General features: G+C 69.9%; 106 protein-coding genes and 1 riboswitch (2 of these 107 cut by a window edge). Of the genes, 40 read left to right on the forward strand and 66 right to left on the reverse strand.

The features are described 5' to 3' along the window. The 10 genes in view from BLU79_RS10225 to BLU79_RS10270 are tightly spaced (at most 6 nt apart) and all read right to left on the reverse strand, a layout consistent with a single transcriptional unit that may run on beyond the window. On the reverse strand, positions 1-259 hold the beginning of the coding sequence (locus tag BLU79_RS10225) for an NADH-quinone oxidoreductase subunit N (RefSeq protein WP_093905317.1). Its footprint begins 1,265 nt before the window's first position; 259 of the gene's 1,524 nt are visible here — the first part of the coding sequence; the start codon lies at positions 257-259; its stop codon lies beyond the left edge, outside the window. After that, positions 256-1,830, reverse strand: coding sequence for a complex I subunit 4 family protein (locus BLU79_RS10230; RefSeq protein ID WP_093905318.1), 1,575 nt, complete (start codon positions 1,828-1,830; stop codon positions 256-258). The genes BLU79_RS10225 and BLU79_RS10230 overlap by 4 nt, the downstream gene beginning before the upstream one ends. A 6-nt stretch (positions 1,831-1,836) precedes the next feature. Beyond that, on the reverse strand, positions 1,837-3,831 hold the full coding sequence (locus BLU79_RS10235; protein WP_093905319.1) for an NADH-quinone oxidoreductase subunit 5 family protein: 1,995 nt from the start codon (positions 3,829-3,831) through the stop codon (positions 1,837-1,839). Then, positions 3,828-4,217 (reverse strand): NADH-quinone oxidoreductase subunit NuoK, encoded by a 390-nt coding sequence (nuoK, locus tag BLU79_RS10240; RefSeq protein WP_093905320.1) that lies wholly within the window; start codon positions 4,215-4,217, stop codon positions 3,828-3,830. Before nuoK (BLU79_RS10240) ends, BLU79_RS10235 begins: the two co-directional genes overlap by 4 nt. Beyond that, a complete protein-coding gene (locus tag BLU79_RS10245; RefSeq protein WP_093905321.1) occupies positions 4,217-4,933 on the reverse strand; it encodes an NADH-quinone oxidoreductase subunit J family protein in 717 nt (238 codons plus the stop codon). The genes nuoK (BLU79_RS10240) and BLU79_RS10245 overlap by 1 nt, the downstream gene beginning before the upstream one ends. Beyond that, complete coding sequence (locus BLU79_RS10250) at positions 4,930-5,490, reverse strand: NuoI/complex I 23 kDa subunit family protein (protein WP_093905322.1); 561 nt, start codon at positions 5,488-5,490, stop codon at positions 4,930-4,932. The genes BLU79_RS10245 and BLU79_RS10250 overlap by 4 nt, the downstream gene beginning before the upstream one ends. 2 nt (positions 5,491-5,492) lie before the next feature. After that, positions 5,493-6,461 (reverse strand): complex I subunit 1/NuoH family protein, encoded by a 969-nt coding sequence (locus tag BLU79_RS10255; protein ID WP_093905323.1) that lies wholly within the window; start codon positions 6,459-6,461, stop codon positions 5,493-5,495. Then, positions 6,458-8,635 carry an NADH-quinone oxidoreductase subunit C gene (locus BLU79_RS10260; RefSeq protein WP_093905324.1) on the reverse strand — a complete coding sequence of 726 codons (2,178 nt, stop codon included), beginning with the start codon at positions 8,633-8,635 and terminating at the stop codon, positions 6,458-6,460. The genes BLU79_RS10255 and BLU79_RS10260 overlap by 4 nt, the downstream gene beginning before the upstream one ends. Continuing rightward, positions 8,632-9,330, reverse strand: coding sequence for an NADH-quinone oxidoreductase subunit B (locus BLU79_RS10265; RefSeq protein ID WP_093905325.1), 699 nt, complete (start codon positions 9,328-9,330; stop codon positions 8,632-8,634). The genes BLU79_RS10260 and BLU79_RS10265 overlap by 4 nt, the downstream gene beginning before the upstream one ends. After that, a complete protein-coding gene (locus BLU79_RS10270; RefSeq protein ID WP_093905326.1) occupies positions 9,321-9,743 on the reverse strand; it encodes an NADH-quinone oxidoreductase subunit A in 423 nt (140 codons plus the stop codon). Before BLU79_RS10270 ends, BLU79_RS10265 begins: the two co-directional genes overlap by 10 nt. Positions 9,744-10,103: 360 nt before the next feature. Between BLU79_RS10270 and BLU79_RS10275 the strand changes: the two genes are divergently transcribed. The 5 genes from BLU79_RS10275 to BLU79_RS10295 all read left to right on the forward strand — a co-directional run bounded on the left by BLU79_RS10275 (position 10,104) and on the right by BLU79_RS10295 (position 17,106). Beyond that, positions 10,104-11,312: a sensor histidine kinase gene (locus BLU79_RS10275; RefSeq protein ID WP_093905327.1), complete on the forward strand. Its 1,209-nt coding sequence runs from the start codon at positions 10,104-10,106 to the stop codon at positions 11,310-11,312. 123 nt (positions 11,313-11,435) lie between these two features. Next, complete coding sequence (locus BLU79_RS10280) at positions 11,436-12,800, forward strand: sensor histidine kinase (RefSeq protein WP_093905328.1); 1,365 nt, start codon at positions 11,436-11,438, stop codon at positions 12,798-12,800. Between the two features lie 311 nt (positions 12,801-13,111). Then, positions 13,112-13,810, forward strand: coding sequence for a response regulator transcription factor (locus BLU79_RS10285; RefSeq protein WP_305657736.1), 699 nt, complete (start codon positions 13,112-13,114; stop codon positions 13,808-13,810). 295 nt (positions 13,811-14,105) lie between these two features. Continuing rightward, on the forward strand, positions 14,106-16,034 hold the full coding sequence (locus BLU79_RS10290) for a 2-oxoacid:acceptor oxidoreductase subunit alpha (protein ID WP_093905330.1): 1,929 nt from the start codon (positions 14,106-14,108) through the stop codon (positions 16,032-16,034). Then, positions 16,027-17,106 carry a 2-oxoacid:ferredoxin oxidoreductase subunit beta gene (locus tag BLU79_RS10295; RefSeq protein ID WP_093905331.1) on the forward strand — a complete coding sequence of 360 codons (1,080 nt, stop codon included), beginning with the start codon at positions 16,027-16,029 and terminating at the stop codon, positions 17,104-17,106. The genes BLU79_RS10290 and BLU79_RS10295 overlap by 8 nt, the downstream gene beginning before the upstream one ends. 69 nt (positions 17,107-17,175) lie before the next feature. On the opposite strand, the gene BLU79_RS10300 is transcribed toward BLU79_RS10295, so the two are convergent. The 3 genes from BLU79_RS10300 to BLU79_RS10310 all read right to left on the reverse strand — a co-directional run bounded on the left by BLU79_RS10300 (position 17,176) and on the right by BLU79_RS10310 (position 18,768). Further along, the gene (locus BLU79_RS10300; protein ID WP_256333237.1) at positions 17,176-17,439 is read right to left on the reverse strand and encodes a hypothetical protein; all 264 of its coding nucleotides are present in this window, start codon (positions 17,437-17,439) and stop codon (positions 17,176-17,178) included. Between the two features lie 183 nt (positions 17,440-17,622). After that, a complete protein-coding gene (locus BLU79_RS10305; protein WP_371131836.1) occupies positions 17,623-18,342 on the reverse strand; it encodes a DUF6082 family protein in 720 nt (239 codons plus the stop codon). A gap of 75 nt (positions 18,343-18,417) precedes the next feature. Beyond that, on the reverse strand, positions 18,418-18,768 hold the full coding sequence (locus BLU79_RS10310; protein ID WP_093905520.1) for a winged helix-turn-helix transcriptional regulator: 351 nt from the start codon (positions 18,766-18,768) through the stop codon (positions 18,418-18,420). A 236-nt stretch (positions 18,769-19,004) separates the two neighbouring features. Between BLU79_RS10310 and BLU79_RS10315 the strand changes: the two genes are divergently transcribed. The 4 genes from BLU79_RS10315 to BLU79_RS10330 all read left to right on the forward strand — a co-directional run bounded on the left by BLU79_RS10315 (position 19,005) and on the right by BLU79_RS10330 (position 22,641). After that, the gene (locus tag BLU79_RS10315; protein WP_093905333.1) at positions 19,005-19,859 is read left to right on the forward strand and encodes an SDR family oxidoreductase; all 855 of its coding nucleotides are present in this window, start codon (positions 19,005-19,007) and stop codon (positions 19,857-19,859) included. A gap of 155 nt (positions 19,860-20,014) precedes the next feature. Continuing rightward, entirely contained in the window at positions 20,015-20,968 is a 954-nt protein-coding gene (gene rarD, locus BLU79_RS10320) for an EamA family transporter RarD (RefSeq protein ID WP_093905334.1), read from the forward strand. Between the two features lie 55 nt (positions 20,969-21,023). Further along, entirely contained in the window at positions 21,024-21,509 is a 486-nt protein-coding gene (locus BLU79_RS10325; RefSeq protein WP_093905335.1) for a VOC family protein, read from the forward strand. A gap of 181 nt (positions 21,510-21,690) precedes the next feature. After that, on the forward strand, positions 21,691-22,641 hold the full coding sequence (locus tag BLU79_RS10330) for a M28 family metallopeptidase (RefSeq protein ID WP_093905336.1): 951 nt from the start codon (positions 21,691-21,693) through the stop codon (positions 22,639-22,641). Positions 22,642-22,658: 17 nt separating this feature from the next. On the opposite strand, the gene BLU79_RS10335 is transcribed toward BLU79_RS10330, so the two are convergent. Continuing rightward, positions 22,659-24,044: a hypothetical protein gene (locus BLU79_RS10335; RefSeq protein ID WP_093905337.1), complete on the reverse strand. Its 1,386-nt coding sequence runs from the start codon at positions 24,042-24,044 to the stop codon at positions 22,659-22,661. 313 nt (positions 24,045-24,357) lie between these two features. On the opposite strand from BLU79_RS10335, the gene BLU79_RS10340 reads away from it, so the two are divergent. The 3 genes from BLU79_RS10340 to BLU79_RS10350 all read left to right on the forward strand — a co-directional run bounded on the left by BLU79_RS10340 (position 24,358) and on the right by BLU79_RS10350 (position 26,957). After that, positions 24,358-24,879, forward strand: a complete 522-nt coding sequence (locus BLU79_RS10340) for a DUF6668 family protein (RefSeq protein ID WP_177000957.1) — start codon at positions 24,358-24,360, stop codon at positions 24,877-24,879. Positions 24,880-24,906: 27 nt separating this feature from the next. Then, the gene (locus BLU79_RS10345) at positions 24,907-26,286 is read left to right on the forward strand and encodes an amidase (RefSeq protein ID WP_093905338.1); all 1,380 of its coding nucleotides are present in this window, start codon (positions 24,907-24,909) and stop codon (positions 26,284-26,286) included. A gap of 86 nt (positions 26,287-26,372) precedes the next feature. Further along, positions 26,373-26,957: a flavodoxin family protein gene (locus BLU79_RS10350; RefSeq protein ID WP_093905339.1), complete on the forward strand. Its 585-nt coding sequence runs from the start codon at positions 26,373-26,375 to the stop codon at positions 26,955-26,957. A gap of 55 nt (positions 26,958-27,012) precedes the next feature. On the opposite strand, the gene BLU79_RS10355 is transcribed toward BLU79_RS10350, so the two are convergent. The 5 genes from BLU79_RS10355 to BLU79_RS10375 all read right to left on the reverse strand — a co-directional run bounded on the left by BLU79_RS10355 (position 27,013) and on the right by BLU79_RS10375 (position 32,846). Next, positions 27,013-27,891 (reverse strand): ABC transporter permease, encoded by an 879-nt coding sequence (locus BLU79_RS10355; RefSeq protein WP_093905340.1) that lies wholly within the window; start codon positions 27,889-27,891, stop codon positions 27,013-27,015. Further along, positions 27,878-28,942: an ABC transporter ATP-binding protein gene (locus tag BLU79_RS10360; protein WP_177000958.1), complete on the reverse strand. Its 1,065-nt coding sequence runs from the start codon at positions 28,940-28,942 to the stop codon at positions 27,878-27,880. The genes BLU79_RS10355 and BLU79_RS10360 overlap by 14 nt, the downstream gene beginning before the upstream one ends. Positions 28,943-28,994: 52 nt before the next feature. Beyond that, complete coding sequence (locus tag BLU79_RS10365) at positions 28,995-30,272, reverse strand: LolA family protein (protein WP_093905523.1); 1,278 nt, start codon at positions 30,270-30,272, stop codon at positions 28,995-28,997. 296 nt (positions 30,273-30,568) lie between these two features. After that, complete coding sequence (locus BLU79_RS10370) at positions 30,569-31,579, reverse strand: CHRD domain-containing protein (protein WP_256333238.1); 1,011 nt, start codon at positions 31,577-31,579, stop codon at positions 30,569-30,571. Between the two features lie 256 nt (positions 31,580-31,835). Then, positions 31,836-32,846: a polyprenyl synthetase family protein gene (locus BLU79_RS10375; protein ID WP_093905342.1), complete on the reverse strand. Its 1,011-nt coding sequence runs from the start codon at positions 32,844-32,846 to the stop codon at positions 31,836-31,838. A gap of 207 nt (positions 32,847-33,053) precedes the next feature. Between BLU79_RS10375 and BLU79_RS10380 the strand changes: the two genes are divergently transcribed. From BLU79_RS10380 to BLU79_RS10390, 3 genes are all read left to right on the forward strand, one after another. Next, a complete protein-coding gene (locus BLU79_RS10380; RefSeq protein ID WP_093905343.1) occupies positions 33,054-34,556 on the forward strand; it encodes a peptide MFS transporter in 1,503 nt (500 codons plus the stop codon). Positions 34,557-34,575: 19 nt separating this feature from the next. Next, positions 34,576-36,573, forward strand: a complete 1,998-nt coding sequence (locus tag BLU79_RS10385; RefSeq protein WP_093905344.1) for a CocE/NonD family hydrolase — start codon at positions 34,576-34,578, stop codon at positions 36,571-36,573. A 267-nt stretch (positions 36,574-36,840) separates the two neighbouring features. Further along, a riboswitch (cyclic di-AMP (ydaO/yuaA leader) is annotated at positions 36,841-37,028 on the forward strand. A gap of 5 nt (positions 37,029-37,033) precedes the next feature. Further along, complete coding sequence (locus BLU79_RS10390) at positions 37,034-37,774, forward strand: transglycosylase SLT domain-containing protein (protein ID WP_093905345.1); 741 nt, start codon at positions 37,034-37,036, stop codon at positions 37,772-37,774. Positions 37,775-37,805: 31 nt separating this feature from the next. Here the strand turns inward: BLU79_RS10390 and BLU79_RS10395 are convergent, their stop codons facing one another. Together BLU79_RS10395 and BLU79_RS10400 are read right to left on the reverse strand one after the other, a co-directional pair. Beyond that, positions 37,806-38,636 (reverse strand): HAD family hydrolase, encoded by an 831-nt coding sequence (locus BLU79_RS10395; protein ID WP_093905346.1) that lies wholly within the window; start codon positions 38,634-38,636, stop codon positions 37,806-37,808. 168 nt (positions 38,637-38,804) lie between these two features. After that, on the reverse strand, positions 38,805-39,266 hold the full coding sequence (locus BLU79_RS10400; protein WP_093905347.1) for a carboxymuconolactone decarboxylase family protein: 462 nt from the start codon (positions 39,264-39,266) through the stop codon (positions 38,805-38,807). 206 nt (positions 39,267-39,472) lie between these two features. Between BLU79_RS10400 and fahA the strand changes: the two genes are divergently transcribed. Further along, complete coding sequence (gene fahA, locus BLU79_RS10405) at positions 39,473-40,693, forward strand: fumarylacetoacetase (RefSeq protein WP_093905348.1); 1,221 nt, start codon at positions 39,473-39,475, stop codon at positions 40,691-40,693. A gap of 261 nt (positions 40,694-40,954) precedes the next feature. Continuing rightward, positions 40,955-41,893 carry a M56 family metallopeptidase gene (locus BLU79_RS10410; protein ID WP_093905349.1) on the forward strand — a complete coding sequence of 313 codons (939 nt, stop codon included), beginning with the start codon at positions 40,955-40,957 and terminating at the stop codon, positions 41,891-41,893. A 463-nt stretch (positions 41,894-42,356) separates the two neighbouring features. On the opposite strand, the gene recQ is transcribed toward BLU79_RS10410, so the two are convergent. The 15 genes from recQ to BLU79_RS10485 form a co-directional block, all read right to left on the reverse strand. After that, positions 42,357-44,387, reverse strand: a complete 2,031-nt coding sequence (gene recQ, locus BLU79_RS10415) for a DNA helicase RecQ (protein WP_093905524.1) — start codon at positions 44,385-44,387, stop codon at positions 42,357-42,359. A 160-nt stretch (positions 44,388-44,547) separates the two neighbouring features. Next, a complete protein-coding gene (gene nuoN / locus BLU79_RS10420) occupies positions 44,548-46,197 on the reverse strand; it encodes an NADH-quinone oxidoreductase subunit NuoN (protein ID WP_093905350.1) in 1,650 nt (549 codons plus the stop codon). Further along, entirely contained in the window at positions 46,194-47,765 is a 1,572-nt protein-coding gene (locus BLU79_RS10425; protein ID WP_093905351.1) for an NADH-quinone oxidoreductase subunit M, read from the reverse strand. The genes nuoN and BLU79_RS10425 overlap by 4 nt, the downstream gene beginning before the upstream one ends. A 5-nt stretch (positions 47,766-47,770) precedes the next feature. Continuing rightward, positions 47,771-49,684, reverse strand: a complete 1,914-nt coding sequence (gene nuoL / locus BLU79_RS10430; protein WP_093905352.1) for an NADH-quinone oxidoreductase subunit L — start codon at positions 49,682-49,684, stop codon at positions 47,771-47,773. Between the two features lie 15 nt (positions 49,685-49,699). Continuing rightward, on the reverse strand, positions 49,700-49,999 hold the full coding sequence (gene nuoK, locus BLU79_RS10435; RefSeq protein ID WP_003998919.1) for an NADH-quinone oxidoreductase subunit NuoK: 300 nt from the start codon (positions 49,997-49,999) through the stop codon (positions 49,700-49,702). Then, positions 49,996-50,838: an NADH-quinone oxidoreductase subunit J gene (locus BLU79_RS10440; protein WP_093905353.1), complete on the reverse strand. Its 843-nt coding sequence runs from the start codon at positions 50,836-50,838 to the stop codon at positions 49,996-49,998. The genes nuoK (BLU79_RS10435) and BLU79_RS10440 overlap by 4 nt, the downstream gene beginning before the upstream one ends. Continuing rightward, complete coding sequence (gene nuoI / locus BLU79_RS10445) at positions 50,835-51,464, reverse strand: NADH-quinone oxidoreductase subunit NuoI (protein ID WP_093905354.1); 630 nt, start codon at positions 51,462-51,464, stop codon at positions 50,835-50,837. The genes BLU79_RS10440 and nuoI overlap by 4 nt, the downstream gene beginning before the upstream one ends. Further along, positions 51,457-52,821: an NADH-quinone oxidoreductase subunit NuoH gene (gene nuoH, locus BLU79_RS10450; RefSeq protein WP_093905355.1), complete on the reverse strand. Its 1,365-nt coding sequence runs from the start codon at positions 52,819-52,821 to the stop codon at positions 51,457-51,459. Before nuoH ends, nuoI begins: the two co-directional genes overlap by 8 nt. Next, positions 52,818-55,322 carry an NADH-quinone oxidoreductase subunit G gene (locus BLU79_RS10455; protein WP_093905356.1) on the reverse strand — a complete coding sequence of 835 codons (2,505 nt, stop codon included), beginning with the start codon at positions 55,320-55,322 and terminating at the stop codon, positions 52,818-52,820. The genes nuoH and BLU79_RS10455 overlap by 4 nt, the downstream gene beginning before the upstream one ends. After that, complete coding sequence (gene nuoF, locus BLU79_RS10460; RefSeq protein ID WP_093905357.1) at positions 55,319-56,668, reverse strand: NADH-quinone oxidoreductase subunit NuoF; 1,350 nt, start codon at positions 56,666-56,668, stop codon at positions 55,319-55,321. The genes BLU79_RS10455 and nuoF overlap by 4 nt, the downstream gene beginning before the upstream one ends. Next, a complete protein-coding gene (nuoE, locus tag BLU79_RS10465) occupies positions 56,668-57,540 on the reverse strand; it encodes an NADH-quinone oxidoreductase subunit NuoE (protein ID WP_093905358.1) in 873 nt (290 codons plus the stop codon). Before nuoE ends, nuoF begins: the two co-directional genes overlap by 1 nt. Further along, complete coding sequence (locus BLU79_RS10470) at positions 57,537-58,859, reverse strand: NADH-quinone oxidoreductase subunit D (RefSeq protein ID WP_093905359.1); 1,323 nt, start codon at positions 58,857-58,859, stop codon at positions 57,537-57,539. The genes nuoE and BLU79_RS10470 overlap by 4 nt, the downstream gene beginning before the upstream one ends. Then, positions 58,856-59,617, reverse strand: a complete 762-nt coding sequence (locus BLU79_RS10475; protein WP_093905360.1) for an NADH-quinone oxidoreductase subunit C — start codon at positions 59,615-59,617, stop codon at positions 58,856-58,858. Before BLU79_RS10475 ends, BLU79_RS10470 begins: the two co-directional genes overlap by 4 nt. Further along, positions 59,614-60,168, reverse strand: coding sequence for a NuoB/complex I 20 kDa subunit family protein (locus tag BLU79_RS10480; protein ID WP_056552623.1), 555 nt, complete (start codon positions 60,166-60,168; stop codon positions 59,614-59,616). The genes BLU79_RS10475 and BLU79_RS10480 overlap by 4 nt, the downstream gene beginning before the upstream one ends. A gap of 15 nt (positions 60,169-60,183) precedes the next feature. Beyond that, the gene (locus tag BLU79_RS10485) at positions 60,184-60,543 is read right to left on the reverse strand and encodes an NADH-quinone oxidoreductase subunit A (RefSeq protein ID WP_030950624.1); all 360 of its coding nucleotides are present in this window, start codon (positions 60,541-60,543) and stop codon (positions 60,184-60,186) included. 713 nt (positions 60,544-61,256) lie between these two features. On the opposite strand from BLU79_RS10485, the gene BLU79_RS10490 reads away from it, so the two are divergent. Continuing rightward, on the forward strand, positions 61,257-62,090 hold the full coding sequence (locus tag BLU79_RS10490) for a C40 family peptidase (RefSeq protein WP_093905361.1): 834 nt from the start codon (positions 61,257-61,259) through the stop codon (positions 62,088-62,090). Between the two features lie 108 nt (positions 62,091-62,198). On the opposite strand, the gene BLU79_RS10495 is transcribed toward BLU79_RS10490, so the two are convergent. Further along, positions 62,199-64,025, reverse strand: coding sequence for a hydroxysqualene dehydroxylase (locus tag BLU79_RS10495; protein ID WP_093905362.1), 1,827 nt, complete (start codon positions 64,023-64,025; stop codon positions 62,199-62,201). Positions 64,026-64,133: 108 nt separating this feature from the next. Here BLU79_RS10495 and def point away from each other — a divergent pair, with 108 nt between their 5' ends. Next, on the forward strand, positions 64,134-64,775 hold the full coding sequence (gene def, locus BLU79_RS10500) for a peptide deformylase (RefSeq protein ID WP_093905363.1): 642 nt from the start codon (positions 64,134-64,136) through the stop codon (positions 64,773-64,775). 7 nt (positions 64,776-64,782) lie between these two features. On the opposite strand, the gene BLU79_RS10505 is transcribed toward def, so the two are convergent. Further along, positions 64,783-66,102: a geranylgeranyl reductase family protein gene (locus tag BLU79_RS10505; protein ID WP_177000959.1), complete on the reverse strand. Its 1,320-nt coding sequence runs from the start codon at positions 66,100-66,102 to the stop codon at positions 64,783-64,785. Positions 66,103-66,200: 98 nt separating this feature from the next. On the opposite strand from BLU79_RS10505, the gene BLU79_RS10510 reads away from it, so the two are divergent. Together BLU79_RS10510 and BLU79_RS10515 are read left to right on the forward strand one after the other, a co-directional pair. Then, positions 66,201-66,707: a GNAT family N-acetyltransferase gene (locus BLU79_RS10510; RefSeq protein ID WP_093905364.1), complete on the forward strand. Its 507-nt coding sequence runs from the start codon at positions 66,201-66,203 to the stop codon at positions 66,705-66,707. Positions 66,708-66,856: 149 nt separating this feature from the next. Then, positions 66,857-67,168 (forward strand): PASTA domain-containing protein, encoded by a 312-nt coding sequence (locus BLU79_RS10515; protein ID WP_093905365.1) that lies wholly within the window; start codon positions 66,857-66,859, stop codon positions 67,166-67,168. A 58-nt stretch (positions 67,169-67,226) separates the two neighbouring features. On the opposite strand, the gene BLU79_RS10520 is transcribed toward BLU79_RS10515, so the two are convergent. The 4 genes from BLU79_RS10520 to BLU79_RS10535 are packed head-to-tail and all read right to left on the reverse strand — an operon-like array spanning position 67,227 to position 71,884. Further along, on the reverse strand, positions 67,227-67,922 hold the full coding sequence (locus BLU79_RS10520) for a demethylmenaquinone methyltransferase (protein WP_093905366.1): 696 nt from the start codon (positions 67,920-67,922) through the stop codon (positions 67,227-67,229). A gap of 55 nt (positions 67,923-67,977) precedes the next feature. Further along, complete coding sequence (locus BLU79_RS10525; protein ID WP_371131837.1) at positions 67,978-69,114, reverse strand: acyltransferase family protein; 1,137 nt, start codon at positions 69,112-69,114, stop codon at positions 67,978-67,980. Continuing rightward, positions 69,115-71,448: a bifunctional polysaccharide deacetylase/glycosyltransferase family 2 protein gene (locus tag BLU79_RS10530; protein WP_093905368.1), complete on the reverse strand. Its 2,334-nt coding sequence runs from the start codon at positions 71,446-71,448 to the stop codon at positions 69,115-69,117. 19 nt (positions 71,449-71,467) lie between these two features. Continuing rightward, positions 71,468-71,884 (reverse strand): hypothetical protein, encoded by a 417-nt coding sequence (locus BLU79_RS10535; protein ID WP_177000960.1) that lies wholly within the window; start codon positions 71,882-71,884, stop codon positions 71,468-71,470. Positions 71,885-72,120: 236 nt separating this feature from the next. On the opposite strand from BLU79_RS10535, the gene BLU79_RS10540 reads away from it, so the two are divergent. After that, positions 72,121-73,170 (forward strand): chitinase, encoded by a 1,050-nt coding sequence (locus BLU79_RS10540; protein WP_093905370.1) that lies wholly within the window; start codon positions 72,121-72,123, stop codon positions 73,168-73,170. Between the two features lie 114 nt (positions 73,171-73,284). On the opposite strand, the gene BLU79_RS10545 is transcribed toward BLU79_RS10540, so the two are convergent. From BLU79_RS10545 to BLU79_RS10565, 5 genes are all read right to left on the reverse strand, one after another. Further along, the gene (locus tag BLU79_RS10545; protein ID WP_093905371.1) at positions 73,285-73,890 is read right to left on the reverse strand and encodes a hypothetical protein; all 606 of its coding nucleotides are present in this window, start codon (positions 73,888-73,890) and stop codon (positions 73,285-73,287) included. A 7-nt stretch (positions 73,891-73,897) separates the two neighbouring features. After that, positions 73,898-75,097 carry a cyclic dehypoxanthinyl futalosine synthase gene (gene mqnC / locus BLU79_RS10550; RefSeq protein WP_093905372.1) on the reverse strand — a complete coding sequence of 400 codons (1,200 nt, stop codon included), beginning with the start codon at positions 75,095-75,097 and terminating at the stop codon, positions 73,898-73,900. 92 nt (positions 75,098-75,189) lie between these two features. After that, positions 75,190-75,930, reverse strand: coding sequence for a prepilin peptidase (locus BLU79_RS10555; RefSeq protein WP_177000961.1), 741 nt, complete (start codon positions 75,928-75,930; stop codon positions 75,190-75,192). A 5-nt stretch (positions 75,931-75,935) separates the two neighbouring features. Continuing rightward, complete coding sequence (locus BLU79_RS10560; protein WP_093905374.1) at positions 75,936-77,645, reverse strand: serine/threonine-protein kinase; 1,710 nt, start codon at positions 77,643-77,645, stop codon at positions 75,936-75,938. Positions 77,646-77,721: 76 nt separating this feature from the next. Further along, positions 77,722-78,570 (reverse strand): menaquinone biosynthetic enzyme MqnA/MqnD family protein, encoded by an 849-nt coding sequence (locus BLU79_RS10565; protein WP_093905375.1) that lies wholly within the window; start codon positions 78,568-78,570, stop codon positions 77,722-77,724. A gap of 322 nt (positions 78,571-78,892) precedes the next feature. Here BLU79_RS10565 and BLU79_RS10570 point away from each other — a divergent pair, with 322 nt between their 5' ends. Next, complete coding sequence (locus tag BLU79_RS10570) at positions 78,893-79,096, forward strand: cold-shock protein (protein ID WP_003992177.1); 204 nt, start codon at positions 78,893-78,895, stop codon at positions 79,094-79,096. Positions 79,097-79,215: 119 nt separating this feature from the next. On the opposite strand, the gene BLU79_RS10575 is transcribed toward BLU79_RS10570, so the two are convergent. Continuing rightward, positions 79,216-79,764: a helix-turn-helix domain-containing protein gene (locus BLU79_RS10575; RefSeq protein WP_093905376.1), complete on the reverse strand. Its 549-nt coding sequence runs from the start codon at positions 79,762-79,764 to the stop codon at positions 79,216-79,218. 106 nt (positions 79,765-79,870) lie between these two features. Here BLU79_RS10575 and BLU79_RS10580 point away from each other — a divergent pair, with 106 nt between their 5' ends. From BLU79_RS10580 to BLU79_RS10595, 4 genes are read left to right on the forward strand one after another with little or no spacing between them, the layout of a single operon-like run. Next, positions 79,871-80,554, forward strand: a complete 684-nt coding sequence (locus BLU79_RS10580) for an AzlC family ABC transporter permease (RefSeq protein ID WP_093905377.1) — start codon at positions 79,871-79,873, stop codon at positions 80,552-80,554. Next, positions 80,551-80,865: an AzlD domain-containing protein gene (locus BLU79_RS10585; protein WP_093905378.1), complete on the forward strand. Its 315-nt coding sequence runs from the start codon at positions 80,551-80,553 to the stop codon at positions 80,863-80,865. The genes BLU79_RS10580 and BLU79_RS10585 overlap by 4 nt, the downstream gene beginning before the upstream one ends. Before the next feature lie 24 nt (positions 80,866-80,889). Beyond that, a complete protein-coding gene (locus BLU79_RS10590) occupies positions 80,890-81,156 on the forward strand; it encodes a glycine zipper domain-containing protein (RefSeq protein WP_093905379.1) in 267 nt (88 codons plus the stop codon). Between the two features lie 27 nt (positions 81,157-81,183). After that, positions 81,184-81,831 (forward strand): class I SAM-dependent DNA methyltransferase, encoded by a 648-nt coding sequence (locus BLU79_RS10595; RefSeq protein WP_093905380.1) that lies wholly within the window; start codon positions 81,184-81,186, stop codon positions 81,829-81,831. 39 nt (positions 81,832-81,870) lie between these two features. Here the strand turns inward: BLU79_RS10595 and kstD are convergent, their stop codons facing one another. After that, on the reverse strand, positions 81,871-83,652 hold the full coding sequence (kstD, locus tag BLU79_RS10600) for a 3-oxosteroid 1-dehydrogenase (protein WP_093905381.1): 1,782 nt from the start codon (positions 83,650-83,652) through the stop codon (positions 81,871-81,873). A gap of 80 nt (positions 83,653-83,732) precedes the next feature. Then, the gene (locus BLU79_RS10605) at positions 83,733-84,275 is read right to left on the reverse strand and encodes a DUF6817 domain-containing protein (RefSeq protein ID WP_093905382.1); all 543 of its coding nucleotides are present in this window, start codon (positions 84,273-84,275) and stop codon (positions 83,733-83,735) included. A 198-nt stretch (positions 84,276-84,473) separates the two neighbouring features. Here BLU79_RS10605 and BLU79_RS10610 point away from each other — a divergent pair, with 198 nt between their 5' ends. Continuing rightward, on the forward strand, positions 84,474-85,388 hold the full coding sequence (locus BLU79_RS10610) for a LysR family transcriptional regulator (RefSeq protein ID WP_093905383.1): 915 nt from the start codon (positions 84,474-84,476) through the stop codon (positions 85,386-85,388). 54 nt (positions 85,389-85,442) lie between these two features. Here BLU79_RS10610 and BLU79_RS10615 read toward each other — a convergent pair whose 3' ends face one another. Both BLU79_RS10615 and BLU79_RS10620 read right to left on the reverse strand, forming a co-directional pair. Then, complete coding sequence (locus BLU79_RS10615) at positions 85,443-86,579, reverse strand: sugar ABC transporter substrate-binding protein (RefSeq protein WP_093905384.1); 1,137 nt, start codon at positions 86,577-86,579, stop codon at positions 85,443-85,445. A 118-nt stretch (positions 86,580-86,697) separates the two neighbouring features. Continuing rightward, positions 86,698-87,132 carry an ATP-binding protein gene (locus BLU79_RS10620; RefSeq protein ID WP_093905385.1) on the reverse strand — a complete coding sequence of 145 codons (435 nt, stop codon included), beginning with the start codon at positions 87,130-87,132 and terminating at the stop codon, positions 86,698-86,700. 132 nt (positions 87,133-87,264) lie between these two features. On the opposite strand from BLU79_RS10620, the gene BLU79_RS10625 reads away from it, so the two are divergent. From BLU79_RS10625 to BLU79_RS10630, 3 genes are read left to right on the forward strand one after another with little or no spacing between them, the layout of a single operon-like run. Further along, positions 87,265-87,792, forward strand: coding sequence for a Scr1 family TA system antitoxin-like transcriptional regulator (locus tag BLU79_RS10625; RefSeq protein WP_371131838.1), 528 nt, complete (start codon positions 87,265-87,267; stop codon positions 87,790-87,792). Between the two features lie 21 nt (positions 87,793-87,813). Beyond that, entirely contained in the window at positions 87,814-87,966 is a 153-nt protein-coding gene (locus BLU79_RS49905) for a hypothetical protein (RefSeq protein ID WP_371131839.1), read from the forward strand. Continuing rightward, complete coding sequence (locus BLU79_RS10630; RefSeq protein ID WP_093905386.1) at positions 87,963-88,157, forward strand: DUF397 domain-containing protein; 195 nt, start codon at positions 87,963-87,965, stop codon at positions 88,155-88,157. The genes BLU79_RS49905 and BLU79_RS10630 overlap by 4 nt, the downstream gene beginning before the upstream one ends. Here BLU79_RS10630 and BLU79_RS10635 read toward each other — a convergent pair. After that, entirely contained in the window at positions 88,128-91,652 is a 3,525-nt protein-coding gene (locus BLU79_RS10635; RefSeq protein WP_143052482.1) for a HEAT repeat domain-containing protein, read from the reverse strand. The two genes, BLU79_RS10630 and BLU79_RS10635, sit on opposite strands and share 30 nt — an antisense overlap. A 78-nt stretch (positions 91,653-91,730) precedes the next feature. Here BLU79_RS10635 and BLU79_RS10640 point away from each other — a divergent pair, with 78 nt between their 5' ends. Further along, positions 91,731-93,047 (forward strand): sensor domain-containing diguanylate cyclase, encoded by a 1,317-nt coding sequence (locus tag BLU79_RS10640; RefSeq protein WP_107489284.1) that lies wholly within the window; start codon positions 91,731-91,733, stop codon positions 93,045-93,047. A 114-nt stretch (positions 93,048-93,161) separates the two neighbouring features. Next, positions 93,162-93,716: a hypothetical protein gene (locus BLU79_RS10645; protein WP_093905389.1), complete on the forward strand. Its 555-nt coding sequence runs from the start codon at positions 93,162-93,164 to the stop codon at positions 93,714-93,716. A 28-nt stretch (positions 93,717-93,744) separates the two neighbouring features. On the opposite strand, the gene BLU79_RS10650 is transcribed toward BLU79_RS10645, so the two are convergent. Next, entirely contained in the window at positions 93,745-95,673 is a 1,929-nt protein-coding gene (locus BLU79_RS10650; RefSeq protein WP_093905390.1) for an AMP-dependent synthetase/ligase, read from the reverse strand. 289 nt (positions 95,674-95,962) lie between these two features. After that, positions 95,963-96,364, reverse strand: a complete 402-nt coding sequence (locus BLU79_RS10655) for a hypothetical protein (protein ID WP_093905391.1) — start codon at positions 96,362-96,364, stop codon at positions 95,963-95,965. A 213-nt stretch (positions 96,365-96,577) separates the two neighbouring features. On the opposite strand from BLU79_RS10655, the gene BLU79_RS10660 reads away from it, so the two are divergent. Then, positions 96,578-97,885 (forward strand): 3-oxoacyl-ACP reductase, encoded by a 1,308-nt coding sequence (locus tag BLU79_RS10660; RefSeq protein ID WP_093905392.1) that lies wholly within the window; start codon positions 96,578-96,580, stop codon positions 97,883-97,885. Beyond that, positions 97,885-98,763, forward strand: coding sequence for a MaoC/PaaZ C-terminal domain-containing protein (locus BLU79_RS10665; RefSeq protein WP_093905393.1), 879 nt, complete (start codon positions 97,885-97,887; stop codon positions 98,761-98,763). The genes BLU79_RS10660 and BLU79_RS10665 overlap by 1 nt, the downstream gene beginning before the upstream one ends. Here the strand turns inward: BLU79_RS10665 and BLU79_RS10670 are convergent. The 8 genes from BLU79_RS10670 to BLU79_RS10705 form a co-directional block, all read right to left on the reverse strand. Next, entirely contained in the window at positions 98,745-99,407 is a 663-nt protein-coding gene (locus tag BLU79_RS10670; protein WP_093905394.1) for a TetR/AcrR family transcriptional regulator, read from the reverse strand. The two genes, BLU79_RS10665 and BLU79_RS10670, sit on opposite strands and share 19 nt — an antisense overlap. A 58-nt stretch (positions 99,408-99,465) precedes the next feature. Beyond that, the gene (locus BLU79_RS10675) at positions 99,466-100,809 is read right to left on the reverse strand and encodes an SPFH domain-containing protein (RefSeq protein ID WP_093905395.1); all 1,344 of its coding nucleotides are present in this window, start codon (positions 100,807-100,809) and stop codon (positions 99,466-99,468) included. After that, positions 100,806-102,446: an SPFH domain-containing protein gene (locus BLU79_RS10680; RefSeq protein WP_093905396.1), complete on the reverse strand. Its 1,641-nt coding sequence runs from the start codon at positions 102,444-102,446 to the stop codon at positions 100,806-100,808. Before BLU79_RS10680 ends, BLU79_RS10675 begins: the two co-directional genes overlap by 4 nt. Before the next feature lie 105 nt (positions 102,447-102,551). Next, entirely contained in the window at positions 102,552-102,866 is a 315-nt protein-coding gene (locus BLU79_RS10685) for a DUF4229 domain-containing protein (protein ID WP_093905397.1), read from the reverse strand. Positions 102,867-102,953: 87 nt separating this feature from the next. Further along, on the reverse strand, positions 102,954-103,478 hold the full coding sequence (locus BLU79_RS10690; protein WP_093905398.1) for a GNAT family N-acetyltransferase: 525 nt from the start codon (positions 103,476-103,478) through the stop codon (positions 102,954-102,956). A gap of 57 nt (positions 103,479-103,535) precedes the next feature. Next, the gene (gene mqnE, locus BLU79_RS10695; RefSeq protein ID WP_093905399.1) at positions 103,536-104,699 is read right to left on the reverse strand and encodes an aminofutalosine synthase MqnE; all 1,164 of its coding nucleotides are present in this window, start codon (positions 104,697-104,699) and stop codon (positions 103,536-103,538) included. Positions 104,700-104,737: 38 nt separating this feature from the next. Further along, positions 104,738-105,193 carry an Lrp/AsnC family transcriptional regulator gene (locus BLU79_RS10700; RefSeq protein WP_093905400.1) on the reverse strand — a complete coding sequence of 152 codons (456 nt, stop codon included), beginning with the start codon at positions 105,191-105,193 and terminating at the stop codon, positions 104,738-104,740. Positions 105,194-105,261: 68 nt separating this feature from the next. Next, positions 105,262-105,936, reverse strand: coding sequence for a UbiX family flavin prenyltransferase (locus BLU79_RS10705; RefSeq protein ID WP_093905401.1), 675 nt, complete (start codon positions 105,934-105,936; stop codon positions 105,262-105,264). 89 nt (positions 105,937-106,025) lie between these two features. On the opposite strand from BLU79_RS10705, the gene BLU79_RS10710 reads away from it, so the two are divergent. Beyond that, entirely contained in the window at positions 106,026-106,661 is a 636-nt protein-coding gene (locus BLU79_RS10710) for a rhomboid family intramembrane serine protease (RefSeq protein ID WP_093905402.1), read from the forward strand. Between the two features lie 44 nt (positions 106,662-106,705). Here BLU79_RS10710 and mqnP read toward each other — a convergent pair whose 3' ends face one another. Next, positions 106,706-107,608, reverse strand: coding sequence for a menaquinone biosynthesis prenyltransferase MqnP (gene mqnP / locus BLU79_RS10715; protein WP_093905403.1), 903 nt, complete (start codon positions 107,606-107,608; stop codon positions 106,706-106,708). Continuing rightward, positions 107,605-109,062, reverse strand: a complete 1,458-nt coding sequence (locus BLU79_RS10720; protein ID WP_093905404.1) for a menaquinone biosynthesis decarboxylase — start codon at positions 109,060-109,062, stop codon at positions 107,605-107,607. The genes mqnP and BLU79_RS10720 overlap by 4 nt, the downstream gene beginning before the upstream one ends. 88 nt (positions 109,063-109,150) lie before the next feature. On the opposite strand from BLU79_RS10720, the gene BLU79_RS10725 reads away from it, so the two are divergent. The 4 genes from BLU79_RS10725 to BLU79_RS10745 all read left to right on the forward strand — a co-directional run bounded on the left by BLU79_RS10725 (position 109,151) and on the right by BLU79_RS10745 (position 112,493). Continuing rightward, positions 109,151-109,477: a PLD nuclease N-terminal domain-containing protein gene (locus BLU79_RS10725; RefSeq protein ID WP_093905405.1), complete on the forward strand. Its 327-nt coding sequence runs from the start codon at positions 109,151-109,153 to the stop codon at positions 109,475-109,477. A gap of 162 nt (positions 109,478-109,639) precedes the next feature. Continuing rightward, positions 109,640-110,257, forward strand: coding sequence for a hypothetical protein (locus BLU79_RS10730; protein WP_093905406.1), 618 nt, complete (start codon positions 109,640-109,642; stop codon positions 110,255-110,257). Between the two features lie 228 nt (positions 110,258-110,485). Then, complete coding sequence (locus BLU79_RS10735) at positions 110,486-111,886, forward strand: purine-cytosine permease family protein (RefSeq protein WP_093905407.1); 1,401 nt, start codon at positions 110,486-110,488, stop codon at positions 111,884-111,886. A gap of 61 nt (positions 111,887-111,947) precedes the next feature. After that, the gene (locus BLU79_RS10745) at positions 111,948-112,493 is read left to right on the forward strand and encodes a DUF7848 domain-containing protein (RefSeq protein WP_256333241.1); all 546 of its coding nucleotides are present in this window, start codon (positions 111,948-111,950) and stop codon (positions 112,491-112,493) included. A gap of 17 nt (positions 112,494-112,510) precedes the next feature. Here the strand turns inward: BLU79_RS10745 and BLU79_RS10750 are convergent, their stop codons facing one another. Next, positions 112,511-113,352, reverse strand: the 3' portion of a protein-coding gene (locus BLU79_RS10750; protein WP_093905408.1) for a hypothetical protein. It continues 1,060 nt past the right edge of the window; the window shows 842 of its 1,902 coding nt (coding positions 1,061-1,902); its start codon lies off the right edge, out of view; it ends in the stop codon at positions 112,511-112,513.

Here is a 113,352-nt window from a genome sequence, read left to right on the forward strand (position 1 = left end):
TATAGCTGCACACGCCGGGGTCGCCGGTGAGGCAGAAGGTGGAGCGGTCGCCGTCCAGGAGGGGCAGCAGCAGGAGCGCGGCGGCGGCGAGGCCCAGCACGGACGTCCAGCCGAGCAGGGCTTTCTTGTTCTCCGCGACGAACAGGTCGGCGACGAGGACCACGAGTGCCACGACCGCCGCGATGGTGGGCGGCGCGATGGCGAGCCAGTCGACGGACTGGACCAGCGACTCGGCCACGGGCTGGGCCAGGGAGCTCATCGGGTGCCTCCTGCGAGGAGCTGCTGCACGGCCGGGTCGGTCAGACCGAGGAGAACCTTCGGCCACAGTCCGGCGACGACGGTGAGGGCGACGAGCGGCGTCCAGGCCGCGAACTCGTACGTCTGGATGTCGGCGAGCTTCGGGGCTTCCTGCGGTACGGCGCCCATGCAGACGCGGCGGACCACGACGAGCAGGTACGCGGCGGTGAGCAGGGTGCCGAAGGCGCCGATCGCCATGAAGGTGAGGAAGGCCGGGCGGCTGAGGCCGGGGGCAGGGTTGAACGCACCGAACAGCGCGAGCATCTCGCCCCAGAACCCGGCGAGGCCCGGCAGCCCGAGCGAGGCGACCGCTGCGAACGCGAGCAGGCCACCGAAGCGCGGGGCCTTGCCGTACAGCGCGGCGCCTGTCGTCTCGGCCAGGGCATCGAGGTCGGTCGTGCCCGTACGGTCCTTCAGCGCGCCTACCAGGAAGAAGAGCAGGCCGGTGATGAGGCCGTGGGCGATGTTGGCGAACAGGGCGCCGTTCACGCCGGTCGGCGTCATCGTGGCGATGCCGAGCAGGACGAAGCCCATGTGGCCGACGGAGGAGTAGGCGATGAGGCGCTTGAGGTCGCCCTTCGCGCCCCGCTTGGCGAGGGCGAGGCAGGCCAGGGATCCGTAGATGATGCCGACGACGGCGAAGGCGGCGAGATACGGCGCGAAGTCGGCGAAGCCGTCGGGGGTGATCGGCAGCAGGATCCGGACGAACCCGTACGTTCCCATCTTCAGCAGCACGCCGGCCAGCAGGACCGAGCCGACGGTCGGCGCGGCGGTGTGGGCGTCGGGCAGCCAGCTGTGCAGCGGCCACATCGGCGTCTTGACCGCGAGCCCGATCCCGATCGCCAAAACGGCGATGACCTGCACGGATGCGGTCAGTGACCGGCCGTTGTCAGTGGCGAGTGCCACCATGTCGAATGTGCCCGCCTTGATTCCGATCAGGAGCAGGCCGAGCAACATGACCACGGAGCCGAGCAGGGTGAAGAGGATGAACTTCCAAGCTGCCGCGGCCCGGCCCTCGCCGCCCCAGCGGGCGATGAGGAAGTACATCGGGATCAGGACCATCTCGAAGGCGAGGAAGAACAGCAGCAGGTCGAGGACGGCGAAGGTGGCGAGGGTGCCGGACTCCAGGACCAGCAGTAGTGCGACGAAGGCCTTCGGGGTCGGGCCCGAAGGCATCTTGAAGTACGAGTAGAGCGCGCAGAGGAAGGTCAGCAGCGCGGTCAGGACCAGAAGGGGGAGGGAGATGCCGTCGATGCCGAGGTGGAGGCGCACGTCGAGTGCGGGGATCCAGCTGATGTCCGTGCTGGCCTGCATCTTCGAGGGCTGGTCGTGGTCGAAGCCGAGCGCGAGGACGATCGCGGCGATGAGGACGGCGCCGGTGACGGTGACACCGTGCCGGAGCACGGCCTGCTCGGGCGACTTCCCCTTCAGCCCGGGCGGGGCGGGCAGGAGAGCGGCGGCCGCGCCGAGGAGCGGGCCGACGACGACGAACGCCAGAAGGAACTGCATCACGGACTCGTTGATATCGATCACGCCTGCTCACGCTCCCGTGGCGACGAGGACGGCGGCGACCGCGAGGACGACGGTGCCGGCGAGCAGCGCGCTCACATAGGTCTGCACATTGCCGGTCTGGGCGCGCCGGACGGCGATGCCGAGCCAGCGGGGTAGGGCCCCCGCGCCGCGCACGTAGGTGTCGACGACCTCGCGGTCGAGGAACCGGACGAGACTCGCACCGGCCTGGACCGGGCGGACGAACAGCGCCTGGTACACGGCGTCGAGGTGGAAGCCGACGGCGGCGTGGCGGTGCAGCGGGCCGAGCAGGAGTCGGCCGGGGTCTGCCGGGTCGGGTGCGTAGGCCACTCCCCCGTACACGGGCGCGTGGCCGGCGATGGCCTCGGCCTCGACCTGGGCGGCGTCGCCTTCGGGGTGGGCCGCAACTGCACCCAGCGGGACGCGGGCGGCTACGCCCGTGGTGTGGCGCCAGGCCGCGTAGGTGACGATGCCACCGATGAGGGCCACGCCCGTGCCGAGGACGGAGGTGGCGAGCGTCGGGGTGAGGTCGCGGCCGTCGAACCACGCGGGGAGCACACGGTAGGCGAGCGCCCCGGCGGCGAGGGACGGGGCGGCGAGCACCCACAGCACCACGGTCATCGTCAGCGGCTGCCTGCCGTGGTCGGGGGCCTCGGCACCCCGGCCGCGGAAGGCCAGCAGCCACAGGCGCATCGCGTAGGCGGCGGTGAGCAGGGCCGTGAGCAGACCGGCGACGAGGACGAGCCAGCCCGCGGCGCCGGGGACGCGCTCGGCGTGGCCGGTGGCGACGTGCTCGGCGGCGCCGAGGACGGACTCCTTGGAGAAGAAGCCGCTGAACGGCGGGATCGCGGCGAGCGCGAGGAGCGCCACGGTCATCGTCCAGTAGGCGTCGGGGACGCGGGCGCGCAGGTCCTTCATGCGGGACATGGCGGCCAGCGAGTTGGTGCCGGCGGCATGGATGATCACGCCCGCCGCGAGGAACAGCAGCGCCTTGAAGGCGCCGTGCGAGAGGAGGTGGAAGACGGCAGCACCGCGGTCGGCGACGGCGAGGGCGCCGGTCATGTAGCCGAGCTGGCCGATCGTCGAGTAGGCGAGGACGCGCTTGATGTCGTCCTGGGCGAGCGCGGCGAGACCCGAGCCCACCATCGTGACCGCGGCCATCACGGCGAGGACGATCATCGCGGCCTGGGAGGCCTCGAAGACCGGGAGGAGACGGGCGACGAAGTAGACACCGGCGGCGACCATCGTCGCGGCGTGGATCAGCGCGGAGACGGGCGTCGGGCCAGCCATCGCGTCGGGAAGCCAGGTGTGCAGCGGGAACTGCGCCGACTTGCCGGCCACGCCCGCGAGGAGCAGCAGGGCGATCAGCGTCGGGTGGTCGAGTCCGCCGCTCGCGACGGTGCCGAGGACCTTCGTGATGCGGAAGGACCCGGCGTCGGTGGCCAGCGCGAACAGACCGATGAGGAAGGGGACGTCACCGAGCTTGGTCACCAGGAAGGCCTTGATGGAGGCGGCGCGGGCCTCCGAGGTCTCCCAGTAGTGGCCGACCAGGAAGTACGAGCAGATGCCCATGATCTCCCAGCCGACCAGCAGCACCATCAGGTCGCCGGAGTAGACGACGAGCAGCATCGCGGAGGTGAACAGGGAGACGAGCGCGGCGTACGAGGGATAGCGCGGGTCCTCGCGGAGATAGCCCGTCGAGTAGATCTGCACGCAGGTCGCGACGACGCCGACCAGGACGGCGACGAGGGCCGCGAAGCCGTCGATGTACAGCGCGAGTTCGATCGGCACCGACCCGGTGGGCGTGAGTTCGGTGGCGGCATTGATCGCCTGGTCGCCGCCCTGGCGCAGGGCAACCACGGCGGCGAGCACGAGGGACGCGAGCGTCGGCAGGACGGCGAGCGGGCGGACGAAACCGGGGGCGGTGCGGCCCAGGAGCAGACCGGCCGCGGCGCCGAGGAACGGGAGGAGGGGGACGAGTACGGCGAGGGTGGTCGTGGTCACGCGGTGGCCTCAGCCTTCTCGGCCTGCGGGGCCGTGGAGGCGTCGCGGTCGGGGCCGTCGGTGTCGTGGCTCTCGGCGGTGTCGCGGAGCTTGTCGATGTCCGAGGTGCCGCGGTTGCGGTAGACGGCGAGGACGATCGCCAGGCCGATGCCGATCTCGGCGGCGGCGATGGTGATGGTGAACAGGGTCAGAGCCTGACCGGAGTGCAGGGTCTCCTCGGCGGTCTTGCTGAGCCAGACGTCGAAGGCGACCAGGTTGAGGTTGACGGCGTTGAGCATCAGCTCGACCGACATCAGGACCAGGATCGCGTTGCGGCGGGCGAGGACGCCGTACAGGCCGGTGCAGAAGAGGAGGGCGGAGAGTACGGCGGGATAGGCGAGGTGCATCAGCGGGCCCCTTCCTGCTCGGCCGGATCAGTTCCCTCGACCGGCTCGTTCCGCCCGATCGAGTGATTACCGGAATCCGGGACAGATGGGGAACCACCGGTCACGGCACGGGAGTTCACAGAGAGAGAGCCCGATTCCGTCTTCGCCTTGCGGGACAGGACGATCGCGCCGACCAGGGCGGTGAGGAGGAGGACGGAGAGGGCCTCGAAGGGGAGGACCCAGTTCTGGAAGAGGCTCTCGCCGGTGGCCCTGGTGGAGCCGGTGGCGGGGCCATCGAGGTCGATCCAGGTCGCGCGGAAGGCGTCGACGACCACCCAGATCAGGGTGGCCGCGGCGGCGACGGCCACGGTGAGGGCGGCCCAGCGGTTGCCGGAGTCGGCGTCCGGGGAGCGGCCGATGGGGGCCTTGGTGAGCATCAGACCGAACAGAAGGAGGACAACGACGGAACCGACGTAGATGAGGACCTGCACCCAGGCGATGAACTCGGCGGTGAGCAGGAGGTACTCGACGGCGAGGCCGCCGAGCGTGACCACCAGCCACAGGGCGGCGTGCACCAGCTGCCGGGTGGTGACGGTGATCAGCGCGGCGCCGAAGGTGACCAGGCCGACGAGGAGGAAGGCGATCTCGACTCCGGTCGGGGAGAGGAAGCCGTGGGTCTGGTCGGCTGCCGTGATCGTGGCGTGCGCCGCTGTGGCGCCGGCTGCGACGAGGCTCACGACTCTCCCTCCTGCGGTTCGGCCGGCTCGGCCTGGGCGGCGGCCAGCTTCTCGGCGGTCTTGCGGGCGGCGGCGATCTCCTTGGGCTCCTCCGCGCCGGGGTCGAGGGCGGGCGGGGCCGGGACGGTCCACATCCACTCGCGGAGCTTGTCGCGTTCGTGGGTGAGGTCGTGGATGTCGGTCTCGGCGTACTCGAACTCCGGGGACCAGAACAGGGCGTCGAAAGGACAGACCTCGATGCAGATACCGCAGTACATGCACAGGGAGAAGTCGATGGCGAAGCGGTCCAGGACGTTGCGGCTGCGTTCACGGCCACCGGGCGTCGCCGCCGGGACGGTCTCCTTGTGGGAGTCGATGTAGATGCACCAGTCCGGGCACTCGCGGGCGCAGAGCATGCAGACCGTGCAGTTCTCCTCGAACAGGCCGATCACACCGCGGGTGCGGGGCGGGAGGTCGGGCTGGGCGTCCGGGTACTGCGCGGTGACGGACTTCTTCGTCATCGTGCGGAGGGTGACGGCCAGGCCCTTGGCCAGGCCACTACCGGGGATGGGGGCCATGGTTACTGGATCACCACCTTCACGACGCCGGTGAGGGCGATCTGGGCGAGGGAAAGGGGGACGAGAAGGGTCCAGGAGAGCTTCTGGAGCTGGTCCTCGCGCAGGCGGGGGTAGGTGACGCGGAGCCAGATCACGATGAAGGCGAGGACGGCCGTCTTCAGCAGGGTCCAGACCCAGCCGAGGCCGTCGGCGCCCCAGGGGCCGTGCCAGCCGCCCAGGAAGAGGACGGTGGTCAGGCCGCACAGGACGACGATTCCGGCGTACTCGGCAAGGAGGAAGAGGGCGAAGCGGAGGCCGGTGTACTCGGTGTAGGCGCCGAAGATGATCTCCGAGTCCGCGACGGGCATGTCGAAGGGCGGGCGCTGGAGTTCGGCGAGGCCGGCGACGAAGAAGACGATCGCGCCGACGATCTGCCAGGGCAGCCACCACCACTCGAAGGCGTCGACGATGCCGGGGAGGGAGACGGTGCCGGCCGCCATCGCGACGGAGGCGGCGGTCAGCAGCATCGGGAGTTCGTAGGCGAGGAGCTGGGCGGCGGTGCGTAGGCCGCCGAGGAGGGAGAACTTGTTGGCGGAGGCCCAGCCGGCCATGAGCGAGCCGAGGACGCCTACGCCCATGACGGCCAGGACGAAGAAGATGCCCGCGTCGATGACCTCGCCGACGGCGCCCTCGCCCGGGCCGATGGGGATGGCGAGGAGGACGAGCAGATAAGGGAGGAGGGCCACGGCGGGGGCCAGCTGGAAGATACGGCGGTCCGCGCCCGCCGGAACGACGTCTTCTTTCTGCGCGAACTTCACGCCGTCGGCGACGAGCTGGGCCCAGCCGTGGAAGCCGCCGGCGTACATCGGGCCGAGGCGGCCCTGCATGTGGGCCATCACCTTGTGCTCGGTCTGACCGATGATCAGGGGGAACGTGAGGAAGACGACGAAGACCATCAGGAGTCGCAGGGTGACGTCGAGCGCGTCGTTCACTGCGGGCCTCCGGCGGGGTCGGTGCGGTCGACGATTGGGTCGTTGGTGAGGGCTGGCGAGTCTGCGTCCGCGGAAGTGGCCGTGGATTCGGACGGGGCGGGCTCGCGGGAGGGAGCGGCACCGGGGGCTCGCTGGGCTTCGGTGGGCTCTTCGCCGGGTGCCGGGGCTGGGGCCTGGTCGGGGGTGACGGCCTGATCGGCTTCAGACTCGCGGTCGCCTTCAGGCGCGTGCTCGACGTCGGGAGCGTGCGTGGTGGGCGGGGCAGCCTCGCCGGGCTCGGGCTCGAGCTGTGGCTGTGGCTCGGGCCGATCGGGGGCCGACTCCGGCTGCGGCTCGGTTGCGGGGCGCGGCTCGTGGTCGGGATGCGGCTCGTGGTCGGGGCGAGGCTCGGCCTCGGCATCCGGCTGAGTCACGTCGGTCGCGGTCGCGGCGGAAGTGGCGGGCTTCGCTCCGGTCTCCGGTGCCGACTCGGCCTCGGTCTCCGGCGTCGGCGTCCGCTTTGCCCCAGTCTCCGGCTCGGGCTCACGCTCGGCTCGTCCCTGGGGTTCGGGCGCGTCGAAGGCCGGACGGGCGTGGTGCCACGGGGCGTCCGGGCTGCGGGGAGCCGTGGGGGTCTTCGGAGTGGTCGAACGGGTCGCGGATGGGGTCGCTTCGCCGTCCGTACCCACCGGCGCTGCGTCGGATGCCGTCGTGTCGGACGCCGCGGCGCCGGAAGCGGCACCCTGGCTCGCCGAGCCCTCCGAGGCGCTGCGCGATCGGCGGGTACCGATCGGGGTGGAGCCCGTGCCAGGACGCTGCGATGCCGAGCCCTCGCCCGCGCTGCGGGTACGCCGATTCGGCGGCGGGGTGCTGCTCGCGGTCGATGAGGTGCTGGGCGTGGCCGTCTCCTGGCCCTCCCCCGCTCCGCGCTCCTCCACTCCCTCATCCGTCGTGTCCGCCGACGCCTCGGCCCGCTGGCTCGCCGAGCCCTCGCTGGCACTCCGCGCGCGGCGTGGCGAGGCCGGCGTACCGGAAGCGGTCGGCGTCGTACCGGCACCCGCCGGAGACGCGCCTGTCTCCGTCCCGGAATCGGCACCCGCCGGAGCCGTACCCGCCGCCGTCGCGGACTCGGCACCCGCAGCGGCAGCGGCAGCGGCAGCCTGGCTGACCGAACCCTCGGCCGCCGAACGAGCACGACGCGCCGTACCCGCCCCGGGAGCTCCCCCCGCCGAAGCCGCAGCCGAACCCTCCGCTGCAGCTCCGCTCTCCGAGACCGAACCCTCTGCAGAAGCCCCGCTCTCGGAAGCCGCGGAAGCCGCCCCCTGCTGACTGACCGACCCTTCCGCCGCCGAACGAGCACGACGCGCCCCGCCCGCCGCCGGTGCCCCAGCCTCAGGCGCGCCCACCTGACTCGCCGAACCCTCGGCCGCCGAACGAGCACGCCGCACCGCACCCGCCGCAGGAACTCCACCCGTCGGCGCACCAGCCTCGGACGCCCCCGCCTGGCTCGCGGAACCCTCCGCCGTCGTACGAGCCCGCCGCACCGGCCGCTCCCCCGCAGCCCGTGCCGGGCGCTCCCCGGCCGCGCGGCCCGCGCCCCTGGCAGGGCGGGCCGGGGCAGGGGGGAGTTGGCCCTTCAGGGGGCCCCATTCGTTCGGGTCGGGGACGCCGGGGGGCAGCATCTGGCGGCGCTTCGGGCCGCCGTGCTCGGACTCGCCGGGTTCCTTGGCGCCGGGCCAGGCCTTGGCCACGCGGGCTGCCAGGACGAAGTCCTTGCGCAGGGGGTGGCCCTCGAAGTTCTCCGGGAGGAGCAGGTGGTTCAGGGCGGGGTGGCCGGCGAACAGTACGCCGAACATCTCGTGCGTCTCGCGTTCGTGCCAGGCAGCGCCCGCGTAGACGCCCACCGCCGAGGGCAGCGTCGGCGACCCGTGCGGGACCGTCGTACGCAGCAGCAGGCGTCGTACCGGAGAAAGGGCGGCGATGTGGGCAGCGACGCGGAAGCCCGTGCCCGGTTCGTCGACCGCGCTCAGCCAGTCGAAGTAGGTGCAGCCCAGCTCGTCACGGGCCGTCTCCAGCGCCTCGATCCAGGATGTCGAGGGCACGTCGACCGTCAGGACCTCGTACGACTCCTCGGCCGTGGCCTCCGGGCCGAAGAGGTCCTCGACGGGGGCGGGCAGCCAGCCGATCGTCGTCATCGGGACGCCTCCCCCGCACCGCCAGTACCACCGGCGTCGCCAGCACCGCCAGCACCAACAGTCCCGCTACCACCACCAGCACCGCTGGTACCACCGGCCCCCGCCACCTCCGGCCCCCGCACCAGCCCACTCTGCAGAGCCGCCGTCGACGGACGCCCCGCCTCACTCGCGTACCGCTCCCCCAGCGACTCCCGCGCGATCTTCTCCTGGAGCTTCAGGATCCCCTGGAGCAGCGCCTCGGGGCGCGGTGGGCAGCCGGGGACGTACACGTCCACCGGGATGATCTGGTCGACGCCCTTGGTGACGGAGTAGGAGTCCCAGTACGGGCCGCCGCAGTTCGAGCAGGCCCCGAAGGAGATGACGTACTTCGGCTCGGGCATCTGTTCGTACAGGCGCTTCACGGCCGGGGCCATCTTGTCGGTCACCGTGCCGGAGACGACCATCAGGTCGGCCTGCCGGGGGCCCGGGGCGAAGGGGATCACGCCGAGGCGGATGAAGTCGTGGCGGGCCATCGACGCGGCGATGAACTCGATCGCGCAGCAGGCGAGGCCGAAGTTGAAGACCCAGAGCGAGTAGCGGCGGCCCCAGTTGAGGATCACCTTCATCGGCTCGGGCGCGAGACGGGCCAGCGCGCCCAGTCGCTTCGGCTCCGGGAGCAGAACCGGCTGCTCATTGGTGTCTGGCGTCACGTCCATGCCAGGACGCCCTTCTTGTATGCGTAGAGCAGGCCCACGGCCAGGAAGCCGAGGAAGACGAACATCTCGACGAGCGTGGTCGCGCCGTAGCCGGGGTCGGCGAAGACCGTCGCCCAGGGGAAGAGGAAGATCGAGTCGATGGCGAAGATCACGTACAGGAAGGCGTACACGTAGTAGCGGACCTGGGTGTGGGCCCAGCCCTCGCCGACCGGGTCGACGCCGCACTCGTACGTCAGCAGCTTCTCGGGGGTGGGGACCACCGGGCGCAGAAGTCGGCCCGCCCCGAAGGCGACGGCGACGAACAGCACGCCGATGACGGCCAGCAGTCCGACCACCGAGTAGGACTGGAAGTAGTCCGCCGAGACGACGACGTTGTGCGCATCCGCCGCGACGACGACGGTCTGTTCCGACACGTCCGCCCCTCGCTCCCTGACCTCGTGACCGATGCCCCAGGAAACAGGCCCTGAGACCAGTGTCCTGCGTTATGTGAACTCATGAACTACTGAGATCACGTGAACAACGGTGATCTCGCGAACAACGGTGATCTCGTGAACACCGCTGTTCGACGATCTGTACGCACGGGAGTCTAGGCCCTGCTAAAGACACCGTAAGCAGCCCGTCACGCGTTGAGATCTCGTCGAGATGCGACGGCCGGGTGCGGGGCCGCGGGGAGGTCCACGGGCCGGCAGGGGTGCGGGGTGGGGTTTTCCCCCGGTAGATCGCGGCGGTCCGCCTCATGGCGCGGCGGCGCACCGCGCGGCACGCTAGCCCATATGACCGAAAGCCCCAGCCCCTCTCGGGACGCCGCCGGGCGGCCCGACAGCGGCCGAACACCGCTGCCACCTGCCCGTTTCGCCTATGACCGGACCACCTGGAAGGAGATCGCGCACCTCCTGGCGAACCTTCCGGTGTCAGTGCTCGGCTTCGTCTACGTCGCCACGGTGCTGTTCACCGGCGCCTTTCTGACGCTGACAGTGATCGGGGTCCCGCTGCTCGCGGCCGGACTGATCGGCGCGCGGCAGCTGGGCAAGCTGGAGCGGGCACGCGCGCGTGGGCTGCTCGGAGTGCGGGTGGACGAGCCGAGTCCGCTTCCGTTGCGCGGCGGCAGGGACGGCTTCTTCCCGCAGCTGTGGCAGGCGGTGAAGGACCCGGTCGGCTGGCGGACGATCCTGTACGACTTCATCCGGCTTCCTTGGGGCATCCTCACCTTCACCATCACGCTGACCTCGCTGTTCGTGCTGTGGCCGGTGCTGCCGTTCATCGCGCGCGGCCTGGCCAACGCGGACCGCGCGATGGTGCGCGGCCTGCTGTCGCCCTCCGACGAGCTGGAGCGCCGTATCGCCGAACTGGAGTCGGACCGCGGGGTCGTGGTGGACACGGCCGCCGCCGATCTGCGCCGCATCGAGCGCGATCTGCACGACGGCGCCCAGGCCCGTCTCGTCAGCCTCGCCATGGGGCTGGGCCTGGCCAAGGAGAAGCTCCTCGAGGACCCCGACCATGCCGCCGCGATGGTCGCGGAGGCGCACGGCGAGGTGAAACTCGCCCTGCAGGAACTGCGCGATCTGGCGCGCGGCATCCATCCCGCCGTCCTGACCGACCGCGGACTGGACGCCGCCCTCTCGGCGGTCGCCTCGCGCTGCACGGTGCCGGTGAAGGTGACCGTCGACCTGCTGTCCAGACCGGCCGCGGCCATCGAGGGCATCGCCTACTTCACCGTCTCCGAGCTGCTGCAGAACATCAGCAAGCACAGCGGGGCGAAGGCGGCGTCGGTCGATGTGCGGCGGTCGGAGGACCGGCTGCTCATCCAGGTGTGGGACGACGGTGGCGGGGGCGCCCGCCTCGTCGGCGGAGGGGGCATGCGCGGGCTCGCCGACCGGCTGGACGCCGTGGACGGCCGGTTCGTCATCGAGTCACCGCTGGGCGGTCCCACGACGGTGGTCGCGGAGCTGCCCTGGCGGGACCGCGCCCTCGGGCAGGGGTAGGGAAAACCCCCCGTTCAAGACGCCGACGGCCTCCATGTTGCGCGGACCTGCGGTCCAGCAGGGTGGAGATAGGACGGCACAGCCCCGGCGGGGCTGACGGGACGAGGAGAATGGACGACGCCGATGGCCACGGAGTACGGACAGGGTTACGGGCAGGGGCTCGGTCTCCCCGAGCGCGGCCTTCCCGAGCACGGCGGCGAGCGACGGCATCGGCTGCCGGCCGGGCTGCGAGCACCGTTCGAGGCGCGCAGCTGGCGCGAGTTCGGGTACGTGCTGCTGAGCCTGCCGATCAGCATCGTGCTGTTCGTGTACGCCATCACGATGGTGTCGCTGGGCGCCGGCCTGCTGGTGACGTTCCTCGGCATACCGGTGCTGGCGGCGGGTCTGGCCGGCTGCCGCGCCTTCGGGGCGCTGGAGCGAGTACGCGCGCGTGCGTTGCTGGACCTGGATGTGGCCGACCCGGAGCCGCTGCGGATGCGGCGGCGCGGCTTCGTGGCGTGGATGGGCGCCGTCCTGAAGAGCGGGACATCATGGCGGACGCTGCTGTACGCGGTGCTGCACTTCCCGTGGGCGGTGTTCTCCTTCGTCGTCGCCGTGAACGTCTGGGCGTACGGCTGGGCGCTGCTGACGTATCCGCTGTGGTTCTGGGTCTTCCCGGTGTGGGCCGGTCAGGACGGCCTTCAGCTGTACGGCGACGAGACCCACGGCATCTACCTCGACAACCCCTTCGAGATCACGGTCACCGCCCTCGTGGGCCTGCTCTTCACGCTGGCCACGCCCTGGATCGTGCGTGCGCTGACGATGGTCGACCGGCTGCTGGTGCACGGTCTGCTCGGGCCGTCGCGGCTGGCCACGCGCGTGGTGGAGCTGGAGTCGGATCGCGGTGTCGTCGTCGATACGGCCGCCGCCGACCTGCGCCGCATCGAGCGCGACCTGCACGACGGTGCCCAGGCCCGCCTGGTCGCCCTGGCCATGGATCTGGGCCTCGCCAAGGAGAAGCTGGCGGAGGACCCGCAGGCGGCGGCACGGATGGTCGACGAGGCACACGGCGAGGTGAAGACGGCACTGCAGGAGCTGCGCGATCTGGCCCGCGGGATACATCCGGCCGTGCTGACGGACCGGGGGCTGGACGCCGCGCTGTCGGCGGTGGCCTCGCGCTGCACGGTGCCGGTGGAGGTGCAGGTCGACCTGGAGGAGCGGCCGGTGCCGGCGATCGAGGGGATCGCGTACTTCACGGTGTCCGAACTGCTCCAGAACATCAGCAAGCACTCGCAGGCCACCTGGGCGGCCGTGGATGTGTGGCGGGTGGAGAACCGGCTGATGCTGCAGGTCGTGGACAACGGGATCGGTGGCGCGGACGTCTCCGGAGGCTCGGGCCTTGCGGGGCTGGCGGAGCGGCTGGACGCGGTGGACGGGATATTGGTCGCCGATTCGCCGGTCGGGGGGCCCACCCGGATTACGGCGGAGCTTCCCTGGCGGACCGTGTAGGGACCGTGCCGTTCGACGCAAAGATCGCGCGACCGGACGCAGGGACCGTGTAGTCAGACGCAAGGATCGCGCGATCAGACCCAGAGACCGTGTAGTCAGACGCAGGGAACGTGCAGTCAGACGAGTAGACGACTGCCATGGCCTGGAGGCGGACCTCGTCCGCGTCCAGGCCGTCGTCACGCCCCTCGAGCGCACGCCCCCGAACCCGATCCGAACTGGATCGGGCGGGTTATCCACAGGCCCGGTGCGGAGAAGCCGATCGCGGGATACTGAGGTCGCGAAGGACGCCAGGCCGGGGGACGCTCGGCCGAATGCCAAGGGTCGGGGGGCCGAGGATCGTGGAGGACAGGGTGCGGGTGGTCATCGCCGAGGATTCGGTGCTGCTCAGGGAGGGGCTGACCCGGCTGTTGACCGACCGTGGGCACGAGGTCGTGGCGGGGGTCGGAGACGGCGACGCGCTGATCAAGACCATCACGGAGCTGGACGGCCAGGGAGAGCTGCCGGATGTGGTGGTCGCGGACGTGCGGATGCCGCCCACACATACCGACGAAGGGGTGCGGGCGGCCGTACAGCTGCGCAAGGCGCACCCGGGACTCGGGGTGCTCGTGCTGTCGCAGTACGTGGAGGAGCGGTACGCCACCGAACTGCTGGCGGGTTCCAGCCGTGGCGTGGGCTATCTGCTCAAGGACCGGGTCGCCGAGGTTCGTGAGTTCGTGGACGCCGTCGTGCGGGTGGCCCAGGGAGGTACGGCCCTGGACCCGGAGGTCGTCGCCCAGCTGCTGGGCCGCAGCCGCAAGCAGGACGTGCTCGCCGGGCTCACCCCGCGGGAGCGGGAGGTGCTGGGGCTGATGGCCGAGGGACGGACCAACTCCGCGATCGCCCGGCAGCTGGTGGTGAGCGACGGCGCCGTGGAAAAGCACGTCAGCAACATCTTCCTCAAGCTCGGGCTGTCCCAGAGCGACGGGGATCACCGCCGTGTTCTCGCGGTTCTCACCTATCTGAACTCCTGACGGCCGGACACCGTGTCAGTCAAATGGGTGACCGCTCCCACGGCAGCCGGCGAACAGGCACGAAACCCGCCGGGCAGGCAGCAGCACGGCAACCGAACAAAGAGCAAGGAGCGTCTTCAGAAGCAGCGCCGGGGGGCGCGTAAACCATGACAAGTCAGGGTGGCGAACCGTCTCAAATCCATGTCCGTCATGCGAATGGCCCAGGGAGGGCGACCTTTGCGGACGTAGGGTTGATCCTGGGAAGGCTTGCGGGAAGGCCATGCCCAGACAGCCGCCTCGAAGGAGGTCCAGTTCAGTGACCAGCCAGGTCAGTAGCCCAGCGGAGCAGGCCGACGAAGCCGTCGTGGGAGAGCAGCGCAAACCGGCAGGGACGAAGGACGTCCGCCGGCTGGACCGGGTGATCATTCGTTTCGCGGGGGACTCGGGCGACGGTATGCAGCTCACCGGCGACCGCTTCACCTCGGAAACGGCGACCTTCGGCAACGACCTGTCGACGCTGCCGAACTTCCCTGCCGAGATCCGGGCCCCCGCCGGCACGCTGCCGGGTGTGTCCTCCTTCCAGCTGCACTTCGCCGACCACGACATCCTGACGCCGGGCGACGCGCCGAACGTGCTGGTCGCGATGAACCCGGCGGCCCTGAAGGCCAACATCGGCGATCTGCCGCGCGGCGCGGAGATCATCGTCAACACGGACGAGTTCACCAAGCGCGCGATGCAGAAGGTGGGCTATGCCAGCAGCCCCCTGGAGGACGGCTCGCTCGACGGTTACAGCCTCCACCCGGTGCCCCTGACAACGTTGACCGTCGAGGCTCTGAAGGAGTTCGACCTCACGCGCAAGGAGGCCGAGCGCAGCAAGAACATGTTCGCGCTGGGCCTGCTGAGCTGGATGTACCACCGGCCGACCGAGGGCACCGAGAAGTTCCTGACCTCGAAGTTCGCCAAGAAGCCCGACATCGCGGCGGCGAATATCGCAGCCTTCCGCGCGGGCTGGAACTTCGGCGAGACGACCGAGGACTTCGCCGTCTCCTACGAGATCGCCCCGGCCACCACGGCCTTCCCGGTCGGCACCTACCGGAACATCTCCGGGAACCTCGCGCTGTCCTACGGGCTGGTCGCCGCGTCCCAGCAGGCGGACCTGCCGCTGTTCCTGGGCTCGTACCCGATCACCCCGGCCTCGGACATCCTGCACGAGCTGAGCAAGCACAAGAACTTCGGCGTCCGGACCTTCCAGGCCGAGGACGAGATCGCCGGCATCGGCGCGGCGCTGGGGGCGGCCTTCGGCGGCTCGCTCGCGGTGACCACGACCTCCGGTCCGGGCGTGGCCCTGAAGTCGGAGACCATCGGGCTCGCGGTGTCGCTGGAACTGCCGCTGCTGGTGATCGACATCCAGCGCGGCGGGCCCTCGACCGGTCTGCCGACCAAGACCGAGCAGGCGGACCTGCTCCAGGCGATGTTCGGCCGCAACGGCGAGGCGCCGGTGCCGATCGTCGCCCCGTGCACTCCGGCGGACTGCTTCGACGCGGCTCTGGAGGCGGCGCGGATCGCGCTGACGTACCGCACGCCAGTGATGCTCCTTTCCGACGGCTACCTGGCCAACGGCTCGGAGCCCTGGCGCATCCCGGACCTGGACGAGCTGCCGGACCTGGCCGTGCAGTTCACACAGGGGCCGAACCACACCCTGGAGGACGGCACCGAGGTCTTCTGGCCGTACAAGCGTGACCCGCAGACCCTCGCCCGGCCGTGGGCGATCCCGGGCACGCCGGGTCTGGAGCACCGGATCGGCGGCATCGAGAAGGAGGACGGCACGGGCAACATCTCCTACGCCCCGGCCAACCACGACTTCATGGTCCGCACCCGCCAGGCCAAGATCGACGGTATCGAGGTGCCCGACCTCGAGGTCGACGACCCGCACGAGGCGAAGACGCTGGTGCTGGGCTGGGGATCGACGTACGGCCCGATCACGGCTGCCGTCCGCCGCCTGCGCAACGCCGGCGAGTCGATCGCGCAGGCGCATCTGCGTCACCTGAACCCGTTCCCGCGCAACCTGGGCGAGATGCTCGGACGCTACGAGAAGGTAGTGATCCCCGAGATGAACCTCGGCCAGCTCGCCACCCTGGTCCGGGCGAAATACCTGGTGGACGCCCACTCGTACAACCAGGTCAACGGCATGCCGTTCAAGGCGGAACAGCTCGCCAAGGCTCTCAAGGAGGCCATCGATGCCTGAGACGTCCGCGGAAGGCACGGGCACGATCGAGGCACTCTCACTCGTCCCCAAGGCCGAGGCCCGCCAGTCCATGAAGGACTTCAAGTCCGATCAGGAAGTGCGCTGGTGCCCCGGCTGCGGTGACTACGCGATCCTCGCCGCGGTCCAGGGCTTCATGCCGGAACTGGGCCTGGCCAAGGAGAACATCGTCTTCGTCTCGGGCATCGGCTGCTCGTCCCGCTTCCCGTACTACATGGACACGTACGGCATGCACTCCATCCACGGCCGCGCCCCCGCGATCGCGACGGGCCTGGCCACCTCGCGCCGGGATCTGTCGGTGTGGGTGGTGACGGGCGACGGGGACGCGCTGTCGATCGGCGGCAACCATCTGATCCACGCCCTGCGTCGCAACGTCAACCTCAAGATCCTGCTGTTCAACAACCGGATCTACGGCCTGACGAAGGGCCAGTACTCCCCGACCTCCGAGGTCGGCAAGATCACCAAGTCGACGCCGATGGGCTCGCTGGACGCGCCCTTCAACCCGGTGTCCCTCGCGATCGGCGCGGAGGCGTCCTTCGTGGCGCGGACGGTCGACTCCGACCGCAAGCACCTCACGCAGGTCCTGCGCGAGGCCGCCGCCCACAAGGGCACGGCGCTGATCGAGATCTACCAGAACTGCAACATCTTCAACGACGGCGCCTTCGAGGTCCTCAAGGACAGGCAGCAGGCCGAGGAGGCGGTGATCCGGCTGGAGCACGGGCAGCCGATCCGCTTCGGTACGGACGGCTCGCGCGGTGTCGTACGCGACGTACAGACCGGTGACCTGAAGGTCGTCACGGTCACGCCGGAGAACGAGTCGCAGATCCTGGTCCATGACGCCCACTCCGCATCCCCGACCACGGCCTTCGCCCTGTCCCGCCTGGCCGACCCGGACACCCTGCACCACACGCCGATCGGCGTGTTCCGCGCGGTGGACCGGCCGGTGTACGACACGCAGATGTCCGACCAGCTGGACTCGGCGATCGAGCAGAACGGCAAGGGGGATCTGGCGGCGCTGCTGGCGGGTGGGGACACCTGGACGGTTGTGGGCTGACCGGGTTCTCCGAACAGGAGCGAACAGGGTTGAGGGCCTGGGTGCCGTACGGCACCCAGGCCCTTGGCGTCACGCGTCGGGGATGTCCTTCTTGGCGCGGATGAGGGTGTCCCGGGTGATGACGACGATGCGCTCGTAGTCCGCTCGGGCCGCGTCCGGGGGCAGGTGGGGGTCGAGGGCGTCGGTCGCTTCGGTGCCGATGACGGCGAAGTTGCCGTCGGACAGTTCAAAGAGGTCCGGACAGGTCTCGCCGGAGTAGCTGCCCCGCTGACGAGGGGGATCCCCGAGGCGGCGGACGATGATGCCGGCGGACTGGTTCTCGATGCGCGCCAAGAGCGGACCCCTCTCGGGGCCGCGAGACCCCGAATCTCACAGGGGCCTTAATAACGATTGCCGGACCCTGGGGTCACGGTGACCCGGGGGTTTCTTCCAACCTGAGCCCGATTCATTGATGGAATGGCCGACCCGCATCCCCTAAACCACTCTTTCGAGTGAAAGAGACGCCGAACTGTTCGATCAGGGTGGCGTGGCTTCGGTGCCTGGTCCGACGATCCACCACTCGTCGGGGTCGTCCGCAAGATCGTCGATCATGACGTCTACGGCCCTGCCGACCCGTGCCTCCAGCGACTCCGCCGGCAGGCTCCGGCGGTGCTCGACCGTTCGCTCCCAGTACTCGGCGAAGACCTTGTTGCGGCACAGGACCCGCAGGGTGCCAAGCAGTTCGTCCCAGTCCATCGCGCCGACCCGGTGGGCGAGCAGCAGGATTCCCCACTCCCGGTTGGCGTAGAGCATCGCGCGGCGCTTGCGCTCCGAGATGTCGGTGAGCGTGCTGACGGCGGTGGCGAGCGTCGGATCGTCGATCGCCCGGTCCAGCTGATCCACGACGAGGCGGTAATGCTGGATGAGGTTCGCGCGGTGGATCTCCTCGGTCATGAGCGTGAGCTGACGGAGGAGGTCGGCCATGATGCCCTCCTGCCGTCGGCGGCGCGTCTCGCGCGCGAACGGGGCCCGTAACCAGCCAAAGCCCGCCGCTACCGCAGAACCGATCCTGCTGGCCCGCGCGGCCGGAATCTGTGTGGCCATGTCAAGCAATCCCCCTGGATCCGGTGACCGCGCACCGAAGGGCGGATCGTGGGCGGGTGCGCGGTGGGCGTTGCACTCCGCCCCCAGCCTGCCCGGCGACTCAAGGCAGCGTGGGAGGCGGAGAGGGGGCGCATGGAAGGACGTGTCTCGCATGTCGACCAACGCCCTGACATATGTGTGCCCCCAGGCGCCGTCGACATACCTTCGGACGGACCCCGGAAGCCTGCGTCAGCCCTGCCCGGAGCGGCCCTTTCGCGCGTCGTACACCTCCCGCGCCTTCTGCACCTCCCCCATCCGGTCCTGGGTCCACAGCGCCAGCCCGCGCACCTGTTCCGCCGCCTCGCGGCCCAGGTCGGTCAGGGAGTAGTCGACCCTCGGCGGGATCACCGGCTTCGCGTCGCGGTGGACCAGGCCGTCGCGCTCCAGGGTCTGGAGGGTCTGGGTCAGCATCTTCTCGCTGACCCGGCCGATCGCCCGGCGCAGTTCGCTGAAGCGGTAGGGGCGTTCCAGGAGTTCGATCAGCACGAGGACGCCCCAGCGGCTGGTGACGTGCTCCAGGACCAGTCGGTGGGGGCACATCGCCTCACCGAGGTCGTATTTGTTCGACGCCACACTCGACGTCGAGGTCAAGGTCGCGGTCGACGTCGCACTGGACTCCGCGCTCGAAGTCGCGTTCATCGTCGCCTTCGTCTTCTTCCTTGCGCCTGCCACGGTACTTACGGCCATGCCAGTACCTTACTTCAAAGTGGGTACTTTCGTTCAGTTAGCGCACCTCCTAGGGTTAGTGCCACCGCACCCCACAAGGAGTTCTGATCATGAGCATCGTCGTCACCGGAGCCACCGGACACCTGGGCCGCCACGTCGTGGAGCAGCTGCTGGAGAAGGTTCCGGCCGACCAGGTCACCGCCGTCGTCCGCTCCCCCGAGAAGGTCGCCGACTTCGCCGAGCGCGGCGTGAAGATCGCCGTCGCCGACTACAACGCCCCCGAGACCTTCGACGGGCTCTTCGCGGCCGGCGACAAGGTGCTGCTCATATCCGGCAGCGAGGTCGGCAACGACCGCGTCGGCCAGCACCAGGTCGTCATCGACGCCGCCAAGGCCGCCGACGTCGCGCTGCTCGCCTACACCAGCGCCCCCGGCAGCCTGACGGCCGCACTCGCCGACGACCACCGGGGCACCGAGAAGGCGCTCCTGGCGTCCGGACTGCCGTACGCGCTGCTGCGCAACGGCTGGTACCACGAGAACTACACCGAGAACCTCGCCCCGGTCCTCGAGTACAACGCGGTCACCAATGCGGCCGGCGCCGGCCGCGTCTCCTCCGCCTCCCGCGCCGACTACGCGGCGGCCGCGGTCGCCGTACTGACCGGCGAGGGACACGAGAACAAGACGTACGAACTGGGCGGCGACGTCGCGTGGAGCTTCGACGAGTACGCCGCCGAGCTGAGCCGGTACACCGGCAAGGAGATCGCCAACAACGTCGTCCCGACGGAGGCCCTCGTCGGCATCCTGACCGGCGCCGGTCTCCCCGAGCCGCTCGCCGTGATCCTGGCCGGCGTGGACGCCTCCATCGAGAAGGGCGAGCTGGTCGTCGACAGCGGGGACCTGTCCCGTCTGGCCGGCCGTCCGACCACCCCGCTCGCCGACGCGATCGCGGCTGCGGTCAAGGGCTGACCGCACCCCGCGCCCGTATCGCACGGGTTTGAGGACCGCACCCCCGCGTGTCATGACCGTATGGCGATACGGGCATGACACACGGGGGCGTTCGGCGTTACCTTCGTGCAGGCCGCCGCATTCGCGCGGTCGGGTGAGTGCGCGAAGGAGGGGCCGTGACCGGGAAGTCTCAGGGTGAGCGGCGCGTAGGACTGCTGAACGGCTTCGCGGCCTACGGGATGTGGGGGCTCGTTCCCCTCTTCTGGCCCCTGCTGAAGCCCGCGGGGGCGGTCGAGATCCTCGCCCACCGGATGGCCTGGTCCCTCGTCTTCGTGGCGGTCGCCCTGCTCTTCGTACGGCGCTGGGCCTGGGCGGGTGAGCTGATACGGCAGCCTCGGCGGCTGGCGCTGATCGCCCTGGCCGCGGGCGTGATCACCATCAACTGGGGTCTCTACATCTGGTCCGTGAACACGGGCCATGTCGTCGAGGCCTCGCTCGGGTACTTCATCAATCCGCTCGTCACGATCGCGATCGGCGTGCTGCTGCTGAAGGAACGGCTGCGACCGGTGCAGTGGGCGGCCGTCGGGGTCGGCTTCGCGGCCGTGATCGTGCTGACCATCGGGTACGGGCAGCCGCCGTGGATCTCCCTCGTCCTCGCCTTCTCCTTCGCCACGTACGGGCTGGTGAAGAAGAAGGTCAACCTCGGCGGCGTCGAGTCGCTGGCCGCCGAGACCGCGATCCAGTTCCTGCCCGCCGTGGGGTATCTGGTGTGGCTGTCGGTGCAAGGGGAGTCGACGTTCACGTCGGAGGGCGCCGGGCATGTGGCGCTGCTCGCGGCCACCGGTGTCGTCACCGCCCTGCCGCTCGTCTGCTTCGGCGCGGCCGCGATACGGGTGCCGCTGTCGACGCTGGGGCTGTTGCAGTACCTGGCGCCCGTCTTCCAGTTCCTGCTCGGTGTCCTGTACTTCCACGAGGCGATGCCGGCCGAGCGGTGGGCCGGGTTCGCGCTGGTGTGGCTGGCGTTGACGCTGCTGACGGCGGATGCGTGGCGCTCCGCGCGGAGGAGCCGGGTGGCGGAGCTCAGTGTGCCGAAGGTTGATCGGCCCAGGTCCGCTGCGGTGGACGCCTGACCTGACCGGCGATTCCCGTTGCGGCCCCGCTCCCGCACCCCCTATGAGTGGTCGCATGACACAGCCAACAGAGGCACCCGAAACCGCCCCGACCCCCCTCCACTGGAAACTCGTCATCGACTGCGCCGACCCGCAGTCCCAGGCCGACTTCTGGGCCGCCGCGCTGCACTACGAGGTCGAGGACAACAACGCCCTCATCGAGCGGCTGCTGGAGCTCGGCGCGCTGCCGCGCGAAGCCGTCGTCGAGTTCCACGCCCGGCTCGCCTTCCGGGACATGGTGGCCGTACGGCATCCGGACGACCCGTACGCCCAGGACACCGGAACAGGGCTGGGGCGCCGGCTGCTCTTCCAGCGGGTGCCGGAGGCGAAGAGCGTGAAGAACCGGCTGCATCTCGATCTGCACGCGGCGGCCGGGGAGCGCGAGGCCGAGGTCGGGCGGCTGGAGGGGCTGGGGGCGAGTGCGCTGCGGCGGGTGAAGGAGCCGGGCGGGGAGTGGGTCGTGATGGCGGATCCGGAGGGGAACGAGTTCTGCGTGCAGTGAGGAACGCAGGGGCTCAGGCGCGGGGCGCGGACGCAAGAACTGGGGGACGCAGGGTTTTCCCTATTTCGAACTCCGAGTCCGAATAGCGCTCTTGACGGAGAGTCAGGCTCACCCTGACCATCCAGGCACCCCATTCACTGAGGAATCCCTGTGATTCCCAAGGAATTCGGAGCCCCCCACCATGAAGCTCTCCGTCACCTGGCGTGCGTCGGCGGCTGCCGCAGTCGCGACCGCCACGCTGCTGACCAGCGGTTCCATAGCCGACGCGGCGTCCAAGGCCGATGTCGAGGTCGCCGCCGCACCGGACATACCCGTGGCGAACGTGAAGGCCCACCTCACCCAGCTGCAGTCCATAGCCACCGCCAACGGCGGCAACCGCGCGCACGGCCGCCCCGGCTACAAGGCCTCCCTCGACTATGTGAAGGCCAAGCTGGACGCGGCCGGGTACACCACGGCCATCCAGCAGTTCACGTCCGGCGGCCGTACCGGCTACAACCTGATCGCCGACTGGCCCGGCGGCGACGCCAACCAGGTCGTCATGGCCGGCTCGCACCTCGACAGCGTCTCCTCCGGCCCTGGCATCAACGACAACGGCTCCGGCTCGGCGGCCGTCCTGGAGACCGCGCTCGCAGTGTCGCGGGCCGGCCTCCAGCCCACCAAGCATCTGCGGTTCGCCTGGTGGGGCGCGGAGGAGCTGGGCCTCGTCGGCTCCCGCTACTACGTCAACAACCTCTCCGCCACCAACCGCGCGAAGATCAGCGGCTATCTGAACTTCGACATGATCGGCTCGCCCAACCCCGGCTACTTCGTCTACGACGACGACCCCGCGATCGAGAAGACCTTCAAGGACTACTACGCCGGCCTCGGCGTCGCGACCGAGATCGAGACCGAGGGCGACGGCCGCTCCGACCACGCGCCGTTCAAGAGCGCGGGCGTGCCGGTGGGCGGGCTGTTCACCGGGGCGAGCCGCACGAAGACGGCGGCACAGGTGGCCAAGTGGGGCGGCACGGCCGGGCAGTCCTTCGACCGCTGCTACCACTCGTCCTGCGACACGACGTCCAACATCAACGACACCGCCCTCGACCGGAACAGCGACGCGGTCGCGTACGCGGTGTGGGAGCTGTCGGAGTGACATGCTGATCCGCTGATTCAACTCCTGGGCGGTTCGGTCGACTTGGCGGCACGAGCGGTGAGGCGGTCCATGCGTGCGTGGGCCGAATCCAGCTCCTCGATGTCGTCGGCGGCCGGACCGCCCTCGGCTGTGAGCTCGGTCCACAGACCGAGCAGTTCCCGGCCCAGGTCGAGCCCCAGCGCCGGGTCCCGTACGGCCCGCCAGGCCGTGGCCGCGCCGTGGAGGCTGCCGTACGCCGCCTCCGCGTCCCCGGTGCGGTGATGTGTCCGGGACACGTCGAGGGAGAGACGGAAGGCGTGCACCGGGTCGCCCGTCAAATAGGCGATGTACGCCGCCAGTTCACGCAACCGCAGCACCTCGGCGTGCTCCAGCCCCAGCACCGCGGACGCCTCCGCCACGGCCCGCTCCGCCAGCTCCGCCGCCTCCGTGGTCCGGCCCGCCTTCACGGCCTCGTTGATCCGGGCCAGCTGCTCGGCGAAAGGGGAGGCGTCGGCGGTGGCGGCGGGCTGCTCGTCCCCGAGAACGGCTTCGGCCACGGCGTCGAAGCCTCGGGGTGGGGTGGGTTGAGGGTCGGGGTCCGAGACGCGGATGGGGTCGGGGGTGAGGGGTGAGGCGGGAGTGGGGGTGGATGTGGAGGTGGAGGTCGGGATGGGCATGGGGTCGAGGGCGGGGCGGGGTGCGGGTTCGCGCAGGTGCTCCGGCACCTGATCGACCCTGGGTACGCCTGGAATCTGCGGTACGTCGGCCCGCGCCACGTCGTCCTGCGGCACGTCCGTCGGCAGCGGCCTCGCGTCCATCACCGGCGGTGGGCCGAACTCCCCCAGCGGCGGCGCGACCGCACCGGGCACGGCGTCCTGCACCGGCCCGGGCAGGGCGCGCAGCCGGAAGGTGGGGGAGGCGTCCTGGGGCGGGTCCTGCAGGGGGCGTAGGACGTGGGTCGGTTGATCCCGGTACGGGGCCGCGCCCGGAGCGGGCGGCTCAGGCGACACAGGCTGTACGGGTGTCGCAGGCTGTACGGGCGACGCGGGCGGCTCCGCGGGAAGCCGTACGGCATCCTCCGGCACCGTCCGCTCCCCCGGCGGAGTGGTCGGTACCGGCTCCGCCGTCAACTGGCTGGAGCCGTCCGCCTCCACCCGCAGCGGGACGACGTAGCCGATGCGCTCATCGTGGACCGTGGCGTGCACGGGGTGGCCGGAGGCGAGGGCGATGCGCTGGAGGTGGGTCAGGACGGCGTGCTGGATCTCCTCGCCGGGGGCCACCATGACGGGTACGCCGCCGATCGACGCGCCGCCCGCGCCCGTACCGACGGCGGGGACACGCACGTCGATCGGCGTGGCCACATGGGCCGCCGAGGCCGCGGCACGCTTCTGTTCCCGCTTCTTCGCGCGGCTGAGTCGAGACATCGCTTCCTCACTCGCATGCGTCGGGGAGTGCGCGGACGGCGCGTTCGGGTTCCATGGTGACCCCTCTCACGATCCACTCCGCTCCACTGCCCCGGCATCACGATCCGGCCCCACCGGCCGGACCCGTACTTCGGACACGTCCTGCACGTCGTACACGTCCTACACGTCGTACACGTACTGTCGAGTCTCTCCGGACGCGGGCGGCGCGGACGTCACCGGGGCGTCACAGACTCGTTCCAGGAGCTTGTGCCACGTCACAGCGTTCTCATGCCTGGCACGAAGATCGGTGGCGTGACGAGGGAGGAGTGCGGGCATGCGGACTGACATGCACGTGCAGCAGGGGCAACCGCAACCCGGGCCGGAGATCTGGATCCGCGGCCCGGTGGCCCTGCCGGAGGACCCACCGCCCTCCCCCGACGCCGGCACACCCCGGCGCTTCTCCTGGGTCGGCACGCACGGCGGGGCGGGTGTCACCACCCTCGCCAGGGTCTACGGCGGCCATGACTGCGGGCGGGACTGGCCCGGGCCCGCCGATCCGCCGTCGGTACTGCTCGTCGCCCGCACTCATGCGACCGGGCTGGCCTCGGCCCTGAACGCCCTTGAGGTCTTCCGGCGCGGGGAGGCTCCGCACGGACTCGATCTCGATGCCGTGGTCCTGGTCGCGGACGCGCCGGGACGGCTGCCGCGGCCGCTCGCCGACCGCGTCAGGGTGATCGAGTCGGTCATCGACGTGTACCGGGTGCCGTGGGTGCCTGCGTGGCGGCTCGGCGATCTGAGCGGGCAGCCGCCTCGGGAAGCGGCGGCGTTGACGCGGCTGACGGGGCGGCCTCGCTGAGAGGGCACTTTCACGGAGAATCACCCCATGACGGACGCTCCTGACCACGCCCACACCCGCCATGCCGAGCCCAACCCCGATGCCGACCCCCACCCCGGCCCCCACCTCGGCCCCCACCCCGGCCCTGACCCCGCCACCCTGTCGGCTCAGGAGATCGCCTCCGCCGTACGCTCACGCACCCTCCGCGCCGTCGACGTCGTCACCGCGACCCTCGAACGGATCCAACGCGCCGACCCCGTCCTGTGCGCCTTCATCGAGGTGTGGGGCGGGGAGGCGCTTGAGCGGGCCGGCGAGGTGGACGCACGAGTCGGCGCGGGCGAGGGTGAGCTGCTGCCGTTGGCCGGTGTGCCCATCGGGGTCAAGGGGCGGCACGGGCTGCGCACCGCAGGCCCACTGCTCGCGGCGGGGTGCGTGGCGGTGGGGGCGACGTCCGTTCCCGGGCCCGGAACTCCCTGGCAGACCTGGGGACTTGGCCGGTACGGCCGTACGGTCAACCCGTGGCGGTACGACCGTACGCCGGGCGGCTCCTCGGCCGGTTCCGCGGCAGCGGTGGCGGCGGGGCTGGTGCCGCTCGCCACCGCTAGCGACGGGGCCGGGTCGGTACGGATCCCGGCGGCGTGGTGCGGGATCGTCGGGCTGAAGGTGACCAACGGGCGGTTGCCGTCGGCCGACCGCACCGGGCTCATGGCGCCCGGGGTACTGGCGCGGAGCGTGGGGGATGCGGCGGCGTACTGGGCCGTGATGTCGCGGGCGCACAGGGAGACCCTGCGGCCGAACAGGTCGGACGGGCCGGGAAGGCCGGACAGGTCGGACAGGCCGGACAACAGCGACAGGCCCGACGACAACGACGGGCCGGACTACAGCAAGGGGGCGGGCACCGCCGACAGACCGCCCGGCGAGCACGACACCCCCGCCGCCGCCTGGTCTCCCGACCTCGGCTTCGACACCCCCGACCCGGCCATCGTGGCCGTCGCCCACTCCGCGGCCGTACGCCTCGCCGAAGCCGGCGCGCTACGGCTCGCGCCCCCGGCCACGCCCCTCCACCTCGACAACCCGGCCCCCGCCTGGCTCGCGCTCCGCACCCCGGGAGCCGACCCCGCCCCCGCCCACCGCATCCGCGCCGCGAACGACAGCCGCCTGGACGCCTTCTTCGCCGACTCCGAGTTGCTGCTGACCCCTACCGCCCCCACCTCACCGCACGGCCACGAAGGCCCCGGTGACCGGTACTCCACCGCACTGACCTGGGCGTTCAACCTGAGCGGGCATCCGGCGATCAGTATTCCGGCGGGCTTCGACCCCGATGGCTGCCCGGTCGGACTCCAGCTCGTGGCGGCGCGTGGAGCGGAAGCACTGCTGCTCCGAGTGGCGGGAGTGGCCGAGAAGCACTTGGGACCCCTGGACCGCTAAATGCGTACGCATATAATGCAGGTGCTATTAATTGCCGTACGCCGACCATCCGGCCTACCGATGTGGCCGACCATTTGGGGGGACCCATGACCCGCCGCTTCCTGTTCGTCCTCGGCAGCAGCCGCCCCGACGGCAACACCGAGCTGCTGGCCCGCAGGGCCGCCGAGCAGTTGCCCGAAGCCGTCGAGCAGCAGTGGATCGACCTGGCCGCGCATCCGCTGCCCGACTTCGAGGACCTGAGGCACGACAGCGACCATGTGCGCCCGACGGAGGGGAACGTGGCGCTGCTGCTCGACGCGACGCTCGCCGCGACGGACGTCGTGATCGCCTCCCCGCTGTACTGGTACTCGGTGTCCGCCCCCGTCAAGCGCTACCTCGACTACTGGTCGGGCTGGCTGCGCACCCCCGGCGTCGACTTCAAGGCGACCATGGCGGGGCGCACCCTGTGGGGCGTCACCGCGCTCGCGCACGAGGAGCAGGAGGTCGCCGACCCGCTGGTCGGCACGCTCAGCAACTCCGCCGCGTACATGGGCATGCACTTCGGCGGAGTCCTGCTCGGCAACGGCAGCAAGCCGGGGGACGTACTCCGCGACACTGAGGCTCTGGCCCAAGCGAAGACGTTCTTCACCCGCGAGGCCCCGCTCGCCCGTTTCCCGTACGAGACGGAGTGACTCCTACGCGATGTCGGACGAGGTGACTCCCGGACGATGATCGGCGAAGCAGCTCCTACGCGTTGACGTCCTTCGCCGCGAACCGCGCCCACGCCGCCGAGCCGAACACCACCGCGTACAGGGCCTGGACACCGAGGTTCTTGACCAGGTCGTCCCAGTACACGGGTTCGCGCATGAGGTCGGCGAAGGACAGCCAGTAGTGGGAGAAGAAGTACGGCTGTATCGCGTGGAGCTGGGGTATCTGGTCAAGGATCTGGACCGTGATCAGCAGGCCGACCGTCGTCGCCATCGCCGCGATGCCGCTGTTGGTCAGCGTCGAGACAAACAGCCCGAGGGCCGCCACTCCTATGAGTGACGCGGCGACGACCAGGGCGATCAGCAGGGCTCTGCCCAGCCCTTCCGCGAAACTGATCCGGGTGCCGGAGATGGTCGTCAGTTCGCCCAGCGGGAAGAGCAGCGCCCCGACCGTGAGCGCCGAGACCGCGACCACCAGGGTGGCCACCAGGCAGAAGGCCATCGTGGTCGCGTACTTGGTGAGCAGCAGGCGGGTGCGGCCGGCAGGGGCGACGAGGAGATAGCGGAGGGTGCCCGCGTTCGCCTCGCCCGCTATCGCGTCGCCCGCGATGACGCCGATCGCCATCGGCAGGAAGAACGGCAACGTCGCGGCCAGCGCGGTGAAGACCAGGAACAGGCCGTTGTTGGTGATCTGGGAGATGAACGCCGGACCGCCACCGCCCTGCGGGCCACCGCCTCCCCCCGCCCCACCGTCGCCGGTCTCGATCTTCACGGCGATCCCGACCAGGATCGGCACGGCGGCCAGGACGCCGAGCAGCGCGAGCGTGCGCCAGCGCCGGAAGGTGGTGATCAGTTCGCTGCGGAGGAGACCGAAGGTCCACAACGGACTGGGCTTACCGATTGCTTCAGCCCGCGACATCGAACCCCTCCCCCGTGAGCGCCACGAACGCGTCCTCCAGAGAGGCCCGTTCGACACCGAAGCCGCGGACCCGGACCCCGGCGGTGACCAACGCCGCGTTGACCTCGGCGAGATCACGATCCGGGGGTTCGGCTGTCACCCGGTCCTCGGTGATGACGACGTCACCGGCGCCCTGCTCCTTCAGCACCCGGGCCGCCTCCCCGGCATCGGGCGTGGTCACGACCAGCCGGCCGCGCGTCCCGGCGGCCAGCTCCGCCACCGCACCCTGGATGATCAGCCGGCCCTGCGCCATCACCGCCGCGTGCGTGCACACCTGCTCGATCTCGTCGAGGAGGTGGGAGGAGAGGAAGACGGTCGTGCCCTCGGATGCCAGTTCCCTGATCAGGGCACGGATCTCGCGCATGCCCTGCGGGTCGAGGCCGTTGGTCGGCTCGTCCAGGACGAGGAGCCTGCGCGGCTGGAGCAGCGCGGCCGCGAGCCCGAGCCGCTGCTTCATGCCGAGCGAGTACGCCTTCGCCTTCTTGCCCGCGGCGGCCGTCAGACCCACCCGGTCCAGCGCGGCAGCGACGCGGGTGCGCCGGGTGCGCGGATCGGCGGTCGGGTCGGCGGCGTCGTAGCGGATGAGGTTGTCGCGGCCCGAGAGGAAGCCGTACAGGGCGGGGCCCTCGATGAGCGCGCCGACGTGCGGCAGTACGGCGCGCGCGGACCGGGGCATGGGTTGCCCGAGCACGCGCGCGGTACCGGAGGTGGGCTCGATGAGGCCCATCAGCATGCGGATGGTGGTGGTCTTGCCGGAGCCGTTGGGCCCGAGGAAGCCGAAGACGCTGCCCGCCGGGACGGTCAGATCGAGACCGTCCACGGCGAGCTGCCCGCCGCGGTAGCGCTTGGTGAGCGCGCGGGTGGCGATCACCGTGCCGACGTTGTCGGCCTGGTCGGAATGGCCGACCTGATCGGACCGGTCGGCCCGGGCCACCTGCTCGGCCTGGACGACCTGCTCGACCCGGCCGGATCGATCGACCTCGTCGCCCTCCGCGGCGGGCAGTTCCTCCATAGGCTCCTCAGGCTCCTCGACTAGTGGTGCGCGTACGGCGCCCGGTGACGGGTCACTTCGCCGACTCGGCCGCCTTCACGAGCGCGTCCTTGTCGACCGCGCCCACGTAGACCTTGCCGTCGTCCGTGATCAGGGCGTTGATCAGGCGGGTCTTGAAGACCGTGCCCGAGCCGAACTTGCCGGTGACCTTGTCGCCCAGGGAGTCGAGGAAGCCGCCCATGTCGCCGCCGACCTCGCCGCCGGAGGGGACGCCCTCGCCGCCGGTGTCGAAGACGGCCACGGAGTTCCAGCCCTCGCCGATGACCTCGGGGCCGCCCTCGGGCGCCTGGCCCCGCTCGCCCTCGGACTTCGGGCCGCCGAACTCCTTCTCGAACTCCTTGCGAAGCTCGTCCTCGGACTTCGCGGCGCCGTGTTCCGAAGCGGCGCCGTCCAGCTCGCCCTCCTCGGTGACCTTCGCGCCCTTCGGCGGGGTGAAGTCGAAGGTGGAGGCGGCCGGCTTGGCGAAGCTGACCTGGGTGAAGCCCGCGTCGATCACGGCCGCGCCGCCGCTCGACGGGGTCAGCGTGAACTTCAGCGGCATACCGGTCTTGGCGTCCACGGCCACGGTGATCGCGCCGACCGTGGTCCCGGACTGCTTCGGCTTGATGAGCAGCCGGTAGGCGTCCCGGCCCGCGACCTGCGCGGTGCCGTCGACGGTGACGGACGTGGTGTCGTCGACCGCCTTCAGGGCCTCCTCGGTGAACTCCTTGGGGGTGGCCGGTACCTCTTCGGTCTTCCCCTTGCCCTTCTCGCCCTGGGGCTCCTCCGCGGTGCCGTGGAACACCTCGTTCGACTTGCTGTCGTAGCCCCAGATGTCCTTGCCGTTGTGGATGAGGCTGTACTCGGCGGCGTTCTCCAGGAGGGAGAGCTTCTGCCGGTCCGGGCCGTCGGCGGCGACGCGCAGCGTGTGCGTGCCGGACGCGAGCTCGGTGAGCTTGGTCGTGGGGTCGGCGGACGACCCGTCACCCGACCCCGACCCCATGGCGCCGGAGGCGAGGCTCGACTCCAGCCCACCGAGGTCGGGCAGGCCCAGATCGGTGGTGATCTTGAAGGTGCCGGACAGCTGCTGCACGTCCGACTTGGCGATCTTCTCGATGAGTTGCTGCGCGGTGATCTCCGGCAGGTCCGGGTCGCCGGAGTCGGCGATCGCCGGGACGAGCCCGATGGTCGCCGCCGCGACTCCCACAACCGTGGCCGGGACGACATACCGCGCGGCCTTGCGCCGTCGCGCCGCGCGCAGGTCGTCGCCTTCCTCGGCGGTCGTACTGTCGTCGGATGCGTACGGTGCCATGTCTGCCTTACCTCCGTCGTCGGCGGCGGCCAACCGTCTCGTTTCCTCGCCCGCGAGTCTCTCGACCCCGCACTCGTCCACCCCTGAGCCGCCATTCTCACCCGAATCGGTGAGGAGTGGTGATTTCCGTGGTTTCCATCTGACCAAATCCACCAGGGAGATTCGTCAACCTCCGGAGCCAACTCCGCGTACACCTGCGGTATGACACATGGAGGCGGCGCCTCCCCCGACCCGTAGGGGTTGGCGGGGAAGACGCCGCTGTGCGGGCGCGCTGCCGTGCGGACGAGCGTTGCGGATCAGCCGTTGATGAACACGTAGTCGGCCTGGTACGGCACCCCGACGATGGCGCCGGGCGTGCAGGAGCCGGCCGGGGCGACGCCGCCGACGGTGTTCAGCCGCAGGATCTCGGCCGTGTCGGCGAGGAGGCCACGGTGCTTGCCGGACTGAGTGGCCTTCAGGTCGAGCTCGGGGATGTTCTTGTCGCCGTTCGGGGTCCTGGAGATGACGGACCCCGTCACCGCACTGCCGTCCCGCGCGATCCACTGCGGTGTACCGGAGTTGGGCGCCACGAAGGAGTGCGCGATACGGCCGCCCAGTACGGCGCTGACGTCCCGCTGGGCGAAGGCGTACCCGCCGCCCTCGGCCGGCTTGCACTCGTAGATCTGCTTGCCCTTGATGACGGACGCCTGGAAGTTGTCGAGCGCGTCGCGGAAGTCGAACCCGGCGACGGTGACCTTGTGGAGCTGGCCGCGGACGGCACCGCCCGGGAACTCGGCCGTGTGGAGGTTGGCGTAGAACGAACTCGGGTCGGTCTTGAGGGCGTTGAGAAGGGCGGTGTCCGTCACGGTCACGGTGCCGGTGACGCTGTGCCCCCTGCTCTTGCCCAGCAGGCCGCCGAAGTCGACCTTGATGCCGCCGTTGGTGCCCTTGGCGCCCTGGTGGATATGGAGGGCGGTCGGCTTGCCGGTGCCGCGCCAGGTGACGGCGACGGACACCTTGTCGCCCTTGACCTTCACGAACTGCAGGGCGGCACCGTCCTTGTCGCCGACGGCGGGCCCACCCTGGACTGGAACCTCGTTCGCCCCGCGCAGACTGGCGGCGAGGACGGTGCCTCCGGTACCGCCACTTGCGGTACCGCTCTGGCTCACGATCCCCTGCGCGTCGCCTCCGGTATGGCCCGCGTGGTCAGCACGGTCACCTCCGGCGGCGAAGGCGGGAATCACCGCGGCGGCGACACCACCGACGGCGGCCACCGCGACAGCGGTGACGATCAGGCTCTTACGGCGCTTCGAGAACGTCGCATTCATGCCCATGATTCTTTTTTCTCCCCGTATTGCGGCTGACGCCCCCTGCGTCAGCTTCTGGTCATGAATACGGAGCGGATCTTAGTTTGGACTCAGTCCAGCATTGAGACCTACGTCACACTCATTCAGCCCGTCCGGCGTTTGAGGGCAAGGCCCTTTCAGGGCCGAAGCGGGGGTCCAGGGGGCGGCAGCCCCCTGGCGGGGTCAAAGGGGCAGAGCCCCTTGAGGATGGGACGGGTAGGGGCGGCGGGGGCGAAAACTATCCGGCCCGATGCACCACGGCGTCGCACAACTCCATCAACGCAGCCTTGGCATCGACATCCGGCAACGGCGCCAGCGCAGCCCGCGCATCCTCCGCATACCGCACCGTGTCCCGCCGGGCCTGCTCCAACGCCGGATGCACCCGCAGCGCGTCCAACGCCTCCGTGAGCCGCGCATCGTCACTCAGATCGGAGTCCAGCAGCTCGCAGAGCGCGAGATCCTCCGCCAGCCCCAACCGCTCGGCCCGCTCCCGCAGCCGCAGCACCGGCAGCGTGGGAATCCCCTCCCGGAGATCCGTCCCCGGCGTCTTCCCGGACTCACGGGATTCACTCGCGATGTCCAGCACGTCATCCGCCAACTGGAAGGCCACCCCCAGCCGCTCCCCGTACTGGGTCAGCACATCGACCACCGTCTCGTCGGCGCCCGACATCATCGCCCCGAAGCGGCACGACACCGCCACCAGCGACCCGGTCTTCCCGCTCAGCACATCCAGGTAGTGCTCGACGGGGTCCCGCCCGTCCTGCGGCCCCGCCGTCTCCAGGATCTGCCCGGTGACCAGCCGCTCGAACGCCTCGGCCTGCACCCGCACCGCCTCGGGCCCGAGGTCGGCCAGGATGTGCGAGGCGCGCGCGAACAGAAAGTCGCCGGTCAGTACGGCAACCGAGTTGCCCCAGCGGGCGTTCGCGCTGTCGACCCCCCGCCGCACCGTCGCCTCGTCCATCACGTCGTCGTGGTACAGCGTCGCCAGATGGGTCAGCTCCACCACCACCGCCGACGGCACGACTCCCGGCGCATACCGGTCACCGAACTGGGCAGTGAGCATCACAAGCAGCGGCCGGAACCGCTTTCCACCCGCTCGCACCAGATGCTGGGCGGCCTCGGTGATGAAGGGGACCTCACTCTTGGTGGCTTCGAGCAATCCCTCCTCGACAGCCGCCAATCCGGCCTGGACATCGGCTTCCAGAGCCTGGTCCCGCACGCTCAGCCCGAACGGCCCGACGACGGTCACGAGGGGTCTCCTGTCTGCTGGTGTCTTCTGGCGGTTACACGGTTTGTCGATAGGTCGCTGCCATCACTCAAGTCAGCGTATCCGGTCACGTTTCGATCACCGATGCCGCCCACCCGTCCACCACGGGCGGTATCGGATCACGACCGGTATGTTTTTGATCACCTGAAACGGACGGATATCTATCGACTTATAGGGAAGTAGCGGCCCGTGTCCCGAACCGAAGTCGACATCGAGCCCGAGAGCGGGCCCCCGCCCGGCGACGACCACTCCTTCTTCGGCCAGCCCAGAGGCCTGCTCACCCTGTCCGGCCTGGAGGTCTGGGAACGCTTCTCGTTCCTCGGCATGCAGGCCATCCTCGTCCTGTACTTCGCCGACGCGGTCACCTCCGGCGGAATGGGCATGTCGGCCGGAACCGCCGCCTCCGTCTCCGCCGCCTACGGCACCCTCGTCTACCTGGTCTCCGTCGCCGGCGGCTGGCTCGCCGACCGCATCCTCGGCTCGTACCGCGCCGTCCTGTGGGGCGGCATCCTGATCGCCTGCGGCCACTACGCCATGGCGGTGCCGACGGCCGGCATGACCTGGGTGGGCCTCGGCCTGATCAGCGCGGGCACCGGACTGCTCAAGCCCAACGTCGCCACCATGGTCGGCAAGCTCTACCGCACCGACGACGACCGCCGCGACGCCGGATTCGCGCTCTACTACATGGCGATCAACATCGGCGCCTTCGCGGGCCCGCTGATCACCGGCTGGCTCGGCGACCACCAGGGCTGGCACTGGGGCTTCTCCGCGGCGGCGATCGGCATGACGTTCGGCCTCATCCAGTACGTCGTCGACCGCCGGCACCTCGCCGGGCGGAAGCACGCCGCCGAATACGCGCTGGCCCCGGCTGCCATGCGCCGGGCGGTCCGCCTGATCACCTCGGGCCTGGTCGTCACCACCGCGCTCGCCGTCCTCCTCGCCGCCGCCGGCTGGCTCACCATGGACCGCTTCGTCGACCTGCTCACCCTCGTCTCGGTGATCGCCCCGGTCGTCTACTTCGCGGTGATGTTCGCCAGCCCACGCGTCACCCCCGAGGAACGCGGCCGGCTGCGGCCGTACATCGTCCTCTTCCTCGCCTCGACGGTCTTCAACTTCATCCTCTTCCAGGCGTACTCGACGATGATCCTGCTGGCCTCGACGAACGCCGAGACGGCCATCCTCGGCTTCGACTTCCCCGCCAGTTGGTACGCCTCCGCGCTCGGCGCGTTCGAGGTCGCCCTCGCCCCCGTCGTCGCCGCGCTGTGGGTCCGTATGGGGCACAGCCAGCCGCACGCGTCCAACAAGATCGCGATCGGCGTCGTCCTCGGCGGCCTGTCCTTCCTGCTGATGGTGGTGCCGACCTCCGGACACTCCTCCGACGACTACCTCATGTCCGTCTGGTGGATCGTGGGTTCCTACCTGCTGCTCGGCCTCGGCGACGTCCTCCTGGAGACCTCCGGCATGTCGGCCACGACCAAGCTCGCCCCGGCCGCCTTCGCCAGCCAGACCATGTCCCTGTGGTTCCTCTCCCTCGCCCTCGCCAACGGCATCCAGGCCCAGACGGTGAAGCTCTACGACGACGTCTCCAAGCCCGCCTACTTCGGCGTCAACGGCGTGATCGCGGTGGCCGCGGGGCTGGCCGTGATGGCCTCGGCGCGCTGGCTGCGCCGCACGATGCACCCGGTGCGCTGACCTGACGGGGGACCCGCTCATGCACATCCGTACGTCCTTCCCCTACGAGACGACTCACGAGGACCTCTGGATCCCGCTCCCGGACGGGACTCTGCTGTACGCGCGCGTGTGGCGCCCGCTGACCGACGAGCCCGTACCGGCGCTCCTGGAATACCTGCCGTACCGCCTGACCGACTGGACCGCGCCCCGTGACCACCAGCGCCACCCCTGGTACGCCGGCCACGGCTATGCCTCCGTGCGCGTGGACATCCGGGGCCACGGCAACAGCGAGGGCATGCCCACGGACGAGTACTCGGCGACGGAGCTGGCCGACGGTGTGGAGGTCGTCAACTGGCTGGCTGCCCAGCCCTGGTGCAACGGCCGGGTCGGCATGTTCGGCATCTCATGGGGCGGCTTCAACTCCCTTCAGATCGCGGCCCTCGCGCCCGAGCCGCTCAAGGCGATCGTCACGGTCTGCTCGACGGACGATCGCTATGACAACGACGTGCACTACATGGGAGGTTCCGTCCTGGCGGTAGACATGCACGCCTGGGCGTCGACGATGCTCGCCTTCGTCTCCCGGCCGCCGGATCCGCAGCACGTCGGCGAGGCCTGGCGCGACATGTGGCTGGGGCGTCTGGAGTCCGTGGACCCGTTCATCCACACCTGGCTGAACCACCAGACCCGCGACGACTACTGGCGCCAGGGCAGCGTCTGCGAGGACTACGGCGCGATCGACGCCGCCGTCCTGGCAGTGGGCGGCTGGCACGACCCGTACCGCGACACCGTCCTGCGCCTCGTGGAGCACCTGCCCACGGACCGCGTCCGCGGCCTGATCGGCCCCTGGTCGCACCAGTACCCCGACCGCGGTCTGCCGCCGGGCCCGGCGATCGGCTTCCTCCAGGAGACGCTGCGCTGGTGGGACCACTGGCTGAAGGGCAAGGACACCGGCGTCATGTCCGAGCCCCTGCTGCGCGCGTACGTCAGCGACTCGCACCGCCCGGCCACGGTGTACCCCGAGCTGCCCGGGCGCTGGGTCGGCGAGCCGGCCTGGCCCTCGCCCCATGTGCGCGGCATGACGTACGCCTTCCAGGGCGCCCCCGCCCTCGTCCGCTCCCCCATGCACACCGGCCTCGACGCCGGCCGTTTCTTCCCCTTCGGCAACGACGCCGACCTGCCGCCCGACCAGCGGGAGGAAGACGGGCGGTCGGCCTGCTTCGAGTTCGAAGTGGGCGAGGAGACCTGGGTGTTGGGGCGGCCGAAGGTGCGGCTGCGGCTGACGTCGGAGGTGCCGCGCGGGCAGGTCGTCGCCCGACTGTGCGACGTGGCGCCCGACGGCTCCTCGACCCTGGTCACGCGGGGCGTGCTGAACCTGTCGGCACGCCACGGTCGGGACCGTGCGGTGCCGTGGGAGCCGGGGGCCACCGAGGACGTGACCTTCGAGCTGAACGGCATCGGCCATGTCTTCCCACCCGGCCACCGCATCCGTCTCGCCGTCTCCTCCGCGTACTGGCCGTGGATCTGGCCCCAGCCCGACTCGTCGGCGGGCTTCACCCTGGAACCGGCGAGCAGTTCCCTGGAACTTCCGGTACGCGCACGTGCGTTGGACGAGAAGGCGATCGTCTTCGAGGAACCGGAGCAGGCGGAGCCGCTCGGCGTGAACACCCCCATCACGCTGGACGAACCGCGCCCCGAGCGGCTCGTCGTACGGGACGTGGCCAAGGGCGAGTGGCGTCTGGAGGTCGACCCTCGCTACGGCGGCACGCGCGTGTACCCCGACGGTCTGGAGTTCACCGAGGACGCGCTGGAGACGTACACGATCAACGAGTCGGACCCCCTGTCGGCCCGCACCCGCTCGGACTGGTCGATCCGCCTGCACCGCCCGGAGCTGGCGTGGGACGTCACCGTGCGCACGCGCTCGGAGATCAGCTGCGACCGGGAGCACTTCGTCACCTCCAACGAGGTGATCTGCCTGGAGGGCCAAGAGGTACTTTTCCACCGGACATGGGAGAAACGGACTCCACGGACAGCCGGTTAAGCGCGAGTTGGAGCCATTGCCCGATTTGCCGCTCTTGTGGATGCCAGTGAGTTGAGTCACGCAGCCCCGGCCGCACACCCGACCCGGCACCCCACGTCCCTCCTTGCGCCAAGCGCAAGTTGAGGGGTTGGCAACCGCAAAGGATCAAGCGCCCCATACGCACCAGACCATGGTCAAACGGCATGACAGGGGCTACGGCACTTGTTCCGGGCATGTGCTCTCGCATACGTTCCCGCTCGTCGGGCGGACGCCGAATCCTGCCGCCGCCCGAGTCACCCACCGACTCACTCACTCACGCACGGCAGGAGCGGGGGACCCAGGTAAGTCGCCGAACCGGCCGCCTCGATGGCGCGTCGGCACGGCTCGGGGTTAAGTCGCGCTGCCACCCGGCGGCACGACCGGGCACCTCCCCGCCCGAACCCGACAGCTCACCTCGCAGGCGTCGGAGAGGAACAGCGCCATGCCCCGAGGCAAGCACCGCCGCCCCCGCACCACCCCGCTCACCCGCCACATCATCGCCGCCGGCACCGGCACCGCCGCCCTCGCCCTCCCGCTCCTGAGCGCGACCACCGCGAGCGCCGCAGAGCCGGCCCAGGCTCCCGCCCCGGCCAAGGTCGGGTCCGTCACGTACACCACGAAAAAGGGCGACTCGCTCTACGGCATCGCGGACCGGTACGACGCCCAGGGCGGCTGGAAGCAGCTCTACAAGGACAACCGCAAGGCCATCGGCGACAACCCCCGGCTGATCCACCCGGGCCTCGACCTGAAGGTCCGCGCGACGAAGAAGGCGAGCACGGCGGCCAGCACCGCCGACAAGGCGTCCACGCCCGCCAAGAAGTCCTCCGTTGCCCAGGCGACCCAGTCCTCCGTGAAGTCCTTCCCGAACAACCTCGACGGCTGGATCCGCAATGCGCTGCACATCATGGCGCAAAACGGAATTCCGGGATCGTACGAGGGCATTCACCGCAACATCATGCGCGAGTCCTCCGGCAACCCGACCGCCATCAACAACTGGGACTCCAACGCCGCTGCGGGCACCCCGTCCAAGGGCCTCCTCCAGGTCATCGACCCGACCTTCGCCTCGTATCACGTGCCGGGGACGGTGTACGACCCCTTCGACCCGGTCGCGAACATCGTGGCCGCGTGCAACTACGCGGCCGCGCGGTACGGCTCGATCGACAACGTGAACGGGCCTTACTAGACAAAGAGCAGCATTCGCCGATTAACGACTCCTACTGGATGAAATCGGCCAGTATGCCGGTGAACAGTCGCTCGAGGACGACGGCGATGCCGTCGTCCTCGTTCGACAGGGTGATCTCGTCGGCGACCGCCTTGAGTTCGGGGTGCGCGTTGGCCATCGCGACCCCGCGAGCGGCCCAGTCGAACATGGGGATGTCGTTGGGCATGTCCCCGAAGGCGATGGTCTCGTGCGCGCCGAGGCCGAGATGCTCGGCCGCGAGCGCCAGACCGGTCGCCTTGGTGATGCCGCATGGCTGGAGTTCGACGGTCCCGGGCCCGGACATGGTGACCGTGGCGAGGGAGCCCACCACCGAGCGCGCCGTCGCCGCCAACTCGTCGTCCGAGAGGCTGGGATGGCGCAGCAGCACCTTGCTGATCGGCTCGCACCACAGGTCGTCGCGATGCTGGACGCGCACGGCGGGCAGGGTGGGGTGGGGCATCAGATATCCGGGCTCGATGAGCGTGAGGCCGTCGACGCCGTCCTGGTCGACGGCCGCGTACACCTGCCCCACCTCGGCCTCGATCTTGCCGAGCGCGGTCTCCGCCAACTCCCGGTCCAGGGTGACGGACCACAGCAGACGGTCCGCGCCGGCGTCGTACAACTGCGCGCCCTGTCCGCACACCGCGAGCCCCGTGCTGCCCAGGGCGTCGAGGAGCGGTCGCACTCTGGGCGCCGGCCGTCCCGTCACGACGAGGTGCTGTGCACCGGCCGCCGCCACCAGCGCGAGCGCGTCGATGGACCGGTCCGAGAGCGTGTCGTCGCCTCGGAGCAGCGTCCCGTCCAGGTCAGTGGCGATGAGTGAATATGCGATAGGTGCGGCCATGATCAGAGAATACGGACAGGACGCCCCATCGACTCGACGCGAACCGGACGGCTGCTGTGTTCACATGTGTTGACTCCTGTTCCGGTTGCGGTTCTCGTTCCGCTTCTGCCCCCGGCCCTGTCCCCCGTTCCGCTTCCAGGTGACAACTTCCTTCCGCTTGTGGCGATTTCACCCCCACGTGGTGCCCGCGGGCTCCTTGATGGTGGTGTTGATTCGGTTGAACATGTTGGTGACGGCGATGGTGAGGATCAACGCCGAAAGCTCCTTCTCGTCGAAGTGGTCGGCCACTTCGTCCCACAACGCGTCCGGCACCGACTCGTGCGAACGGTCCGCGAGCCGCGTCATCGCCTCGGTCAGCTGCAACGCGGCCCGCTCTGCCTCGGTGAACCAGGGCGCCTCGCGCCAGGCCGAGACCGAGTCGATCCGCTCGTCGCTCGCCCCCGCCTTGCGCAGATTGGTCGTGTGGCCGTGCACGCAGGCGCCGCACCCGTTGATCTGGCTGGCGCGCAGCCCGACGATCTCGGCCAGCTCCTGCGACAGGCCTCCCTCCCCGATCGCTTGGAAGAGGGTGCCGATCCCCTTCATGGCGCCGGAGAGGACGTACGCCGGGTTGGTCATCCGTGCCTGCATGATTCCCGCCTCCTGGGTGAGTGCTTCCGTCTTCACTGCACTGACGAAGCGGAGAAGCCAGATGTGACCGCAGTGCGGCGACCTGGTGATTCGCCGGCTCGGCGACGCAGAACTCCGCACTGCCCAAGACAGGCGACTCACACGTAACGTGTGGCCCGAACACATGGCAATGGCATACGGAGCGGATGAGAGTGAGGCAGCACCCCATGCCCCCCTTCGATCTCCCCGAGGGCGACCCCTTCGGCACGCACAACCTTCCGTACGGCGTCTTCTCCCTCCCCGGCTCGGACTCCGCGCGCAGGGTCGGCGTCCGGCTCGGCGACCACGTCCTCGACGCGGGCAAGGCGGCCTACGTGCTGGGCTCGCCGTACGCCCCGCTGCTCGCGCAGGACACCCTGAACCCGCTGCTCGCCGCCGGCCGCACCACCTGGTCGGACGTGCGGCGCGCCCTGACGGCATGGGTGACGGTGCCGGCGCACCAGGAGGCCATCGCGGACCTCCTCCATCCGCTGTCGTCGGTGACCCTGCACCTCCCCTTCGAGGTCGCTGACTACGTCGACTTCTACGCCTCCGAGAACCACGCCCGGAACGTCGGCCAGATCTTCCGCCCCGACGCCGCGGACTCCCTGACCCCCAACTGGAAGCACCTGCCGATCGGTTACCACGGCCGCTCCGGCACAGTCGTGGTCTCCGACACGGATGTCGTGCGGCCCTCCGGCCAGCGCAAGGCCCCCACCGACCCGGCACCGCTCTTCGGCCCGTCGGTCCGCCTCGACATCGAGGCCGAGGTCGGCTTCGTGGTCGGCGTCCCGTCGGAGATGGGCCAACCGGTGGCACTGGGCGACTTCCGCGAACACGTCTTCGGCCTGTGCCTGCTCAACGACTGGTCGGCACGCGACCTCCAGGCCTGGGAGTACGTCCCCCTCGGCCCGTTCCTCGGCAAGTCCTTCGCCACCTCGGTGTCGGCGTGGATCACCCCGCTGGACGCGCTGGAGGAGGCCCGGGTGGCACCCCCTGAGCGGACGCACCCCCTGCTGCCGTACCTGGACGACTCCGACCCCTCAGCGGAACCCGGCGGCTACGACCTGCGTATCTCCGTGGCCATCAACGGCCACGTCGTCTCCGAGCCTCCCTTCTCCACCATGTACTGGACGGCCGCCCAGCAACTCGCGCACATGACCGTGAACGGCGCCTCGTTGCGCACCGGCGACCTGTACGGCTCCGGCACGGTGAGCGGCCCGACGGAAGCCGAGCGCGGATCACTGCTGGAGCTGACCTGGAACGGCCGGGACGCTCTTGAACTCCCCGACGGCAAGCGGACGTTCCTGGAGGACGGCGACGTGGTGACACTGTCCGCCTGGGCTCCGGGGCAGGGTGGGGTTCGAGTGGGGCTGGGTGAGGTCACGGGGCGGGTCGCGGCAGGGTGACGCCGGGAGTTCGGTCCGGCCGGCGGCGTCCGCGGTCCAACCAATGGCTCCCGTCCGGCGGTTCGCGGCCGGGGCACGGAGGCTGCGCGGGTCGGTGACCGGCCCGGCGGCGGGCATTCGGTGAGTCTTTCCCCCTGACTCCTGCGTTGGTCACCGTCATACTGGCTGGCGGTGGGCAGCGAGCCGCAGCCTGTTTTCGTGGCCCACCGCCCCGCACAGCCGCCCCCGCACCTTCCCTGACCAGGATCCGGAGCCCTTGGCATGACCGTCTGCCTGCTCCTGTTGAGCGTCGTCGCCCTGACGGCCGCCGTACCCGTACCGCGAGCGCTGACCCGGGCGACCTGGCCCGAACGAGAACCCGTGGTCGCGCTCTGGGTATGGCAGTGCCTGGTCGCCGCCGTCCTACTGTGTTGCCTGACGGCCCTGGCCCTGGGCACTGCGGCCGTCTTCGGCACGGTGCGCGCCCAGCTCTTCGCTCCCGCGCCGCCGTCGGTGACGGAGGCGTACGACCTCTCGGCCGCGCCGGCCTGGGCCGCCGCGCTCAGCGTGCTGCTCGCCTCCGGTGCGGCATGGACGACCGCGATGCTGGCCCGGGAGCTCGTCGAGGCGCGCCGGCGACGCGGCCAGGCCAGGGCCCACCTGCGGGAACGCGCCCCCGACCTGCCGGCCGGCCTGGGTTCGGCCCGCGGCCCGCTCCTGGTGCTGGAGGACGAGTACCCGGACGCCTGGTGGATGCCCGGCAGCCCGCCCCAGCTGATCGTCACCACGGGCGCCCTGCACCGCCTGACCGACCACCAGCTCGACGCCGTCCTCACCCATGAGCGTGGCCACGCCCAAGCCCGCCACGATTGGCTGCTGCACCTCTCCACCGCGCTTGCCACCGGCTTCCCCCGCATCCCGTTGTTCGCCCATTTCTGCGACCAGACCCACCGCCTGGTCGAACTCGCCGCCGACGACACCGCGTCCCGTCGCTGCGGTCACCTCACGACGGCCCTGGCCCTGATCGAGCTCAACCAGCACCGGGGCGTTCTCTCCTGCTCCTCCACCAACCGCCTCCTGGGCGAACGCGTCAACCGCCTCCTCCAGCCCCCACCCCGCCTGGGCCGCCGCCACCGAGCCCTCACCACGGCCCTGGCAGCACTGGTGCCACTGCTCCCCCTCCTGATCACGTTCGCACCGGGACTCACGGCACTGGGCTGACGCCCGAAATCCGGGGCGGGGATCGGCACAGGCGGTCATGCTGGGGTCGGCTACGTGAGCAGTCAGGCCGGGCTGGGCCCCCGATACCGCGGAGTCAGCGGCAGAGGCCGCGGTGTAGACGGGCACGCTGGGACAGCCACCTGAGCAGTCCGGCCGCACCGGGCCACCGATACCCGGGGGCCAGCGGGCAGCCGTAGCGGTACAGACGGGCACGCTGTGACAGCCACCTGAGCAGTCCGGCCGCACCGGGGCCACCGATACCCCGGAACCAGCGGCAGACGTCGCGGCGTATGCGGGCACGCTGGGAGCAGCGCCAAGCGCCATGAGCGGCCCGCCGAAACGGAGCCACCCATCAAGCAGCGCCCTGTCAGCACCGGGCTGCGCGCCCCACCCCGGCCCACGTCAGCACCGGGCACATGTCAGTCGTCCCCGCTCCCAACCTCCGGGCCCAGTCCCCGGCCCTCTACTCCCAGTCCTCCGGCTCCGCATCCATCTCGGGCCAGTCGTCCGCCCCGGGGTCCGCAGCCGGATCCGACTCGGCCGCCGATCCCGCGCCGGGCTCCCCACGGACCGAGCGCAGCACCTCAAGCACCCCGTCCCCATACGTGGCCAGCTTCTTCTCCCCCACTCCGCTGACGCTCCCGAGCTCCCGCACGGACGCCGGCCACACCGTGACGATCTCCCGCAACGTCGCGTCATGGAAGATCACATACGCCGGAACGCCCTGCTCCCGAGCCTGCTCGGCACGCCAGGCGCGCAGCGCCTCGAAGGCCGGCGCCAGCTCCTCCGACAGCTCGGCCACCGCGGCCTTCGCCTTGCGTTCTCCCCGCCCGGAGCCCGCGGAACCCGACCCCGACGCCGACCGTGAGGCCGCCGGCTTCTTCGGTTCCTTCCGCAGCGGCACCTCCCGCTCCCGCCGCAGCACGGTCCCACTGGCCTCCGTCAGCACGAGCGTGCCGTACTCGCCCTCGACCGCGAGCAGCCCCTGCGCCAGCAACTGCCGGACGACACCGCGCCATTCGCCCTCGCTCAGCTCCTCGCCGATGCCGAACACCGACAGCTGGTCGTGGTCGAACTGAATCACCTTGCCCGTGCGCTTGCCCAGCAGGATGTCGACGATCTGCACGGCGCCGAACTTCTGTCCTCGCTCCCTCTGCAGCCGCACCACCGTCGACAGCACCTTCTGTGCCGCGATCGTGCCGTCCCAGGTCTCCGGCGGGGTGAGGCAGGTGTCGCAGTTGCCGCAGCCCATCGGATCCGGGTCCTGGCCGAAGTAGGCGAGCAGCTGACCGCGCCGGCACTGAGCCGTCTCGCACAGCGCCAGCATCGCGTCCAGGTGCGCGGCGGCCCGGCGCCGGAACGCCTCGTCGCCCTCGCCCGACTGGATCAGCTTGCGCTGCTGTATGACGTCGTTGAGGCCATAGGCCATCCAGGCCGTGGAAGGGAGTCCGTCGCGTCCGGCGCGGCCCGTCTCCTGGTAGTAGCCCTCGACCGACTTGGGCAGGTCGAGGTGGGCGACGAAGCGGACGTCCGGCTTGTCGATGCCCATCCCGAAGGCGATGGTCGCCACCACGACCAGGCCCTCCTCCCGCAGGAACCGGGACTGGTGCGCCGCACGCGTGCCCCCGTCCAGGCCCGCGTGGTACGGCACCGCCTCGATGCCGTTGCGGCTCAGGAACTCGGCCGTCGCCTCCACGGACTTGCGGGACAGGCAGTAGACGATGCCCGCGTCTCCCGTGTGCTCCTCGCGCAGGAAGCTCAGCAGCTGCTTCTTCGGGTCCGCCTTGGGCACGATCCGGTACTGAATGTTGGGCCGGTCGAAGCTCGCCACGAAGTGTCGAGCCGTCGGCATGCTCAGCCGCTCGGTGATCTCCTGGTGCGTCGCATGCGTGGCCGTCGCCGTGAGCGCGATCCGCGGGACGTCCGGCCAGCGCTCGCCGAGCAGCGAGAGCGCCAGATAGTCGGGGCGGAAGTCGTGGCCCCACTGGGACACACAGTGCGCCTCGTCGATCGCGAAGACGGCGATCTTGCCGCGCGACAACAGGTCCAGCGTCGAGTCGAGCCGCAGCCGCTCCGGCGCGAGGTAGAGCAGGTCCAGCTCACCCGCCAGAAACTCCGCCTCCACCACCCGCCGCTCGTCGAAGTCCAGGGTGGAGTTGATGAACCCGGCGCGTACGCCGAGCGCCCGTAGCGCGTCCACCTGGTCCTGCATCAGCGCGATGAGCGGCGAGACGACGACGCCCGTACCCGGTCTGACCAGCGACGGGATCTGGTAGCACAGCGACTTCCCGCCGCCGGTCGGCATGAGCACGACGGCATCCCCGCCGTCCACCACATGCTCGATGACGGCTTCCTGCTCGCCCCGGAAGGCCTCGTACCCGAAGACCCGGTGCAGCGCGGCCAGCGCCTCGCTCCCGCCCGCCCTGCCTGCCCCGGCCGCCTCTGCCGCCTCGGTCACCCTTGGCATCTCCCTGATCCCACCCGTCACACCCATCGCCATGTCCCCCGTACGTCGTCCCTCGACCACTGCATCCACGATAGGGGCCCGCACCGACAGCCCCCGGAGTTATCCACAGGCTCGCGCCCTCCGCAGCACAGCGGCCCGGCACCCCTCGGAGGGAAGCCGGGCCGCCACCGCACTCGCGGGCGCCTCGTCAGCGCACGAACACCGCCGCCTGGCCGGCCAGATCCAGGAAGTACTGGGGCGCCACGCCCAGCACCAGCGTGACCGCCACGCCGACTCCGATCGCGGTCATCGTCAGCGGCGACGGAACGGCGACCGTCGGTCCCTCCGGGTTCGGCTCGCTGAAGAACATCAGCACGATGACGCGGATGTAGAAGAACGCCGCGATCGCGGACGAGATCACACCGACCACGACCAGCGGGCCCGCCCCGCCCTCCGCCGCCGCCTTGAACACGGCGAACTTCCCGGCGAAGCCGGAGGTCAGCGGGATGCCGGCGAAGGCCAGCAGGAACACCGCGAACACGGCCGCCACGAGCGGCGAACGGCGCCCGAGACCGGCCCACTTGGACAGGTGCGTCGCCTCACCGCCGGCGTCACGCACCAGCGTCACCACCGCGAACGCGCCGATCGTCACAAAGGAGTACGCGCCCAGGTAGAAGAGGACGGACGACACCCCGGACGGCGTGGCCGCGATGACACCCGCGAGGATGAATCCGGCGTGCGCGATCGACGAGTACGCCAGCAGCCGCTTGATGTCGGTCTGCGTGATCGCGACGATCGCACCGCCCAGCATGGTGACGATCGCCACGCCCCACATGACCGGCCGCCAGTCCCAGCGCAGGCCGGGCAGGACGACGTACAGAATGCGGAGCAGCGCACCGAACGCGGCCACCTTCGTCGCCGCCGCCATGAACCCGGTCACCGGCGTCGGCGCACCCTGGTAGACGTCGGGCGTCCACATGTGGAACGGCACCGCGCCCACCTTGAACAGCAGCCCCATGACGATCATCGCGGCACCGACGAGCAGCAGCGCGTCGTTGCCCATGGTGTCCGCGAGCGCCGGGCTGACGTCCGGGACCGTGCCGTCGACGACCTGCGCGATCGTCGCGTACGACACGGAGCCCGCGTAGCCGTAGAGCAGTGCGATGCCGAACAGCGTGAACGCGGACGCGAAGGCACCCAGCAGGAAGTACTTGACCGCGGCCTCCTGCGACATGAGCCGCTTGCGGCGGGCCAGCGCACACATGAGGTACAGCGGGAGCGAGAAGACTTCCAGGGCGATGAACAGCGTCAGCAGGTCGTTCGCCGCCGGGAAGATCAACATGCCCGCGACGGCGAACATCAGCAGCGGGAACACCTCGGTGGTGGTGAACCCGGCCTTCACGGCGGCCTTTTCGCTGTCGCTGCCCGGCACGGACGCCGCCTGCGCCGCGAAGGAGTCGACCCGGTTGCCGTGCGCCGCCGGGTCGAGTCGCCGCTCGGCGAAGGTGAACAGGCCGACCAGGCCCGACAGCAGGATCGTGCCCTGCAGGAACAGGGCCGGTCCGTCGACGGCGATCGCGCCCATCGCGGCGATGCCCGCCTTGGTCGTGGCGTACCCGCCGGCCGCCAGCGCGACGACCGCCGCGAAGGCTGCCACAAGCGCCACGACTGAGACGAACACCTGAGCGTAGTAACGGGACTTGCGCGGGACGACCGCCTCGATCAGCACGCCGACGATCGCCGCACCGACGATGATCAACGTGGGCGACAGCTGTCCGTACTCGATCCTCGGCGCGTCGATCTTCGAGATCGGGTCGGCCGCGGTTGTCCACAGGCTGTGGACGGCTGATGCGCTCACTTGGCCGCCTCCACCTCGGGCTGGGGGTCCTTCTTCTGTACGTCGGACATGGTCTGCTGGACCGCCGGATTCACGATGTCCGTCACCGGCTTCGGATAGACGCCCAGGAAGATCAGCAGTACGACCAGCGGGGCGACGACCACGAGCTCGCGCACCCTGAGGTCGGGCATCGCCGAGACCTCTGGCTTCACCGGGCCCGTCATCGTCCGCTGGTAGAGGACGAGGGTGTAGAGCGCGGCGAGCACGATGCCGAAGGTGGCGATGATGCCGATCACCGGATAGCGCGTGAACGTGCCGACCAGCACCAGGAACTCACTCACGAAGGGCGCGAGACCCGGCAGCGACAGGGTCGCCAGACTGCCGATCAGGAAGGTGCCGGCGAGCACGGGCGCGACCTTCTGCACTCCGCCGTAGTCGGCGATGAGCCGCGAGCCGCGCCGCGAGATCAGGAAGCCGGCCACCAGCATCAACGCGGCCGTCGAGATCCCGTGGTTGACCATGTACAGCGTCGCGCCGGACTGACCCTGGCTGGTCATCGCGAAGATGCCCATGATGATGAAGCCGAAGTGCGAGATCGACGCGTACGCCACCAGCCGCTTGATGTCCCGCTGCCCGACCGCGAGCAGGGCCCCGTAGATGATGCTGATCAGCGCCAGGACGAGGATGGCGGGCGTCGCCCACTTGCTGGCCTCCGGGAACAGCTGGAGGCAGAAGCGAAGCATCGCGAAGGTGCCCACCTTGTCGACGACCGCGGTGATGAGGACGGCGACCGGAGCGGTGGCCTCCCCCATCGCGTTGGGCAGCCAGGTGTGCAGCGGCCACAGCGGGGCCTTCACCGCGAAGGCGAAGAAGAAGCCGAGGAACAGCCAGCGTTCGGTGTTCGTCGCCATGTCGAGCGTGCCATTGGCTCGGGCCTCGGCGATCTCCTGGAGGCTGAAGTTCCCGGCGACCACATACAGGCCGATCACCGCGGCCAGCATGATCAGGCCGCCGACCAAGTTGTAGAGCAGGAACTTCACGGCCGCGTACGACCGTTGTGTGGCCGCCGCCTTCTCGCCGTGCTCGTGGGCACGGTCCCCGAAGCCGCCGATGAGGAAGTACATCGGGATGAGCATGGCTTCGAAGAAGATGTAGAAGAGGAAGACGTCGGTGGCCTCGAAGGAGATGATCACCATCGCCTCGACGGCCAGGATCAGGGCGAAGAAGCCCTGCGTGGGCCGCCAGCGGGAACTGCCGGTCTCCAGCGGGTCGGCGTCGTGCCAGCCCGCGAGGATGATGAAGGGGATCAGCAGCGCCGTCAGCGCGATCAGCGCCACCGCGATGCCGTCCACGCCCAGTTCGTACCGGACCCCGAAGTCCGCGATCCAGGCGCGGGATTCGGTGAGCTGGTAGCGGTCGCCGTCCGGGTCGAACCGGACCAGGATCGTGATCGCGAGGGCGAGCGTGGCGAGCGAGACGAACAGCGCCAGCCATTTGGCGACGGTGCGCTGCGCGGCCGGTACGGCGGCCGTGGCGATCGCCCCGATCGCCGGGAGCACCGCCGTGGCTGTCAGCAGAGGAAAGGACATCGGTATCAGACCGCCCTCATCAGCAGGGTCGCGGCGATGAGGACCACCGCACCGCCGAACATCGAGACCGCGTACGACCGCGCGAAGCCGTTCTGCAGCCTGCGCATCCGTCCGGACAGGCCGCCCATCGAGGCCGCCGTGCCGTTGACGACGCCGTCGACCAGGGTGTGGTCGACGTACACCAAGGAGCGCGTGAGGTGCTCGCCGCCGCGTACGAGGACGACGTGGTTGAAGTCGTCCTGGAGCAGGTCGCGCCGGGCGGCCCGGGTGAGCAGCGACCCGCGTGGGGCGACGACCGGGACCGGACGGCGGCCGTACTGGCCGTAGGCGACGGCGACGCCGATGACCATGCACGCGACGGTCGCGCCGGTGACCACGCCCGCGCTGATCGGCGGGTGCCCGTGCTCGAACCCGGTGATGGGCTCCAGCCAGTGCACGAAGCGCTCGCCGATGCTGAAGAAGCCACCGGCGGCCACCGACCCGATGGCCAGCACGATCATGGGGATCGTCATGACCTTGGGCGACTCGTGCGGGTGCGGCTCGTTGCCCTTCTCGTCGGGCTGCCAGCGCTTCTCGCCGAAGAACGTCATCAGCATCACGCGCGTCATGTAGTAGGCCGTGATGGCCGCGCCCAGCAGTGCGCAACCGCCGAGGATCCAGCCTTCGGTGCCGCCCTTGGCGAACGCCGCCTCAATGATCTTGTCCTTGGAGAAGAAGCCGGACAGACCCGGGAAGCCGATGATCGCGAGGTAGCCGAGGCCGAAGGTCACGAAGGTGACCGGCATGTACTTGCGCAGGCCGCCGTACTTGCGCATGTCGACCTCGTCGTTCATGCCGTGCATGACCGAACCGGCGCCGAGGAACAGCCCGGCCTTGAAGAAGCCGTGCGTCACCAGGTGCATGATCGCGAAGACGTAGCCGATGGGGCCGAGGCCGGCCGCGAGGACCATGTAGCCGATCTGCGACATGGTCGAGCCGGCCAGCGCCTTCTTGATGTCGTCCTTCGCGCAACCGACGATCGCACCGAAGAGGAGCGTGACAGCGCCGACGATCGTGACGACCAGCTGGGCGTCGGGCGCCGCGTTGAAGATCGCTCCGGAACGGACGATCAGGTAGACGCCCGCGGTCACCATCGTCGCGGCGTGGATGAGGGCCGAGACCGGGGTCGGGCCCTCCATCGCGTCCCCGAGCCAGGACTGCAGCGGCACCTGGGCCGACTTGCCGCACGCGGCGAGCAGCAGCATCAGGCCGATGGCGGTGAGCCTGCCCTCGCTCGTGTCGGCGACGAGTCCTGCCTCCTCGCCCGTGCCGAGCACCGGCCCGAAGGCGAAGGTGCCGAACCACAGGAACATCAGCATGATCGCGATCGACAGGCCCATGTCGCCGACGCGGTTGACCAGGAAGGCCTTCTTCGCGGCGGTGGCGGCGCTGGGCTTGTGCTGCCAGAAGCCGATGAGGAGGTAGGACGCGAGACCGACGCCCTCCCAGCCGACGTACAGCAGAAGGTAGTTGTCGGCGAGGACGAGCAGCAGCATCGCTGCGAGGAACAGGTTCAGATAGCCGAAGAAGCGGCGGCGCCGCTCGTCGTGCTCCATGTACCCGACCGAGTACAGGTGGATCAGCGAGCCGACGCCGGTGATCAGCAGCACGAACGTGATCGACAGCTGGTCCAGGCGGAAGGCGACGTCCGCCTGGAAGCCCTCGACCGGGATCCAGCTGTACAGGTGGCTCGTCAGGGTCCGGTGTTCGGCGTCCTTGCCGAGCAGGTCGGCGAAGAGGACCACACCGAAGGCGAAGGAGACGAACGACAGGAGCGTGCCGATCCAGTGGCCGACGGCGTCCAGGCGCCGACCGCCGCACAGCAGGAGGGCCGCTCCGAGCAATGGCGCCGCGATCAGCAGCGCAATCAGGTTCTCCACGATTCTTCCGACCCCTTAGAGCTTCATCAGGCTGGCGTCGTCGACCGAGGCCGAGTGGCGGGAACGGAACAGTGACACGATGATCGCGAGCCCGACGACGACCTCGGCGGCGGCGACGACCATCGTGAAGAAGGCGATGATCTGGCCGTCGAGATTGCCGTGCATCCGGGAGAAGGCGACGAGCGTGAGGTTGCAGGCGTTGAGCATCAGCTCGATGCACATGAACACGACGATCGCGTTGCGCCTGATCAGCACGCCGGTGGCGCCGATCGTGAACAACAGGGCGGCGAGGTAGAGGTAGTTGACCGGGTTCACTTCGACGCCTCCTCGGGCCGCTTGAAGGTCGACGGCTCGATCGCGGTCCGCTCCAGCCGTTCCTCCGCACGCTGCTCCAGGGCCCGCAGGTCGTTGAGCGCCTCGGTGGACACGTCCCGGATCTGGCCACGCTCGCGCAGCGTCTTGCTGACCGTGAGGTCGGACGGGGTGCCGTCGGGCAGCAGGCCGGCGATGTCGACGGCGTTGTGCCGGGCGTACACGCCGGGTGCCGGCAGCGGCGGGACGTGCTTGCCCTCGCGCACACGCTCCTCGGACAGCTCACGCTGGGTCTTGGCGCGCTCGGTGCGCTCGCGGTGCGTGAGCACCATGGCGCCGATGGCGGCCGTGATCAGCAGGGCGCCGGTGATCTCGAAGGCGAAGACGTACTTGGTGAAGATGAGGGCCGCGAGGCCCTCCACATTGCCGTTCGCGTTCGCCTGGGCGAGGCCGTTGAACTCCGTCAGGGAGGCGTGTCCGATGCCCCCGACGAGCAGGATGCCGAAGCCGAGCCCACAGAGAAGGGCCAGCCAGCGCTGGCCCTTGATGGTCTCTTTCAGGGAGTCCGCGGCCGTGACGCCGACGAGCATCACCACGAACAGGAACAGCATCATGATCGCGCCGGTGTAGACGACGATCTGCACGATGCCCAGGAAGTAGGCGCCGTTGGCGAGATAGAAGATCGCCAGAATGATCATGGTCCCGGCGAGACAGAGCGCGCTGTGCACGGCCTTCTTCATGAAGACGGTGCACAGGGCGCCGATCACGGCGACGGTGCCCAGGATCCAGAACTGGAAGGCCTCTCCGGTGGAGGTGGAGTAGGCGGCGAGCTGCGCGCTCATGCCTCCACCTCCTCTTCTTCCGCCGCGCCCGAAGGGCTTGCCGATGGATGCAGTTCACCCTTGGAGACGGCGACCTGCTGGACCGTGCCGGGCGCGGCCTCCGTCACCAGACCCCGGTAGTAGTCCTGCTCGTCCGTTCCCGGGTAGATGGCATGAGGGCTGTCGACCATGCCGTCCTCGAGACCGGCGAGCAGCTGCTCCTTGGTGTAGATGAGGTTGGCGCGGCTGGAGTCGGCGAGTTCGAACTCGTTGGTCATCGTCAACGCGCGCGTGGGGCACGCCTCGATGCACAGACCGCACAGGATGCAGCGGGCGTAGTTGATCTGGTAGACGCGGCCGTACCGCTCGCCCGGCGAGTAGCGCTCCTCGTCGGTGTTGTCGGCGCCCTCCACATAGATGGCGTCGGCGGGGCAGGCCCAGGCGCACAGCTCGCAGCCGACGCACTTCTCCAGGCCGTCCGGATGGCGGTTGAGCTGGTGCCGTCCGTGGAAGCGCGGAGCGGTGGTCTTCTGCTGCTCCGGGTACTGCTCGGTCAGCCGCTTCTTGAACATGGCCTTGAAGGTCACGCCGAAGCCGGCCACGGGGTTCTGGAAACCGGGCTTGGTCTCCTTGGGCTCCTCAGCCATCGGACGCCTCCTTTCCATCCAGAGATCCGTCACTCTGAGTATCGGGCCCACCACTGACAATCAGCTCCCGCTCCTGGCGCGAGCGGCGCCGCGGCACCGGCGGAGGCTCCTGTCCGGGCAGTGGCGGTACGGGGAATCCGCCCGCCATCGCGTCGAAAGCGGCAGGTTCCTCGACCGGTTGCCCGCCCGCCTTCGTCCGCTCGCGGAACATGTCCACGACGAAGGAGAGGAGCAGGAGCGTAAGGACTCCACCACCGACGTAGAGGGCAATGTCGGCGAAGTCGTAGTTCTCGTTCCGGAGAGTGCGCACGGTCGCGACGAGCATCAGCCAGACGACGGAGACCGGGATGAGGACCTTCCACCCGAGCTTCATCAGCTGGTCGTAGCGGACGCGAGGCAGCGTGCCGCGCAGCCAGATGAAGAAGAACAGCAGCAGCTGAACCTTGATCACGAACCAGAGCAGCGGCCACCAGCCGTGGTTCGCGCCCTCCCAGAAGGCACTGACCGGATACGGCGCCCGCCAGCCGCCCAGGAAGAGCGTCACCGACACGGCCGAGACCGTCACCATGTTCACGTACTCGGCGAGCATGAACATCGCGAACTTGATCGACGAGTACTCGGTGTTGAAGCCGCCGACCAGGTCGCCCTCGGACTCCGGCATGTCGAACGGGGCGCGGTTGGTCTCGCCGACCATGGTCACGATGTAGATCAGGAAGGAGACCGGCAGCAGGACGATGTACCAGCGGTCCTGCTGCGCCTCGACGATCGCCGAGGTCGACATCGACCCGGAGTAGAGGAACACCGAGGCGAAGGCGGCGCCCATGGCGATCTCGTACGAGATCATCTGCGCACAGGAGCGCAGACCGCCGAGCAGCGGATAGGTGGATCCGGAACTCCAACCCGCCAGCACGATGCCGTAGATGCCGACCGAGGCGACGGCGAGGATGTAGAGCATCGCGATCGGCAGGTCGGTGAGCTGCATCGTGGTGCGCTGGCCGAAGATCGAGATCTCGTTGCCGGCCGGGCCGAAAGGAATCACCGCGATCGCCATGAAGGCCGGGATGGCCGCGACGATCGGTGCGAGGACGTAGACCACCTTGTCCGCGCGTTTGACGATGACGTCTTCCTTGAGCATCAGCTTGATGCCGTCGGCGAGCGACTGGAGCATGCCCCAGGGGCCGTGCCGGTTGGGGCCGATGCGCAACTGCATCCACGCGACGACCTTGCGCTCCCAGACGATGGAGAACAGCACGGTCACCATCAGGAAGGCGAAGCAGAACACCGCCTTGATGACGACCAGCCACCAGGGATCGCGGCCGAACATCGAGAGGTCTTCAGCGGCGAGGAAAGGGCTCATGCCTCCACCTCCTCGGGGGCCTCGGTCGCGAGGGTCGCCGGGCCGATGCGGACGAGTGCGCCGGGCAGCGCCCCGGTATCGGAGGCGACGCCGCCACCGGTGGAGTTGAGCGGGACCCACACCACCCGGTCGGGCATCTCCGTGATCTGCAGCGGGAGTTCGACGACTCCGGCGGGGCCGGTCACGGCCAGTACGTCGCCACTCTTGACGCCGGCCTCGGCGGCCGTGGCGGCCGACACGCGCACGTGGGCGGCGTGCCGCGTACCGGCGAGTGCCTCGTCGCCCTCCTGGAGAAGGCCCTGGTCGAGCAGCAGCCGGTGCCCCGCCAGGACGGCCTCACCGGCGGCCGGTCGCGGCAGTTGCTCGGCGGTCTCCAGGGAGTCGGTGGCCCGCGGTCCGTCCCAGGGCCCGAGCCGGTCGATCTCCGCGCGCGTGGTGCGCAGGTCCGGCAGACCGAGGTGTACGTCCATGGCGTCGGCCAGCATCTGCAGCACGCGCGCGTCGGTCGGGGCGAGGCGGCGGCTCATCTGGTCGGGCTTGAGCGCCGCCTCGAAGAACCGCACCCGGCCCTCCCAGTTGAGGAAGGTGCCGGCCTTCTCGGCGACGGCGGCGACCGGAAGCACGACATCGGCGAGTTCGGTCACCTCGCCGGGCCGCAGCTCCAGGGACACCACGAAGCCGACTTCGGCGAGCGCCTCCCGCGCGCGTGCCGGATCGGGCAGGTCGGCCACCTCGACGCCCGCGACCAGCAGAGCCTGGAGTTCGCCCGTCACGGCGGCCTCGACGATCTGACCGGTGTCACGTCCGTAGCGGAGCGGGACGTCGGCCAGCCCCCAGACGGCGGCGACCTCCTCACGCGCGCGCGGGTCGGTCGCCGGACGCCCTCCCGGCAGCAGCGACGGCAGCGCACCGGCCTCGACGGCACCGCGCTCCCCCGCCCGGCGCGGGATCCACACCAGCTCGGCGCCGGTCGCGGTCGCGGCCCGTACGGCGGCGGTGAGCCCGCCGGCCACAGCGGCCAGCCGCTCACCGACGACGATCACCGCGCCCTCGGTGCGCAGCGCCTCGGCCGCCTGCGCACCGGATCCGTCCAGGCCGACGCCGCTCGCGAGCGCGTCCAGCCACTCGGTCTCGGTGCCCGGGGCGGCCGGCAGCAGCGTGCCACCGGCCTTCTCCAGGCCGCGCGTGGCGTGTGTGGCGAGCGAGAAGACCTTCTGTCCGTGCTTGCGCCATGCCTTGCGCAGCCGCAGGAAGATGCCGGGCGCCTCCTCCTCGGCCTCGAACCCGGCCAGCAGGACGGCCGGTGCCTTCTCCAGGGAGGTGTACGAGACGCCCGTACCGTCGAGGTCACGGCCGTGGCCCGCGACCCGGGCCGCCAGGAAGTCGGCCTCCTCGCCGCTGTGCACGCGCGCGCGGAAGTCGATGTCGTTGGTGTCGAGCGCCACGCGCGCGAACTTGCTGTACGCGTAGGCGTCCTCGACGGTGAGCCGGCCACCGGTCAGGACACCGGTCCGGCCACGTGAGGCGAGCAGTCCCTGAGCCGCGATCTGCAACGCCTCCGGCCACGAGGCCGGTTCGAGATCGCCCTCGGCGTTGCGCACGAGCGGCGTCTGGAGCCGGTCGCGCTGCTGGGCGTAGCGGAAGCCGAACCGGCCCTTGTCGCAGATCCACTCCTCGTTGACCTCGGGGTCGTTGGCCGCGAGGCGTCGCATGACCTTGCCGCGCCGGTGGTCGGTGCGGGTGGCGCAGCCGCCGGAGCAGTGCTCGCAGACGGACGGCGAGGAGACGAGGTCGAAGGGGCGGGAGCGGAACCGGTACGCCGCCGAGGTGAGCGCGCCGACCGGGCAGATCTGGATGGTGTTGCCGGAGAAGTACGACTCGAAGGGGTCGCCCTCACCGGTGCCTACCTGCTGGAGCGCGCCCCGTTCCAGCAGCTCGATCATCGGGTCGCCCGCGACCTGGTTGGAGAACCGGGTACAGCGTGCGCACAGCACGCACCGCTCGCGGTCGAGCAGCACCTGCGTGGAGATCGGGACGGGCTTCTCGTACGTCCGCTTGCGTCCCTCGAAGCGGGACTCGGCGTGCCCGTGCGACATGGCCTGGTTCTGCAGCGGGCACTCGCCGCCCTTGTCGCAGACCGGGCAGTCCAGCGGGTGGTTGATGAGCAGAAGCTCCATCACACCCTGCTGGGCCTTCTCGGCGACCGGCGAGGTGAGGTGCGTCTTCACGACCATGCCGTCCGTGCACGTGATCGTGCAGGACGCCATCGGCTTGCGCTGGCCCTCGACCTCGACGATGCACTGGCGGCAGGCGCCGGCCGGGTCGAGGAGGGGGTGGTCGCAGAAGCGCGGGATCTCGATGCCGAGTTCCTCAGCGGCCCGGATGACCAGGGTGCCCTTGGGCACGCTGATCTCGACGCCGTCGATGGTCAGCGAGACGAGATCTTCCGGCGGGACCGCCGCCTCTCCCCCTCCCGAGGGAGCGCTGGTGGTCACGGTCATGCGTTCACCTCCGTGCGGGAGTCGGCCCAGACCGTCGACTTGGCCGGGTCGAAGGGGCAGCCACGGCCCGTGATGTGCTGCTCGTACTCCTCGCGGAAGTACTTCAGCGAGGAGAAGATCGGCGAGGCGGCACCGTCGCCGAGGGCGCAGAAGGACTTGCCGTTGATGTTGTCGGCGATGTCGTTCAGCTTGTCGAGGTCGCTCATCACGCCCTTGCCGGCCTCGATGTCGCGCAACAACTGCACGAGCCAGTAGGTGCCTTCGCGGCAGGGTGTGCACTTGCCGCAGGACTCGTGGGCGTAGAACTCGGTCCAGCGGGTGACGGCGCGTACGACGCAGGTCGTCTCGTCGAAGCACTGGAGAGCCTTGGTGCCGAGCATGGAACCGGCGGCGCCCACTCCCTCGTAGTCAAGGGGGACGTCGAGATGCTCGTCGGTGAACATCGGCGTCGAGGAGCCGCCGGGCGTCCAGAACTTCAGCCGGTGCCCGGGTCGCATTCCGCCGCTCATCTCCAGGAGCTGGCGGAGGGTGATGCCGAGCGGGGCCTCGTACTGGCCGGGGCTCGCGACATGGCCGCTGAGCGAGTAGAGCGTGAAGCCCGGGGACTTCTCGCTGCCCATCGACCGGAACCACTCTTTGCCCCGATGCAGAATCGCGGGAACCGACGCGATCGACTCGACGTTGTTCACAACAGTTGGGCAGGCATAGAGACCTGCCACCGCAGGGAAGGGGGGACGAAGCCGCGGTTGACCACGGCGGCCTTCGAGCGAGTCGAGCAGTGCGGTCTCCTCACCGCAGATGTACGCGCCCGCGCCCGCGTGCACGGTGAGTTCGAGGTCGAGGCCACTGCCCAGGATGTTCTCGCCGAGGTAGCCGGCCGCGTAGGCCTCGCGCACGGCCTCGTGCAACCGCCGCAGAACAGGGACGACTTCACCACGCAGATAGATGAAGGCATGCGAAGACCTGATGGCATAACACGCGATGACAATGCCCTCGATGAGGCTATGCGGGTTCGCGAAGAGGAGCGGAATGTCCTTACAGGTTCCGGGCTCCGATTCGTCGGCGTTGACAACTAGATAGTGCGGTTTTCCATCACCCTGGGGAATGAACTGCCATTTCATTCCCGTCGGGAATCCCGCGCCGCCGCGCCCGCGCAGACCTGAGTCCTTGACGTACGCGATCAGGTCGTCCGGCGACATGGCGAGCGCCTTGCGAAGTCCCTCGTATCCTTCGTGCCTTCGGTAGACGTCCAGCGTCCAGGACCTGTCCTCGTCCCAGAAGGCCGACAGCACGGGTGCGAGCAGCTTCTCGGGGCTCGTGTCTTTCAGCTCGGGTGCCAAGGTCATCACTCCCCCTCCTCGGCGGTAGGCCCTGCCGGATGGGCGGGGTCGGATGCCGATGTGTCCTGCGGCGCGTCATGCGAACTGAGGTGTTCGGTCGGTGACGGCTCGTGCACCGCACCGTCCTGCGGCTCCTCGTGGGGGCCGCCCTCCCGCGGATGGACCACGCGCGCGGGTGCGGTCTCTCCCCTGGCCAGGCGGAGGCCCACCAGCGACGCCGGTCCCGCACTGCCGCTCTCCTCGACGGCCCCGGGCCGCTCGTCGGGGAAGCCGGCCAGAATCCGCGCGGTCTCCTTGAAGGTGCACAGCCGGGCCCCGCGCGTCGGCTCGACGGGCCTGCCCTCGCGCAGGTCGTCGACTAGGCGCTTGGCGCTGGAGGGGGTCTGGTTGTCGAAGAACTCCCAGTTGACCATCACGACCGGCGCGAAGTCGCAGGCCGCGTTGCACTCGATGTGCTCCAGGGTGACCTTGCCGTCGTCGGTGGTCTCGCCGTTGCCGACGCCCAGGTGGTCCTGGAGCTCCTCGAAGATCGCGTCACCGCCCATCACCGCGCACAGGGTGTTGGTGCAGACACCCACCTGGTAGTCACCGCTCGGCTTGCGCCGGTACATGGTGTAGAAGGTGGCGACCGCGGTGACCTCGGCCGTGGTCAGGTGCAGCATGTCCGCGCAGAACCGCATCCCGGTGCGCGTGACATGCCCCTCCTCCGACTGCACGAGGTGCAGCAACGGCAGGAGGGCGGACCGGGAGTCCGGGTAGCGGGCGATGACGTCGCGCGCGTCCCTCTCGAGCCGCTCTCGAACGTCGTCCGGGTAGCCGGGCGCGGGCAGTTCGGGCATGCCCAGGCTGACGCCCCGCTCAGAAGAAGAGGTGGTCACCGGTCGACGCCTCCCATCACGGGGTCGATGGACGCGACGGCGACGATGACGTCGGCGACCTGGCCGCCCTCGCACATCGCCGCCATGGCCTGCAGGTTGGTGAAGGACGGGTCCCGGAAGTGGACCCGGAAGGGACGGGTACCGCCGTCGGACACGGCGTGCACCCCGAGTTCGCCCTTGGGCGACTCGACGGCCGCGTACGCCTGTCCCGGCGGGACGCGGAAGCCCTCGGTGACCAGCTTGAAGTGGTGGATCAGGGCCTCCATGGAGGTTCCCATGATCTTCTTGATGTGGTCGAGGGAGTTGCCGAGCCCGTCCGGTCCCAGGGCGAGCTGGGCGGGCCAGGCGATCTTCTTGTCGGCGACCATGACCGGGCCGGGCTGGAGCCGGTCCAGGCACTGCTCGACGATCCCGAGCGACTGGCGCATCTCCTCCAGGCGGATCAGGAAGCGCCCGTAGGAGTCGCAGGTGTCGGCGGTCGGGATCTCGAAGTCGTAGGTCTCGTAGTCGCAGTACGGCTGCGACTTGCGCAGGTCGTGCGGGAGACCGGTGGAACGCAGGATCGGGCCGGTCGCGCCGAGGGCCATGCAGCCGGCCAGGTCGAGATAGCCGATGTCCTGCATGCGGGCCTTGAAGATGGGGTTCCCGGTGGCGAGCTTGTCGTACTCCGGGAGGTTCTTCTTCATCTTCTTCACGAACTCGCGGATCTGGTCCACCGCGCCGGGCGGCAGGTCCTGGGCGAGTCCGCCGGGCCGGATGTACGCGTGGTTCATGCGTAGGCCCGTGATGAGCTCGTAGATGTCGAGAATCATTTCACGATCACGGAATCCGTAGATCATGATCGTGGTGGCGCCGAGTTCCATACCGCCGGTGGCGATGCACACCAGGTGGGAGGAGAGCCGGTTCAGCTCCATCAGGAGCACCCGGATGATCTTGGTGCGCTCGGTGATCTCGTCCTCGATACCGAGGAGCTTCTCGACGGCGAGACAATAGGCGGTCTCGTTGAAGAACGACGTCAGGTAATCCATGCGCGTCACGAACGTGGTGCCCTGCGTCCAGGTCCGGTACTCGAGGTTCTTCTCGATGCCGGTGTGGAGATAGCCGATGCCGCAGCGGGCCTCGGTGACCGTCTCGCCGTCGATCTCCAGGATCAGGCGGAGCACCCCGTGGGTGGAGGGGTGCTGGGGACCCATGTTGAGGACGATGCGCTCGTCGTCGGCGCGGGCCGCGGCCTGGACGACCTCGTCCCAGTCGCCACCGGTGACCGTGTATACGGTGCCCTCGGTGGTCTCACGGGCAGATGCTGACTGCGTGCTCACGAGTACGACCTCCGCTGGTCCGGAGCCGGGATCTGGGCGCCCTTGTACTCGACGGGGATGCCGCCGAGGGGGTAGTCCTTGCGCTGCGGGTGGCCCTGCCAGTCGTCCGGCATCATGATCCGCGTCAGCGCGGGGTGACCGTCGAAGACGATGCCGAAGAAGTCGTACGTCTCGCGCTCGTGCCAGTCGTTCGTCGGATACACGGAGACGAGCGACGGGATGTGCGGGTCGCTGTCGGGGGCGCTGACTTCGAGGCGGATCAGCCGGTTGTGGGTGATCGAGCGCAGGTGGTAGACGGCGTGCAGCTCGCGCCCCTTGTCGCTCGGGTAGTGGACGCCGCTGACGCCGGTGCACAGTTCGAAGCGCAGGGCCGGGTCGTCGCGCAGGGTGCGGGCGACGCGGACCAGGTGCTCGCGTTCGACGTGGAAGGTGACCTCGCCGCGGTCGACGACCGTCTTCTCGATGGCGTTGTCGGGCAGGAGGCCCTGTTCCTCCAGCGCGCCCTCGAGTTCGTCGGCGACCTCGTCGAACCAACCGCCGTAGGGGCGGCTCGCCGGTCCCGGGAGCCGCACCGAGCGGACCAGGCCGCCGTAACCGGAGGTGTCGCCGCCGTTGTTGGCGCCGAACATGCCGCGCTGGACGCGGATCTCCTCGCCGCCCTGGCCGCGCTGGCCGGGGAGGTTGGAGGAGGACAGGTCCTTCTCGGGGTTGACCCCGTTCGACCCGTTCGCCCCGTTGGTGCCGTTCGCGTCACTCACCGCAGCAGCCCCTTCATCTCGATCGTGGGCAGGGCCTTGAGCGCCGCTTCCTCCGCCTCGCGAGCCGCCTCCTCGGCGTTCACGCCGAGCTTGGAGGTCTGGATCTTCTGGTGAAGCTTGAGGATGGCGTCCAGCAGCATCTCGGGCCGTGGCGGGCAGCCGGGGAGATAGATGTCGACCGGAACGATGTGGTCGACGCCCTGCACGATCGCGTAGTTGTTGAACATGCCGCCCGAGGAGGCGCAGACCCCCATGGAGATCACCCACTTGGGGTTCGGCATCTGGTCGTAGACCTGCCGGAGCACCGGCGCCATCTTCTGGCTGACCCGGCCGGCGACGATCATCAGGTCGGCCTGGCGCGGGGATCCGCGGAAGACCTCCATGCCGAAGCGCGCCAGGTCGTAGCGGCCGGCGCCGGTGGTCATCATCTCGATGGCGCAGCAGGCGAGGCCGAAGGTGGCCGGGAAGACAGACGCCTTGCGCACCCAGCCCGCGGCCTGCTCGACGGTGGTCAGCAGGAATCCGCTCGGCAGCTTTTCTTCGAGTCCCATGTCGTTAAAGGCCCCTCAGTCCCATTCCAGGCCGCCGCGCCGCCATACGTACGCGTACGCGACGAAGACGGTGAGCACGAAGAGCAGCATCTCCACGAGCCCGAAAATCCCCAGGGAGTCGAAGGTGACGGCCCAGGGGTAGAGGAAGACGATCTCGATATCGAAAATGATGAAGAGCATCGCCGTCAGGTAGTACTTGATGGGGAAGCGCCCGCCGCCGGCCGGCGTGGGGGTCGGCTCGATACCGCACTCGTAGGCCTCGAGCTTGGCCCGGTTGTATCGCTTCGGACCGATCAGCGTGGCCATGACCACGGAGAAGATCGCAAAGCCTGCCCCGAGGGCTCCCAGTACGAGGATGGGCGCATACGCGTTCACCGCTCCTCGCTCCTCTCAGTCGGCACTGACTGCTGGCGGTTGCACTGGGCTCACAGCCGCCCCACCGATCCCACGAGCCCCGCTCGTCCCGGCGAAGATCGAGAACATGTGAAGCAGGTCACAAGCCCAACTGCCTCGCATCTTATGCCCGCCGCTCTGTGATCTGCGACACGGGGTATTACACAAGCTTTGTGATCTCCACCACCTGACGAAGGATCATGAAGCCGGATGAGCGGTGATCTTCATACGAGAAGCGTCCGAGTGATCACCAGAGGTGACATTTTCGCTCGTCGGCGCAGCTCGGAGGGTGCTTCTCCATATCAAGAGAGTTCTCTTGCATGCAAATTGGTGCTGGACGGGGGGTCTTGGTAGAGGAGCCCGTTCACACCCCGGAGGGAGCTTTGAAGCGAGATGTGGACACGTGCACGCGTTCACGAGCGACACGGGGCGGGATTCGGCACGGGACGCGCACGGTCTCGTAATCGTTGCGTGACCTCCACCACATCAATGAGAGACCTCTGAGAACCGGGCTTGGCCACCGGTCCTAACAAGTGGTAGGTGCTGGGCAATACGGACTTAATGATGAAAGGCCGTGATCACGGGCGTGTTGGGGTGCGTCCACAATGTCCGTTACGGCGTCAATAAAGGGCGGCGTTCAGGGGAATTGGGGCGGCCATTGAACAACTGTGGCGCAGCACACGTTCCTTGAAGGTATGGAGGAGCCCCTGATACCGGTTGTTCTCATGTCCCACACCGCTCACATACGTAGCCACCGGAAGCCCCGCCGCAGCGCGTCGTCGTCCATAGCGATGCGTGCCGGAGTTGCCGGTGGCGTCCTCAGCATGGCAGCGGCGGGTGCGTCGGCCACGGCGAACGCCGCCGAGCCGGTGACCCAGACCATCGAACTGCCCACCCTCACGGGTGACCTGGCGGACCAGCTCGCCCAGTCCGCGGACGCCACTCAGCTGGCGGCGGCGAACTACGAGCTCGACGCCGAGCGCGACGCGGCCGCCGCGGCTGCGGCCAAGGAAGCCAAGAAGGACCTCGCTGAGGCCGAGAAGAAGGCCGAGGCGAAGAAGAAGGCCGAGGAGGCCCGTAGGGCCGCCGCAGAGGCCGCCGCCTCGCGCAGCACGGAGCGGGCCACCCTGTCCGCCTCCGCGTCCACGAGCACCAACGTGGCCGCTCCCGCCAGCGGCAGCGTCGGGACGGTCATCTCCTTCCTCCAGGCACAGGTGGGCGACGCGTACGTCCTGGGTGCCACCGGCCCCAACGCATGGGACTGCTCCAGCCTGGTCCAGGCCGCGTTCAAGCAGGTCGGCGTCGACCTGCCGCGGGTCTCGCAGGACCAGTCGATGGCCGGCACCGACATCCCGCTCTCGCAGGTCCAGGTCGGCGACATCCTCTACTGGGGTGGCAAGGGCTCCGCCTACCACGTGGGCGTCTACATCGGGAACGGCCAGTACCTGGACGCGGCGAACCCGTCCAAGGGCGTCGTCATCCAGGACCTTTCCGGGTACCCGGCGTCGGGCGCGGTGCGCGTGCTCTGACGTACGGTCGTACGCAGGCGTACGGAAGGGGCCGCAGCCGCTCGGGGGCAGCGGCCCCTCCGTCCTTTCCTGGGCGATCCTCCGCCCGGTCCCGGGTGACCCTCCGCCCTACCCGAGGTCGAAGGTGTTGGGCAGGCCCAGCTTGTGGCGCACCTCGTCGATCCGCTTGAGGGGTTCCAGCTCCGGGGGCCGGTAGAGCTCCCAGATCTCACAGCGGTCGGCGCCCGAATTGTCCGCGTCCAGGAGCGCGTTGACCGCGAGGCGGGCCGACTCGTTGGCGCCCTCCATCGTCGCCAGGTCCACGTCGGTGCGGACGTAGTCGCCCGCGAGGAAGAAGTTCGGGACCTTTGTGCGGGCCGTGGGGCGGTTGTAGAGCGTGCCCGTGGGGTGGATGAGGAGTTGCTCGCGGTTCTGCGGGTCGGGGCCGCCCAGGCCCGTCACCGCCGGGTCCATGAACCAGCCTAGGCGGTCTTCGTCCCGGAGCGTGGTCTTGCCGGCGTCGTTGAGGCCGTCCTTCAACTGGGCCCAGAGTTCGGCGACGACCTCCTCCTTGGTGCACTCCTTGGCCGTCTTGCCGTAGAGGATGCCCGGCTTGTCCCACTCCGAGATGATGGCGGAGAGGCAGTCGTGGGCGCGGCCGTCGCCGTAGTCGCCCGAGAAGTCCCGTCCGTCCCAGAATTGGGCCTGGCCGATGCCGGTCACCGACCACGGTGAGTCGAGGCAGTTGATGTGGCCGTGCACGACGGGTGTGGGCGTGCGCAGGTAGAACATCACGCCGGTCATCCAGTCGGTCTGGAGGGCGTCACAGCGCGCGAGCTGCGGGTCCGCCGCGCGCAGGGCCGGTCCCCACGTCACGCGCGCGTGCTCGACCGGGAGCGCGGAGATGTAGTGGTCGGCGGTGACGGTGCGTTCGTCGCCGCCGTCGCGGGCCGAGACGCGGACGCCGGTCACGCGGGCGCCGTCGTGGAGGACCTCGCGGACCTGGGCGCCGTGGACGAACTCGACGCCGAGGGAGCGCAGGTGGGTGTCCCAGGGGTCGATCCAGGCCTCGCTGGTGGGGGCGTTGAGGATGCGGTCGACATCGGCGTCGCCGTCCATGCCGCGGCCGAGCAGGCCCCACAGCAGCAGGGCCTCGATGATGACCCGGCCGACGGTCCGGGTGGACGCGACCTCCGCGCGCGTGGCGACGAGGTTGCGGGTCTGGCCGATGCCGAGGAGGGTCCGGTACTCGTCGCTCATCTCCTCGGCGCGGATGAAGTCCCACCACGCGACCTTCTCCCACACCTCCTCGCGTCGGGCGTCGCAGCTGGTGAGGTGGACGAGGAGGCGGTCGGCGAAGTAGGCCGCCTCGTGGGCGGGGAGGCGGGTGCCGAGGTCCAGCACCGAGAGGACCTGATCGCGGATCCAGCCGAGGGTGAGGTCGCCGGGGCGGGGCGGGGTGGTGGCGCGGCGGAGCGGGAAGTGTAGGTCGGGGCGGCCGCCTGCGCGGGCGAACAGGGCCTCGGTGCCGCTGACGAGGTTGTCGTGGACGCCGCCTGCGTTGCCGGTGACGGGGATGCGGCGCATCGTGTCCGGCAGGTTCCGGTAGAAGCCGGGGAAGAAGCGGAAGCCGTGCTCGGCGGGGAGGTCCGCGCGGCCACCGGCGGCCGTGCCGGGGACGGGCATCGAACGGGCCTTGCCGCCGAGGGTGTCGTAGTACTCGTAGACGGTGACGGCGTAGCCGCGTTCGGCGAGTTCGTGGGCGGCGCTCAGTCCGGAGACTCCGCCGCCGAGGACGGCGACGTGCTTGCCGGACGCGGCCCGCGCGCTGCCCGCGGGCCATAAGGCGAGGGCGCCGGCCACTCCCCCGGCACCGGCCAGGAAGCGTCTGCGGGAGTGGCCGGATCGCGTGTGACCTGTCTTCTCCTGGGGCTCCTGCGTGTGTTCTGTTGTCATGAGTCCCGGAGGGTAGGGAGGGTTCGCCGAGGTCGGAAGCCTGTTTCACGCCCGGCCACAGCATCCTCACAACCCGCGACGAGAGAAAGACAGAAGGGGAGAAAAGCGATGCCCAGCGTTTTCGTGCAAGGCAGGCCCGTGGAGTCGTATCCGCCGCTCGCGCCCGAGGCCCGGCGCGGTTCGGTGCGCAGGATCACCGAGGTGGGTGAGCAGGTGCTGCACAAGCCGTGCCGGGACGTGACCGAGTTCGGGCCCGATCTCGCCGCGCTCATCGGCGACATGTTCCTGACGATGTACATCGCCGACGGAGCGGGACTCGCGGCGAACCAGGTCGGCGTGGATCTACGGCTGTTCGTGTACGACTGCCCGGACGACGACGGGGCCCGGCATGTCGGGCACATCGTCAATCCGGTGCTTCAGCCCCTCGATGCCTCGGGCAGGAGGCTCCTCGACGACACCGAGGGCTGCCTCTCCGTCCCGGGCGCGGTGATGGACGTACCGCGTCCGGACCGGGCCGTGGTGCGCGGGTTCGACAAGGACGGGGAGCCGCTCGTGATCGAGGGCACCGGGTACTTCGCCCGCTGCCTCGCACACGAGGCGGATCACTGTGACGGGCAGGTCTATCTGGACCGGCTCTCCAAGCGGGAGCGCAAGGACGCGCTGCGGCAGGTGGCGGACCGGCGGGACGAGGTGTTCGCCCGCCGGGCCGCCAACGTCGAGGCCCTCAGTAAGGCCCGGCCGACCGGCTGACCGGCGGCTAGGCCTTCGGCGCCACCTTGCTGAGGCCGTTGATGATGCGGTCCATCGCGTCGCCGCCCGTCGGGTCGGTGAGGTTCGCGAGGAGCTTCAGCGTGAACTTCATCAGCAGCGGGTGGGTCAGGCCGCGCTGGGTCGCGATCTTCATGACCTTCGGGTTGCCGATGAGCTTCACGAAGGCGCGGCCCAGCGTGTAGTAGCCGCCGTAGGTGTCCTTCAGCACGCGCGGGTAGTGCTGGAGGGCGAGTTCACGGCCGCCTGGCGTGGAGCGGGCGTGGGCCTGGACGATGACGTCGGCGGCGATCTGGCCGGACTCCATGGCGTAGGCGATGCCCTCGCCGTTGAAGGGGTTCACCAGGCCGCCGGCGTCGCCGACCAGCAGCAGGCCCTTGGTGTAGTGCGGTTGGCGGTTGAAGGCCATCGGCAGGGCGGCGCCGCGGATGGGGCCGGTCATGTTGTCCGGGGTGTAGCCCCAGTCCTCCGGCATGGAGGCGCACCAGGCCTTCAACACCTCGCGCCAGTCCAGCTCCTTGAAGGAGTCGGAGGTGTTGAGCACACCCAGGCCGACGTTGGACGTGCCGTCGCCCATGCCGAAGATCCAGCCGTAGCCGGGCAGGAGGCGGTCCTCGCCGGGGCCGCGGCGATCCCAGAGCTCCAGCCAGGACTCCAGGTAGTCGTCCTCGTGGCGGGGGCTTTCGAAGTACGTCCGTACGGCCACGCCCATCGGGCGGTCCTCGCGGCGGTGCAGGCCCATCGCGAGGGAGAGGCGGGTGGAGTTGCCGTCGGCGGCGACGACCAGGGGCGCGTGGAAGGTGACCTCGCGCTTCTCCTCGCCGAGCTTGGCGTGGACGCCGGTGATACGGCCGGTGCGGTCGTCGATGATCGGGGCGCCGACGTTGCAGCGCTCATAGAGCCGGGCGCCCGCCTTCTGCGCCTGGCGGGCGAGTTGCTCGTCGAAGTCGTCGCGCTTGCGGACCAGGCCGTAGTCGGGAAAGGAGGCGAGATCGGGCCAGTCCAGCTGGAGGCGCACACCGCCGCCGATGATGCGCAGGCCCTTGTTGCGGATCCAGCCGGCCTCCTCCGAAATGTCGATGCCCATGGCCACGAGCTGTTTGACCGCGCGCGGGGTCAGGCCGTCACCGCAGACCTTCTCCCTCGGGAACTCGGTCTTCTCCAGCAGGAGTACGTCGAGGCCGGACTTGGCCAGGTGGTACGCCGTGGTGGCGCCGGCCGGCCCCGCGCCCACGACGATCACATCGGCGGCGTTCTCGGAGAGGGGCGAGGAGAGAGGTGAGGAGACGGGCTCGGTCACGTCGGTCACGGCGGGATCTCCCCAAGTTCGAAATCTGTGTGCCGACCGGCACTGGACATGGGCAGTCTATTCAGCAGCATTGATCACCCGGCTGAAGGGCTGCCTCCGTGAACCGAGTTCTCCCTGTCGTACGGCTCCGTGTCCCCACCGACGAGGACGCCGTCGCCTGGCACCGGATCTTCGCCCACCCGGATGTCATGGAGTTCCACGGCGGCAGGGCCGCGGAGCTGTCGGTCTACGAGGAGCTCACCGCCCGCCAGCGGCGGCACGACGCCGAGCGCGGGTACTGCCTGTGGACCATGCTCGACGAGGACGGGCAGGCCATCGGCTTCACCGGCGCACAGCCGTGGGAGCGGGAGTGGGGTCCCACGGGCGAGATCGAGATCGGCTGGCGGCTCGGGCGGGAGCACTGGGGCCAGGGGTATGTCACGGCGGCGGCGCGCATGACGCTGGAGCGGGTGCGGGCGGCGGGGGTGCCGAGCGTGGTGGCGATGGTCGACGCCCGCAACGCGCGGTCGATCGCGGTGACTCGGCGGCTGGGGATGGAGCTGGCCGAGGTGTTCACCACCCCGGACGCCCGGCACCAGGGTCACTGCTACCGGCTCGATCTGTGACCGCGGAACCGTAACTTCAGCTTCAGTCACCCTGAGTGATCGACTGCTACAGAAAGGTACTTGACGCTTCCGGACGGTACCCCCGGGCGGTTACCCTGCCAGTACCGCTGGGGGTGACATCTGTGCGTATAACACCCAAAACGCCCGAGGTGCGCGTACCGAAGCTCGTCGGACTGATGGCCATGGACGCGCGCGAGGCCGCGAAGTCGCACGGCCTGGTCCTCAACACGCCGGACCGGGCCGACTTCCACCTCACGGTCGTCGACTACGTCGTACGCCAATATCCCCAGCCCGGTGCCGAGGTGCCGAGGGACTCAATGGTCTACATCTGGTTCGACTTCGGCGAGGGCGAAGGCGGCGGAGGGGTGCGCGAGCCACGCATCCCGCGGCCGCCGGGGGGCGGGCTGCAGCGCGAGCTGGACGAGCCCGGGGACCCTTACGTCGTCGTCAGCTCTGCTTGAAGCCCGGCGCTCAGCTCTGCTTGAAGCCCGGCGCTCAGCTCTGCTTGAAGCCCGGCGCTCAGCTCTGCTTGAAGCCCCGGTGCAGGGTGACCACCCCGCCCGTCAGATTCCGCCACGCCACCTTCGTCCAGCCCGCCTTGCGCAGGTGCTCGGCGAGGGCGGGCTGGTCGGGCCAGGCGCGGATGGACTCGGCGAGGTAGACGTAGGCGTCGGGGTTGGAGGACACGGCGCGCGCGACCGGGGGCAGGGCGCGCATCAGGTACTCCGTGTAGACCGTGCGGAAGGGCGCCCAGGTCGGGTGCGAGAACTCGCAGATCACGACCCGGCCGCCGGGCCGCGTCACCCGGTACATCTCGCGCAGGGCGGCGTCGTAGTCCTGGACGTTGCGCAGCCCGAAGGAGATCGTCACGGCGTCGAAGGTGTCGTCCTTGAACGGCAGCCTCGTCGCGTCGCCCGCCGTGAACGGCAGCCAGGTGTGCTTGCGCTTGCCGACCTGGAGCATGCCGAGGGAGAAATCGCAGGGGACGACGTACGCCCCGCTCTGCGCGAAGGGCAGCGAGGAGGTGCCCGTCCCGGCGGCCAGGTCGAGGACCTTCTGCGCGGGGCGGGCATCGACGGCCTTCGCGACCTCCTTGCGCCATCTGCGGTCCTGGCCGAGCGACAGCACGTCGTTGGTCAGGTCGTACCGTTCCGCCACGTTGTCGAACATCGAGGCGACTTCGTGCGGCTGCTTGTCCAGGGATGCGCGGGTCACGGGCCCATTGTGGCAGTACGGCCCGGACGGCCCCGCAGCACCCGGCCGCCGAGCCTCACGGCAGCAGCCTCGCCTTCTTCTTGCCGGCCACGTCCTCCACCCACCCGCACAGCAGCACGAAGACCGCGATCAGGATCCAGCCGATGCCGAACATGAACCACTGGCTCTCCAGCGGCAGGTACTTCTCGAACGCGGGCACGTTCCAGAACTGGTCGATCAGCGGGACGGCGAGGATCAGGGCGATCTCGTGCCAGAGGTAGATCGTCACGGCTCGGGCGTTGAAGATCGTGACGAGCCGGTCGAGGCGATGGACGCGGGTGAGCCCGGCGAAGTCGACCTTGAAGTGCGCCTTGGCGTACATCAGCAGCGCCACGTAGCCGGCCGACCAGAACGCCTGGGCGAGCGGGATGTCGTCCAGGTCGTAGGAGCCGGTCTCGGCCTGGTGGGTGAAGGCGTACCAGCCGCCGTAGCCGATCGCGGCGAGCGAGAGGACGACGACCGCGAAGGGCTTCAGCCGCTGGAGGACGCCGTCGCGGTGCGCGAAGCCGAGGATCCAGCAGAAGAGGAACGTGGCCAGGTCGGTGAGCGCGCTACCGAAGCGGTTGTCCGGCGGCTCCCACAGGAAGTGGAGGACGAGGATCGGCCCCAGCGACAGCAGGAGCACGGGAACCGGCGCCAGACGGAACACGCGCAGCATCAGCGGGGAGAGCAGGACGAACCAGATGTACGTCCGCAGGTACCAGAGGATCTCCCAGGCCTGCTGGCCCCACGCGTTGCCCGGCGGGTCGCCGAGCGGCACGATCCAGTAGACGATCTGCCAGCCCGGCATCCAGTCGTGGATCAGCATCGCGACGACCACGAAGAAGCCCCAGAACCAGAACGGGGGCAGAAGTCGGCGCAGCCTGCTCCGGATCACCTTCAGCGCCGGGCGCTCCAGGGACTTGGCCATGAGGGTGCCGGCCAGGGCGAACATGACCCCCATGGAGGGGAAGACCATGCCCGCCCAGGCCCAGCCGAAGGTGTGGTACGTGACGACGCGGATGAGGGCGACCGCTCGGAGGGTGTCGAAGTAGCGGTCGCGGCCGGCCGGCTTGGATGGGGGTGGTGAAGTGTCGGTCTCCCCGCCCACAGCTGCCGGTACGACCGGAACCGCGCCGACCTGAACCGCGCCCCCTCGCCTGTGCGAACCCACTCAGCTCACCCCCGCCGGCGTCCCGACCTCACCCGTCCGCTTCAGCTTCTGCCAGCGCAGACGGCCGCCCGTCAGCGCGGTGATGCAGGAGTGGATGAGGACGAGGTACATCATCTGGCGGTAGGCGAGTTGCTGGAGGGGCATCATCAGCAGATAGCGGTACTGCTCGCGGTCGAGCCGGAAGGCGTACGCGGCGCACACCAGCTGCACACCCAGCACCGCCAGCCACGCGTACAGCGCCGCCTTGAAGTCGATGAAGATCATCGAGTAGGCGGTGAACACGTCGATGAGCGGGGCGAAGACCGGCGTGACGATCTGGAAGATGACGACGAGAGGCATGCCGACGCGGCCGAAGCGGCCCGAAGGACCCTTGTCCGTCAAGGACTTGCGGTGCTTCCACAGCGCCTGCATCGTGCCGTACGACCACCGGTAGCGCTGCGACCACAGCTGCTTGAGCGAGCCCGGCGCCTCCGTCCACGCGCGCGCGTGCTCCTGGTAGACGACCCGCCAGCCCGCGCGGTGCATCGCGATGGTGATGTCGGTGTCCTCGGCGAGGGTGTCCTCGCTCATGCCGCCGACCTGAAGGACCGCCTCCCGGCGGAACGCGCCGATCGCGCCCGGGATGGTGGGCATGCAGCGCAGCAGGTCGTACATACGGCGGTCGAGGTTGAAGCCCATCACGTACTCGATGTGCTGCCAGGCCCCGATGATCGTGTTGCGGTTGCCGACCTTGGCGTTGCCGGCGACCGCGCCGACCTCCGGGTCGGCGAAGGGCTGCACCAGCTGACGTACGGTGTCCGGCTCGAAGACCGTGTCGCCGTCCATCATCACGACGATGTCGTGACTGGCGCTGCGTACGCCGTTGTTCAGCGCCGCGGGCTTGCCCGCGTTCTCCTGGCGGATCACGCGGACGTTCGTCATGCCGAGCTCGTAGGCCGCGTCGCGGGCGATCTCCGACGTGTTGTCCGTGGAGCCGTCGTCGACCACGATGATCTCGATCGGATGGGTGCTCTGTGCCAGCGACTTGAGGGTGTTGGCGATGCACTCCTTCTCGTTGTACGCCGGGACGATCACGCTCACCGGCTCGTACACCGGTGGTCCCCAGCTGAACCGGCGTTTGTTGCGCTGCCGGTAGTGGCGGCGGGCGAGGAGCAGCATCATGCCGAAGCGGCCCATGACGGCGACGCCGACGACGAGGAGGCCGACCGACAGCACCGGTACCGCCCATTCGGCGACGGCAACCGCTCCGATCAGGGCCTTGCCCTCGTACAGGGTCGCGCCGGTTGCCTCACGGTGGGCGGCCTGGAGCGCCGAGATCCCTGCCCCCGTGCCTCCCGCACCGGCCTGTCCGTTCGGGCCCTGCTGCCCCTGACCACCGGGCTGCTGACCACCGTCCGCCTGTGCACCCCCGGACTGCTGACCGGACCCTGCCTGCTGACCGCCGGCCGCCGCCTCTTCCTCCTGCAGCGCCCCGCTGATCGTGGTGAAGGTGTACCCCTTCGCCTTCATCTTCTCGATGTACGTCGGCAGCGCCTTGATCGTCTGCGACCGCTCGCCACCGGCGTCGTGGAACAGGACGGACGCGCCCTCCCCGTCCTCCGGCGTGGCCCAGTTGATGATCTTCTTGACGCCCGGCCGCTTCCAGTCGTCGCTGTCGGTGTCGACGAAGACGCTGGTGTAGCCGTCCTCGCCGAGCTTCTTGTAGACGGGCCAGCTGTAGTTGTCGATGGCGTCCGTCTCCGAGGAGTACGGCGCCCGGAACAGCGTGGTGGTGATGCCGGCCGCGCCCGCGAGCGCGAGCTGGGTCTGCTGCATCTCGCGGTTGACGCGGGCGTCGCTCTGGTAGGAGAGGTCGACGTGGGTGAAGGTGTGGATGCCCACCTCGTTCCCCTGCTCGACCATGTCCGCGACGATCGAGGGGTAGCGCGAGACCATCGAGCCGACCACGAAGAACGTGGCCGGGATGTCGTACTTCTTCAGGATCGCCAGGACCTGGGGCGTCCAGGTGGGGTTCGGGCCGTCGTCGAAGGTGAGGGCGATCGTCTTGTCCGGCACGGAGACCGTGGTCGCCTGACCGCCCCGGAAGGTGAGGATCGGCCCGCCGTCGAGGATCGTGTCGGGCACGTCGCTGGAGCTGGCGCCGGTGCGCACCCGCTGGTCGCCGCCGACCTCGGCGCGCAGATAGCCGTCGAGCAGCATGACGCTGGTCAGCGCGAGCAGGAGCAGTCCGGCGAGGATGATGCGGGGTTTCTGCAGGGCCGCGGCCTTGCCCGCCGCCCGCTGGATACGGGTCGGGGCGCGCCGGCGGCCGCGTGAGGGAGTCGTCGTAGTCATGAGTGTGGGTGCGTTCCGGTCAGTTGGCGGTGGCCGGGGAGGCCGACACGGTCGGGGCGGCGCTGGGCGGCTCGCCGGTCGCGGTGCCCGACGGCGGAGTGCCGGTGGGCTTCGCGGGCGGGGAGGCGACACCGCCCTGCGGCTGGGCGCCGCCGGGGCCCGAGTTCGGGCCGCCCGCGGGGCCGCCGCCTCCGAAGGGCAGCAGCTCGGACGTGGTGAGCGAGGTGCCGACGCCCATGAAGGCCATGCCCAGAACTACCGCGTACCCGAGGCAGGCGACGCCGAGGAGGAGACCGATGCGCCGCAGCAGCTTGGAGCGGCGTCCGGAGTTGTCAACGAACACGGGCCCTTCGACGGACCCGTTGCCGCGTTTGCGGCGGCGACCGCGCGCAGCAGGCTGGGCGGCGCGGTTTTCGATGGCAGGCTCGGATTGCATTCCCCGGATATTAGGGAGCCTTTATGTGCCAACGACTCTGTACTTCATGTGAGGCGCCCATGAGAAACGCCTTAACCTGTCCGTTCCCTGAGAGTTTCCCCGAACGCCCGCGCACCTCACAGCCATATGAAAGGAGTTGACGGCTCAGCCCTCGGCGAGTGTGAGACATTGCCGACCGGAACACGTATCAGATATTTCGGCCTGAGACAGAAATCACGAAAGCGGGTACATGCGCAATGCGGAGTTTCCGAACGACGGCGACCGGGCTCACCTGCATATTCGCACTGGCCATCACGGGGTGCTCCGCGGGCTCCGACGACGGTACGGCGGACGCGGCGCCGTCGCCCCCGCAGCAGCCCGGCTCGTCATCCTCCGCCTCGCCCTCCGCATCGGCCTCGTCCGGCACGTCGAGTACGTCCTACGCCCCTTACGTCAGCGCCACCGAGGCCTCCGACCTCGACTCCGCCGGCTCCCCGGCGACGTACAACCTGGCCTTCGTGATCTCGGACGGCAGCGACTGCACACCCAAGTGGAACGGCACCGACGCCATCTCCGACTCGGCCGTGAAGTCCCGCATCTCCAAGCTCACTCAGGACGGCGCCACGGTCCGGGTCTCCTTCGGCGGTGCCTCGGGCAAGGAACTGGCGGCGACGTGCGACAGCGCGACCGAGCTGGCCGAGGCGTACGGGAAGGCGCTGGACGCGGCGGGTTCCTCGCTGGCCGACTTCGACATCGAGGGCGACGAGCTGACCGACTCCGACTCGGTGGACCTGCGTTCGGAGGCGATCGCCCTGCTGCAGAAGGAGCGCGACGGCCTCAAGGTCTCCTTCACGCTGCCGGTGATGCCGTCCGGGCTGGACGACGACAGCGTGGCGCTGCTGGAGTCCGCCAACGAGCACGATGTGCAGGTCTCCAGCGTCAACATCATGACGATGAACTACGGCGAGTCGTACACCGGCGACATGGGCGACTACGCCCTCACCTCGGCGAAGGCCACGCACGCCCAGTTGAAGGAGATCTTCGGTACGTCGGATGCGACCGCGTGGAACGCCATGGCGCTGACCTCGATGCTCGGGGTCAACGACGTCGACAACGAGACGTTCTCGCTCGATGACGCGGCTCAGGTGCGGGAGTTCGCGGAGGAGAAGGGGATTGGGTGGGTGTCGATGTGGGCGACGTTTCGGGATCAGGAGTGTGCTGACGATTCGTCATCCGATAACGCGTTGACGAATTGCAGTGGGGTGGATCAGGAGGACGGGGCGTTTGCGGAGGCGTTTTCAGGATGAGCTCGGGTGCGAATGCCGTACGCGGGCTGCGGGTCGTTCGTGGTTGATCGCGCCCACGCGGCGGAGCCGCAAATCGATACAGCCCCGCGCCCCTGAAAAGCAGGGGCGTTCCGCTCACCGTCGGCGGTAGACGATCCGTCCTTCCACCACCGTTGCCACGCACGTCCCCGCACCCCGCTCGGCCAGTTCCGTCTCGTCCCGTACGTCGAACACCGCGAACCGGGCGGCTGAGCCCTGCTCCCTCGGCTGAGCGAAATCCACCGGCATCCCACAGGCGTACGGGTCGAGCGACGCCACTCCGTCGGGGCGCCCGATCCGGCCCACGATCCCCAGGCCGGAGCGGTGCACGGCGTCGCGCACCGCGCGGTTGCGCATGCTCTCGCAAGCCGCCGCGACCGTGCCGTGGGCCAGCATCCGCTGCACGCCACGCCGGGCGCTCGCACCCCAGCGGGCGTCATCCATGGCGAGGGCCGCCAGCGCGTCGCCGGTCAGGGGCTCGGTGCCCAACTCGTCGGCCTCGCGCGGATCGGGGTGGTACGCCTCCTCCAGCAGCTCCGTGCCGTACAGGTTGACGATCCCGGGCGTCAGGATGCCGGGCCACTGCCGTACCCGAGCCCGCGGATGCGCGGCGACCAGCTCGTCCAGCGCCCCCGCGTCGGCGATCCACGCGCCCTTGACGACAAGCGCGTGGCCCCGGGAGTCGGCGTGAATCGTCAGCACAGGCAGGTCAGTTGGAAGCCAGGATCTTCAGCTCGGGGTGTGCCGTGCCGCCCTCGATCGCCGTGGACGAGATGTGGGACATGACCCGCTCGTCGACGGGGTCGTTCGCCGGGTCGTCGTGCACGACCAGGTGCTCGTAGGTCGTCGCCCGCTGCGCCGGCACCCGGCCCGCCTTGCGGATCAGGTCGATGATCTCCATCCGGTTGGAGCGGTGCTTGGCACCGGCCGAGGAGACGACGTTCTCCTCCAGCATGATCGAGCCGAGGTCGTCGGCGCCGTAGTGCAGCGACAGCTGGCCGACCTCCTTGCCCGTGGTCAGCCAGGACCCCTGGATGTGGGCGATGTTGTCCATGAACAGCCGCCCGATGGCGATCATCCGCAGGTACTCGAAGATCGTGGCCTGCGTACGGCCCTTCAGGTGGTTGTTCTCGGGCTGGTAGGTGTACGGGATGAAGGCCCGGAAGCCGCCCGTGCGGTCCTGGACGTCACGGATCATCCGCAGGTGCTCGATGCGCTCGGCGTTGGTCTCGCCCGTGCCCATCAGCATGGTCGACGTCGACTCGACACCGAGGTTGTGCGCGGCCTCCATGATCTCCAGCCAGCGCTCACCGCTCTCCTTCAGCGGGGCGATGGCCTTGCGCGGCCGCGCGGGCAGCAGCTCGGCGCCGGCGCCCGCGAAGGAGTCGAGACCGGCCTCGTGGATCCGGGTGATGGCCTCCTCGACCGACACACCGGAGATCCGGGCCATGTGCTCGACCTCGCTCGCCCCCAGGCTGTGGATGACGAGCTGCGGGAACTCCTTCTTGATGGCCGCGAAGTGCTTCTCGTAGTACTCGACGCCGTAGTCCGGGTGGTGGCCGCCCTGGAACATGATCTGCGTGCCGCCGAGCTCGACGGTCTCGGCGCAGCGCCGCAGGATGTCGTCGAGGTCGCGGGTCCAGCCCTTGGCCTTGTCCTTGGGGGCCGCGTAGAAGGCGCAGAACTTGCACGCCGTGACGCACACGTTCGTGTAGTTGATGTTCCGCTCGATGATGTACGTCGCGATGTGCTCGGTACCCGCGTACCTGCGGCGGCGCACGGCGTCGGCGGCGGCGCCCAGCGCGTGCAGCGGGGCGTGGCGGTACAGCTCCAGCGCCTCTTCGGGGGTGATGCGTCCACCCGCGGCGGCACGGTCGAGGACGGACTGAAGGTCGGCCTTCTCGGTCACCGGGGTGTCCCTTTCGTCAAGGGTTGTGGACTGATCCGCCCGGTTGCGGACGGACTGAACCAGCCTACGCCAGGCCCTTGACGAGACCGACGTCAGGCCGCGTACGCCCCGATCAGCAGCCCCACGAACGCCCCGCCGAGCAGAAACGGCCCGAACGGGATCGCCGACTTGCGCCCGGCCCGCCGCAGGGCGACGCGCCCCCAGCCGTACAGCGCCCCGGACAGGAACCCGGCGAAGGTGCCGAGCATGACCGTCGGCCAGCCGTACCAGCCCAGTACCGCCCCCGCCGAAAGCGCCAGCTTCACGTCGCCGAAGCCCATGCCGCCCGGGTTGACGAGGTACAGCACGAGGTAGAAGACGCCGAGTGCGAGGGCGGCCCACAGCGCGGTCGGCCAGTCACCGGCGTGCTCGGGGACGAGGGCGACCAGACCGAGCAGCGCGAGTGCGGCGCCCGCGAGCGGGAGGGTCAGCGGGTCGGGCAACCGCCGCACCCGCAGGTCGACGGCCGCGAGCAGCACGCCCACCGGCGCCAGCAGCAGCCAGACGCCCAGCTCGGGCCGGGTGCCGGTGGCAGCGGCGAGGGCGGCGCAGACGAGGGCGGTGGCGGTGGCGAGCGTCGGGGCGCCGGGGCCGTACGGCTGACCGGGCCCGCACTGTCCGCACCGGGCCCGCCCGATCCACCCGCGGATCGGATGCCCCGCGGGGCACCGCTCCCGCCACGCCTCCTCCTCTTCCCCCTCCGACACGGAGAACCGGTAGGCGGCCCTCGGCAGGAGCGAACCCGCCGCGACACCCCACAGCGCGGCGACGGCCACGAGCAGAGCGGTCACCACACCCGTCACCCGACCTTCGACAACCGAGCCTCGGGTTTCCCCTCCGCGTCGCTCTCCGAGCGGTACACCAGGTCGTCGCCCGCCGGTGTGATCCGGACGGTGTGCGGGGTCGGGTTGCAGCCGGCGTGGTTGCCCTTCCTGCCCACGGACGTGACGACGAGCTCCTTCGCCGTCACCTTCTTCAGGGTCAGCACGTCGTTGCAGACGCCGCCGAGCAGATCCGTGTTGCGGAGGGTGCCCAACTCCTCGCCGACGTCGGCCTTGTGCACGGTGAGCCGGAAGGTTCCCGCAGGCAGCGCGCCGTCCAGGGCGTTGGCCTTGCCCTCCCAGGTGCCGAGGTAGCGGGCGGGGACGGCGCTCGCGGCCGGGGTGGAGTAGTCCGTGCCCGGGGACTGCGAGGAGGCCGCCCCCGAATCGGCGGATGTGTCCTGGTCACCGCCGCCGCCCGGCAGCAGCTCGAACACGAACACGGAGCCCACCGTCACCGCCGCGAACGCCCCCGCCACCGCGAGCGCCACCGTGCAGCTCATCCGCCGCCCCCGGCCGCCGTCGCCCGACGTCGAGGCCGCCGCGACGGAGAGGGAGAGCTTGCCGGGACGCTGCTCGGACGCCGGGGCGGTGTCCTGAGGAGGTATCGCGTCACGTGGTTCGGGTACGACGACGGGGGTTGCTGACGCGGAAGCAGAAGCGGTCCCTGGCGCGGGCGTCGGCGTCGGCGCGGGTGCCGGCGTCGCGGGTGCCGGCATCACCGGCGGCGGCCCGAACTCCCCGACCGTCATCCCCCGGCTGAACCCCACCGGCCCCGAGGCGACGTCCTCCCCCGCCTCCAAGTTCAGCAGCTGCACGGCACTACGGCTGACCTGCTCGACCAAGGCCCCCGGCAGCCAGCCGCCCGCCACCTCCCGAGCCGCCCCGTCCGGGGCCAGGCGCCGGGCCACCTCCCCCGGCGCGGGCCGCGCACCCGGCTCCTTGGCCAGGCAGGCCGCCACCAGGTCCCTCAACTCCGCGTCCAGGGAATCGAGTTCGGGCGCCTCGTGCACGACCTTGTAGAGCAGCGCCGCCGACGAGTCCCCGGAGAACGGCGGCTCCCCGGTCGCCGCGTACGCCAGCACCGCGCCCAGCGAGAAGACGTCCGCCGCCCCCGTGGCCCCGTTGCCCAGGATCTGTTCGGGCGACATGTAGCCGGGGGAGCCGATCGAGACGCCGGTCGACGTCAGGGACGCCGTGCCGTCCATGGCCCGCGCGATGCCGAAGTCGATGAGCAGGGGGCCGTCCAGCGTCAGCAGCACGTTCGACGGCTTCACATCCCGGTGCACCAGCCCCAGTTCATGCACCGCCGCCAGCGCCTCGGCCAGCCCCGCCCCCAGCACACGTACCGAATGCGCGGGCAGCGCACCCGAGCCCGTCACCGCCGCCGCCAGCGACGGCCCCGCCGCATACCCCGTGGCCACCCACGGCACCGCGGCCTCGGGGTCCGCGTCCAGCACGGGCGCCGTCCAGGCACCGCCCACCCGGCGCGCCGCCGCCACCTCCCGGCGGAAGCGGGCGCGGAACTCCTCGTCCAGCGCGAAGTGCGGGTGCACGATCTTGACGGCGACCGTACGGCCGCCCGCGCTGCGCCCGACGTACACCCGCCCCATCCCGCCGGAACCGAGCCGCCCGAGCAGCCGGTACGGCCCGACGACGGTCGGCTCGTCAACTCCGAGCGGCTGCATCTGCGCCCACTCCTCCCCCGTACGGCCTCTTGGGCCGGTGAACTGGCAGCAGGTTAGTGCGGAAGCACCCCGCCCTTTACGGCTGGAGCAGATCCACCTTCACATCCGCCGGAAATCCCGTGGTCGGCCCCACCCGACGCGCGAACTCCGCGACCGCCTCCAGCTGCGGGCCGCCGAAGCGGAAGTCGAGGGTGGTGAAGTACCGCTCCAGGATGCGCTCGTCGAAGGCCTCCCAGCGGGCCGCCTGCTCGGCGACCTTGCCGACCTCCACCAGGGAGAGGTTGCGGGAGTCGAGGAACGCCTCGTGCACCTTGCGGGTGATGACCGGCTCGCGCTCCAGGTAGTCCCGGCGCGCCGCCCACACGGCGAAGACGAAGGGCAGACCGGTCCACTCCTTCCAGAGCGAACCGAGGTCGTGGACTTCGAGGCCGTAGCGCGGGCCGTCGAGGAGGTTGGCGCGAAGGGCCGCGTCCCCGATGAGTACGGCCGCCTCCGCCTCCTGCATCATCAGGCTGAGGTCGGGCGGGCATGTGTAGTAGTCGGGCCGCACGCCGTAGCGGTCGGCCAGCAGCAGCTGGGCCAGGCGGACGGACGTACGGGACGTCGAGCCCAGGGCGACCCGGGCGCCGTCCAGTTCGTCCAGCGGGACCTGCGAGACGATCACGCAGGACATCACCGGGCCGTCGCAGCCGACCGCGATGTCGGGGAAGGCGACCAGGTCGTCGGCGTTGCGCAGGAACTCGACGAGGGTGATCGGTCCGATGTCGAGGTCGCCCCGCACCAGCTGCTCGCTGAGCTTCTCCGGGGTGTCCTTGGTCAGCTCGAAGTCGAGGAGCGTGCCCGTCCTCGCGAGTCCCCAGTAAAGGGGCAGGCAGTTCAGGAACTGGATGTGGCCTACGCGCGGCCGGGTGCGAGAATTGTCCACATCGCGAGGCTAGACCCTATGGGGTACCGTGCACCCTTCAGGGTCGTGACACCCCCGTCACAGCATCCCGTCAACCCCGACACGCACACTTCTAACGTACGAGTGACGTGATCTTGGCCTCTATTGCTTTCGGCTGCCCGCGTGCTAGGCTCGCCGCAAGTTGCAGTTTGGTTTCCCTTGCAGTACAGAGCCTGCGGAGCATGTGACCGCGGGCTCTAGTCGTTTTCAGACGTATGCAGATGTGCGGCAGTAGTTTTCACACTCAGTTTTCACACTTGCAGGGTTCTGGAGCAGGGCAACCCTTTGGGCCCAAGGAGGGCTTATGGCTACCGGAACCGTGAAGTGGTTCAACGCCGAAAAGGGCTTTGGCTTCATCGCCCAGGAAGGCGGCGGCCCCGACGTCTTCGTTCACTACTCCGCGATCAACGCGAGCGGCTTCCGTTCGCTGGAGGAGAACCAGCAGGTCTCCTTCGACGTGACCCAGGGTCCGAAGGGCCCGCAGGCGGAGAACGTCACCCCCGTCTGATCATTCGGTCTCGGAGCCTGGTGCTTTGATCCGGAACTGAGCGCAGTACCCAAGGAGCCCCGTGCCGCAAGGCAACGGGGCTCCTGCCTTTCTCCGCCCCCGTTCTCCGCTCCCGGGGTCTAGATGTGCTGCATGATCAGCACGAACGTCGTCCCGGGCGCCAGCGCCTCGTACGAGTGCGGCACATCTCCGCGATACGACATGTAGTCACCCGGCCCCAGATCGACCTCGTCGCCCCGGGGTCCTGCCTTCACCCGGCCCGCGCCGACGATCAGGTGCTCCACGCTCCCCGGAATGTGCGGCTCCGACTCGCGGGCCGTGCCCGGCTCCACGCGCAGGTGGTAGATGTCCCGACGGGCACCGGGCGGACTGGCGGAGAGCAGCGTGGCCACGAAGTCCGCCCGCTCGGAGGCGACGGTCGGCCCCTCACCCGCCCTGATCACCTGTACGGCCGGCGCCGGCGGCTCCACCAGCGCGCTGAACGGCACACCGAGGGCCACCCCCAGCGCCCACAGCGTTTCGACGCTGGGATTTCCGCCCCCCGCCTCCAGCTGGGACAGCGTGGACTTCGCGATGCCCGCCCGTTTGGCCAGCTCGGACAGCGACAGCCCAGCCCGGGTGCGCTCGCGCCGCAGCGAGGCGGCGATCCACGCGAGGGGCTCGCTCATGCGGTTCACTTCCCGTCGTTCGCTCTACAGGTACGTTCGTTCGCCTTGACGAACACCAACCCACCCGTTCATTGTGGCAAACATGCGTTCGCTACTCCGAACACCGATGATGGCACCTCTGGCACCTCTGGCTCCCCTCGTACGGGACAGCGCGCTCGTCTGGCTGGCCAGCGGCGTCGTCGGCGTCTCCTTCGGCGCGATCGCCGTCGCGGGCGGGCTGCCGGTGTGGGTGCCGGTGGTGATGTCGCTGGTCGTGTACGCGGGCTCGGCGCAGTTCAGCGCGGTCGGTGTGCTGCTCGCCGGGGGCGGGCCGGTGGCGGCCGCGACCACCGGGCTGCTGCTCAACACCCGCACGCTGGCCTTCAGCCTCGCCGTCGCGGACATCATCGGCCGGGGCCGCCTCGCCCGTCTCCTCGGTGCGCACCTGGTGACCGACGAGACGGTGGCCTTCGCCCTCGCCCAGCAGGATCCGGCACGGCGGCGGGCGGCCTTCTGGATCTCCGGGCTCGGCCTGTTCGCCGTGTGGAACCTCGGCGTCCTCGCCGGGGCGCTGGCCGGCGGCGCGCTGGGCGACACCGGCACCTGGGGCCTGGACGCGGCCTTCCCCGCCGTCCTCGTCGCCCTGGTGCTGCCCGCCCTGCGCGAGGGTCCGGCCGTACGGCGCTCCGCACTGCTCGGCGCCGGTCTGGCGCTGGCGGTGACGCCGGCCGTCCCGGCGGGGGTGCCGGTGCTGGTGGCGCTGGCCGGTCTCGTCGTGTACGGACGCGGCGGCGGGAGGCGTACGGCATGAGCGCGACGGTGGCCATGATGCTGACGCTGGCGGTCGGGACGTATGCCTTCCGGCTGGTCGGGCCGGTGCTCCACGGGCGCGTCGAACTCCCGGCCCGCGTCCAGGAGCTGCTGTCGGCGGGCGCGATCGTCCTGCTGGTGGCCCTGCTGGCCACGGGCGCGCTGACCGAGGGCGGCGGCTTCGCGGGGTGGGCACGGCCGGCCGGGGTGCTGGTGGCGGGGGTGCTGGCGTGGCGGCGGGCGCCGTTCCCGGTGGTGGTGCTGGGGGCGGCCGTGGCCACTGCGGTGCTGCGGGCGGCGGGGGTGGCGTGAGGCCCTCCGTGGGAGAATTACCTGATGACAAGCGGTGAAGAGAACAACAGAGAGAACGACGCAGAGATCAACCCCGAGGAAAATGGCGGCACTCCCGCCGACAAGAACCTCGCGATCGGTCTGTCCCTCGGCCTCGCCTTCGGCACGAGCATCGGCATCGTGTTCGGGCTGATCATCTTCGACAACCTGGCGCTCGGACTCGCCCTGGGAATGTGCCTCGGCCTTGCCGTCGGCACCGCGTTCGGGGTGGGCTTCAAGCGGACCGGTGAGCCGGAAAACGAAGGCGAGTAGTCGGCGACTTCGCTAGGGTCCCCGGCCATGACCGAAGCCGACTTCCTCGCCACCACCCGCACCTTCTACGACGCCATCGCCGAGGACTACGCGGAGCTCTTCCGGGACGAGCTGGCGCAACGGCCCCTGGAGCGGGCGGTGCTCGCGGTGTTCGCGGAACTCGTCGAGGGGGACGGCCCGGTGGCCGACCTGGGATGCGGGCCGGGTCGGACGACGGCCCGCCTCGCCGCGCTGGGGCTGCCGGTGTTCGGGGTCGACCTGTCGGAGTCGATGCTCGCGATCGCCCGCCGCGAGAACCCGGGGCTGCGTTTCGCACAGGGGTCGATGCTGGAGCTGGACCTCCCCGACGGCGCTCTCGCCGGCGCCCTGTCCTTCTACTCCTCCATCCACACCCCCGTGGATCAACTCCCGGCCCTCTTCGCCGAGTTCCACCGCGTACTGGCCCACGGCGCACCCCTGCTCGTCGCCTTCCAGGCCGGCGACGAAGACCGGCACCACGACCGCCCCTTCGGCCACCCGGTCTCGCTGACCTTCCAGCGCCGCCGGCCGGAACACATCGCCGACCTGCTGACGGCGGCCGGCTTCGCCCTCGTCTCCCGGACGGTCCGCGAACCGGACCCGGCGCTCGACGAGACGTCCCAGCAGGCGTTCCTGATCGTCAGGAAGTCCGCGTAGCCGCGGGAAGCCCGCGTAGCCCTCGCCCAGGAACCTCGCCTACGGGTTTCCGGCGATGTCCCGTGCCGCGATGTACCCGAACGTCATCGCCGGGCCGATCGTCGAACCGGCCCCCGCATAGCTGTGCCCCATCACGGCGGCGCTGGCGTTCCCGGCCGCGTACAGACCGGGGATCACCGAGCCGTCCTCCCTCAGCACCCGCGCCCGCGCGTCGGTGAGCAGGCCGCCCTTGGTGCCGAGGTCGCCGGGGACGATCCGGAAGGCGTGGTACGGAGGGAGCCAGAGGGGCGCCAGGCAGGAGTTCGGGAGGACCGACGGGTCCGTGTAGTAGTGGTCGTAGGCGCTGTCGCCCCGGTGGAAGTCGGGGTCCTCGCCGCGCAGCGCCTGGGAGTTGAAGCGGTCCACCGTCGTCCGCAGTGCCGTCGCCGGGACGCCGATCGAGCGCGCGAGCCCGTCCAGGGTCCAGGCCTTGTGCGCGGCGCCCGAGCCGTACCAGGCGTCGGGCAGGGGCAGGGTCGGCAGGACGTCCTTGAAGAGGTAGCGGTTGCGGTAGTGCTGGTCGACGATCAGCCAGGACGGGATGGCCGGGTCGGTGTCGTTGACGTCGTACATCGTGTGGACGACGTCGCTGTAGGGGGCGGCCTCGTTGACGAAGCGGGCGCCGGCGGCGTTGATCAGCAGGCCGCCGGGGAGGGTGCGTTCGGCGAGGCAGAAGTACGGCTGGCCGGGGAGCGGGATCGCCGGGCCCCACCAGGCGTCGTCCATGAGGCCGAGGGCGGCGCCGAGGCGGTGCCCGGCCCGGATGCCGTCGCCGGTGTTCTCCTTCGCGCCGACCGTCCAGTCCGTGCCGATGGGCCCGCGCTGATAGGTCGCGCGCATCGCCGCGTTGTGCTCGAAGCCGCCCGAGCCGACGATGACGCCCCGGCGGGCGCGCACCAGGGCGGGGGCGCCGTCGCGGGTGACGACGGCTCCGCTGACGGCGCCGCCCTCGACGTACAGGTCGGTGAGGGGCGTGCCGAGCCACACCGGCACCCCGGCCGACCGCAGCCCGAGCCGCAGCCCCGCCGCCAGCGACTGCCCCATGGTCAGCGGCTTCTCGCCGCGCAGGGCCGCCGCCGTGCCCCGCGCCAGACACTCCGCCGCCACCGCGGCGCCCTTGGCGTTCACCGCGGCCAGCGCCAGCCACTTGTAGTCGGCGCTGAAGACGACCATGCCGGCGGGCACATCCATGTACGGCGGGTTCAGCCGGGCCAGTTCGGCACCCAGGAGGTTGCCGTCGAGCTGGCCGGGCTCGATGGAGCGGCCGTTCGGGAGGCCGCCGGGCAGCTCGGGGTAGTAGTCGCTGTACCCCTCCATCCAGCGGAAGCGGAGAGGGCTGTTGGCCATGACGAAGGAGAGCATCGCGGGGCCGTGGGTGAGGAAGGCCCGCTGCCGGTCGGCGGGGACGTCGGGGCCGACCACGGCCGCGAGGTAGGCGGCGGCCTTGGCGGGCGTGTCCGGCACTCCGGCCGCGAGGATCACGGAGTTGTCGGGAATCCAGATCCCGGCACCGGACCGGGCGGCGGACCCGCCGAAGGTCGGGGCCTTCTCCAGCACCACGCAGCTCAGGCCCTGCTTGGCGGCGGTCAGGGCGGCCGTCATGCCGGCGGCTCCGGAGCCGATGACGACGACGTCATACGTGCCGAGAAGGGGTAGGTCGGCGGCTCGGGCGGTCTGTTGGGCGGCTCCCACGACACCGAAGGCCGCGGCCGTGGTCGCGGCGCCCGCGGCCAGTACGCCTCTTCGCGAGGGTCTCGCGTCAGTGGTCGTGGTCGTGGTCATGATTGCCGCTCCCGCCCGCACCATCAGCTATTCCTGACTATGTGTCAGAAATGCGAATGTGACGCGACCGCCCTGTGAAGTCAAGGGCCGGGCAGTCGTTCCAGACAGTCGTTCCAGGCCGCCCGGCTCAGCAACGGCCGGAAGCGGGTGAACAGGGCGAGCAGGTCGGCGCCGTAGCGGTCGCGGAAGGCGGAATCGTGGTCGGTGAGATCGAGTTCGTTGGCGGCGGTGAGCTCGGCGAAGTCGCGGCGGAGGTGCGTGTCCGGCGTGTGGGAGTGACCGGTGAAGCGATCACGGAAGGGGGAGCCCTCGTCCGCGAGGGTGGGATAGGCGGCCTCGCGGTCACAGGAGCCGTAGAAGTACACGATCGACTCCGTCTCCGTCCCGATGATCCCCGCCAGTTCGCTACGGCGGTCGAGCGGCAGCAGGGCCGTCGGGAAGCCGTCCGTGCCGTAGAACGCGTGGCAGAGGCCGGCGAGTTGGAGGGCCGGCCGGGCGTTCCAGGCGGCGAGGCGGGACCGTACGCGGCGCAGGTGGGTGAGGAGGGTGCCGCCGGGGTGCGGGACGGTCGCGGCGCCGAGGTCCTCCAGGAGGGACTCGGCGGCGGCGATGGGAGTCGACACGTACTGTCCTCTCGGACTGTCCTCTCGGAACTTGCGGTCGTTTGTGGGTCGGCACCCGCTCCCTCCCCCGCACCGGTCCGGACTCGGCGGAGGCGAGGAGCGGGTTGCCGCCCGGGCCCGGTGAAATCGTCGTACACCGGTCAAAGCCCAGTCAATCCTTGGGATTTGTCGCTGCCCCCAAGCGTTAGCTTAGAGGTCATGACCCTCGATGACCTGCGCGTGTTCGTGGCCGTGTGCCGGGCCGGGAGCCTGAGTTCGGTGGCCCGGGAGCTGAAGTGCACGCAGTCGGCGGTGAGCCAGCACGTGAAGCGGCTGGAGCGGGAGACCGGGGTCGCGCTGCTGGAGCGGCAGCCCCGGGGCGTCGTACCGACCCAGGCCGGGCGGGTGCTGGAGGCGGCCGCCGCCGAGGGCATCTCCGGGCTGGATCTGGCGATACGGCAGCTGCGGGACCTGGTCGACGGCGAGAGCGGGTTCGTGCGTGTGGCGACGGGGGCGACGACCGTACGGCACTTCATGTCGGAGGCGGTCGTCGCGTACCGGCGGCGCCATCCCAAGGTCAACCTGGAGTTCCGCACGGTGAGTTCGGGCCGCGGCAGCTTCGACGCGCTGGCCGACGGCACGCTCGATCTGGCCTGGATCACCCTCGGCCCACCGGTGCGCGGGATCGAGCAGCGGCCGGTGGTGGAGCTGCCGTGGGTGCTGGCGGTACGGGCCGACGATCCGCTGGCCGAGCGGCCGTACGTCGATGTCGGCGCCGATCTGCGTGACGTACGGCTGATCCGGCTGCCCCCGAACTCCGCCTCGGCCGCCCATCTGGACGCCGCCTGCGCCGAGTTGGGCATCCGGCTCGCGCACGACACGAGCGTCGCCGACTGGGACACGGCACTGCTGCTGGCCGAGCTGGGGGTCGGGCGGGCGGTGGTGCCGGCGTTTCCGGGGCTGCTGCCCGCCACCGGCGGCGAGGAGGGCGAAGGCGACCTGCGCCTGATCCCCCTCCCCGCCCTGCGGCCCCTCCCGGTTGGCTGGGCGGTCCGCCGCTGGGACGCGCTCAGCCCGCCGGCGAGGGCGTTCGCAGACCTGGTGGAGGGTTACCGCAGGGGCGCGGAGGGCTGAGTCGCGTGCAGGGCTTCTTCCGGCGGTGGCGCAGCTGAAGGGCTGCCTTCCGGCCTACTTGAGGCCGATCGCCGCGCAGTCCGCCGCGTACTCGGCGGTGCAGATGTCCTTGACGGTGTAGACGCCGTCCCGGACCACGGTGTCCTCGATGTTTTTCTGCGTGACGGCGACCACCGACACCAGCTGCGCCGGAAGGTCCTTCTCCGACGCGCTGTCGACCGAGTCCTGGGTCAGCGCGTCGAACTCGATGTCGCGCCCCTGGACCTTGTACACGGCCATCTTCGCGGCGTTGGTCGCCTCCTGCCCGAACGGCTTGTACACCGTCATGAACTGCTCGCCCGCGACGATCCGCTGCACCGCGTCCAGGTTGGCGTCCTGCCCGGTCACCGGCGGGATCTTGGTGGCCCCGGCGTCCTTCAGCGCCTCGATGACCGCGCCCGCCATGCCGTCGTTCGCCGAGTAGACGGCGGCGATATTGCTCAGCCCGACGGAGGCGATCGCCCGCTCCATGTTCTTCTTGGCGATCTCGGGCGACCACTTGTCGGTGTCGTACCGCTTGACGATGTCGACCTCGCCCTCCAGCTCGTCGAGCGCGCCCTTCTTGAACCGGCCCGTGTTCGGGTCGGCCGGGTCGCCGTTCATCATGACGACCTTGCTGGACGCCGCCTTCGAGCCGAGTTCCTGGACGAGCGAGCGGCCCTGGACCTCGCCGACGAGTTCGTTGTCGTGGGAGACGTACGCGTCGATGGGCCCCTCGGCGAGCCGGTCGTAGGCGATGACCGGAATGCCCGCGTCCTCGGCCTTCTGCACGTCCGAGGCGATGGCCTTGGCGTCCAGCGCGTCGACCAGGATCACGTCCACCTGGTCGGCGATCATCTGCTGGAACTGCTGGCTCTGCTTGTCCGGGCTGGCCTCGGCGTTGGCGTAGGCGACCTTGCCCTTGCCGTTGGTGAGAGAGCCGACTTCCTTCTTGATCAGCGGGTAGTCGAACTTCTCGAAGCGCGCCGTGTCCTTGTCGGGCAGCAGGAGTCCCACCGTGATGTCGTCGCCCTTTTCCGGCGCCTCGGAGCTGTCACCGCCCCCGATGCCGTCGATGACACCGCATGCCGTGAGCGACAGCGCCGAGACGGATGCGGCGACGGCTATGCCGATACGGCGCAGGGCAGGGGTGTGGGGGGGACGAACATTCACCTGTGGTGCCTTCCGAGCGGAGGAGCGGCGGTGCTACCCGGGGTTGGCCGTAGCAAACGCGGATATGGCATGTCACGTCAAGGTGTTGTCGTAACGAGACGGCAACCGTTTGCCGTACTCACGAGTAGAGGTCCTTTAGGCCCAGTTCCGCCCAGACGGTTTTACCGACTTCACGCTCGGCGACGCCCCAGGCGAGCGCGAGGAGCTGAACGAGGATCAGCCCTCGGCCGCCCTCACCGTCCGACTCCGTGACGAATTGGAGCTGCCGGTCGCCGCGTGCGTCGCTCACTTCGATACGCAGGGTTTCCTCGGGGAGGAGGATGAGCCGCAGCTCGAAGTCACGTCCGGGAACACTGCCGTGGGTGACGGCGTTGGCGGCGAGTTCGGCGACGAGTTGCTGTGCGGTGTGGTTCGCGTCGCTGTCGTACGGGTGGCCCCAGGCGGTGAGTTGGTGCGCGGTGAGGCGTCTGGCGAGGCGGGCGCCTCGGGGGGTGGCGCTGAGGCGTTGGGCAAGGGTGGGAGTAGGTGTGGGGGTGGTGATTTCGACGTTCACGTCACTGAGAGTGGCCGGTTGTATCTACGCTGACCAGGGGGGACTGCGCGACTCTGCGTAGCAGTACGGCTGCGAGGCGTGTGAAGTCGGGCGGTCGGCCGTGACCACAACGACGTGAGGACGGGGACGCGGATGAAGGACGAGCGGGAGCGGAGGCCGGAGACGCCGGCCGAGGCCGACGGGACCATCGAGTTGTTCAGCACGCTGGGCAAGATGCTGCGGCGGCTGCGTGAGCGGGCGGGGCTGACGCAGAAGGAGTTCGGCGTGAAGGTCGGGTACGGGCCCGATCAGATCGGGGCGATGGAGCGGGGTGTGCGGGTGCCGCGGCCCGAGTTCCTGGAGAAGGCGGATGAAATCCTCGATGCCGGTGGGCTGTTGACGGACGCGATCGAGGACGTCGAGCGGGCGATGTCGAAGCGGCGGACTCGGCATCCGGAGTGGTACCGGAGTTACGCGGCGCTGGAGGCGGAGGCCGTCGAGCTGCACTTCTACGCCAACCAGGGCGTGCCGGGACTGCTCCAGACCCCGGACTACGCGCACGCCGTGTTCGTCAAGCGCCGCCCGCTGCTGACCGAGGAAGTCTGCGGAATGTCGAGCTCCAGGTCATGCCGACCGAGTGCGCGGAACACCCCAACATGGACGGCGCGTTCACACTGTTGACACCCCCAGAAGCATGCCCAGGTGGGCTATACGGAGGTACAGGGCTACCCGAGGCTCATCACGGACATGGAAGAGGTTCGGAAGCTCGCCGAGCGCTATGGGATCATGCGCGCGCTGGCCCTCAATCCCTTGGAGTCCCGCGCCTTGATCGAGAAGAAGCTGGGGGAACTGTGAACACCGACAGACTCGACTGGTTCAAGTCCAGCTACAGCGGCGGCGAGGGCGGCGAATGCCTCGAAGTCGCCACCTGCCCCCACACCATCCACATCCGCGACTCCAAGAACCCCACCGGCCCCCACCTCACCCTCTCCCCCACCACCTGGTCGGCCTTCCTGTCAGGGGAGTTGGTCGGCGAGGGGCGCTAGCGCCGCAGTAGCCGCCAGGGCTCTCGCGGACGCCTCGCGTACCTCCTCCTCGGGGTCGGTCTCGGCCCGCTCCCGCAGCAGCGGCAACGTCTGCGGGTGGGCGGGCCAGCCGAAGGCGAGCGACTGGAGGGCGGCGATTCGGGGCTGGGCTTGGGGATCGGCGATGGCCCGGTCCCGCAGGAACCCGGCTGCCCTGTCGTCCGTCTCGTGTACGGCCCACCAGCGCAGGGCGAGGGCCCGAGTCCACTGTCCGGGGTCGGCGACCGCCCTGGCGCGGATCAGCTCTCGGGTCGCGGCATCGTCACCCCGGTCTGTGGCCAGGAGCGTCAGTGCCTTTCCCCTCACCCGTTCGGAACTGTCTTCGGACGCCCGCTCGCGGACTGCTGCCCAGCCGTCGACGGCATCCGGGCAGTGCCGCATGGCGTCCAGAACCTCGTGGCGGACATTGTCGGCCGGTTCATTTTTGAGCCGGTCGAACACCAGCTCCCAGGTACTGGGCTCGTGACTCCAGTAGTCGCACAATGCTGCCGCCGCGGCAAAGCGGACGCCGACGTCAGGGTCGTTGACCAGGTGTTCGCGGACCAGCGCCCGGGTCTCGGTCTCCCGCGTCCTCAGCCGTGCCAGTCCGGCGAGCGCGGTTCTCCGAGCATCGTCACCGGGGTCCTCGGAGAGACGATCGCGCAGGATCTCCCACGTGTCGGTCCGGGATGTCGCCACCGCTGTCCGCACCAGCACATCGCAGGCGGCTTGACGGACCTCCCCGTGCCGGTCCGCAACGGCAAGGTGACGGGCCAGTTCCCAGGTGTCGGGTTCCTCGCCCCGCACCTCTCGCAGTGCGTACAGGGCATTCGATCGGACAAACCAGTGGTCGTCCTCGACGGCGAGTCTGCGCGCGAGTCGCCAGTCCCCCTGCTTGATGACCAACTGGGACATGGCTGACTGCCGTACGGTCTCATCCGGGTCGTCGATCGCCAGTTCCCGCAGCAGTTCCTGGACGATTTCATCGTCACAGACCTTGATCATCCATTCGATTGCCGTGTCCCGCACCGGGCCTTCCGGGTCCTCGACCGCCAGGCGGCTCAACAGCGCCTGGACCACCGGATCCTCAGCCCTGTACCTGGCCAGCAGATCCAACGCCACAGGGCGGTCCCCGTACCAGTGGGAGTCGAGGAGTTCGAGGATCGGCGCCCACAGGCCGGGGGCCTCGGAGTCGCTCCGGAGGTGCAGCGCAAGGGCGCGCACTTGCAGCGAGGGGTCGTTGACGGAACGGTCCCGGATCAGATCGCTCAGCTCGGCCTCGTTCTCGCCGCACTGGAACAGGAGCTCCAACGCCGCCCCGCGGACCTCCTCGTCCGGATCCGCGAGCAGACGAGCCCCGAGCAGTTCCTGGACGCCCCGCTCAGTACCCCAGCGCGCCGCCAGCATTTCCAGCAAGACCTTACGGGCTGTGAAGTCATCCGAATGTACCGCCACGGCCTGCGCCAGCGCCTGCCCTTGGTAGAGCGCGGATGCGAACATGCCCGCATGCCTTGAATAGCTGAACTGACCGCACAGGTGGAACCAGCGCAGGAATGGGGGCCGCCCACTCCAGTGGGGCGGATACGTCCTCAGCGCGGCCGAGATCTCTTCCACCACATGGGTCAGGGTGTGTGGGCCGTTCCCCTCCAGGGCCGCGATGATGCCGTCCACGACAGCTCTGCTCTGCGCCGAGAGAGCACCGATCCTGCGCACCTCCGCCAGCGCCCGCACGCTCAGGGCGAGAAGCCGCGCGTACGAGTTCGTGACGACGCATCGCCGATGCATTTCCAACAGCCGGTCGATCGCCGCAGCCGCGTCCCGTTCCCCGATCCGCCCGACGAGCAGCAACAACACCTCATGCCACGCCGGATCCTCCGCATGCCGCACGAAGACCCGCTCGATGAACTCCTCCTGAGTCCACTCGCGTTCGCGCGTGTACCGGCGATCGATGTCCTCGGCGGCCAAGTACTCCAGGAACGCCCGATGCACAAACCCGTACACCCCGCCCCCGTAATGACTGAGGATGAAGTTCCGCTCCCGGAACTGCCGCACCATCGTCCGCGCCGCCGACACCGCCTGGGCAACCGGCAGTTCGTACTGTTCCCGTAGGTACTCCTTGAACGTGTCCAGCAGCTCGTCCTGGTGGATGTGGTTGCCGGCGATCCCCCCGTCCCCGTCCTGCATCCGCCGTGCGACCAGCCGCAGCAGCTCGTGCCGGTCCTCGTCACCGAGGTACGACAGGGCCTCGACGTCAGTGGGAGCGCGCAGGTTCTTGGCGTGCTCGTCCCAGTGGGCCACCAGGACAGCGACCGCATGCCGATAGACGCCCTGCCGGTCCCGAGGCAGTTCCCGACGTCGGCCGATGATGGCCAGGATCGTCAACAGCAGGGGATTCCCGGCCAGTTCACCCACCGGCCGCGAATACCCCACCGCGTCGGTCAGCCGTCGGCACAGCAGGGCCGCTCGCTCCTCGTCACGCGGATACGCCGTCGCGTACCACTGCCCCGCGAACCGCGCGATCTGCTCCTTGCTCAGGTCCTGGATCATGTAGTGCGCGAACCCGGCGCGCTCCAGCACACCCCGCCGGTACCCGATGACCCGCGATGTCACCACCACGCGCACCCCGGCGTCCCCGTACCGCCCGGCGAAGTCCGCGATCCGATGGCTGACCTGCTCCCGGGCAGCCGGGTCGAAGAGTTCGTCCAGGCCGTCGAAGACGACGACCGCCCGCCCCTCGGCCAGCAACCGCTCCGTCACCGCCACCGGCGGCGCCATCCCCTTGTTACCGTGCAGATGCTTGAGGAAGTCCTCGAGCGTCCGGTCCCGCCACTCCCCCGCCGCGTACTCACGCAGCTCCACGACCAGGGGCACCCGACCCATCAGTGGCTCCAGCGGATCGCCCGCCGCCACCTCCTGCGTCAGTGTGAGTGCCACATGCCGGGCCAGCGTCGACTTCCCCGCCCCCGGATCGCCGAGCAGCACGATGCGGCGCTCACTCGAATCGGCCAGCACCTCAAGAACATCCCGCGCCGGCCGATCCGCATAGGCACGCCGCGCCCGCTCCAAGGCCTCCCGCTCCAGTCCGGGCGGCAGGCTCGACGGCCACTCCCCGGAGTCGACGAGCCGTTGCCGGATGTCGCGCGGCAACTCCACCGGCGGCGGGTCCGCCCTTACCGTCGGCGCCACGAACACCTCGTCCAGACCGACCGGCGGATGCTCGCCCTCCTCCGTGGGGATCAGGACGTCCAGGTCGAGCCGACCGTAGGTCTCACGGATACGGGTGGAGTACCGCCGTAGCGCCTCGTCCGTCTCCTCCGGTGACAGCTCGGCCGCTTCCGGAAGCTGCTGCACATACTGGTTTTCGACGTGCGTGTACATCGCGGTGCTGTGATCGCCGGTCGCGGCGGCCTTGACGTCACCCCCCGCTCCGACCGCCCGCTCTCCACCCGCCTCCACCTGCTTCGGCTTCCACTCCATGGCAGGACCGTAGCGGGCCAAAACCCCTGATGTAGCATCAACTTCCTTTCAGAGAACCGAGTTCGCACTCCGGGGACGGTGTCCGTGAAGGTCCTGCTGGTCGCCGCCAATCCGCTCGACACCGGACGTCTTGCGCTGGACGAGGAGATGCGGCTCGTCCAGGAGCGGACGGAGCAGAGCCCCTACGCCGCCGAGATCGAGTTCGTGCCGGTCTGGGCCGCGCGCGCCGACGATCTGCTGCGGGAGATCAACCGGCATGCTCCGACCGTGCTGCACTTCTCCGGGCACAGCTCGCTCAACAGCATCGACCTGGTCGGCACCGACAGACGGGCACAGCCGGTGTCGCGGGAGGCCGTCCTCAGGCTGCTCGGGCTCGATGCCGCGCGCTCGGTCAGGGTCGTGCTGCTGAACTCCTGCTACTCGGCCGAGATGGCCAAGGACATCGCACACACCGGCAGGTGTGCCATCGGCACGATCGAGCAGTGGGGGGACGAGCAGGCGGCTCTGTTCTCCGCCTCCTTCTACCGGGCGCTCGGCTTCGGCGCGACCCTCAAGGAAGCCGTCGAGCAGGGGTGCACCTCCATTCTGTTGGAGGGGTACACGGGCGCGGACGACATACGCCTGCACGGCGACGAGGTGGACGAGGACGGCACGGAGGGCGCGGGCGGCGCGGATGGCGCGGATGGCTCGGCCATGCGGTTGGTCGGCCCTGCCGCCCATGACGCCGGACGACGCGCGGCTCGGGCGCAGAGCAGCGGCATCCGGGACGGTCAACCGGCCGAGCCCATCCCCCTGTTCAACGAGAGCGAGTGCGCCGACTTCGTGACGAAGTCCCTCGCGGGCGCGCGTTCGGCGGCACTGACCTACCTGGACGTCGACGGATTGCTGGGCATCAACGACGTCTACGGCGAGCACGTCGGCGACCTGGTGATCCAGCGGTGCAGCGAACTGGTCGCCGTACACAGTGCCGAGTCCGCCGCGCTGTGCCGGCTCCGAGGTGATCAGTACGTCGTCGTGGAGCGGGACGTCGACGTCTCGTCGGCCGAGAAGCGGGCCGGGAAGCTGGTGACGGGGATACGCCGGCACAAGTGGTCGTACATCTCCCGGGATCTCCATGTGAGCGCCACCGGCTCCATCGCGCACTGGCACGGCGTCGACGAGGACGCCCCCAGTCTGATTCTGCGTGCGGTGCTGGGCGTCAAGGAGGCCAAGATCCGGCACCGCGCCTCACTCGCCGCGGCGCCTCTCGCGCTGCCCGAACTCGGCGGCGAGTTCGAGCGGGAGAGGGACAAGCTCTGGCAGCTCTCCTCGTATCTGTCCTCCGATACGCGGCGGAGCATCAAGGCCGCCACGGAAGCCCGGCTGGAGCAGAGGCGAGCGCGGCCCCGCTTCTGACAGCGGTGCGTGTCCGGGCGCGACCGCGCCCTCGGAAGGGTGAATCACCGAACAGCCGTACCAACCCGCCCTACGGTCTCACGCTGTCACCCGAGATCCAGGAAGGGAGCCCCCATGGCAACCGCCTCCCGTGCGGCGCTGACCGTCGAGGTCATGGAGATGCTGGCCTCGCTCGACCCCCGGTTGTGGGAGATCGTCGAGCCGCCCGTCCCGCCGCACCCCATTCACGACCCCGGCGTCGGCAACGGCTTCGGTATCGGATTCAGGTCGGCGGCCGGAGACGGAGGGCGTCTGAATCCGCAGCCGATTCCGCCCGGGATCGCGCTGTTGCCGGCCGTCCGGGACATGTCCGTCTCGGTGGCGGAGGCCACGATCGCCGCCAGCCTGGCGGGGAAGAAGCCCGCCGAGGTACTGAAGGAGGTCGGGGACGACATCTGCCCCGAACCGCCGAAGCTGCCCTGGCCGAAGAAGTGGCCCGTGCCCGTCCAGTTGCGGGAGCAGCTCATCAGCGACCCGCAGCGCGTCTCCCCCGCCGTCCAGGCCTCGGCCGCCCTGGTCTTCCAGTCGTACGCCCACCGCATCACGGACAAGGCCCTGAGCACGGCGTTCGCCGGCCTCGCCGACCGCCTGCTGGAGAGGGCTCTGAAGACCGCCGGCCGCACTGCCTGAGGGTCGGGCCGGGCGAGCCACGTCGCCGCTACCCCTCGTACAACCCCTCCACCACCGCCGCGAAGTCCCGCATGACCGCCTCCCGCCGCAGCTTCATCGACGGAGTCAGATGGCCGTCCATCTCCGTGAAGTCCGTCGGGAGGATCGCGAAGCGGCGGATCGACTCCGGGCGGGAGACCAGCTTGTTCGCATCGTCCACCGCCCGCTGCAGGATCGCCCTCAACTCCTCGTCGATCACGAGGAGTTCGGCGGGGACGGAGTGCTTGCCGTTCATTCGGCGCCAGTGGGTCACGCCGTCCATGTCCAGGGTGATCAGGGCCGAGACGTACGGGCGGCGGTCGCCGACGACCATGCACTGCGAGATCAGCGGGTGCGAGCGGAGCCAGTTCTCCAGGGGCGCCGGGGCCACGCTCTTGCCGCCCGCCGTGATCAGCATTTCCTTCTTGCGGCCGGTGATCGTGAGGTAGCCCTCGTCGTCGAGTTCGCCGATGTCGCCGGTGGCCAGCCAGCCGTCCGCCGCGGCGGGGACCACGCCGCCGGCCGCCGGGTCCCAGTAGCCGCGCAGCACCTCCTCGCCGGAGATCAGGATCTCGCCGTCCGAGGCGATACGGACCCGGGTGCCGGGGAGGGGCCAACCCACCGTTCCCAGGCGGGGCTTCAGGGGCGGGGTCACCGTCGCCGCGCCCGTCGTCTCGGTGAGGCCGTAGCCCTCGTAGATCTCGATGCCCGCGCCGGTGTAGAACGCGGCGAGGCGGCGGCCGAGCGGTGAGCCGCCGCAGATCGCGTACTTCACGCGGCCGCCCATGGCGTTGCGGATACGGCGGTAGACGAGCGGGTCGTAGAAGGCGCGGGCCGTCTTCAGGGCCGCGCTCGGGCCGCCGCCCGTCCCCGCGTGCCGGGCCTCCATCGCCTCGCCGTAGCGCTCGGCCACCGATGCCGCGCGGTCGAAGGACGACACCCGGCCGCCCGACTCGGCCTTGGCGCGGGCGGAGTTGAAGACCTTCTCCAGCATGTAGGGGATGGTGAGCAGGCAGGTGGGGCGGAAGGCCGCCAGGTCGGGGAGGAGGTGCTCCGCCTTCAGGCTCGGCGCATGGCCCAGGCGCACCCGGGCCCGGATACAGGCCACCGCCACCATGCGGCCGAAGACGTGCGACATGGGGAGGAAGAGCAGCACCGACGCCTCTTCGCTCGTCCTCGCCTTGAAGATCGGGTAGAGCAGCTCGATGGCGTTGTCCACCTCGGCGAAGAAGTTGCCGTGGGTCAGCGCGCAGCCCTTGGGGCGGCCCGTCGTGCCCGACGTGTAGATGAGCGTCGCCAGCGTGTCCGGCGCGAGCATGCCCCGCCGTACGCCCACCTCCCCTTCCGGCTGCTGGGCGCCCAGCTCGGCCAGCCGCTCCACATGGCCCTTCTCCATCACCCACATGTGGCGCAGGTCGGGCACCCGGTCCAGTTCGGGGCCGAGGGCGGCCGCCTGGGCGGCGGTCTCCGTGACCAGGGCGACCGCGCCGGAGTCCTGGAGGATCCAGCGGGTCTGGAAGACGGAGGAGGTGGGGTAGACGGGGACCGTCACCAGACCGGCGGCCCAGGCCGCGAAGTCGAGGAGCGTCCACTCGTAGCGGGTGCGCGCCATGACCGCGATCCGGTCGCCCGGCACGAACCCCTCGGCGATCAGACCCTTCGCCACCGCCTGTACCTGCTCGGCGAACTGAGCCGCCGTCACGTCCGTCCACCGCCCGTCCTCGGCCCTGCGGCTGAGGACCACCGCGCCCGGGGCGGCACTCGCGTTGTCGAAGGGCAGGTCCGCGAGCGACCCATGGGTCACCGGGGGCGCGAACGGCGGTACGTACGCCTCCCGCACCGCCCCGTCCAGGCGCCGCGTCTCGGGCTGGACCAGCTGCGGTCCGGGAGCGTCCTCGAAGGCGGCCGAGGGGGCGAAGGAGGGAAGCGGGGTGGACACGGGCGGCTCCTGCGGCGGGCGTGCAGCGAAGAAACTGCTTGCTGCATGACGTACGTGCCTCGCGCACCGTGGCGTTCACCTGCGGAGGCCGGCGGAAAGGTGTTACCGCTGGTTAGGCAGGAGATCGTACGGGGCCCGCGTGTGGGGGGTGTGCGGGTTCGGCGGTGGTCCGGGGCCGGGTATGTGCAACGTCGAGGGCTATGTGAGGGGCCCTCAGCTTTCCCTCACCCTCCTCTTACCTTTGCGCCGGCGCGGCCCCCGCACACCCGGCACGGCTGGGCCGCAGGCTTCAGCAGCTGTTCACCCAGCGGACGGCGTCGATGGTGACGCTCGCGCCGCTCCACTTCTCACCGGGGGAGAAGCAGCCCCAGTGGCTCGTGTCGTCGCCCGACCAGTTCCACTTGACCTTCACGTGGTCCAAGGGCTCGTCCGTCTTGCCGTTGTTCCGGATCGAGTTGATGCCGTTGATGTTCCTGTTGGTGTTGGCGAAGCGCTCGTGCTTCGTGCCGGTGCCGTTCTTCTTCGTGTAGAAGCAGATGGCTCCCTTTGTGCAGCCCCACGCCTGGGCCTCCACACCGCCCGCAGGCGCGCCCGCGCCGTTCGAGGACGCCGCCGTCGCCGGCAACACTCCCCCGGTGGCGAGCAGAGCGGCCGAGCCGACGCCGACCAGAAGCATCTTCATCGTGCGCATGGGTTTCTCCTGTCCCCGTTGTTCGCCGCCTCGCTGACGGCATGCCACGACAGTGCCGTTCTGCGGCGCACGGGAACACCTGCCGACTTATAGGGTGCCGTCGCCCCGGTTCGGGGCAGCGTGGCTCATCTCCACCCTCTCCTCACCCTCACCATGCCTTACCTCGGGTAACCTTACTCGCGAGTCAGCACCGGATCGTACGGGGAGTTGGACATGGCCGACCGCTATCTGCGCTTCACCGGCACCGCGCCCGGCCGCTTCCTCACCCGCCGCCTCGGGCTGCCACAACCCGCCCCGCTGAAACGCTGGTCGGCGCAGCGGCCCACGCTGGAGGGCGACCGGCTGCTGCTCACGGCCGGCAAGTCGGACCTGGACCTCGCCGCCGCCGATCCCGGCCTCGGTCTGACGGCCTCCTCCGACAAGCCCGCCGCAGTCGTCCTGGACGCCACCGGAGTCCGGGACGTCGAGACCCTCGCCGACGTGCACACGGCCCTGCACCCCGTCGTACGGTCGGTCGCCGCGAGCGGCCGGATCGTCGTCCTCGGCGCTCCCCTCGATGCCGCCGACCACCACCAGGCCGCCGCCCAGCAGGCGTTGGAGGGCTTCACGCGCTCGCTCGGCAAGGAGATCGGGCGGGGCAGGACCGTGAACCTCGTGCGGCTGACGGACGCCCGCGCCGCCGAGTCGACCCTCCGCTTCCTCCTCTCCCCCAAGTCGGCGTACATCAGCGGCCAGGTCATCGAGGTGGGTCCGGGCGAGGCCGGCCCGGCAGCAGGCACCGCCCCCGACCGCCCCCTCGCCCACCGCACCGCCCTGGTCACCGGCGCCGCCCGCGGCATCGGTGAGGCCATCGCGGAGACGCTGGCCAGGGACGGTGCCCGGGTCGTCGTACTCGATGTGCCGCAGGCCGAACAGGACGCGCGGCGTGTGGCCGAGCGGCTCGGCGGCAGCGCCCTGGTGCTCGACATCACCGCCCCGGACGCGGTCGAGCGCATCGCGGCGGCGCTGCCCGACGGCCTTGACGTCCTCGTCCACAACGCCGGGATCACGCGTGACCGGCGACTGGTCAACATGCCTGCCGAGCGCTGGAGTTCGGTGCTGGACGTCAACCTCGCGAGCGTGCTGCGTACGACGGACACGCTCCTAACGAGCGGGGCGATACGGCGGGGCGGCCGGATCGTGGCAACGGCGTCGATCGCGGGGCTGGCGGGGAACGCCGGACAGACCAACTACGCAGCGAGCAAGGCCGGCATCGTCGGTCTGGTCCGCTCCCTCGCGCCGCGCGCGCTCGCCGAGCACGGGGTGACGGTCAACGCGGTCGCGCCGGGCTTCATCGAGACGAAGATGACCGCAGCGGTTCCCCTCTTCATCCGGGAGGCGGGGCGCCGGATGAACTCCCTCGCGCAGGGCGGACTGCCGGTCGATGTCGCAGAGACGACGGCCTGGCTGGCCGATCCCGGGTCCGGGTCCGTCAACGGCCAGGTCGTACGCGTATGCGGCCAGAGCCTGCTGGGGGCCTGATGTCCCTCGTCCTCACCAGTACTCCTTCCCTTCCGCCCCTGCTCGCCCGGGGCGCCCTCCTGTCACCCTTCAAACGGCCCAGCCCCGACGCGGAGTTCCCGCGCGACCGACTCGTGTTGCCGGACCTGCGCGTCGACCTGGCCCGGCTGGCCGCGTACGAGAGGGTGTGCGGGTTCCCCACCGGGGAGGACGCCCTGCCGGTGACGTATCCGCATGTGCTCGGCTTCCCGCTGGCGATGCGGCTGATGAGCGGCCGGGACTTTCCGCTGCCGCTGCTCGGTCTCGTCCACACCTCGATCACCATCACCCGGTACCGGGACCTCGCGGCCACCGGGGAGTACGAACTCTCCGTACGGGTCGACGGGTTGGCGCCCCACCGGCGCGGTACGGAGGCGGCCGTCATCACCGAGTTGCGGGCCGGCGGCGCGAACGACAACGTCGTATGGGAGTCGCGGAGTACCTATCTGGCCCGGCATCGCACCGCGCCGCAACCTCCCGAGCCCGCGACGGACGTGACCGACCTGACGGACCTGACGGAGTCACCGAAGCCGCTGCCCGAGGTCGCCGAATGGCGTCTCGCCGGCGACGTCGGCCGCCGCTACGGCGCCGCCTCGGGTGACCGCAACCCCATCCACCTGCACCCCCTCACCGCCCGGCTGTTCGGCTTCCCGCGCGCCATCGCGCACGGCATGTGGACGGTGGCCCGCTGCCTCGCCGCGCACGGGGTGCCGGAGCGGGCGCGGGTGGACGCGCGGTTCAGGGCGCCGGTGCTGTTGCCGGGGGCGGTGACGTACGCGGCCGAGGGCGGGCGGTTCGAGCTGCGGGGCGGCGGCGAGCACGTGCACCTGGCCGGGGAGGTCTACCCGCTCACCTCGTGAGCCGCCTCCGGAGGGGTCCATGGCCGGCCGGCCATGAGGTTGCCGAGGCCCGACCAGGCGAAGTTCATCAGGGTGGTCGCCGCCTGTCTCGCCGTCACGCCCGGTGTGGCGTTGGCCCAGGCGGCGAGCGACTCGGCGGCGCCGACCAGGGCCTCGGCGAGACCGGCGACCTCGCCCTCGGGGAGGTCCGGGTCGCGGTGAGCCTCGCGGGCGGCCGCGAGGATCAGCTGCGTCACGAACGCGACGATCTCCGCGCGCATCGCGGCGACCTCGGAGGCGAACGGTTCGCCATGGGTGCGTGCCTGGAGGTGCAGGACGGACCAGCCGTCCGGGTTCTGCGCGGTGTGCGTGAAGAACGCCCCGAGCCCTTCCCAGAGTTGCCGGTCGGCGGGCAGCTCTCGGCGCACGCCCGCGCGGATGGCCTCGGTGAGCGCGGCCGCCTCGCGCCGGATGCAGGCGGTGAAGAGGTCTTCCTTCGAATTCAGGTACAGATACACCAACGGCTTGGACACACCCGCGAGTTCGGCGATCTCGTCCATCGACGCGGCCATGTATCCCCGCTGGCCGAAGGTCCGCACAGCGGCGTCCAGCATCTGCTGCTCACGGACGGCACGCGGCATCCGCTTGGTCTTCAGAGCGCCCATGCCGATTAGCGTACGGGCCGGGAGGGCGATCCCACCCGGCCCGCGGTGAACCGCTGTCCTACTCCTCGCCGATCACCTCGTCCGCCAGCCTCGACACCCGGTCGACCCGGTCGGCCCACACCTGCCCGTCACCGGACGGCAGGGCCGTCAGCCGGGGCAGCAGCTGCGCGGTGAGGAGGGTGGACAGGGCGGACGTGTCGGCGCCCGTGCCGTCGGTCCGGACGACCACCGGCTGCGGGGCCCTTCCGGCCAGCTTCGCGCCCACCTCCAGGCGGCGCCGGGCGAGTTCGTACTGCAGGACGGCGCGGTTGTCCCGGTAGGCCTTGGCGAGGGCGCGCTGGGCGCGGGCCTCGTTCTCGGCGGCGATCAGGCCGCTGCGGCCCCGCGTCTCGATCTCGAACCGCACGCGCTGGGCGTTGGTCTCCTGCTGCTCAAGAAGCTGGGCGACCTCTTCGCGGGCCCGGTTCAGCGCTGCCTTGACCTCGACGATCCGGGCGTCCCGCACCTTCTTGGCGCGCTCGATGTCCATGCCCAGCTGGTCGATCCGGCGCTTGCGGACGAGCCCCCACTCCTGGTCGTAGGCGGTGCGCTCCTTGGCGATCCGCTCCCGGGTGGCCAGGTGCTGCTGGTACTGCGCGGGCAGCTGCACGTCCGGGATGTTGGAGCCGGTGATGCGCACGCCGTAGCCGGACAGCTGACGGTTGAGCAGGTCCTGCATGTCGGCCACGTCCGAGCCGCGCAGGTCGTAGGCCCGCTCGGTGCGCATCTTCCGCGCCCGCTGCCGGATCGCGTCCTGGACGGCGCTGGAGAGCACCAGGTCGAAGTTGCCCGCGCCGATGGTGCGCACGAACAGCACGGCGTCGGTGATGCGGAACTTCAGGAAGAACTCGATGGAGCGCAGCGGCACGTTCTCCTGCGTGGGGCAGGCCATCACCGGCGCCGAGTACGGGATCTCGGTGGCCGTGTCGACGACGAAGTCGACCCGGGACCACGGGTGCCACAGGTAGTGCCGGCCGGCGTCGAGGGTGCGGACGACGGCGCCGTAGCGGGTCTGCACACCGTTGGTGCCCTGCTCGATCTCGACGATCGAGGAGCGCCACCACCACAGCGCGCCGATCAGCAGCAGGACGCCGCCACCGGCGAAGGAGAGGGCGGCGAGGGTGCCGTAGGCGAGTTCCCCGGCGGTCGAGTCGGCCTCGCCCAGGGACAGCATCACGCCCATGAACAGGGCGTAGACGCCGAGCCACAGCGGCAGCATCCACCACAGGCGGCGCCGGTGGCGGGGGATGATGACCGGGATCAGGGTGTCGGCCTCGCCGCCGCGCAGCAGCCGCGCGATGTCGGCCCAGGGGGCGACCTTCTCGGAGATGACCGACCGGCGGTTCGTACGGGCGCTGCTCACGGGGTGGCCTCCTCGGCGGGCTCGGACGGGTCGGTCGGGTCGGTCGGCTCGGCGGCCTCGGGCACCTGCGGCACGGTGGGCCGCTCGGCGGCCAGCAGCGCACCGATCTCCGCCTCACGGCCGGCGATCCGCTCGGCCACCTCGCCCAGACGCGACCGTACGGCGGCCATGTCCTCGTCGCTGAACAGCTCCGTGCCGCGCTCGCCGACCAGTTCGCGGGCCAGCTCCAGGAAGTCGATCCCGGCGGCGCCGTTCGCCGTGCCGCCGATGCGCACGAGCCGCGGCAGGTGGTCGGCGACCTGCTCCAGCGTGTCCAGCACCTGCTGCTGGTAGCGGTACTCCAGGATCTCCGGCGCCTCGGCGGCCGTGACCGCGCGGATGTCCAGGGCCTGGGCCTCCAGCAGGGCCGCGTTGGCCTTCGCCTCCGACTCGGCCTGGACGTAGCGCTGGCGGGCGAGGGCCTCAGCGCGGTTGGTCTCGCGCTCGACGGCCGTGTCCATCTGCGCCTGGTACTGGGCGATGTCGGCCTGGATCGCGGAGAGCGTCTCCTGGCTGGAGGCGAGTTCGCGGGTGAGGTCACCCTCGTCCTGCTCCTTGCGGAGCTGGAGCGCGTACTCGTGGGTGTACGCCTCCTTGGCCACCCGCACCATCTCGGGCGCCGCCAGGTCCATGCGGTAGCGCTGGTCGGAGGGTTCGGCGTGGGTGATGTTGGCGTTGGTCAGCTCGACGGCCGGGCGGAACTGCTGGTTGAGCTGCTCCAGCAGGCGGCCGGTGTCCTCGCCGACCATGTCGTAGATGCCGGCGGCTTCCTGCTCGTAGATGAGACTGCGGATGGTCTCGCTCACGGCGTTGCTCAGCTTCTCCTCGAAGCCGCGCACCGCGCCCAGCGTGTAGACGAACTCGGTGGGGTCGCTGATCCGGAACTGGATGAACAGGTCGATCGACGCCTTCACGCCGCCCCTGGTCGGCGCCTCGCGCACCGGCGCGTTGAACGGGTACTCGATCGTGGTGTTGACGATGTACGACACCCGCTTCCACGGGCTCAGCAGCACGACGCGGCCCGGTCCGACGACCTTCTCCAGCTTGCCGAACCGGGTGATCATCGCCTGGCAGCCGTCCGGCACCATGACCATGCCCTGCCGCCACCACACGAAGCCGACGGCGAGTACGGCGATGAGCCAGTAGTGCACGCCGAACAGCGGGTTGGTGAGGACGTCGCCGCCCGCCGCGCCCACGAGCGACGCTCCCACCGCGCCCAGCACGAGCAGCGTCAGCACCGGCAGCATGGAGACCCACGAGCGGCCCTTGGGAATCACCATCGGGCAGATGGCGTGCGCCACTTCGCCGTCCTCGCGCACCTGCTCGCTGCGGCCGAGCGCCTCACCGGCCTCGTCCAGTGGCACGGTCTTCTGCCGCATCACGGTGGCGGTGGAGCCGCCCTGTTCCCGGGCGGCAAGGAAGTCGGCCGGGTCGATGCCCCAGCCCTGTGCGTCGTACTCCTCGCCACCGGCTCCCGATGCTCCCCGTCCGCCGGTCTGCCGCCGCAGTTCCTCCTGCGCGGCCGTCCGCGGATCGGTGCCGGAGGCCACGGCCTCGGCAACACGTCGTGCGCCTTGTTGCGCGCGCGCTCGTGCCACGGTTTCCCCCTTAAGTTGTTTCCAGCCATCCCACACCATGGGATCGGCCAAGAGTAAGGGGGTGGCCCGGAACGGCTACCCAGCGGTAGCGCCGGGCCGACGCGGCTAGGAAGCCTGGCCCTGCGCCTTGCTCTGCGCCCGAGCCGCCTCGTCGACCACGTCGTCCTCCTGGCTGCGGTTGGCCTCCAGGTTGGCCTTCGCGCGGTCGACCTTCTGGACAATCTGCACGGAGGCGCGGTCGCGCTCCTTGCGGAGGACCACGAAGCTGATCGGGGCCGAGATCACCAGGGACAGCAGGATGACCCACATGCCGTTGGAGTCGCCGAGGCCGCGCGGGGCGAGGCCGGAGTAGACGAGGCCCCAGACGACCACGAGGCAGCCCACGAAGATCCCGAGGCGCATCAGTGTGTAGCGGAGCATCTCAATCCACTCTTCCGGTTCCAAACAGGGCCACCGTCCAGTGAAGCACGCCGACCCGCCGATCTCGCAGGGGGGTCGATACGCGGTTCAGCCGAGCGGCAGCAGCATGATCACGTCGTCCCGGTCGTCGCCCGGCGCGACCCTGATGGCGGCCGGGATCCGGCCGACCTCCTTGTAGCCGCAGGAGCCGTAGAAGCGCTCCAGGCCGAGGCCGCCGCGGCAGGTGAGGCGTACCGCCTCGACGCCGTCGAAGGTGCGGGCGCCCCGCTCGGCCGCCGTCAGCAGGTCGCGGCCATAGCCCTTGCCCTGGTGGCGGGGGTGCACCATCACCGTGTACAGCCACACCCAATGGGTCATCAGGTGGTGTGTGTTGAAGGTGAAGAACGCCGTCGCGGCCACCTCACCGGCCCCGTCGTGCCCGACGAGCAGCCGACTCTGCCCGTCCGCCATCGCCGCGAGGTGCTTCACGAGCGACGGCCGAACCGCGTCACGGTTCACCGGCGGCACGAACCCGACGGCTCCGCCCGCGTTGGAGACGTCGGTCCACAGGTCGAGGATGCCGTCGCGGAGGGTGGGGGTGACGGCGGGATCGAGAGTGAAGGTAAGGGACACGGCGCCATATTAGCTATTACGGCATCGATACGGCCCCGCGTCCCGAAGTGGGTCCGCTCACACGCGCATGGGCTGCGGGGACTCCCGGCGCGCCGGGTCCGGACCGTCGTACTCCCGGATGATCTCGTACCGCGTATTGCGCTCCACGGGGCGGAAGCCCGCGTCCGTGATGAGGTCCAGCAGGTCCTCACGCGTCAGCTTGTTCGGCGTGCCGAAGTTGTCCGCGTCGTGGGTGATCTTGTACTCGACGACCGAGCCGTCCATGTCGTCGGCGCCGTGCTGGAGGGCCAGTTGGGCGGTCTGGACGCCGTGCATGACCCAGAAGACCTTGACGTGCGGGACGTTGTCGAAGAGGAGACGGGAGACGGCGAAGGTCTTGAGGGCCTCCGCGCCCGTCGCCATCTGGGTGCGCGCCTGCAGCCGGTTCCGTACCTTCCCGTCCTTCATGTCCACGAAGTCGTGCTGGTAGCGCAGCGGGATGAAGACCTGGAAGCCGTTCGTCTCGTCCTGGAGTTCACGCAGACGCAGGACGTGGTCGACGCGGTGGCGGGGCTCCTCGATGTGGCCGTACAGCATGGTGCACGGGGTCTTGAGGCCCTTTTCGTGCGCCAGCCGGTGGATGCGGGACCAGTCCTCCCAGTGGGTGCGGTGGTCCACGATGTGCTGACGGACCTCCCAGTCGAAGATCTCGGCGCCACCGCCGGTCAGGGACTCCAGACCGGCGTCGATGAGCTCGTCGAGGATCTCGGAGGCGGAGAGCCCGGAGATGGTCTCGAAGTGGTGGATCTCCGTCGCCGTGAAGGCCTTCAGCGAGACGTTCGGGAGGGCGGCCTTCAGCTCCCGCAGCGAGCGCGGGTAGTAGCGCCACGGCAGGTTCGGGTGCAGCCCGTTGACGATGTGGAGCTCGGTGAGGTTCTCGCTCTCCATCGACTTGGCGAGCTTCACCGCCTCCTCGATGCGCATCGTGTACGCGTCCTTCTCGCCCGGCTTGCGCTGGAAGGAGCAGTAGGCGCAGGAGGCCGTGCACACGTTGGTCATGTTGAGGTGACGGTTGACGTTGAAGTGGACGACGTCGCCGTTCTTACGCGTGCGCACCTCGTGCGCGAGGCCGCCGAGCCACGCCAGGTCGTCCGACTCGTAGAGCGCGATGCCGTCCTCACGGGTCAGCCGTTCACCGGCCCCGACCTTCTCCTCCAGCTCGCGCTTGAGCCCGACGTCCATGCCCACACCTTTCTCCGACGACCTGACCAACCGTACGTCTATGCCTCTTCGGGCAGCTCTCCGACCCGGTTCTCCCACTTCGTGGACAGCACGATCGTCGTACGGGTCCGGGAGACGCCCGTGGTCCCGCTGAGCCGCCGGATGATCTTCTCCAGCCCGTCCACGTCGGCCGCCCGCACCTTGAGCATGTACGAGTCGTCGCCGGCGATGAACCAGCAGTCCTCGATCTCGCCGAGGTCCCGCAGGCGGTCCGCGACGTCCTCGTGGTCGGTGGCGTCGGAGAGCGAGATGCCGATCAGCGCGGTGACGCCGAGGCCGAGCGAGGCGGCGTCGACGGTGGCGCGGTAGCCGGTGATGACACCGGCCGCCTCCAGCCGGTTGATGCGGTCGGTGACGCTGGGTCCCGACAGGCCGACGAGGCGTCCCAGCTCCGCGTAGGAGGCCCGGCCGTTCTCCCTCAGGGCCTGGATGAGCTGCCTGTCCACCGCGTCCATGCGATTCGAAGCCTTCCGCTGAAGAGTTCCAGAAGTGATGAGAGGTACTGCCGCGTGCGCGACTTGCTCTATGTGCCGTTGCCCAGCTCGCCGTTCCACCGCCGGTACAGGTCGTGCTCGACGCCCGCCGCGTCCAGCACACGTCCGGCGACGAAGTCGACCAGGTCCTGGATGTGGGTCGCGCCCGCGTAGAAGCCCGGTGAGGCCGGCACGACGCTCGCGCCGAGGTCGTCCAGCGCGACGAGATGCCGGAGGGTCTGGCCGTTCAGCGGGGTCTCCCGCACGGACACGACCAGGGTGCGGCGCTCCTTGAGGGTGACGCTCGCCGCCCGCTGCAGCAGATCCTTGGAGAGGCCGAGCGCGACTCCCGCGACGCAGGCCGTCGAGGCGGGCACGATCAGCATGCCCTTGGTGCGGTACGACCCGGAGGACGGCCCGGCCGCGAGGTCGCCCGCGCTCCAGTGCCGTACGCCGGCGAGGTCGACCTCGAAGGTCCCGGGCTTGCCGTCGGCCCCGCGGGACAGCCATTCCCGCAGGTCGTCCTGCCAGTGCGCGTCCCGGAAGCTCAGGCCCGTCTCGTCGAGCAGCGTGAGCCGCGAGGCCCGGCTGACGACCAGGTCGACGCTCTCCCCGGCGGCGAGGAGCGCGCGCAGCACCGCGGCGGCGTATGGGGTGCCGGAAGCGCCGGACACCCCTACGATCCAAGGCGTACGCGGCGTCTCTCCTGGCTTGACTGGGTTCACGACTCCGAGCCTATCCGGCCTGACGGGGTGGGAACCGACCAAGGGGGTCCGGGCGTTCCCAAGGGGGATGAAGTCGGTCGGGGGTTGCCATGTCGGGTGCGTCGGGGACATCGGGTGCGTGGAGTGCGGAGCGCGCGTGGTCGCGGGGTGACCGTGCGAGGACCGCGGCCAAGCTGATGCTGGGCTGGGTGGCGCTGCTGTGGCTGCTGGAAGTGGCCGACGTGATCAGCGGCCACGCGCTGGACGGCTTCGGCATCGTCCCGCGCACCCCGTCCGAGCTGGTGGACGTCGTCCCGGCCGCCTTCGTCCACTTCGGCTTCGCCCACGTCGCCGCGAACAGCGTGCCGCTGCTGGTCCTGGGCTTCCTGGCCGCGCTCGGCGGCATACGCCGGTTCGCCGCGGTCTGCGCCCTCGTCATCGTGGCCGACGGCCTGGGCGTGTGGCTGATATCCCCGTCCGGCACCAACACCGCGGGCGCCTCCGGCCTGATCTTCGGCCTCTTCGGCTTCCTCCTGGTCACCGGCTTCGTGGAACGCCGCCCACTCGGCATCCTGGCCGGCCTCCTCGTGGCCGCGATCTGGGGCGGCTCCATCCTGGCGGGCCTCGCCCCGACCCAGTCCGGCGTGAGCTGGCAGGGGCATCTGGTGGGGCTGGTGGCGGGGGTTGCGGCGGCGTTCTTGGTGCGGCGCCGCAAGCCCGACAGGCGTGCCGAACTTCTCGCCTAGCCGGGTCAGCCCTCGGCCTGTGAGCCCGCCGACCGGCGAACGCGCTAGACGGTGAGCCCGCGCACCAGCAGGTCCAGCAGCGCACACACGAACAGGGCGATCCCGATGAACCCGTTGACGCTGAAGAACGCCCTGTTCACGCGGGACAGGTCGTGCGGGCGGACGATCGAGTGTTCGTAGAGGAACGCTCCGGCCACGATCAGCAGGCCCAGCCAGAAGAAGGCGCCCGCGTCCGTGGCGAGGGCGTACCAGACGAAGAGGGCCGTCGTCGCCGTGTGGCAGGCCCGGGCTCCCCAGATCGCCGCCGGGATGCCGAAGCGGGCCGGGACCGACATGACGCCGATCTCGCGGTCGGTCTCGACGTCCTGGCAGGCGTAGATCAGGTCGAAGCCGCCGATCCAGATGCCGACGGCGAGGCCGAGGATCACCGCGTCCCAGGACCAGGTGCCGGTGATCGCCAGCCAGCCGCCGACCGGGCCCATGGCCTGGGCCAGGCCCAGGATGGCCTGGGGGAAGTTCGTGAAGCGTTTGCCGTAGGGGTAGACCACCATCGGGATCACCGCGATGGGGGCGAGAGCCAGGCACAGGGGGTTCAGCAGGGCCGCCGCGCCCAGGAAGATCACCAGGGCGACGAGGGCGCCGGTCCAGGCGTGCCGGACCGACATGGCGCCCGTCACCAGCTCGCGCTGGGCGGTCCGCGGGTTCCGCGCGTCGATCTCTCGGTCGATGATCCGGTTGACCGCCATCGCGAAGGTACGCAGGCCGACCATGCAGATCGTCACCAGGAGCAGCCTGCCCCAGTGGATGTTCCCGTCCATCTGGAACATCGCGGTGAGCGCGGCGATGTATGCGAAGGGCAGAGCGAACACCGAGTGCTCGATCATCACCAGGCGGAGAAACGCCTTCGTGCGTCCTGGCTGCGGAATCGCGGCGGAGGCGCTGCTCACAGTCCGTACTCCTTCCAGCGGCGGTCGACCTTCGCCGCCGTCTCGGGATCGGACTCCACCATGTCCGGCCAGCCGCCGTCGCGGGTGTAGCCCTCCTCGGGCCACTTCTTCGTCGCGTCGATCCCCGCCTTGCCGCCCCAGAACTGCTGGTAGGACGCGTGGTCCAGGTGGTCGACGGGGCCTTCGACGACCGTGAGGTCACGGGCGTAGTCGGTGTTGCCGAGGGCCCGCCAGGCGACCTCGTGCAGGTCGTGGACGTCGCAGTCGGAGTCGACGACCACGATCAGCTTCGTCAGGGACATCATGTGCGCGCCCCAGATCGCGTGCATGGTCTTCTGCGCGTGCTTGGGGTACTTCTTGTCGATCGAGACGATCGCGCAGTTGTGGAAGCCGCCGGCCTCCGGCAGGTGGTAGTCCACGATGTCCGGGACGATGATCTTGAGCAGGGGGAGGAAGAAGCGTTCCGTCGCGCGGCCCAGGGGGCCGTCCTCCGTCGGAGGCCTGCCCACGACGATCGACTGGAGCAGGGGCCGGCGGCGCATCGTCACGCAGTCGATCTTCAGGGCGGGGAAGGGTTCCTGCGGGGTGTAGAAACCGGTGTGGTCGCCGAACGGCCCCTCCGGCAGCATCTCGCCGGGCTCCAGCCACCCCTCCAGCACGACCTCCGCCTGCGCCGGCACCTGCAACGGCACCGTCTTGCAGTCCACCATCTCGATCCGCTTGCCCGCGACGAACCCGGCGAACAGGTACTCGTCGATGTCACCGGGAAGCGGTGCGGTGGAGGCGTACGTCACCGCGGGCGGGCACCCGAAGGCGATCGCGACCGGCAGCCGCTCGCCCCGCCGGGCCGCCACCTGGTAGTGGTTCCGGCTGTCCTTGTGGATCTGCCAGTGCATGCCGATGGTGCGCTTGTCGTGGCGCTGGAGGCGGTACAGGCCCAGGTTCCGTACGCCGGACTCCGGGTCCTTGGTGTGCGTGAGCCCCAGGTTGAAGAAGGAGCCGCCGTCCTTGGGCCAGGTGAACAGTGCCGGCAGCCGCTCCAGGTCGACCTCGTCGCCGTGCAGCACGACCTCCTGCACCGGCGCGTTGTCCGACTTCACCTTCTTCGGCGGCACGTGCGTCATGGAGCCGAGCTTCCCGAAGGCCTCACGGACCCCGACGAACCCGTGCGGCAGCTCGGGCTTGAGCAGCCCGCCGATCTTGTCGGAGATGTCCCCGTAGGACTTGAGCCCCAGGGCTTTCAGCAGCCGGCGGTCCGTGCCGAAGACGTTCATCGCGAGGGGCATCGACGACCCCTTCACGTTCTCGAAGAGCAGCGCGGGACCGCCGGACTTCTGTACGCGGTCGACGATCTCCCCGACCTCCAGATACGGATCGACCTCAGCCTTGACGCGCTTGAGGTCGCCTTCGCGTTCCAGTGCCCTGAGCAGGGAACGAAGATCGTCGTAAGCCATGGGGTCAAGTATCCCCGAGCGGCTACCCTGGCCCTGAACCCGGGGGCCGCGCCCCCGGTCCCGACGACCGTTTCGCTGGAGAGGACCCATGCTCCGGGTGCTGATGTTCCTCGTGCCACTCGCGCTGAGCGTGTACGCGTTCATCGACTGCATCAGCACGAAGGAGGACGACATCCGCCATATGCCCAAGCCGCTGTGGGCGATCCTCGTGCTGGTGTTCCCGCTGGTCGGCTCGATCTCCTGGCTGATCGCGGGCAAGAAGCGCAGCCCGGCCGCCGAGGGCTGGTCGGGCGTACGGGACCAGCGGAAGCGGCAGCAGTGGGTCGCGCCCGACGACAACCCCGAGTTCTTGAAGTCGCTGGACGATGACGATGACAACAACAAGGACGACCGGGGCAAACACGACGAGCCCTGACCCGGCACGTCACCTGAGCGACATCAACAGCGCCGCGTAAGCGCGTGGCTTGCGGTACTCGTAGCTGGTGAGTTCGTCGCGGCCGGCCACGGCACCTCCTGCGGAAGTCACTGTTCGGCAACGTGAGCCGCATGACCTGTAGCGCCTGGGCAGTCTGTCCGGGTGCAGATGACAGAAGCTTTTGCGACGACCGTTGCCTCTGTGTCGTCGGCGATTCTCATCGCCGGCACGTTGGAGGCAGCCGCCTATAGCAGGGCAGTTCAGGGCTGGACACGCACAGCGTTCGACAACCTCATGAGCAAGGGCGTGGAAATGGCGGCCATGACGCCGTCAGAACGCCAGGCGGCATTGCAGGCATTCAAGGTCGCATGGTTGCCGAAGTATGGCGTGGGGGCCGTGAAGTCGCTCTCGTTCTTGGCGCTTGGCCTCCTGTGGGGTGTGATCATGGTCGCGCAGGCCATGGCGATCCTCTTCTGCCTGCTTTGGTTGGCGGACCCCAAGGAGCCGAAAGACGTTGCGAACGCCAAGGCCCTGGTCGCGATTGTGGCTGCTGGCGCGGTCGTCGTCGCTGTGGTGCCGATCTTTCGCGTGGTGTACTCGCCCCTCGGTCCTCTGGCAGAGCTGTGGGTGGAGTGGAAACTCAAGGAAGCAACTCGTCGGGTCTCCTCACCGAGCGCGGATGAAGACCAGGCCGAGGGGGTGGAGCCGGGGCGGCTTCCGAGCCCGCGCGAACGCGATGAAGCCTCGGCCGGGGACACCGAGGCTGAGGCTTCGTCGTGAGTGAGTGGTGCCCTTTGAGGGCAGGGAGGCGGCGGAGGCGCACCGGTTGATGGGAGCGCGGGCCAGCGCCGGAAAGCTGTTGCTGCGGGTCGGCGGGCAGGGGCGGTGACGGACGGCCGCCACCCTTTCTCCGCAGGTCTCCGTGTACAGCTTGTACGCCGATGAGCCCTCCGATGCGGACAATGCGCCCCTGGGCCGGGCCCCGCCCGAGCTGGACCATTGGCTTGCATGACGACTGCTCCCGCCGGGTCGGCCGGCACGATCGCCCCCGAGTACGGCGACAAGGTCATCGCCGTCGAGACGGCGGGTTCGGAACCCATCCCCGACGCCGAACGGCACGGCGGTCCGCTTCAGTTGCTGTGGACATGGGCCTCCCCGAACATCGAGTTCGCGACCGTCTACATCGGCGTCATCTCGGTCCTCTTCTTCGGCCTGAGCTTCTGGCAGGCGACGGCGGCACTACTGCTGGGCACGGCGCTCGGGGCGCTGACGCACGGGATCCTGTCGCTGGACGGCCCGCGGTTCGGTGTCCCGCAGATGGCGATCGGCCGCTTCGCCTTCGGCCACCGGGGCAACCTGCTGCCGTCGGGTGTGAACGCGCTGGTCGCCGGGGTCGGCTGGTTCGCCGTGAACAGCGTGAGCGCGGCCTTCGCGCTGAACACCCTCACAGGCCTACGCCCGCTCCCCTCCCTCCTCCTGGTGGTCGTCGCCCAGATCGTGATCGGCTTCATCGGCCACAACTTCGTGCACGCCTTCGAGAAGTACGCGTTCCCGGCACTCGCGGTGATCTTCCTGCTGGCCGGCGCCTGGACCTTCGGGGAGGCCGACCTGTCCGGCGGCGGCACGGGCGGCGGCATCGGCGGCTTCCTGCTGGCGTTCAGCGCGGCGTGGGGGTACGCGGCGGGCTGGAACCCGGGGGCGTCGGACTACTCGCGCTACCTTCCGCGTACGGCCGACCGGTTCCGTACCGCGCTGTACCCGGCCGTCGGCCTGTTCGTGTCGGTCGCCGTGGTCTCGGTGATCGGCGCGGCCTCGGCGACGATCGTGGCCCCCGAGGGTGCCACGCCCACGGCGGCCTTCACGGGCCATCTCCCGGGCTGGCTCGGCGACTTGGTGCTGATCGCGATCATCCTGGGCGCGGTCTCGGCGAACGCCCTGAACGTCTACTCCTCCGCCATGTCGATCACGTCGCTGGGCCTGAAGCTGCCCGCGTGGCTCGGCCGCAGCGCGATCGTCGTGCTGTGCGGGATCGCCGGTACGGCGGCGGCGTGGGGGTCACTGGCGGACGCGGGGCACGCGTACGAGGCGTTCCTGCTGGTGATCGCCTACTGGGTGGGACCGTGGCTGGGCGTGGTCCTGACCGAACGCCTGCTCCGGTCCCGTACACCGCACGACGAGCTGTCGGCCCGCCTCACGGACCGGTCGTACGCGAACTGGCCGGGTCCGGCGGCGTTGTTGGCGGGCATCGTGGTGTCGGTCCCGCTCTTCTCCAACCAGGAGAAGTACGTGGGGTGGGTGCCGGAGCGGTGGCCGGCGTTCGGGGACGTGACCTGCCTGGTGGGGTTCGCGGTGAGCGCGGGGGCGTACGCGGTGCTGCGCGCACGCACGGTCACAACTCGCCAAAGATGAGCGGTGGATGGTACATCGCGTCCGGCGAGGGACCGGCCTCGAGAGATTTACCCAGGGAACGATGCTGCGCCCGGTCGGCGGGGGCCGGGAGTGGGAGGCCGACCCGGCACGGATCCGGCCGGCGACGCAGGAGGAACGGCTGTCGGCGGAGGTGCGGGCAACCAACGCACGCGCACGCGGCGGGGCGATGACGGCACCCGACCTGGAGGAATTCGGCCGCCCTCCCGTGCCGGTCGTGGGCTGTGCGGAGTGCGAATCGCTGGCGGTGCGCCGGGCCCAGGCGCGGGCCGAGTTCGACGGGAGCGCGGCGACGGACGCGAACGTGTTACTGCGCCGGCACCAGCGCAGGGAGCATCAGGACACCTCCGACGGCCGCCGGATCTTCCGTTTCGTGCCGTACTCGATCGTGCAGGACGCGTCGGTGCTGCCGGAGTACGAAGCCTCGTGCGTGTCGGGCGACGAGGCCGACTGCGGCGCCGCGTCCGGGCCGTGCGGCCATCCGACCGAGGTCGAGGGGTGGCGGCGCAGGCACACGCAGGAGACGCGGCACACCCGGTACCGCCGTAGCTTCCTGGACTACGCGGTGCTGGAGAGACAGCCGGTCTGAAGGTTCCCGTCCCCGGCTCACTCCTCAGGCGCAGGCTTGCGCACCACGATGGGTGGGATCGGTCGAGTGCCGGGAATGTTGATGCGGATGCGCGTGGTGAGAGTGGAAGCCGTGGGGGTGGGCGGGGAGGACGGGTCGCGCCGGGGGCGCTCGGCGGGCTCGAACCACCGTGTGTGGCCCCAGCGGCCGAGTGGATCGCCGTCCGCGTTCGTGCCCCCTGTCAGGGCGGCCGCGACGCGCACGAAGGCTGCCTCCTGGCGCATTCCTGCCTCGGCCAGGTGTTGCACCACGGCCCCGATGTCGCGCAGGGGCCTGGCGCACGCGCCCTTGAGCATCACGACCGTGTCCGCGTTGCCCACCCGAACCGGCGACAGCAGGAGGGGAAGCCGTTCGACGGCACGCAGCCGTCCGGCTTCCAGCAGTGCCTGGTTGGTCAGATGCGGGAGACCGGCCGCCCGCATCGCGGCGATCACATCGAGGAAGGCACCCGTCGCGCGGGTGGCGCCGATGGCGTACACCACCACACGTGCGTCGTCCATGGAAAGGCGGGACAGGACGTCGACGAGACTGTGAGTGGGCCGTCCCGCGCCGGCCTCGGACAAGATGCGCCCGGCCGCCTCTGGCGCATCCATGGCGCGCAACGACTCGAGCGCGGTCAGGAACCGACTCGGCTCGGTGTCCTGAGCCAGCATCCGCCACACGGCCTCGGGCACCGCCTGGCTCCTGCCCTCCCAGGCATCCAGGATCTTGCCGACGAGCGGATCGTGGACGTACTCGCGCCGGGAGCCCACGGAGTTGTCCGGCGAGTTGTCCACCGGGCCCGCCCTGTCGTACGGGACGCCGTCGGCCGAGTTGTCCA

The sequence above is a fragment of the Streptomyces sp. cf386 genome, assembly GCF_900103585.1.
In the GTDB taxonomy this organism is placed as follows: domain Bacteria; phylum Actinomycetota; class Actinomycetes; order Streptomycetales; family Streptomycetaceae; genus Streptomyces.

Excerpts from the sequence above, each read along its gene's own strand:
- nuoK (WP_093905320.1), bottom strand. The coding sequence starts at position 4,217 with ATGCACCTCGCCTATCCCGCCGTACTCTCCGCCCTCCTCTTCTGCACC.
- BLU79_RS10250 (WP_093905322.1), bottom strand. The coding sequence starts at position 5,490 with ATGGCCCCCATCCCCGGTAGTGGCCTGGCCAAGGGCCTGGCCGTCACC.
- BLU79_RS10260 (WP_093905324.1), bottom strand. The coding sequence starts at position 8,635 with ATGACGACGATCGGCTGGCTGCCCGCCCCCGTCGAGGACCTCTTCGGC.
- BLU79_RS10265 (WP_093905325.1), bottom strand. The coding sequence starts at position 9,330 with ATGGACGTGACGCCAGACACCAATGAGCAGCCGGTTCTGCTCCCGGAG.
- BLU79_RS10275 (WP_093905327.1), top strand. The coding sequence starts at position 10,104 with ATGACCGAAAGCCCCAGCCCCTCTCGGGACGCCGCCGGGCGGCCCGAC.
- BLU79_RS10280 (WP_093905328.1), top strand. The coding sequence starts at position 11,436 with ATGGCCACGGAGTACGGACAGGGTTACGGGCAGGGGCTCGGTCTCCCC.
- BLU79_RS10285 (WP_305657736.1), top strand. The coding sequence starts at position 13,112 with ATGCCAAGGGTCGGGGGGCCGAGGATCGTGGAGGACAGGGTGCGGGTG.
- BLU79_RS10295 (WP_093905331.1), top strand. The coding sequence starts at position 16,027 with ATGCCTGAGACGTCCGCGGAAGGCACGGGCACGATCGAGGCACTCTCA.
- BLU79_RS10305 (WP_371131836.1), bottom strand. The coding sequence starts at position 18,342 with ATGCGAGACACGTCCTTCCATGCGCCCCCTCTCCGCCTCCCACGCTGC.
- BLU79_RS10310 (WP_093905520.1), bottom strand. The coding sequence starts at position 18,768 with ATGTGCCCCCACCGACTGGTCCTGGAGCACGTCACCAGCCGCTGGGGC.
- BLU79_RS10315 (WP_093905333.1), top strand. The coding sequence starts at position 19,005 with ATGAGCATCGTCGTCACCGGAGCCACCGGACACCTGGGCCGCCACGTC.
- BLU79_RS10325 (WP_093905335.1), top strand. The coding sequence starts at position 21,024 with ATGACACAGCCAACAGAGGCACCCGAAACCGCCCCGACCCCCCTCCAC.
- BLU79_RS10330 (WP_093905336.1), top strand. The coding sequence starts at position 21,691 with ATGAAGCTCTCCGTCACCTGGCGTGCGTCGGCGGCTGCCGCAGTCGCG.
- BLU79_RS10335 (WP_093905337.1), bottom strand. The coding sequence starts at position 24,044 with ATGTCTCGACTCAGCCGCGCGAAGAAGCGGGAACAGAAGCGTGCCGCG.
- BLU79_RS10340 (WP_177000957.1), top strand. The coding sequence starts at position 24,358 with ATGCGGACTGACATGCACGTGCAGCAGGGGCAACCGCAACCCGGGCCG.
- BLU79_RS10345 (WP_093905338.1), top strand. The coding sequence starts at position 24,907 with ATGACGGACGCTCCTGACCACGCCCACACCCGCCATGCCGAGCCCAAC.
- BLU79_RS10350 (WP_093905339.1), top strand. The coding sequence starts at position 26,373 with ATGACCCGCCGCTTCCTGTTCGTCCTCGGCAGCAGCCGCCCCGACGGC.
- BLU79_RS10355 (WP_093905340.1), bottom strand. The coding sequence starts at position 27,891 with ATGTCGCGGGCTGAAGCAATCGGTAAGCCCAGTCCGTTGTGGACCTTC.
- BLU79_RS10360 (WP_177000958.1), bottom strand. The coding sequence starts at position 28,942 with ATGGAGGAACTGCCCGCCGCGGAGGGCGACGAGGTCGATCGATCCGGC.
- BLU79_RS10365 (WP_093905523.1), bottom strand. The coding sequence starts at position 30,272 with ATGGCACCGTACGCATCCGACGACAGTACGACCGCCGAGGAAGGCGAC.
- BLU79_RS10370 (WP_256333238.1), bottom strand. The coding sequence starts at position 31,579 with ATGAATGCGACGTTCTCGAAGCGCCGTAAGAGCCTGATCGTCACCGCT.
- BLU79_RS10385 (WP_093905344.1), top strand. The coding sequence starts at position 34,576 with ATGCACATCCGTACGTCCTTCCCCTACGAGACGACTCACGAGGACCTC.
- BLU79_RS10390 (WP_093905345.1), top strand. The coding sequence starts at position 37,034 with ATGCCCCGAGGCAAGCACCGCCGCCCCCGCACCACCCCGCTCACCCGC.
- BLU79_RS10395 (WP_093905346.1), bottom strand. The coding sequence starts at position 38,636 with ATGGCCGCACCTATCGCATATTCACTCATCGCCACTGACCTGGACGGG.
- BLU79_RS10400 (WP_093905347.1), bottom strand. The coding sequence starts at position 39,266 with ATGCAGGCACGGATGACCAACCCGGCGTACGTCCTCTCCGGCGCCATG.
- fahA (WP_093905348.1), top strand. The coding sequence starts at position 39,473 with ATGCCCCCCTTCGATCTCCCCGAGGGCGACCCCTTCGGCACGCACAAC.
- BLU79_RS10410 (WP_093905349.1), top strand. The coding sequence starts at position 40,955 with ATGACCGTCTGCCTGCTCCTGTTGAGCGTCGTCGCCCTGACGGCCGCC.
- recQ (WP_093905524.1), bottom strand. The coding sequence starts at position 44,387 with ATGGGTGTGACGGGTGGGATCAGGGAGATGCCAAGGGTGACCGAGGCG.
- BLU79_RS10425 (WP_093905351.1), bottom strand. The coding sequence starts at position 47,765 with ATGTCCTTTCCTCTGCTGACAGCCACGGCGGTGCTCCCGGCGATCGGG.
- BLU79_RS10440 (WP_093905353.1), bottom strand. The coding sequence starts at position 50,838 with ATGAGCGCGCAGCTCGCCGCCTACTCCACCTCCACCGGAGAGGCCTTC.
- nuoI (WP_093905354.1), bottom strand. The coding sequence starts at position 51,464 with ATGGCTGAGGAGCCCAAGGAGACCAAGCCCGGTTTCCAGAACCCCGTG.
- nuoH (WP_093905355.1), bottom strand. The coding sequence starts at position 52,821 with ATGAGCCCTTTCCTCGCCGCTGAAGACCTCTCGATGTTCGGCCGCGAT.
- BLU79_RS10455 (WP_093905356.1), bottom strand. The coding sequence starts at position 55,322 with ATGACCGTGACCACCAGCGCTCCCTCGGGAGGGGGAGAGGCGGCGGTC.
- nuoF (WP_093905357.1), bottom strand. The coding sequence starts at position 56,668 with ATGACCTTGGCACCCGAGCTGAAAGACACGAGCCCCGAGAAGCTGCTC.
- BLU79_RS10480 (WP_056552623.1), bottom strand. The coding sequence starts at position 60,168 with ATGGGACTCGAAGAAAAGCTGCCGAGCGGATTCCTGCTGACCACCGTC.
- BLU79_RS10490 (WP_093905361.1), top strand. The coding sequence starts at position 61,257 with ATGGAGGAGCCCCTGATACCGGTTGTTCTCATGTCCCACACCGCTCAC.
- BLU79_RS10495 (WP_093905362.1), bottom strand. The coding sequence starts at position 64,025 with ATGACAACAGAACACACGCAGGAGCCCCAGGAGAAGACAGGTCACACG.
- def (WP_093905363.1), top strand. The coding sequence starts at position 64,134 with ATGCCCAGCGTTTTCGTGCAAGGCAGGCCCGTGGAGTCGTATCCGCCG.
- BLU79_RS10530 (WP_093905368.1), bottom strand. The coding sequence starts at position 71,448 with ATGACTACGACGACTCCCTCACGCGGCCGCCGGCGCGCCCCGACCCGT.
- BLU79_RS10535 (WP_177000960.1), bottom strand. The coding sequence starts at position 71,884 with ATGCAATCCGAGCCTGCCATCGAAAACCGCGCCGCCCAGCCTGCTGCG.
- BLU79_RS10540 (WP_093905370.1), top strand. The coding sequence starts at position 72,121 with ATGCGGAGTTTCCGAACGACGGCGACCGGGCTCACCTGCATATTCGCA.
- BLU79_RS10560 (WP_093905374.1), bottom strand. The coding sequence starts at position 77,645 with ATGCAGCCGCTCGGAGTTGACGAGCCGACCGTCGTCGGGCCGTACCGG.
- BLU79_RS10570 (WP_003992177.1), top strand. The coding sequence starts at position 78,893 with ATGGCTACCGGAACCGTGAAGTGGTTCAACGCCGAAAAGGGCTTTGGC.
- BLU79_RS10575 (WP_093905376.1), bottom strand. The coding sequence starts at position 79,764 with ATGAGCGAGCCCCTCGCGTGGATCGCCGCCTCGCTGCGGCGCGAGCGC.
- BLU79_RS10580 (WP_093905377.1), top strand. The coding sequence starts at position 79,871 with ATGATGGCACCTCTGGCACCTCTGGCTCCCCTCGTACGGGACAGCGCG.
- BLU79_RS10585 (WP_093905378.1), top strand. The coding sequence starts at position 80,551 with ATGAGCGCGACGGTGGCCATGATGCTGACGCTGGCGGTCGGGACGTAT.
- BLU79_RS10590 (WP_093905379.1), top strand. The coding sequence starts at position 80,890 with ATGACAAGCGGTGAAGAGAACAACAGAGAGAACGACGCAGAGATCAAC.
- BLU79_RS10595 (WP_093905380.1), top strand. The coding sequence starts at position 81,184 with ATGACCGAAGCCGACTTCCTCGCCACCACCCGCACCTTCTACGACGCC.
- kstD (WP_093905381.1), bottom strand. The coding sequence starts at position 83,652 with ATGACCACGACCACGACCACTGACGCGAGACCCTCGCGAAGAGGCGTA.
- BLU79_RS10610 (WP_093905383.1), top strand. The coding sequence starts at position 84,474 with ATGACCCTCGATGACCTGCGCGTGTTCGTGGCCGTGTGCCGGGCCGGG.
- BLU79_RS10625 (WP_371131838.1), top strand. The coding sequence starts at position 87,265 with ATGAAGGACGAGCGGGAGCGGAGGCCGGAGACGCCGGCCGAGGCCGAC.
- BLU79_RS10635 (WP_143052482.1), bottom strand. The coding sequence starts at position 91,652 with ATGGAGTGGAAGCCGAAGCAGGTGGAGGCGGGTGGAGAGCGGGCGGTC.
- BLU79_RS10645 (WP_093905389.1), top strand. The coding sequence starts at position 93,162 with ATGGCAACCGCCTCCCGTGCGGCGCTGACCGTCGAGGTCATGGAGATG.
- BLU79_RS10655 (WP_093905391.1), bottom strand. The coding sequence starts at position 96,364 with ATGCGCACGATGAAGATGCTTCTGGTCGGCGTCGGCTCGGCCGCTCTG.
- BLU79_RS10660 (WP_093905392.1), top strand. The coding sequence starts at position 96,578 with ATGGCCGACCGCTATCTGCGCTTCACCGGCACCGCGCCCGGCCGCTTC.
- BLU79_RS10665 (WP_093905393.1), top strand. The coding sequence starts at position 97,885 with ATGTCCCTCGTCCTCACCAGTACTCCTTCCCTTCCGCCCCTGCTCGCC.
- BLU79_RS10670 (WP_093905394.1), bottom strand. The coding sequence starts at position 99,407 with ATGGGCGCTCTGAAGACCAAGCGGATGCCGCGTGCCGTCCGTGAGCAG.
- BLU79_RS10685 (WP_093905397.1), bottom strand. The coding sequence starts at position 102,866 with ATGCTCCGCTACACACTGATGCGCCTCGGGATCTTCGTGGGCTGCCTC.
- mqnE (WP_093905399.1), bottom strand. The coding sequence starts at position 104,699 with ATGGACGTCGGGCTCAAGCGCGAGCTGGAGGAGAAGGTCGGGGCCGGT.
- BLU79_RS10700 (WP_093905400.1), bottom strand. The coding sequence starts at position 105,193 with ATGGACGCGGTGGACAGGCAGCTCATCCAGGCCCTGAGGGAGAACGGC.
- BLU79_RS10710 (WP_093905402.1), top strand. The coding sequence starts at position 106,026 with ATGTCGGGTGCGTCGGGGACATCGGGTGCGTGGAGTGCGGAGCGCGCG.
- BLU79_RS10720 (WP_093905404.1), bottom strand. The coding sequence starts at position 109,062 with ATGGCTTACGACGATCTTCGTTCCCTGCTCAGGGCACTGGAACGCGAA.
- BLU79_RS10725 (WP_093905405.1), top strand. The coding sequence starts at position 109,151 with ATGCTCCGGGTGCTGATGTTCCTCGTGCCACTCGCGCTGAGCGTGTAC.
- BLU79_RS10735 (WP_093905407.1), top strand. The coding sequence starts at position 110,486 with ATGACGACTGCTCCCGCCGGGTCGGCCGGCACGATCGCCCCCGAGTAC.
- BLU79_RS10745 (WP_256333241.1), top strand. The coding sequence starts at position 111,948 with ATGCTGCGCCCGGTCGGCGGGGGCCGGGAGTGGGAGGCCGACCCGGCA.